Raw genomic sequence first — 115,343 nt, forward strand, 5'->3', positions numbered from 1 at the left:
CGTCGTACAGCGCGGCGAATCGCTCGATCGCTTCGACCATCTCGGGCCGGTTGACCGTGGACTCGCTGCCGTCGAAGAAGTTGTCGATTCCGGTGGTGGCGAACATGTGCTGGAGCAGTGGGTAGATGGACCCGGCGCCGCCGCGGATGGTGAAACCGTAACGTCCGTCCGACTTGTCGGTGAGTTCGTCGGCCGCGTCGTAGAACTCGTCCCACGTGTCCGGAGGCTCGATGCCGGCTTCGTCGAACCAGTCGGCTCGATACCAGAGCGTCGCGTTGTTCGACGTGAACGGCAGCCCGTACAGATTCTCACCGCCGCCGGACTCCATTGCCGACTCGATGATCTTCGGGTCGTACTCGTCCTTTTGCGGGGACGCGGCCATGAAGTCGTCGAGCGGGATGACGGCGTTCTGGGCGACGAGAGGCGCCAGGTACGCGGTGGAGACGATGCCCAGATCGGGAGCGGATCCGCCCGCCAGGGCAGTCTGGTATTTCTGCTGCGCACTGTCCGACGGGAGTCCGACGTACTCGATGTCGATGCCAGGATTGGCGGATTCGAAGCGGCGGATCAGTTCCTCGTACAGCGGAGTTCGATCGGGACCGGCGTTGTTGTCCCAGAACGTGAGGGTGCCGCTGTTCGGGTCGCCGAGTGCGCCGTCGGGCAGGCTGGTCTCCGAGCCGCACCCGGCGAGCACGAGCGTGGCGACGGCGCCGACCAGGAAGGTCCGACGAGTGAGCGTGTGATTCTTCATGATCAGCCCTTCACCGCTCCGGCGCTGAGGCCCTGAACGAGGTACTTCTGGATGACGGCGAAGACTGCGACGACGGGCACTGCGGCGATGAGGCCACCGGCCGCCAGAACGCCGAAGTCGACGTTGTAGGAGCCGATGGTGTAGCTCAAACCGACTGGAAGAGTGAACTTGTCCTGGCTGCTGATGAACATCAGGCCGAACAGGAAATTGTTCCAGCTGCCGATGAAAGCGAACGAGCCGACCGCGATGAGTCCGGGCCGCAACAGCGGAAGCATGATGATTCGGAACGCCTGCAGGCGTGAGCAACCGTCGACCATCGCGGCCTCTTCGAGTTCCACGGGTATCTGCGAGATGAAGCCGGCCATCAGCATCGCGGCGAGGGGGAGCTGGAAGACGGTGTCGGCGACGATGAGCCCGAAAAGGTTGTTCACCAACCCCATCTCGCGAAAGACCTGGAACAGCGGGATCAGCAGCATCGCGCCGGGGACGAACTGACTGCACAGCAGCGCCATGACCAAGGGGATCTTGGCGCGAAACTTGAAGCGGGCCAATGCGTATCCCGTAGCCAGCGCCACGAAGGTGGTGAGCACGAGAGACAGTCCGGCGACGATGAGGCTGTTCTTGAAGAAGAAGCTGAACCCCAGTGTGTTCCAGACGGTGTCGAAATGGTCGAACGTGATGGGCCAGGGCAGCATCGAGTTCGAGCCCGCGGGCCGGAAGGCGAAGACGATCATCCAGTAGAACGGAACGAGGGTGAACAGGAGGTAGATGGCCAGTGGAAGACCGACACTGAACAGTCGTGGCTTCTTCTTGTACACGCGTAGATCATCGTGGGAATCGTGGGCCGGTGTGTGGACAACCGGTCGGTCGGCGGTAGTGGTCATGAAAGATCAGGCCTTGTCACTGTTGAACTTGCTCAGGCGCAAGTAGAGGATCGAGCAGAAGAGCAGGATCACGAACGCAACGGTGGTCAGAGCCGACCCGTATCCGAAGTCCTGTGCGGTGGTGGCGAGTTGAGAGACGTAGAGCGGCAGTGTGGTCGTGACGTCCGCCGGCCCGCCTGCGGTCAGGGTGTAGAGAAGGTCGACGTTGTTGAACTCCCAGACGCCGCGAAGAAGCGTCGAGAGAATGATGACTGCCTTGAGGTGAGGCAAGGTGACGAAGCGGAATCGCTGCCACCGATTCGCTCCGTCGACGTTGGCCGCCTCGTAGAGATCCTTGGGTGCGCTCTGGAGCTCGGCGAGGATGAGAATCGCGAAGAACGGTACGCCGCGCCACAATTCGGCAACGCCGGTCGCCCAGAATGCCGTGTCCGGATCCGCGATGGGTGCTGCCGTGCCGTCGCCGATGCCCATGTTTCCGAGCAGCTTGAACAGGCCGGTCGACGGGTTGTAGATGAGAAGCCAGATGCCGGTGGTCAGAACGCCCGACACGGCCCAGGGAGAGAAGACCAGGGCTCGGGCCAGTCCGCGACCGCGGAACACCTCGTTGACCAGCAGAGCCAGTCCGAGTCCGAGGATCAGCTGGAAGACGACCTGGAAGGCGACCCATTTGGCGGTCACCACGAGGCTGTTCCAGAAGAGGTCGTCGGCGAACATCAGCTTGAAGTTCTCCAGCCCGGCAAAACCGTTGTCCCACGGCGTCGTCGGGTTGTAGAACTGCAGGCTGTAGTAGAAGACGCTGCCCACCGGGTAGAAGATGAACACCACGAGCAGGATGACGACCGGTGCGATCAGAATGTAGGGGGCCGAGATTCGGCGGCGGCGCCGTACTGTCGGCGCGGGGGAGGCGCTGTGCGCGGGCGTCCCTCCCGAGCGAGGGGGAATGGTGGTGACCATGGTTGACGCTCCGAAGTATTCGGGGCCGGCGTGCGGCCGGCGGGTCTGGGTCCGAGGATCTGCTGGGTTCTAGGCGTTCACATATATGAACTGACTTCCAATATGTGAATTGCTGGACTCACTATGACGGCAGTCACAAGGCATGTCAAGGGTGATCGGTCATACGTGCGCTGAGCCAACGGGCAGCCGCGTCCTGCATGTCGGCCGTGAAGCGGTGACCGCAGTCGAACCACTGCGTGGTCAGCGAGTTCGACCCCTGGTACGTGCGTTGAAGCGACACCTCGGCGCCGCGCATCCCCTGCGCACCGAAATGGGTGTCGCCTCGGGCGAATTGGACCAACAGGGGCGACGGCGCGGCGGACGCGGCGACATCTGGCCAGTCGCACACAGCCGGAAGGCCCGGCGAGATCATCGACCAGGTGGTGTCGTCGGCGTGACCGTCGGCGATGTCGGCGAACGTACTCATCGACGCCGTGATCACCCCGGCCGCCAGGTCCGCCGCTGCCAGCAGATGGGCCACGCGAGCTCCGCCGCCGGAAAATCCCGTCGCAGCCACGCGGGACGCGTCGACTCCCGGGTCGGCGCGGAGAACCGACAGGGCGACAACATCTTCGAACAGAATCTGTGCCGCCAACGATCGACCGGTGAGGACGCCGATCTTCGCCAGACCGTGCTCGTGCTCGCGGGCCGCTGCCTCGTATCGAGCACTGTCGTCGGTGAACAGCGCCCCCGCGCGGCGTGCACGTTCCGGGAATTCGTCCCACTCGACGCGCCGACTTCCCCACGGGAACACGTCGTGCACGAGGACGACGAAACCGGCCCCGACCAGGCCGGACGCGACGGATCGATCGTCGTACCCGTGTCGGCGCAGAGCGGCCACTCCCGGCGCTGTGCCGTCGGGACCGTCGGCGACCTTCTCCTTTCCGTAGCGCTTCACGCCGTCGTGGCCGTGCATGAGCAACACTGCGGGCAGTGCGGTGTGGGCGGTGCCGGCGGGGCGCAGCAGCCAGGCGTGCGTACTCGCCCAGCGCAGTTCGGTGCCGTCGACACCATCGCGGGTCCAGGTTCGCCCGCGGGTGACCGTCGGGACTCTCGTCGGCAGGTCCGGGGGCATGCCGAGTGCGCGCAGGATGTCTCGGCGGAGCGTCGATCGTGGACAGTTGGCAACATCATGTGTTCCCATGTGTGAACTCCGTCCTGGTTGGTGAACATTTGAGAGGTCGCCCATGTCCCAGAAACCCGTCGATCGCATCGTCGCGCACGCGTATCCGTGGGACGTGCTCGGTGACCCGCACTTCGTCGACCGCGTACGTGAGATCGGTGTCCACGAGATCGCCCTGGCCGCGAGCTATCACTCGACCCGCGCGGCGACCCCGTTGCATCCACAGCACAAAGTGGTCGACGCACACCACGCAGCGCTGTACAGGCCGCTCCGGCCCGAGGCCTGGGACGGGCAGGCGGTTGTCGCTCGCACCGCTGCCTGGGGTGGGTCTTCGGACGCATTCGCCGACGCGGCGCGCGTGCTCGTCGACGCGGGGATTGCCGTACACGCCTGGATCGTGTTGTCGCACAGCACGATACTCGGTCATGCCCACCCGGGCGCCACCGTCGTCAACTGTTACGGCGACCGATACCCGTACGCGCTGGCACCGGGTCATCCCGACATTCTCGCGTATGCCCGAACGCTCACATCCGAGGCAATCGCCGGTGTCGAGTTGGCCGGAGTGTCGATCGAGGCCTGCGGGCAGCTCGGCTTCGCGCACGTGGGGCCGCACGAGAAGACGGACGGTGCCTTTCCCGGAATCGGGGACACTCTGATGTCGATCAGCTGCACCCCAAGGGAACTCGCCGCGTGGGGTGATGACGGCGTGGACGCGCAGAAGGTAGTCGCCAAGCTCCGCGACGGGGTCGATGCGCTGTCCGGTGGAACGCTGTCCCCCGGCGCGTCGATCCTCGACGTCCTGAGCTCCGACGAAGCCGACGCAGTGCTCGCGGTGCGGCACGCCGACGCCGACGAACTGCGACGCGGGGTTCTCGCCGCGGTCCGCGAGCAGTCGCCTGACCTCCGCGTCACCCTCCACGGGCACCCCGATCCGTGGAAGACGGGGCCGTCCCCGGCGTTGACGTCGACAGCGCCCGCGGACGTCGACGCGGTCCTCGTCTCGGCATGGCCGGGAACCGCCGAGACCGTGTCGGTGGTAGAGCGGACCCGTGCTCTCGTGGGGGATGGCGTGGCCGTCGGCGCTTACGTGTCCGTGCTGCCGCCGAAGAAGCTCGACGAGATAGGTGCGCACGTCGCCGCTACGGTCGCGGCCGGCGCGAACGAACTGCACCTCTACCACCTCGGGCTCGTCAACCGGCCGCAGCTCGATGCGCTGGGAACGGTGATTGCGGAATACTCCTAGCTCAGCGCATCCTCTGACCGAGCGGGTGGTCGCAGAACGCACCGCCCACGCGTTGAAGGATCGGGTCGGAGAACGTCCATTCGTGATCGGCGAGGAACTCCTCGGCGAACTGTTCCGAATCGTCGCGCGGGTGGTACCCGATGGCCTCGCCCTGCGCACCCGACCACCAGGCGCGGGAGTTCTTCGAGATCCCCCATACGGTGTAAAAACCCTTGGCGCTGTCGGACAGTGAGGCCTCGATCAGCCGCGCGGTGTCGGCAGGTGACATCCAACTGGCCAGACCGCGGTAGTTCGGCGGCTTCTCGAAGCTCGACCCGATGCGCAGATTGACGACGTCGATACCGAACCGGTCGTGATAGAGCCTCCCCAGGGCCTCGACTGCAGCCTTGGACCAGCCGTAGAACCCGTCGGGTCGGGGCGACACGTCACCGGCGAGTGGCTCGCCACCGGCCTCCTCGTGCGTCCAGAACCCGACGGCGTGATTGCTCGACGCGGCGACCACGCGGGTGACCCCGTGCGTGACGGCAGCGTCGAAGATCGCCTGGGTGCCGTCGACATTGATCGAGAGGATGTTCGCCCAGGAGTCCTCGGTGCTGAGGCCGCCCAGATGAAGGATCGCGTCGACACCGTCGACCGCGGCGGCGACCGCTGCGCGGTCGGTGACCGATCCCTGGACGAACTGCTCGGTGGCGTCGTCGAGGTCGGTGATCCGGGCGACGTCGAACAACCGCAGTGTGCGATCTGGCTGACGAAGCAAGGGCCGCAGCATCTTTCCCATGTTGCCGGCGGCGCCGGTGATGAGCAGTCGTGACATTTTCACTCGATTCTCGTTGTCGACAATGTCTTGTGCTGCGCATCACGTTAGTACATACTTCGAACCGAAGTCACTTATCTGACAGGTGTTCACGAATGTGAACAAAATTGAACTTCCACTCGGATCGTCCGGCACGTTCCTGCCGGTGAAGGAGAAGCACTCATCATGGCAACAGTTGCGTTCGAGAATGTCACCAAACTGTTCGACGGGAGCGACAAGGCTGCGGTCGACAGTCTCGATCTCGCAATCGAGGACGGTGAGTTCCTGGTGCTCGTCGGTCCGTCGGGGTGCGGGAAGTCCACGTCGTTGCGCATGCTTGCCGGACTCGAAGAGGTCGACCGCGGCGCGATCACCATCGGTGGCAAGGACGTCACCGAGTTCCAGCCGAAGGATCGCGACATTGCTATGGTCTTCCAGAACTACGCCCTCTATCCGCACATGACGGTCGGCGAGAACATGGGATTCGGCCTGCGCATCGCCGGTGAGGACAAGGCCGAGATCAAGCGCCGCGTCGAGGACGCCGCCAAGATCCTGGACCTGACCACGTTCCTCGATCGCAAACCCAAGGCGCTGTCCGGCGGGCAGCGTCAGCGTGTGGCCATGGGGCGCGCCATCGTCCGCAAGCCGCAGGTGTTCCTGATGGACGAACCGCTCAGCAACCTCGACGCGAAGCTTCGGGTGCAGACCCGCGCTCAGATTTCGGCACTGCAGCGCCGACTCGGAACCACGACCGTGTACGTCACCCACGATCAGGTCGAGGCCATGACCATGGGTGACCGCGTTGCCGTACTGAAAGACGGTGTGCTGCAACAATGCGACACGCCCCGGCGGATGTACGCGCACCCGAACAACGTCTTCGTCGCCGGATTCATCGGCTCGCCGGCCATGAACCTGCTCGAACTCCCACTGGTCGACGGCGGCGTCAGCTTCGGCGGCGCAGTCGTTCCGGTTCCTCGAGCGGCCATCGCCGGAATCGGGGAGAGCTCGGTGACACTGGGCGTGCGACCGGAGGATCTCGAGATCACGACGGGGCCGGGCCTCGAGGTGACCATCGACGTCGTCGAAGAGTTGGGCGCCGACGCGTACGTCTACGGCCAGGCCGACGTCGACGGCACGCAGCAGCCCATCGTCGTGCGCGCCGACGGGCGCATCCCTCCGCGTCGCGGCGAGACGATCACGTTGTCGTACGCCGCCGAGCGCACACACCTCTTCTCGACGGTCACCGGCCAGCGCCTCGTCGACTGACATATCTGGTACGTACCACTTTTGTCGAAACAGTGTTGTTCAGGTCACAGTGCGGGTTATGTTGTCGCTCGCAACTAAAGCCGCGCCGTCGGGGCCGGCTGGACCGGAAGGACATTTTTCGACATGCAGAACACGAGAATCGCCGTCGCAGTGGCCGGCGTCGGAATCATGCTCGCCGTGACCGCCTGTGGCAGCAACAGCAGTGGCGGCGACAGTGGATCGTCCGACAGTGGCGGCAGCGGCAACGGCGGAACCAAGGTAGGCGTCATCCTCCCGGACACCAAGTCCTCGGCCCGATACGAGTCGCAGGACCGCCCGCTCCTGCAGAAGGCGCTGTCGGACGCGGGCCTCGACCCGATCATCCAGAACGCCGAGGGAGACACCACCAAGTTCTCCTCCATCGCCGACTCGATGATCAGTCAGGGTGCCAAGGTGATTCTGATGAGCAACCTGTCGTCCGAATCCGGTGCGGCAGTGCAGAAGAAGGCGAAAGAAGCCGGCGTCGCCACCATCGACTACGACCGCCTCACCCTCGGCGGATCCGCCGACTACTACGTGTCCTTCGACTCCAATACCGTCGGCAACCTGCAAGGGCAGGGTCTGGTCGACTGCATCGGCGCCAAGCCCGGCGCGCAGGTGATCCAGATCGACGGCTCGCCCACGGACAACAACGCGACCCTCTTCAAGGCCGGTGCGCTCGAGGTTCTCCAGCCCAAGTACGACGCGGGCGACCTGCGTCTCGCGGGCGACCAGGCAATCCCCGAGTGGGACAACCAGGTCGGCGGCACCACGTTCGAGCAGCTCCTCACCGCCAACGGTGGCAAGGTCGACGGTGTCCTCGCGGCCAACGACGGTCTCGCCGGTGCGGTCATCACGGTGCTGCAGAAGAACGGCCTCAACGGTCAGGTTCCCGTCACGGGACAGGATGCGACCGAGGACGGCCTCAAGGCGGTGCTCCGCGGCGACCAGTGCATGACCGTCTACAAGGACGTCGCGCAGGAAGCAGCGGCAGCAGCCGAGCTCGCGATCGATCTCGCCAAGGGTGACACCGCCGCGGCCGACGCCAAAGCGACTGCCACATCGGAGGATCCGACGGGCAACCGTCAGGTCAAGTCGGTGCTCCTGACCCCGGTCACGATCACCAAGGACAACGTCAAGGTGGCCGTCGACGGCGGTGCGGTATCGGCGAGCGATCTCTGCTCGGGTGACCTCGCGCAGGCGTGTGCCACTGCCGGAATCTCCTGACCGGACATGGGTGATTCGATCCTCGAACTCCGAGGTATCAACAAGAGCTTCGGGCCGGTGCACGTGCTGCACGACGTCGACCTCACCATCAAGGCAGGTGAGGTGACGGCGCTCGTCGGTGACAACGGCGCCGGCAAGTCGACGCTCGTCAAGTGCATCGCCGGGATTCACGGCACCGACTCGGGCGAGACGCTCTTCGCCGACGAGCCGGTGGTCGTCGGTAGTCCGAAAGATGCTGCGGCGCTGGGTATCGAGGTCGTGTATCAGGACCTCGCGCTCTGCGACAACCTCGACATCGTGCAGAACATGTTCCTCGGACGCGAGCGAACGTCCAAGGGCTTGCTCGACGAGGCGTCGATGGAGCAGGCGGCGCGAGACACCCTCGCGTCGTTGTCGGTCCGAACGGTCAAGTCGGTTCGGATGCCCGTGGCTGCGCTGTCCGGTGGACAGCGCCAGACGGTGGCCATCGCCAAATCCGTTCTGTGGCAGAGCAAGGTGGTTCTGCTCGACGAGCCGACCGCCGCGCTGGGCGTCGCGCAGACGAGGCAGGTACTCGATCTGGTTCGGCGCCTCGCCGACTCCGGCGTCGGTGTTCTCCTCATCAGCCACAACATGAACGACGTCAAGGAGGTAGCCGACTCGGTTGCCGCCCTGTTCCTCGGGCGCATGGCCGCGCAGGTGCGTGCGGAGGACGTGAGCGTCGGACAGATCGTCGAACTCATCACCACCGGCCGATCCGGCGACCTCGGATTGGCCAAGGCAGAAGCGAAAGCAGTGACGATATGACAGCCGACGTGGGAACGCCGGGAAATGCCGACCGGCCTCCGGCCTCCCCGGAAAGCCAAGCGGGGAGCGACTTCTCGATCGACACCGAGCAGCAGTCCTTCTCCGGAGCGGGCCGCGATTACGTGGCCCGCTTGCGGGGCGGCGAGTTGGGCGCCCTGCCCGCTCTCGCCGGACTGGTCGTACTGCTCATCGTGTTCACCGCGCTGTCCGATCAGTTTCTGACGCTGAACAATCTGGCGAACCTGCTCACGCAGGGCGCAGCCACGGCGCTCATCGGTATGGGACTGGTGTTCGTTCTCCTTCTCGGGGAGATCGATCTGTCGGCCGGTACCGGATCCGGTGTCGCGGCCGCGGTGCTGGCCCTGCACTACACGCAGGGAGGAAACCTTCTGGGCGGCATGGGAACCGGCGTGTTCATCGTGTTCTGCGCGGTGCTCCTGGTCGGTGGTGTCCTGGCGGCCATCACGAAGTTGTGGGCGGGCACCGTCCTCGCGGCGATCGCCCTGCTCATCGCCCTGATCGGCGTACCGGCCAATCCGTGGATCGAGATCCTGTTGGCAGTGTGTGTCGGCGGCACCATCGGGTGTCTGACGGGGTTCCTCGTCTCGCGGGTCGGCATTCCGTCGTTCGTCGTGACACTGGCTCTGTTCCTCGCCTGGGGCGGTGTCGTGCTCCAATTGATCGGTGAGGGCGGCACTCTCGGTCTGTCCGACAACACGGTGCTCTTCGCAATCGCGAACCGCAGTCTGCCCGCCTGGGCGAGTTGGGTGTTGTTCGCCGTCGTGGTCGGTGGCTACGCCGCGGTCAACCTCATCCGGCAGCGAAGCCGAATTCGCAAGGGTCTGATCGCTCCGCCGACCGCCTTGCTGGCGCTGAAGATCGGTGCCCTCGTGGTCTTCGGCGCGTTGGCCACGTGGGCGATGACGGTGAACCGAAGCCCGAACCCGGCTCTGCTCACCATCTCCGGCATCCCCTACGTGGTTCCGATCGTGGTGGTGATCCTGGTGATCGCCACGTTCGTTCTGGATCGCACCTCCTACGGTCGGCATGTCTACTCCGTGGGCGGCAACGCGGAAGCGTCTCGTCGAGCCGGCATCGACGTGCGACGAATTCGGATGAGCGTCTTCATCGTGTCGTCGACCATCGCGGCGGTCGGTGCCATCGTGGCGGCGTCGAAGGTCGGTTCGGTGGATCCGCAAGCGGGCGGCGGTAATACGCTGCTGTTCGCGGTCGGAGCTGCGGTCATCGGTGGAACGTCACTGTTCGGTGGGCGAGGTCGAGTTCGGGACGCAGTGATCGGCGCCGCCGTCATCGCGATCATCGACAACGGCTTGCGATTGCAAGGTCAGTCCGCGGCGGTGGTCTCCATCGTCACGGGTCTGGTCCTGCTCCTCGCCGCCAGCGTGGATGCTCTGTCTCGTCGCAGGTCACCTGTTGCGCGATGAGTCCGCGGCGAGTTGCCCGCGAAGACAGGGGAACTCGACCCGACGGAATCCGTCGAGCCAACCGGACCGCGGTGGTGCGGAGCATTCACCTCGGTGGTCAACGCACCCGTAAGGATCTCGCGGACCGCTTGGAGCTCAACCGCAGCACGATCAAGGCCGTCGTCGACGAACTCGTCGGCGACGGCCTCGCGATAGAGAATCCCGATTCGAGCGGTGGCAACGCGGGCCGGCCGTCACTGGTCGTTGCGCCCGTGCCGTCGTCGGTGTGGGTGGTTGCGGTCGACGCCGCCATCGACTGGCTGACGGTCGCCGCCGTCGGACTCGGTGGGTCGGTTCTGGCCGAGGTTCGCCTCGAACCACCTGCGGGAGAGTTCGACCCACAGGTCCTGGTGCGTCTTCTGGGCGACGCGGTCACGAGTATCGGTGCGCGGTTCGACCGGCCGCCCAGCGCAGTGGGCGTCGCGGTCCCCGGTCTGGTGCGGTCGTCGGACAACCTGGTGCGCTCGGCTCCCAACCTCGGCTGGGTCGACGTTCCACTGGGCGACATGCTCGCGGCCGAGACCGGGAGCGACGTGTTCGTGGGCAACGAGTCCAATCTGGGTGCGCTCGCCGAGCACGTTCGAGGTGCGGCACGTGACGTCGACGACGTGGTCTACCTGATGGCGGACGTCGGTGTCGGCGGCGGCGTGATCAGTAGCGGCGTCACCGTCGTCGGGGCCGGCGGATACGCAGTCGAGTTGGGCCACATGGGAATCAACGGCCGACGCCGGTGCCGGTGCGGGTCGCTCGGTTGTTGGGAGACAGAGGTGGGCAGGTTCGCGATGCAGCGTGCAGTCGGCTTACCCGAGCACGCGACGATCGACGAGTTGTGCGACCGGCTGCAGTCCTGCACACCCGGTGATCCCGTCCTGGATTCGTATGCCGAGTGGTTGGCCTTGGGGCTACGAAATGTCGTGGCGATGTTCGACCCACGTGTCGTCGTGTTCGGTGGGTTGTTCGCCGATCTGCTTCCGGCGGTGCAGGATCGGCTGGTGGCGTCGTTGGCGGAGTCCCTGGTGGTGCGGCAGTTCGGTGTGCAGTTGCGGCCGGCGGCTTTGGGGTCGCGGGCGTCGCTGGTGGGGGCGGCGGAGGTTGCCTTCGCGACGGTGCTGGACCGGGTGTGAGGGCTGCGCTGCTCCCGGGTGCCGTCGGCGTAGTCGGCGGCTCTGCGCGCAACAGCAATTCCCTTGCGCTTGCCCAGACGCCCCAGCACATCATGGAGTTCGGCGGTCGTGGCTCCGGCGCGACGTGCCGACTCCATGACGCACACAGCTTGGTCGAACGTGCCCGCGCAGGCGGTGTCGACGGCGGTGCGGGCGAGCGTGGTGACGAGCAGTCCGTCGACCACTGTCACGTCGTGCGCGTCGAGCGACACCCGATGCACGACGCGCGCAGCCCGATACCCTCCGCCGTTCCCGTGACAGGAGAAGTGCACGGTCTCGTAGTCGGGATGCAACAGCGGTAACCCGTGCAACGCCGCCGCAGAGTGGTGGCTGACAGCTGAATTCGAGGTGCCGCGCAGCGCTGCCGCACGGACTTGCGCCACGTACTTCTCTCGCGCGGCGAGCGCGTCCCAGTCCTCGGTTGCCATGAGCGCGCCGTGACGAATACGCGTCAGGTCGCCACTGCGCAGACCCCTTCGGATGGCGGAGTTGGACAGGCCGCGATGGTGCGCCTCGCGGCGCGTGAAGTGTTTCTCCGGCATGTCACGAGTCTTGCGTCCCGCTGCAGGCCGCGGAAGCCCCGTTCGCGCTGCCTGTGGATAACGGATATGCCCTGTGCACAATCGCTGGGCAGGAATCGCCGGGCCGGGCAGGATCAGCGCCCCTCCATCAACCCTTCCAACGTCGCCCGCGCACCACGCGAGTGCAGGGACTCGAGCGTCGCGGAGTACGCCTCCACGAACCGCGCGTTGTCGGCCAGGTCGCCGAACAGTCGCCGGTTCTCGATGAATGCGGTTCCGCCTTCGCGGGCCAGGGGGACTAGTGAGTCCTTCAGCTGATCGACGATCTCGATCGGTTCGCCCTGCTCGTCGGTGCCTTCGGCGTACCGGGCCCAGGAGGCCACGACGGCCGCCGACAGTTCCACGGATCCGCCGGACTCGATGTTCAGGCGAATGACGGGTACGAGCCACGTCGGGATTCGGTCCGACGACTCCGCACACAGGCGGGCGACCGTGTCGCGGATCTCTGGGTTCGAAAAGCGTTCTATCAGTGTGTGTTTGTACTCGGTCAGATCGATTCCGGGGACGGGGTGCAGCGTAGGCGTGGCCTCGTCGTCCATGTAGGCGAGGAGAAAGCGCTGCCACAGCGGATCCTGCGCAACCTCGTGCACCAAGCGGTATCCGGCCAGATAGCCGAAATAGCAGAGCGCTTGGTGGCTCGCGTTCAGCAGTCGGAGCTTCATGAGCTCGTACGGTGTGACGTCGTCGACCAGTTGGACTCCGGCGTCCTCCAACGGGGGTTGTCCCACCGAGAAGCTGTCTTCGAGAACCCATTGCGTGAACGGCTCGCCCGCGACAGGCCATTCGTCGTCGATACCGAAGCGCTCGGAGATCTGTGCGACGACGTCCGGTGTGGTGGCCGGGGTGATGCGGTCCACCATCGAATTCGGAAAGCGCACTTCGGCTTCCATCCACTGCGCCAGAGCGGGATCCTTCAGGCGCGCGTAGGCGGTGAAGGTCGACCGCGCCATGTGGCCGTTCTCGGGGATGTTGTCGCAGGACATCACGGTGAACGGCGCGATGCCGCGGTCACGTCGACGAGCCAACGCCTCCACGACGAGGCCGAAGGTGGTTGCGGGCAACGCACCCGGCTGAAGGTCCTGCTGCACAGCAGGATTGGCGGCATCGAATTCACCGGTGGTGGGGGAGAAGTTGTAGCCGCCCTCGGTGACCGTGAGCGAGACGATGCGCGTGGTCTCGGCTGCGAGCTTTTCCACGACTGCGTCGGGATCGTCGGGCGCGAAGAGGTATTCGACGATGGAACCGATGACGCGAGTCTCCCACGTACCGTCGGCGTGCTTGAGTGCCAATGTGTAGAGGCAGTCCTGGGAGGCCATGACCTCCTTCATCTTCCGATCACCCGGAAGGACGCCGACGCCGCAGATTCCCCATTCGGTGGCTTTGCCGTCGTTCAGCAACCTGTCGACGTACATCGCCTGGTGCGCGCGATGGAAGCCGCCGACTCCGAAGTGAACGATGCCCGCGGTGACCGTCGACCGGTCGTACGTCGGAACGGCGACCGAATCGACGACGTCGGTCAACGATGCAGCGTTCAGCTTCACGAGAGTTCCTCCTGTGTAGGTGTCAGGGTGACCACTGCCTTGATACTGCCGGGTTCGCGGTCGGCGTTCAGCGCTTTCTCGACGTCGGGCAGGGCGAATCTGGCGGTTACCATCGAATCCAGATCGATTGCGCCACTGCGCACCAGCGACAGCGCCGTCGGCCAGGTGTTGGCGTAGCGGAACACACCCGTGAGCAGAAGTTCACGGTTCTGAATGACCGAGACGGGCAGCGCGTACTCGTCGCCGCCCATCCCGACCAGGACGACGCGGCCGGCGGGGGCCACGGCGTGAATGCCGTCGACGACCGCGCGTGGGGCGCCGGACGCGTCGACGAACGAGTCGACGCGCAGCGCGCGGACGTCCTCCGCCGCAGGATCGATCGCCTGCGTGGCGCCGAACCTCAGCGCATTGGCGCGCCGTCCTTCGGCGATGTCGGAGACGATCACCTCGGTGGCGCCGAACGCGCGAGCCACCTGAGCGGTCACGAGTCCGACGGGCCCGGCGCCGGCGATCAGAACCGAGGATCCGCCGGTGATCGCGGCCTTGCGGGCCGACGCGATGCCGACCGACAACGGCTCGAACAAGGCGGCGGCGTCGTCGGAGATTGCGTCGGACACCTTGTGCGCGAAGGACGATTGGATTGTCACGTACTCGCACAGCGCGCCGTCGATGGGCGGAGTCGCGTAGAACTCCATGTGCGGACACAGGTTGTAGACGCCGCGCCGCGACTCGTCGCTCGTCGGATCAGGGCGCTGCGGCTCGATCGACACGCGTTGCCCGACGCGATCGGGTGAGACACCGCCGCCGACGGCCACGATGAGCCCGGACGCCTCGTGTCCGAGGACGATCGGACTCTCGACGACGAACGAGCCGATGCGGCCCTCGCGGTAGTAGTGGGCGTCCGATCCGCACACCCCGACCGACGCGACCCGAACGAGTACCTCGTCGTGGGCGCAGGTGGGAACCGGACGCTCCTGAACGTCGATGACACCCTGCTTCATCAGCACGCTGGCCTGCATCGTCGCCGGAATGTCGGGCTTTTCGCCTGAAACTGTTGTGTGGATCACACCTTAATGTTAGCTTAATGAGCAGATGAACACCATGTGAGCATTTGCTCACTCCTCGGGGAGGTGAAGCCGTGACCGGAGCAGTACTCAACACCGACGACCTCCGCCTCGCCCTACGTGCCGCGACGATGTACCACCTCGACGGCGCAACCCAGGCCGAGATCGCCGCAAAACTCGGCGTCTCGCGGCCCACGGCCGGCCGACTGGTGGCACGTGCGCGGGCGCAAGGGTTGGTGCGCATCGAGATTCGTGTGCCGGACGCGCTCGGGGGATCGGTGCACCCGGATCTCGAACGATCGGTCGAGCGCAAGTTCGGAATCGACGAGGTGCTGATCGTGAACAGCAACGTGGACGAACACGACGGCCGGTACGACGCACTGGGGCGCGCGGCGGCATCGGTATTGATCCGGCGGGTACAGCCGAGCCACACCATCGGGTTCACCTGGGGTCCGGAAACGGTGGCGGTGGCGCACGGACTCGCGAATCGCACCGGGCGATGCGCGCGCGTGGTGCAGCTGGACGGGTCGATGAGCGCGGCGGCCGATTACCAGACCGGGGTCGACTACGTGTTGGGGCAATGTGCCGAGAAATTCTCGGCGTCGACCATGCGGTTGAACGCCCCTCTGTACGCCGATCCCGCGACAGTGACTGCGCTGCATCAGGATTCCGTCATGTCGAAGGCGCTGGAGGCAGGTCGCAGCGCAGACGTGATGTTCTTCGGACTCGGCCCGGTGTCGACCTCGACCACGTTGTTCGAGGGCAGCTTCATCGACTCGGCGGTGCTGTCCGAGCTGGACGAACTGGGAGCCGTCGGTGAAGTGGGTGGGCGGTTCTTCACGTCCGACGGCAGCGACGTCGGCGGGTCTTTGCCGCCGCGCACCATGTCGGTGTCACTCGACGACATCAGGGCGTGCGCCCACACGATTCTCATCTCTGGTGGAGCGCGTAAGCACGAGGCCATCCTCGGTGCGCTCCGCGGCGGACTGGCGAAAATTCTCGTGACCGACATCGCCTGTGCACACATGCTTTTGGATAGCTAGAAGGGAACGGGTATGAAAAAACTGATAGCACTCGTCGCGGCAACCACACTTGCCGCGACCGGGTGCGCCGGGGCGGGTTCGTTCGGAGGTGACGGCGGAGGAAAGACCATCACCGTGGCCATCGTCTCGAATTCGCAGATGGCGGACGCTATTTCGCTGGCTCCCGAGTTCGAGGCCGACAACCCGGACATCAATCTGAAGTTCGTGTCGCTCTCGGAGAACGAGGCTCGTGCCAAGATCACCGCGTCGGTTGCCACCGGCGGTGGCGAGTTCGACGTGGTGATGATCAGCAACTTCGAGACCCCGCAATGGGCAGCGAACGGCTGGCTCACGAACCTCTCCGAGTACGCCGATGCAACACCGGGATACGACGAGAACGACTTCATTCCCACGCTCAAGGACTCTCTGTCCTACGAGGGCAGCATGTACTCGGTTCCGTTCTATGGTGAGTCGTCGTTCCTGATGTACCGCAAGGACCTACTGGAAGCGGCCGGCATCACCATGCCGACCGAACCCACCTGGGACCAGGTCGCCGACGCCGCCGCCAAGCTCGATCAGCCCGGCATGTCGGGTATCTGCCTTCGCGGAAAGCCCGGTTGGGGTGAGGTTCTCGCTCCACTCGACACGGTCATCAACGCGTTCGGCGGTCGCTGGTACGACGAGAACTGGAACGCACAGCTGAACAGCCCCGAGGTCGTGAAGGCGGTCCAGTTCTACGTCGACCTCGTCCGCACCCACGGCCAGGCCGGCGCGGCCACCAGCGGGTTCAGCGAGTGCGGTACGCAGCTCGCGCAGGGTCAGACGGCCATGTGGTACGACGCCACTTCGGCGGTGTCGGTCCTCGAGGACCCCACCTCCAGCAATGTCGTCGGCAAGATCGGCTACGCCAAGGCGCCGTCGGCGGCCAAGAGCGACAACGGCTGGCTGTATTCCTGGGCCCTCGGTATCCCGAAGACCTCGGAGAACCCGGACGACGCATGGAAGTTCGTCTCCTGGATGACGAACAAGGAGTACCTGAAGAAGGTCGGCAACGAGCTCGGATGGTCGCGTGTTCCTCCGGGAAGTCGCCTGTCCACGTACGAGATTCCCGAATACAAGGAAGCAGCGGCCGCGTTCGGCCAGGTGACTCTGGATTCGATCAACGGCGCCGACCCGAACAAGCCCACGGTGCAACCGGTGCCGTACACCGGCGTGCAGTTTCTGACGATCCCCGAATTCCAGGATCTGGGAACGCGGGTCAGCCAACAGATCAGTGCCGCAGTGGCAGGACAGAAGAGCGTCCAGGACGCGCTGGATCAAGCGCAGCAGTACGCCGAAGTGGTCGGCAAGACGTACCAGGAGGGCCAGGGATGACCACAACCGAAGTGAAGTCGGCGCAGGCCGGTTCGGACAGATTCGTTCCGCGTCCGCGGACGATCTCCAAGGCGGAGGGGTGGCGTCGCCGCGGGCCGCTGCTGCCGGCGATGGTCTTCGCGATCATCGTCACGCAGGTTCCGTTCCTCTTCACGCTGTACTACTCGACGCAGTCGTGGAACCTCGTGCGGCCCGGCTCGCGACAGTTCAACTGGCTCAACAACTACGTCGACGTCTTTCGCGACAGTCAGTTCCGTCAGGTCGCGCTGAACACTGTGATCATGATCGTCGGCACGGTCATCATCTCGGTGGTGCTCGGACTGCTGCTCGCGCTGCTGCTGGATCGAAAGTTCATCGGCCGCAGCCTGATCCGCACGTTGCTCATCACCCCGTTCCTCATCACCCCGGTGGCCGGTGCGTTGATCTGGAAGACCACCATGTTCGACCCGGTCTTCGGCCTGATCAACTTCGTCCTCAGCCCGTTCGGTGTCGACGAGATCGACTGGGTCTCCCGGTTTCCGCTCGCATCGGTGATGACCAACCTCGTCTGGCAGTGGACTCCGTTCATGATGCTGCTGATCTTGGCGGGGCTGCAGTCCATGCCCAAGGACATCGCCGAAGCAGCGAGAGTCGACGGTGCCGGACCGGTCAAGCTCTTCCGTGAACTGACGCTGCCGCATCTACGCCGCTTCATCGAACTCGGCGCCGTGCTCGGCGCGATCTACCTCATCAACACCTTCGACGCCGTGTACATGATGACGTCGGGTGGACCGGGTGTCGCGTCGTCGAACCTGCCGTTCTACATCTACCAGCGCGCCTTCCTCGGATTCGACATCGGGCAGGCCGCGGCCATGGGCGTCGTCACCGTGGTGGCCACCATCATCGTCAGCACCCTGGCGCTGAGACTGATCTTCAAGAGCTTCAGTGGAACCGAGGAGGCTGCGTGATGAGCACTGCTACCGACAAGAGGGCAACCGAGGGCAACGCGGAAACCCCGACCCCGCTCACGCGAAAAGGCAAGTGGGGGCCCAGTTCACTCTGGTCGCTCGTGGCCTGGATCGCCGGCATCGTGTTCTTCTTCCCCGTGCTGTGGATGGTGATCACCGGCTTCAAACAGGAGGCCGACGCCTACACCCCGACCCCGAAGATCTTCTTTGCGCCGACGCTCGATCAGTACCGCGGCGTGCTGGACAGCGGCATCGGAACGACGCTGCTGAACTCGGCGTTCGCGACGATCGTCTCGACCGCTCTCGTTCTCCTGCTGGGTGTTCCGGCCGCGTTCGCGCTGTCGCTGCGCCCGGTGAAGAAGACGCAGGACGTTCTGTTCTTCTTCATCTCCACCAAGATGTTGCCCGTCGTGGCGGCCATCGTGCCGCTGTACGTCATCGTCGGGGACATCGGAATGCTGGACAACATCTGGACCCTGGTGATCCTGTACACCGCGATGAACCTCCCGATCGCGGTGTGGATGATGCGCTCGTTCTTCCTCGAGGTGCCGAGCGAACTGCTCGAAGCCGCCAGCATGGACGGCGCGTCGCTGTGGACCTCGGTGCGCGAGGTGATCCTGCCTCTCGTCTCACCCGGAATCGCGGCCACGTCGCTCATCTGCGTGATCTTCTCGTGGAACGAGTTCTTCTTCGCCGTCAACCTCACTGCCGTTCAGGCACAGACCATTCCGGTGTATCTCGTCGGATTCATCACCGGTCAGGGTCTGTACTGGGCCCAGCTGTCCGCCGCTGCGACGTTCGCAGCCCTCCCCGTCGTCCTCGCCGGATGGTTCGCGCAGAACAAGCTCGTGCGCGGCCTGTCCTTCGGCGCAATCAAGTAGGAGAAGAAACAATGGCTGCAATCGCGTACAAGCAAGCATCGTGTGTCTACGAAGGGGCCGACAAGCTCGCCGTCGACTCCCTCGACCTCGATATCCAGGACGGCGAATTCATCGTCCTGGTCGGCCCGTCCGGATCCGGCAAGTCCACCGCCCTGCGGATGCTCGCGGGCCTGGAGGAGATCGACGGCGGTGCCATCGAGATCGGCGGCAAGAACATGGTCGGTGTGCCGTCCAAGGACCGCGACATCGCCATGGTCTTCCAGAACTACGCGCTCTACCCGAACAAGACGGTCGGGGAGAACATGGGATTCGCGCTCAAGATGCGCGGAGTGAGCCTCGAGAAGCGACAGGCGCGTGTCGCGGAAGCGGCGAGGTTGCTCGACCTCACCGAGTATCTCGACCGCAAGCCGGGCAAGCTCTCCGGCGGTCAGCGACAGCGAGTTGCCATGGGGCGAGCCATCGTTCGTGAACCCCAGGTCTTCTGCATGGACGAGCCGTTGAGCAACCTCGACGCCAAACTGCGCGTGCAGACGCGTACGCAGATCGCCGCGTTGCAACGCCGGCTCGGCACCACCACCGTGTACGTGACTCACGATCAGGTCGAGGCCATGACGATGGGTGACCGGGTGGCCATCCTCAAAGACGGCAAGCTGCAACAGTTCGCAGCGCCGACGGAGCTCTACGACCATCCGATCAATGCCTTCGTTGCCGGGTTCATCGGGTCACCTGCGATGAACCTGTTCACAGTGCCGGTGGTGTCCGGTGGCGTGAAGATCGGTAACTCCACCCTTCCGCTCGAGCGTGCGCAACTCACGGCGCTGGCGGCGAGCGGTGTCGACACCGTGACGGTCGGTCTGCGACCCGAGCAGCTCGCCATCGGCGAGTCGACCGGCGAGGGACTGTCCGTGGTCGTCGACCTCGTGGAGGAACTGGGTAACGAGTCGTACCTGTACGCGCACTTCGGTTCCGGAGACATCCGTGGCCTCGACGGAACGGCCGCGTCCATCGTCGCGCGCTCTCCACATCGCGCGCCGGCCCGGATCGGGGATACGATCACTCTGAACAAGCAGGACGGCCTCGTCTACCTGTTCCACCCCCAGACGGGCGCGAAGATCTAGCGCCCCCGGAACTCGGGTGCGGCAACGTGTACTGGCACCGTTGCCGCACCCGATCTACCTGTTCACGAACTCAGCTTGATGAGATCGATCAACGACTCCAGCGGCATCGGCTCGGCCAGGTGGTATCCCTGCGCCAATTCGGCTCCGAGGCCGCGTACGTGGGTCATCAACGATTCGTCGGCGACCCCCTCGATGACGACCGACGCGTCGAGGGCATGTGCCAATTGCACTGCAGCAGTGAGAATCTGAGCTCCACGCGCATCTTCGCCGGCACGCTCGAGCAGTGAACGGTCGATCTTGATGACCCCCGGCTCGAGGCTGTCCAACAGTTCCAGGTTGGAGTAGCCGATGCCGAAGTCGTCCACGCTGATGGTGGCACCGAGCCGGCGCAGAACGCTCAGGCTGTCTCGTGCTCGACCGCCCGGAGCCAACAGTACCGATTCGGTCACCTCGATCAGCAGCTTCTCGAATCCACCGGCAGGCCGCCACGCGAGCAGCCAGTCGACGGTTTCCCGCTCCTGCAACTCGGTACCCGACAGGTTGACGGCGACCCGCGGCTGTTTGTCCTTCAACGCATCGGCCATGGCGTTCATGTCGCGGTCCACGGCGCGCAGGATGAGCTGTCCGAGCGCTCGCAACTGTCCCGTTTCCGCGGCGATGTCGATGAACCGGTCGGCGGAGACGATCTCGTCGTCCCGCTGCCACCGCACCAGGGCTTCCACCATCGCGATGTCGCCGGTCGCGACGTCGTACACCGGTTGGTAGTACATGACGAAGTCATGGTGTCGAACGGCTTCGGCGATGTCGTGCCGCATGGCGGCGCGTTCATCGGCGACGCTGTTCATCTCCGGTGTGAAGTACGCATGCCGGTCCCGGCCGTGCTGTTTCGCCGAATACATTGCGGTGTCGGCGTTGTGCAGCAGTTCCTCGGCTGTCGTGCCGTCCTGGGGGTAGAGCGCAATTCCGATCGACGCCGACACGAACGCCAACGTCTCACCCAGCGCAACCGGTTCGCGCACTGCGGCCAGCATCCGCAGTGCCAGGCTGTCGACGTTGTCGAGGTCCTGCATGCGAGTGACCAGTATGGCGAACTCGTCGCCGCCCAGGCGGCCGATGACGTCGTGGCGGCGGGCGACGGTCTGCAGTCGACGCGCGACGGTGGCGAGCACCACGTCGCCGGACCGGTGGCCGAGACGGTCGTTGACCTCCTTGAAGCCGTCGAGGTCGACCCAGAGGATCGCCACCCCGCCGGCATTCTCGGAAACGGCCTCTTCCGTCCTGGCTCGGAAATACGACCGGGTGAGTAGGCCGGTCTGCTGATCGAACTGCTCGTGCATCGCGAGTTCGGCACTGATCTCCCGCATCCGGGACACGTCGTGAACGACAGCAATCCGGCGGGGGCCGAACGTCGTGTCACCTTTGCCGACCGCCAGGAACTCGACGCTGACCTGGCGGGCAATTCCGTCGCTCCTCGTGAGGCGCCGGGATCCGACGTCTGCGTCGGACCGAGCTTCGAAGGGAAAGTCGCCGGCGGATCTCGCCGTGGGTTCCGGTTCGAGCAGTACCGGCATGGGAGTGCCGACGAGTGCCGACGGGCGGTAGCCGACCATCTCGGCGAATCTGTCGTTCGCGCGGAGTATGCGGTCGTCGTCGTCCAACACGAGGACGCCGAACACCTCGGTGTCGAACAACCCGGTGAGGACGGCCGAGTTCTCCCCGGCCACCTGTTCGATCATGTGTCGGTCGGTGACGTCGAGTGCACTACCGATGTAGAAGCTGTCGTCGGCGTCGGCGGGGTTCTCGACGAACGATACGGATTCCTCGATCCATCGTTCCGATCCGTCCGGCCTGATGATCCGGTACGCGATCTCCCATTGCCGACTGGCCGATGCGGTCGCCGTCGCGACGCGTGCGCGATCGTCGGGGTGGACGGCGTCGAGAAGGAGTGACGGTTCGGCGAGAACGCGCTCTCGGTCGAGTCCGTACAGACCCTCCACCCGGCTGGTCAGGAGGGTCAGTTCACCGGAAACGCTTCTCTGCCAGACCAGTTCGCGTACCGATTCGGTCACCACCTGCAGATTTGCCATTGCACGTTCACGGCGTCGACGCTCGGCTGCCATCTCGCTGACGTCGATCACCACCACGATCGCGCCGACCGTCTCGGACCCGGTTCCGACGTACGGCTGGGTCTGCACGAGCAGATCCCGTGTGTCGCTCGACAGTTCGATGATGGCGGACTTGTTGCTCGCGATGGTCTCCCGAAGCGAGCGATCCAAATCCGGCACCTCGATGGTAGTGGGGACAGCCGGAAGTGGGCGGCCGATGTCCTCGGGAATCAGGGAGAACAGTCGCACTGCGAGGGGGGTGTAGCGCGTGACCCGCAGATCTCGATCGACGAGTACCAGGCCGTTGGTCAGCGAGGTCTGAATGTTCTCGAGATCGTTGTTCGCTTGCGCCAGTTCGGTGCTGCGCACCTGGAGTTCTTGGTTGAGGGTCGTGAGTTCCTCGTTGGTCGCCTCGAGTTCCTCGTACGACGCCTGCACTTCCTCGGAGGACGCCTGCAGTTCCTCGGAGGACGCCTGCAGCTCCTCGTTCATGGCCTGGAGCTCTTCGTTGGACGCGGTCAGGTCCTCCACCGTCGCCTGCAGAGCTTCCTGCGTCGACTCCAGTTCGGCGGATACCCGCAACACATCGGAGTCGCCTCCGGCGGTCGTGATGAAAACACGTTCGGCCCCGTCCGCAGGCAACGCGAAACTGACCAGCGCGCTCAGGCCGTCGCCGACCATTCTCGTGGCCGTCACGGTCACGGCCTCGGGACCGTTGCCGACGTCCCGGACGATTTCTCCCGGGTCGCTGAATCGCAACTGGCTCAGCATGGCGCGAATTGCGAGGCGATACGGCTCTCGAAGAAGCTCGCCCACATGGCCGGAGTGTGGGCCCTCCGCCACCGAGCACCACAGCGACACGTCGCCGATCACCTCGACGAGTCCGCCGTGCTCGTCGACGACGAGCGTCGGAGAAGCCAAGGTGCGCAGCAGTTTACGGTACATTCCGACCGAGGGCCTGGCCGCCTGTGTCTCGACGCGGCTCGGTTCCGGCGCGACCCTCGGGATGCTGGAGAATCGCGCCATCGGCAGCGCCGAGGAGCGGCTCGAGACGCGTCGGCGATACAGCCTGAGTTCGTGCTCGACCACGGTGAACAACGCGTCGGCCCGCGGCACTCTCTCCGACTGGCCCAAGAGCAGGAGCCCGTTCGGTTCCAATGCGAACTGGCAGATGTGCAGAACACGTTCTTGGAGATGAGATTGGAAGTAGATCAGGGTGTTCCGTAGCGACATCATGTGGATGTGCGGAAACGGAGGATCGAACGCGATGTTGTGCCGGGCGAAGACGATGCTCTCCCGAAGTGCCGGAACGACTTCCCACTCGTCGCCGATCTGCCTCATCCACCTTGTACGCAGTCGCTCGGGGACGGCCTCCACGCTCGCGGTGCTGTAGCGGCCGCGTCTGGCCACGTTCAGCGCGCGATCGTCGAGGTCGGTGGCGAAGATCTTCACCCTTTCGGACATGTCCTCGCGCACGTCCCCCAGCGCTTCCGCGGCCAGCATGGCCAGGGTGTAGGCCTCTTCGCCGCTCGCGCAACCGGCGACCCATAGGCGCAGGGTTCCGCCGTCCAACTCCGCGACCAGCGCGTCCAGGTGCTTCGTCAGCCCGTTCCAGACGTCGGAGTCGCGGAAGAACGCGGTCACTGTCACCAGGAGCACGCGTGCGAGCGCAGTGACCTCGTCGGGCTCGGCGTGCAACCGGTCGACGTACTCCTTGAGGCTCGGGGCATCGACCGTGCGTTGTCTGCGACCGATCTGTCGCCGGACGGTGGACCGCTTGTATCCGGAGAAGTCCATCCCGGTCGTCGCCAACAGAACTGCGTTGACGTCGTCCACCAAGGTCTCGTCCGCGGTACTCATCCCGAACGAATCGAAGGCGTCGGCGATCGGGGTCTCGATGCGCAGCAGTTGGGCCAGTCGGGGAACGATCTGTCCGACCGGAAGTACCAGGTCGACCGCACCGGTGGCGAAGGCGGCGCGCGGCATGGCGTCGTACGGCGTCGACTCCGGATCTTGTATCGCGACGATCCCACCGGCCGCCTCGATTGCTTCGACGCCTGCGGCGCCGTCGTCGCCGGTACCGGAGAGCACTACCGCCACACTCCGGCTTCCGAACGCCTCCGCGGCCGAAATCAGCAGATGGTCGACGCTGGGCCAGGGGCGGCGCTCGTCCGAAGGTGCGACCACGTCGACGTGATCCGCGCGGACCAGCAAATCCAAGCCCGGTGGCCCCAGCAGGACGGTGCCCGGTTCCAGCGAGTCGCCGTCCTCGGCCTCGACCACCCGCAGAGTCGTCTTCCGGCCCAGAATGTCTGCGAGTTGGCTCGGCTCTTCCGGGGACAGGTGTTGGGCGACGACGAAACACCAGTCGGTGTTCACGTCTACCGTGCCGAACAGTTTCGAGAGGGCTTCGATACCGCCCGCAGAGCTGCCGATCGCGACCACGGTCGGAGCGGTCATTGCACTAGCCCTTCATCAAACCTTTCAACAAAGATGCGTCACCCTATCGCGTTCGAGACCAATCCGTCCGGTTCCACTACAGCCGGAAGGCGCTCCCACTGTTTTCGAACGGATTGTCGTGGACCATGTAGGTCCACGTGGACGACGGCCGTCGCAAACCCGAGCCCGCGAGGTCGATTCCGTCCTGAGTGATCGAGGCCGTCAGGAACACCTGGTCCGACTTCTCGAGCGCGTTGGCTTCCAGATCCCGGAAGGCCTCGATCGCGATGCGGTGATACTCGTCGAGCGGATTCTGTCGTCCCAGCGCACGAAGGTGAATGGACTCGCGGACGTCGGCGAGGTAGGCCAGGTAATCCGACCAGGCACTGTCCAGATTGTGCAGAACGATCTGTCGCGCAACGCGTTCGAGCGTCGATTGTTCGATCGACTCTGCCAGTTCGTCGGCCCGCTCGGGATTTCGTCCGGACAGCAGCGTCCACGCCTCGTCGGTCGTCATGAGCGACTGCCGGCGCGCGTCGACGATTCCGCGGTGTTGGGCGGTGAGCTGGTTGTATCTCCATGTCAACGAGTGGGCCGAGAGCATCTCCCCTTCGGCGATACGTTGGGCATGGTCGATTCGCTTTGCCGCCGACGCCGATTCGACGTAACCGTCGTCGTTCGACGTGCCGGGACGGTCGCCCGGAGCGAGATGCGACGTCACCAACCGGTCGTCCCAGCTGGCGAAGAAGACGGACCGGCCCGGATCGCCCTGCCGTCCCGCTCGGCCACGCAACTGGTTGTCGAGTCGTTCGGTGACGTAGCGTCCGGTCCCGACGACGAGGAGCCCCCCGAGTTCGGCCACACCGTCACCGAGCCGGATGTCCGTGCCGCGCCCGGCGATCTGCGTCGAGACGGTGACGGCGCCGAGTTGGCCGGCGCGGGCGATGATCTCCGCTTCCTCGGCGTCGTTCTTGGCGTTCAGCACCACCGCGGGTACCTCACGGTCGATCAGCTTCTGCGCCAACGCTTCTGATTCGGCGACATCGTGAGTTCCGATCAGCACGGGCTGCCCGGTCTCGTGAACGGCCACGATCTCGGCGACCAGGGCAGCGTTCTTCTCCTCGGCGGTGGTGTACACCCGATCCGCCTCGTCCACACGGACGTTGGGCTCGTTGGGTTCGATCACCGACACACCGAGGTCGTAGAACTTTCGGAGCTGCTCACCGGCGGCCAGCGCCGTCCCTGTCATCCCGCACACGGTGGCGTAGCGACCGATCAGTGCCTGCACGGTGATCGTGTCCAGCACTTCGCCGGTTTCGGTGCGCGACAACCCTTCCTTGGCCTCGACCGCCGCCTGCAGCCCGTCGGGCCAACGTTGCAGTTCAGCCACTCGGCCACGAGAAGCGTTGACCAACTGCACCTGCCCGCCGCGGACGATGTAGTCGACGTCCCTACGCACGAGAACCCGTGCGTGCAGGGCCACGTTGATCTGCACGAGCGTGGTGGCGACGTGCTCCTCCGAGTACAGATCGATGTTGCCCAGCTTCTCCTCCAGCGCGGCCGCTCCGTCGTCGGTGAGGAAGACGTTGCGGTTCTCCGGGTCCGTGTCGTAATGGACGCCGGCCTCGAGGTCGGCAATCGCGTCGAACACTTCCGCCGTCGGTACGTCGGTGGTGGACGAACCGGCGAGGATCAGTGGCACCAGAGCTTCGTCGACGAGGACGGAATCGGCTTCGTCGACGATCGCGACGTCGGGAGTGGGGGACACCAGGTCGTCCACGTCGGACACGAGGTGATCGCGCAGAACGTCGAAGCCCACTTCGTTGACCGACGCGTAGGTGACGTCGCAGGCGTAGGCGGTCCTGCGCTGGTCCGCCGACGACGAGGCGTCGATCCAGCCGACCGTGAGTCCGAGCGCCGTGTAGAAGGGTGCCATCCACTCGGCGTCGCGGCGGGCGAGGAAGTCGTTCACGGAGATGACGTGCACATCGCGTCCCCGCAGGACGTACCCGGCGGCAGCGACGGCTCCGGCGAGGGTCTTGCCCTCGCCGGTCGCCATCTCCACGACGTCGCCTTCGAGCAGTCGGACCGCGCCGACGAGTTGGGTGTCGAACGGTCGCAGCTTCAGCGACACATCGGCGCTCTGCCGCGCCAGAGCCAAGAACTTGGGGACGTCGCGCAGCTGGTCGTCGCGTATATCCGCCGCCGCGGTCGCGGGATCGGCGTCCTTCGCCCACGCATCGTGCTCGCTCGCTCGGGCGACCGCGTCGCGGGTGCGTGCGTGCCCCTTCGCCACCGATCGACCGAGAAGTTTCCAGAAACGGTCAGCCATGACTCGACTTTACGGACCGCTCACCGACCGGCCTCCGGCCTACCCGCAGAGAGCGGCCTTCACCAGTTCCACCGCTTCGGGTGCCGCAACGGTGGTGCCGTGGTCGTATCCGCGGATCTCGTGGAGATCGGCGCCCGGGATCAACGCAGCAGCACGACGGGTGTCGTCGATGCGAGCGGTGTCCTCGGTCCCCACGAACATCATCGTGGGAACCGACATCGAGGTCAGCGCGCTGTCGGGAAGCCCGGGGTCGGCGTCGGACGCCCGGAAGTACGCCGCCAGTGCGAGCGGATCGTTCTTCATGAACGCCGCTCGGGTCCCGGAGTCGACGGGAAAGATTCTTCGCTTGCTCCACTCCTCGATGAACGCGTCCATACCGCGATGTTCGAGCACGTCTGCGCTGTTCGGGAAGAACAGCCCGTCGAGCGCACCCTTCTGCGGTGCCGCGCTGGCCCCGCCGGCGATCAGGGACCGCAGGCGGTGCGGCGCGCGTGAGGCGAGATGCAGTCCGGATCGACCACCGAAGGAGTAGCCGACGTAGTCGACCGTCTCGGTGTCCGTCGCGTCGAGCACTGCCAGAAGATCGCCGGTGATGAGGTCCATCGAATACGAGGCGACGTCGCGGGGTTTGTCGCTGCGCCCGTGGCCGCGCTGGTCGACGAGGATCAGGCGGTGCGTATCTCGCAGTGCGCGAACGTATCCGAAGGTTCGCCAGATCTGGTGGCTGAGCAGGCTGCCGTGGACGAGGAGTACGGGTGGCCCGGCCCCGGTAGTGGTGTGGAAGATTCTGGTGCCGTCGACGGGGTTGGTCGCGAAGTCCACCTGCTCATTATTGCGGACTGTCGACGATGCCCGACGTCGTCAACTCCCACCGTCGCGTGATTCCCACATCGCCGAGAAAGGACTCGTCGTGGCTCACGACCACCAGCGCGCCGCGAAACGACGCCAACGCCTCGGTCAGATGTCCGAGACTGACGATGTCGAGATTGTTGGTCGGCTCGTCGAGCAGAAGCAACTTCGGCGCCGGATCGGCCAGCAGTATCGTCGCAAGTGCCGCGCGCAGGCGTTCGCCGCCCGACAACGTTCCGGCCGGAGCGTCGGCAGCGTTGCCGCGGAACAAGAATCGGGCGAGTCGAGCTCGCACCTCGGCGACCGGAACGTGCGGTGCCCGCGCTGCCACGTTGTCCACGACCGATGCGGTGTCGTCGAAGTCGTCGTGGTCCTGTCGCAGGTATGCCCGGGGCACCCGGGGTTCGAGCGCACCCAGCAACGTCGTCTTGCCGATTCCGTTGACACCGATCAGCGCGACACGTTCCGGACCGACGATGGAGATGTCGAGCGAGCGGGACGGGAACGGTAGTTCCACGCGCTGCTCCACCACCTCCTGGCCCCGGCGAACCTCGGTGCCCGGCAGGTCGATTCGTATCACCTTGTCGTCGCGGACCGAATCCTCTGCTGCACTCAGGCTCTCGCGCGCAGCGGCCACGTCGTCTTCGTGCTCGATGCGCAGCTTCCCCGCCGACTGCTGGGCCGCTCGCTTGCGTGCGCCCATGACGATCTTCGGTTCACGTTTCTGTTCGTTCATCTTCTTGCCGTAGCGCGCACGCCGAGCGAGCTTGACGTGTGTGTCGGTCAACTCGGCACTCTGCTTGTTCACCTCGCTCTTCGCGTCACGTACTGCAGAACGGGCGGCTTCCTGTTCCGCCTCGATCTGCGCCGCGTAGTGGGAGTAGTTTCCGCCGAACTCTCTGAGTGCGACGGAAGAACCTCTCACGGAACGCAATTCGATCGTGGTGTCGACGGTGTCCAGGAGACCGCGATCGTGACTGACCACGATGGCGGTTCCCGAGAACGACCCGAGAGCGTCGTCGAGCAACGCCCGTGCGCGGCTGTCGAGATTGTTGGTCGGCTCGTCGAGAAGCAGCACCGTCGGTTCACCGATCAGCTGTGCGGCAAGCCCGAGCAGTGTGCGCTCTCCGCCGGACAATGTCCCTGCGGCGCGGGCCAAGTCGTCCGGAGTGGACGCGATACGGTGGAGGCCGAGCCGACCGAGCAACGCGACGGCGCGGTCCTCGATGTCCCAGGACCCGTCGACCAAGCCGAAGTCCTCCTCGGTTCCGGCCCCGAACTCGATGCGCTGCAACGCCGTTCGGATCCCGTCGATTCCCAGCATCGACGCGATCGTCGTGGTCGGCGTCGTGCTGAGATCTTGCGAGAGGTAGCCGAGCCTGCCGGTGACGGAGACAGACCCGCGGTCGGGTGCCAGTTCGCCGGCGACCAGTTTGAGGAGTGTCGACTTGCCGGTCCCGTTGTCGGCGACGAGTCCGATTCTCCCCGAGCCGAATACGGCGTCGAGGCCGTCGAACACGGGTCGGCCGTCGGGCCAGGCGAAGGTGAGATCGGAAAGAACCACGGACGAAGACATGGATTACCTGTTCGAGGGTGTGAGAGGTCCGGTGCGCGGTCACGCACGCGGGGCTCGTGGGTTCACCTCTACAGGATCAACGTCTGATTCTCTTTCCGGCGGCAACAGGACTGCCTCACACCGTAGGAGTCCGATCGGCTGCTGCCAAGTGATTAAATCTGCGGGCCTTTGCTGCGAAGGTCGTCCACCTTGGACATCGCGTCGCGGAGTTCGCCGAGCCAGTCCTCGGTGTGCTCGCCGACCAGTCGGACTGCCCACGCGAGCGCGTCGGCTCGCGAGCGGGCCACGCCGGCGTCGACGAGGGTGTCGAGCACCTTGCGCTCGGGCTGACGCAGGCGCGTCATGACCGGAACCGCGAGATGGGTGAAGAGGGTGGTGTTTCCGTCGATCGTCACACCCCACGCAACCTTGCGGCCGTAGCGCGCTTCGGCTTCGTCGGCGATCCGCATGCGATCGTCGCGTGTCGTTTCGCGGAAACGGGCGATGCGTCCTTCGAGGGCGGCGTCGCCGTCGGCCTCGGGCTTCGGCAGTTCACCGATGACGACGATCTCTTCGCGATCGACCTCGATGGTCGGCGATCCTTCGTACCACTCACTGGGGAGGCGCCCGGTGAACCACTCGGGTGCGTCTGCGGCGTTGGGTACGTCGGCCTGCTGCCACCCGCCGGGGCGGCCGAACTTCCGGCTGCCAGGGCCGCCGCGTCCTCGTCCGCGTCCGTGACCTTCGGGTCCGCGTCCCCAGCCTTCCGGTCCATTTTCCTGTTCGGCGCCGTGTGAGCGCCCTCGGCCGTGGCCGGGTCCATGTTCGTGTCTCATTTTTCTTGCCTTTCGGTTGCGTGCTGCGGTTGCAACACTGATTACATGATTACACACTTACATCGAAGTGCGCCAGGGGTGAGGCATGATCGTTCTCGTGCGCCGTCATCTCCTCACCCTCATTGCTGTCACTGCGCTGGTCGCCTCCGCGTGCGGCGACAACGCTCCACCGCAGCCTCGGACCGTCGCAGATGCCTTCGCTGCCGCTCTCAGCAGCGGAAATGTTGCTGCAGCGGCGGCCGAGACGTCGGACCCGGCCGGAGCGAGCACCGTGATCACGCAGATGTTCGACGGGCTGCGCGGCGGCGGGACCGTGGATGCGACGCCGACCTTCACCGTCACTCAGGCGGACGAGGATGCGAAGTCGTTCACGATGTCCGGGTCGTGGTCGTTCACGGTCCCCGGATCCACGCCGGACCCGGACTCGACAGTCACGCAGACCTCAGCGCCGTCCACCATTGCGCAGGATTTCCCTTCGGAGCGCATCTGGGCGTACTCGACCACCGGAACCGCCGCCGAGACCGACCAGGGGTGGAAGATCGATTGGGACCCGGCCGCCGTGGTCCCCGGTCTCACCAACGGTTCGACCATCCGCTACACCCCGACCACGGCGGACACCGCGCCTCGGGTGCTGGACGGGGCGGGCGCCGAACTGATGTCACGCCAGGTGGTGACGTTGGTGAACATCGACGCCAGCGCCGACACCTCGGCCGTGGCCGCTCTGGTCTCCCCTATCGCGCCGACCGTGACTGCCGAGTCGCTCGCGGCCGACCTGTCCGTGTCGACCAGCGGGACCACGACGGCGGTGTCGTTGCGCCAGTCCGATCTCGACCCGATTCAGGACCGGCTTGCTGCGTTACCGGGAGTGACACTGGCGCCCCAGACCAGGTTGTTGACCACCGACCGTGCCGTCGCCTCGCCCGCTCTGTCCGGCGTTGCCGATCTGTGGCAGACCGCTGAGACCGCCGGAGCGGGCTGGGCGGTCCAACTGGTCGGGCCGGACGGAACGGTGACGGGGCAACTCGCCGGTCAGGATGCAACCGTCGGTCCCGACATCGCCACCACCTTGGACACGTCGCTGCAGCTCAAAGCGGAGAATGCGCTGTCCTCGCTGCCGAACCAGTCGGCCATCGTCGCCATTCGGCCGTCGACCGGCGCCGTTCTCGCCGTCGCGCAGAACGCTGCGGCGGACGCGCAGGGACCGATCGCGCTCACCGGGCTGTATCCACCGGGATCCACCTTCAAGACGGTGACGACCTCCGCGGCCCTGCAGGCCGGAACCGCCACCCCGGACACCGCCCTGCCCTGCCCGGGTACCGAAAACATCGAGGGACGACAGATCCCGAACGACGACAACTTCGACCTCGGCACGGTGCCGCTCCACACCGCGTTCGCGCGCTCGTGCAACACCACGATGGCGCGCCTCGCTGTCGCGCTTCCCGACGACGCACTGCAGCAGGCGGCACTGCAGTTCGGCCTCGGGGTCGACTACGTGACCCCGGGCCTGACGACGGTCACCGGCAGCGTCCCACCGGCGACGACACCGGCAGAACGCGTCGAGTCGGGTATCGGCCAGGGAGCGGTGACCGCGACACCGTTCGGTATGGCGCTGGTGGCGGCCTCCATCGCGAACGGCTCGACACCACTGCCGATGCTCGTCCAGGGCCGACCCGCGACGGCCGACCAGGCGCCTACGCCGGTTCCCACGCAGGTCACCGACCAGCTGAAGACAATGATGCGCGAGACGATCACCGCCGGCACGGCCACCGTCCTGCAGGACGTTCCGGGCCTGCTCGGCAAGACGGGAACCGCTGAGGTTGCGAACGCCCCGGCGCACGGGTGGTTCGTAGGAATTCAGGGCGATCTCGCGTTCGCGGTATTCGTCGCCGGTGGGAATTCGTCGGCACCGGCGCTCACGGCCGCGGGAGCCTTCTTGCGCTGACGCACCCGGGTGTGGAAAAGAGTCCCCGGACACTCTTTTCTGCGCCCGTGGCTCAATCGTGATCGTTACGTGCGCTCACCGTGCTGTGTTACTGGTGTTACTCAAGTGACAATTGATGCATGTTCTCCGTTCTGCCTGCGCCGGTGTCCTCGCGCACCGCGCCGCGCCGGCTGCCGACCGGCCTCCGCCCTCGCTATGTAATCGCACTCCTCGTCGCCTTCGCGGTGATGGCAGCGATGGCGACGGTCGTCGTGAGCAAGCCGCGCAGCGAAGCGGCGATCCTGGTGGAGAACTTCGCCCACGCACTCGACGAGCGCAACGTGGCCGCGGCCGCTGCGCTCACGTCCTACCCCAACGCCGCGGCCCAAACGATCACCCAGATGTTCGACGGTCTGGGTCCCACCGGACAGTCCTCGACCCGAATGTCGCAGTACATCGGTCTCGACGAGACGTCCGGGTTCTTCACCCTCGACACGACGTGGACGTTCGGCGAACCCCGTGGCGCGGACACGAGGCAGTGGCACTTCACGACCCAGGGCAGCACCCGCAAGCTGGCCGTCGGATGGAAGATCTCGTGGGCGCCGGAAATTCTGGCTCCCGACCTCGGTGACGGCCGCACTGTCGCGTTCACCCGCACCGACGCTCCCGCGCCGACCGTCCTCGACGCATCGGGCGAGCCGATGATGGCCGAACAGGCAATCGCCCGCGTCGATCTCGACCCGTCGTCCATGCCCGATCCGGCGTCGACCACGCAGCAGTTGGCCGACGTCATCGACGTGGTCGCCCCGCTCATCACCTCCGAGACGATGCTGGCCGACCTCGCCTCTGCGCACGGCGGTCCGGTCACCGCCGTGACCCTGCGCGCCGACGACTACGCGGTCCTGGAAGACGACCTGCGTGCGATCCCCGGTGTCACGCTCTACACCGAACCGCGCCTCATCGCCGCGGACCGCCGATTGAATTCGCCGCTGCTCGACTCGCTGCGCAACGTCTGGCAGCAGAGCCGTGACGAGACCGCGGGCTGGGCGGTCGACGTTGCGAGTCCCGACGGAACGTCTTCTCGCAAAGCCGGATTCCAGGGGCCCGGAGCGCCGGACATCGCGTCGACCGTCGACTCCGGAGTGCAACTCGCGGCGGAGACGGCGGTGGTCAGCGTCGGAACTCCGGCGTCGATCGTGGCGATCAAGCCGTCGACGGGTGCCGTCGTCGCGGTCGCCCAGAACAGCTACGCCAACGAACTCGGCACACCGGCGTTGAACCATCTGTACCCGGCGGGCACCGTGTCGGAGTTGGTCGACGCGTCGGCGTCCATGCAGGGCAGCGACTTCTCCACGGCCGCCAGGCAATTCGGACTCGGCACGTCCTTCTCGCTACCCGGCGCCGACGTGGTGACCGCGAGCGTGCCCGACGGCCGGACCCGCAGCGATCAGTTCCGTTCCGCCAGTTCGACATCGCGGCAGGACGGGATGGCAGTGACGCCGTTCGGCCTCGCCGAGATGGGAGCCGCGATCTCCCGCGGCAGTGCGCCGGCTCCGATGATCGTGAACGGTCGCCCCGCGTCCGTCTCCAGCGACGGCGGACCCGTCGACCCGGCGGTTCTCTCCCGGGTGCGGTCGTCCATGACGGGCCTCGACGGATACACCGACGTGCGCGGACTCACCGGCGGCAACTCCGACGACGATCGTTGGTACGTCGCCACCAAGGGTGACCTGGCGATCTCGGTTCTCGTCGAGAACGCAGGAGATGCCGATCAAGCCGTCCGAATGACGGATCTGCTGCTGCAGGAGATGGCCTCACCCACCGAGTGAGTACGGTTCCCGTGTGACGGTCTTCGATTTCCTGCTGCTCGTCGCGGCGGGATTCGGAGCGGGTGTGGTGGGCTTCGTGACCGGGCTGGCCTCGATCGTGTCGTATCCGGCGCTGCTGGCTGTCGGACTCTCGCCCGTGTCCGCGAACGTGACGAACACCGTCGCGCTGGTGGCGGTCGGCGTGGGCTCGGTCACCAACTCCCACGCCGAACTGCGCAAGGGCGGGCGGTCCCTGATCGCGCAGAGCGCGTTCGCGGCGGCAGGCGGGGTGGTCGGCGCCGTGGTTCTGCTCGTTGCACCGGAGGATTCGTTCGAGGCGATCGTTCCGATCCTGGTGATACTGGCCGCCGTGGCGATGTTGATGCAACCCCGGTTGCGGGCGTTGGCAGCACAACGGAAGTTTCCGCGTCTGTACCCGCTCGGGATCTTCGTGACATCGGTGTACGGCGGCTACTTCGGCGCCGGTGCAGGCGTGATCATCCTGGCGTTGATCATGATCTGCACGTCCGAATCCATCTGGCGCGCATCGATTCTCAAGAGTTATCTGCTGGGTCTGGCCAACCTCGTCGCGGCGGTCCTGTTCGCCGTGCTGGGGCCGGTGCACTGGGTGGCCGCGTTGGCCATGGCCATCGGATGCTTTGCCGGCGGGTGGCTCGGCCCGCCGATCGTGAAGGTCATTCCGCCGAACCTGCTGCGCGTTGCGGTGGCGTTGTGCGCGTTCGGTTTGGCGATCTGGTTGTGGGTGTCGTGAGCGGAGAAGCCTGGTTGCGTGCCGCGCCCGAATTGTGCAGAGTCGACTCGTGCCCCTCGCCCTCGTCCTGCAGTCGCTCTGCATCCTCGCGCTGATCGGGGCGGCGACCATGTTGGTGCTGGTCGGTGCCTACGGATCGGGCGCGGTGTGCGGCGTGGTGGGACTCGGGTGGTTCTGGAAGGTCTATCGCGCCGTCGAAGACTGACGCCGGAGTACGAATCGCGCGACACTTCGCCACCCGAGCAGGAACAGGGCGGTGAAGACGGATGCGACAACGATGAAGCTGACTTCGGTGCCCTGACCGGACACGACACGGAGAACCATGCCGACCACCACGGTCGACACCCACACGAGCACACCCGTCGGAACCAGGCGCAGCGCGTCGAACTTGTTGCGGTACAGGGCAATCGTTGCCAGCCACCCGACCGCAAGGCCGACCAGGAAGGGCCACGCCGTACCGACGATGCCGCCGAAGGTCAGGCCCTCGGCGTGGCTGCTGCGGCCGATCAGGCAGAAGACGAGGACGACCACGACGTCGACGGCCAGGGCGAAGGCAGTTCGGTTCACCGGCTCAGGATATCCGGACCCCGAACTGCGGTGATCACGGCCGAACGGTTCGACAGAAGTGAGAATGTCGAACCATCCGGCGGTGATCACCGCGGACGGGGAGGGGGAGGGAGGTCAGGCCTGGCGGCCGGCCTCGATCTCGAGGAGCAGGTTGATCTTGTCGCCGACGACTGCGCCGCCGCCTTCGAGGGGCATGTCGATGGAGATGCCGAAGTCCCTGCGGTTGATGGTCGTGGTGGCTTCGAAGCCGGCGACCGGGCCGTTGCCCATGCCTGCGTTGACGCCGTTGAACTCGAGCTTCAGCTCGACCTCGTTGGTGACGCCGTGGAGGGTGAAGTCGCCGGTGAGGACGTAGTCGCTGCCGTCCTGGCGAACCGACTTCGAGACGAAGGTGGCCTTCGGGAACTTCTCGACCTCGAAGAAGTCGGCGGTCTTGAGGTGGCCGTCACGCTGGGCGTTGTCGGTGGTGATGGAGGCGACGTCGATCTCGGCGTTGACGGACGGGGTGCCGTCCTCGGCCACGGTGATCGCACCGGAGAAGTCCTGGAAACGGCCGCGAACCTTGCTCACGACGAGGTGACGAACGGTGAAGCCGACGGTGGAGTGGACTGGATCGATGGTCCACGTTCCGGCTTCGAGTGACGGGATTGCTACGGCGGCGGTCATGACTGCTCCTCGGTGTAGAAACTGGCTTGAAACTTCAATGTCAGAATACATAAACGGACCCCGGTCCGCATCTATTCCTTGCGAGTCTGACCGAGTCGTAGTTCCTGCTGCTCCACAGCGAGGTCGAAGTGCAGATCCTCGTGCTGATGCTGACGGAAGATGACGGCGAACACGATCCATCCCACGATCGCCACGAGGATGAAACTGACCACGCGGTAGACCAGCGCAGCAGCGACGGCCTGGGATGCGCTGATGCTGGCCGCTGTCGTCAGGGTGGCGATCAGCGTCGCGTCGACGAACACCAAACCGCCCGGCGCCCCCGGAATCGATCCGACGGTCTTGCCCGCGGTGAAGGCGATCAGCAGACCGGACCAGCGCGGGTCGGCGCCGACGGCGTAACACGCGAGTCCCAGGCACGCGACGTCCGCGAGGCGGTGCACGGCCGAGAAGCCCACGGTGACAAGACCGTCACGCGTACCCAACGTGACCGACCGGATCTGGTCGACGATCTCGTCCACCTTGTCCAGTCCGGCGTCGGCGGGCTTGTTGCGCAGGGAGTTGACCTTGCGCACGCCCCACCGGGCCGCACCGGTGATCGACTGCGGGTGCGCTCGCACGTACCGCGCCAACGCGATCAGGGCGACCACTGCAGCGACAGGGAGGACCAGCGTGTAGGCGTTGGTGGTTCCGCCGACCAGCAGGGCGCCGCCGACGCCCAGCACGGCGAGACCGCACGCAGCGATGACGCCCGAGATGGCCAGCTGCCAGGAGGCGACGACGGGGGTCGCACCCCAACGGCGCGTCTGGCGGTAGGTGAATGCCGTGGAAAAGACTTGTCCCGCAGGGAGAGTCACCGACATCGCGGTGCTGCCGTACACGACCGACAACGACTTGCTCTGGCTGACGCGGACTCCGCCGGCCTGTAGCAGCCGTTTCTGCACCCGCGCGAAGGCGGACAGCGAGAGTGCCTGTGCTACAACGCAAGCCAGGAGGAAGCCCCACTCGATGTCGGACAGAGCCTTCCAGGACTCGTGCAGGCGTGGCCAGAGATACACACCTTCGCCGACCAGCAGGGCCACGAGCGCGAACCCGCCCACCCATTTGAGCCAGCGCAGACGGTTCGACGGCCGAGCTGTGCCCGCAGAAGGAACTGATTCCGGCTCGGACACCTGCTCAGCGTAACCGTCGCGGCAGTGATCCCGACCGAGCCTAGGTCGGTGAATCGACGGGCCACGCCAGCTGTGTCGACCGGCGTCGGCCCCGGAGCTGCACCTGTTCGCCCAGCTCCCAGCACCCCTGTTCGTGTTCCTCGGCGAAATACAGCGCCGACGTCGACGCCAGCACCCGGCTCGGACGGAACTTGGCCAGCTCGGTGAGTCGGGACGCCTCGTTGACCGGATCGCCGATCACCGTGTACTCGAATCGCTCCGATGCGCCGATGTTTCCGGCCACGGCCAACCCGGCCGACACACCGATTCCGATGTCGAGACCGTCGATCTCGGCCAGCGCAACCCGCAGTTCTCGGGCCGCGGACAGAGCGGCGGTCGGAGCGTCGGGCCGGTCGAGCGGAGCTCCGAAGATGGCCAGCGCGGCGTCGCCCACGAACTTGTTGACGAACCCGTGATGTCGGTCGACCACGTCGACCACGACGCGAAAGAATTCGTTGAGCAGGTCGACCACCTCGGACGGTGGGCGCTCCGATGCGGCTGCGGTGGAGCCGACCATGTCGACGAACAGGACGGCGACGAACCTCGTCTCGCCGCCGAGTTCGGTCCCGAACTGCAACGCGCGACGAGCGACGTCCTCGCCGACATGCTGGCCGAACAGCTCTCGCAACACCCGACGTTCGGACGCTTCCTCCATCATTCGGTTGAAACCGACCTGCAGCCGGCCGATCTCGCTACCGTCGAACACCTCGACCTGGATCTCGGTGTCACCTCGGGCGACCCGTTCGATGGCCTTGCGCAGCTGCCGGATCGGGTCGGAGATCTGGCTCGCCGTCAGCATCGACAGTGCGAACGCCTGCACGATGGCCATGACGCAGAGCAGGATGATGGCGATTGCCAGCGAGTTCGGGGAGAACACCAGGTCGGTGGTCAGCTGCGTCGCGCACAGCAACACGATGCCGATCACCGGGATGAGAGTGCCCAGCCCCCAGGTCATCGCCATGCGGGTACCGACGCCAGGTGTGAAGGTGCGATCGAACCGCCCCTCACTCAACGCCTGCGCGGCCACCGGGCGCAGGATCCTCTCGCCCAACATGTAGGTGAACCCAAAGGTGATGGCGGCCGCCATCGCGACGGTGACGATCACGGCCACGGCCAACGAGGGCATCTCCTGGACCGTCAGCGCAACGAAGATGATGCCGCCGATGAACCACAGCACCAGGTGCACGATGGCTTGCCTCAACGGTGCGTGCAGGGCCGCCATCTGCTCCGATCTGGTGGGCGCGCCACCTCGGAGCTGCCAGCGGATGACGTTCTTGAGCATGTACGCGGCGGTGCCCACACTCACCGCACCCGCGCACGCCAGATAGATGCCGAAAATGATGATGTTGCGAGTTCGGTCCTCCACCACGGACGCCTGCTCCGGAATGGGTAGTCCGTACCGAACGAACGCGAAAACCAGGACGGCACCGAAGAAGTTGGCCAGCAATGTGGACCCGAGGTACAGCGGCCACCGACTTCGCAGGGTCATCGACACCGCACGCAGGAGGACGAGCACGTGACGAACTTACCGGTGAACTTGCGGCCCGGTCGCAAGCAGTGCACAACTCGATCACACGCAATCGAAAACGGTTAGGCTCCCTCGGTGACAGGCAATGGTTCGGCGGACGACGCGAGCGCCGCAAGCGTCTACGCCGCAAGCGGCCGGCACCCCGCCGATTCGGTACACCCCATCGTTCGTATCGGCGCCGCATGGACGTGGCGACTGCTCGTCCTCGCCGCCGGCGTGGCCGTTCTCGTCTATCTGGTCGGCAAGCTCGATACCGTTCTCATCCCCATCGGACTCGCCCTGCTGGCGTCGGGACTGCTGTCGCCGCTCGTGGACTGGATGCATCGGCGAGGCATCCCGCGGGTCGTCGCCGTCGTGGTGGCGCTGCTCGGCAGCATCGGTGTCGTCGCCGGGATTCTCACGTTCGTCGTGCAGCAGTTCGTCGAAGGCGTACCCCAGCTCGGGGATCAGTTCACCGAGAGCATCCAGACCGTTCAGACCTGGCTGACCGACGGCCCGTTCCACTTCAGCGAGGACCAGATTCGCTCCGCGGGCGATTCCGTCGTGCGATCCATCCAGTCGAACCAGGAAGCGCTGACCAGCGGCGCCCTCACCACCGCAGCCGTCATCGGTGAAATATTCACCGGGCTGGCACTCATGCTGTTCACCCTGATCTTCTTCCTGTACGGCGGAAACCAGATCTGGCAGTTCGTCACTCGGCTCGCACCCACGCAGGCGCGTCGACGGATTCGGCTCGCGGGGGCTCAGGCGTTCGGTTCGCTCGTCGGCTACATCCGCGCCACCGTGGCCGTCGCCGCGGTCGACGCGATCGGCATCGGTGCCGGTCTCGCTATCCTCGGTGTGCCGCTTGCGCTCCCACTTGCCTCCCTGGTGTTCATCGGTGCGTTCATACCCATCGTCGGCGCGTTGCTCACCGGGTTCGTGGCGGTCTTCATCGCCCTGGTGACGAAGGGTCTGATCACCGCGGTCATCGCGCTGGCCATCGTCGTCGGGGTGATGCAGATCGAAGGCCACATCCTGCAGCCGCTCTTCCTCGGACGTGCCGTCCGGTTGCACCCGTTGGCCGTCGTCGTCGCCATCGCGACCGGAATCGTGTTGGCAGGCATCATCGGTGGACTACTGGCCGTACCGATCGTCGCGATGGTGAACACCGCTGTCCGGTCGCTGCTCGCGGACGATCCGGAAGCCGCATACGAGGGCATCGACCAGTCGGACCCGATGTTCCCGGCCGACCCGGACAGCCCACACCCGTCGACAGGAATGCTCGAGGCGGGAACGATCACACCGGCGACGCGTAAAGATGACCACGTCGACTGACGACCCCGACGCACCACTGTGGCGGGCCGCGAGCGCTTTTCGGCTCGCAACCGTGGTCTACGCCGTCGGATTCCAACTCGTCGTCGCCGACAGCTACCGCTCCACCCGGCTCAGCTGGGTGCTGGTGTCCATGGTCGTCGTGTGGTCCGGTCTCGCGGGCAGTCTGCTCCTGCGTCGGTCGAACCGACTGCCCGTCGTCGTCGCCGACCAGGTGGTGGTTCTGGCCGCAATGGCGTCGACCCGCCTGGTTGCCGGCCCGGAGTGGTACACCGTTCACCAGGTCCTGCCCACCACCCTCTGGGTCACGAACGCGGTCATCTCGGCGGCGATCCTCTGGGGGCCGGCGGCCGGAATCGGATCGGGCGCCGTGATGTCCGTCGGCGTCGCGGTGACGAAAGGCGAACTGAGCGTGGACCTGTGGCGCGATGCGACCGCGCCGATCCTGCTGTCCGTGGGACTGGCTCTCGGTGTCGCCTCGCGCGCAGCCAGGCGAGGCCGCCAGCAGCTCGAACGTGCCATCGGGCTCGCCGCCGCCACCGCGGAGCGCGAACGTTTGGCTCGCGAAGTGCACGACGGAGTTCTGCAGGTCCTCGCGATGGTGAAGCGCCGCGGGTCCGAAATCGGCGGCGACGCAGTCGAACTGGCCACGTTGGCCGGTCAGCAGGAAATTGCGTTACGCACCCTGATCTCCGAATCCCGCGTTCCCGCGCGCGAGCACGGACCGCTCGTCGACCTCCGGCCCGGTCTGCAGTCGCGGGAGTCGGTGACGGTCTCGGTCTCGACACCCGGAGAACCGGTACTTCTCGACCGCGCCGTCGCCGCCGAAGTGGAGGCCGCGACCCGCAGCGCGCTCGGCAACGTCGCCGAGCACGCCGGTCCCGGCGCGCGCGCCTTCGTGCTGCTCGAGGAGCTGCCGGACACCATCGTCGTCAGCGTTCGCGACGACGGAGTCGGCATCCCCGCGGGACGCATCGCCGACGCGGAGAGCGAGGGGAGAATGGGAGTGTCGAAGTCGATCATCGGGCGTATTCGATCGGTGGGCGGCACCGCTGCCGTCGAATCCTGGCCCGGCGACGGCACCGAGTGGGAGTTCCGTATTCCGAGAGGGCACCGATGACCGTTCGAATCATGGTGGTCGACGACCACCCGATGTGGCGTGACGGCGTGGCGCGCGACCTCACCGCCCGCGGGTTCGAGGTGGTGGCGACGGCCGACGCGATGGCGTCGGCAACCCGTCGAGCGGCGGCGACGCGTCCCGCGGTGGTGCTGATGGACATGGAGCTGCCCGACGGGAACGGTGCCGAGGCCACGGCCGCGGTACTCGAGGTATCGCCGGAGTCTCGGGTGCTGATTCTGTCCGCGTCGGCCGAGCGCGACGACGTTCTCGACGCCGTCAAGGCCGGGGCGACGGGATACCTCGTCAAGAGCGCATCGGCCGACGAACTGGTGGCGGCCGTCGAGGCCACGAACGCCGGGCAGGCGGTGTTCACGCCGGGCTTGGCCGGTCTGGTGCTCGGGGAGTACCGGCGCATCGCCGCCGGGCCGGACGCGGGACCCGCCTCGCCCACGCTCACCGACCGCGAGACCGACGTGCTGCGTCTGGTCGCAAAGGGGTTGAGCGCCAAGCAGATTGCCACCCGTCTGTCCCTCAGCCATCGCACCGTCGAGAACCATGTGCAAGCAACGCTGCGCAAGCTGCAGCTGGCGAACCGAGTCGAGTTGACGAGGTACGCGATCGAACGTGGCATCGAGTAGACCCGGCGGTATCCTGATCGGCATGGATGCGAAGGATCTGCGCGTCAGCGATGCCGAACGCGAACACGTCGGCGGTCTGCTCCAGCGAGCCGTCGGCCAGGGGATGCTTTCGCTCGGCGAATTCACCGAGCGGATGGACACCACGATGGCCGCCAAGACCCGCGGTGAGCTGAACTCCGTCCTGATCGACCTACCGGGAATGCAGATTGCCGACAAGGAACTGCCACAACAGCTTCCGCCGTCCCCGAGTGCGCCCACCTCGATCACGGGCACCATGTCGAACGTCCACCGAAAAGGTGAGTGGCACGTGCCGTCCCACCTGCGACTGAAGACGAAGATGTCGAACACGACGTTGGACTTCACGGCTGCGCACCTCGACGCGTCGGTCGTGGAAATCGACGTCGACGACTACTGCAGCACCCTCACCCTGGTGGTGCCCGACGACGCCACCGTCGACATGAACGGCCTCGAAACCGTGGGCGGCACCGCCAGCAACTCCGTCAAGACCGGCCCTCCCCGCGGACGAGTGCACGTCGTCGTGCGCGGCAAGACGAGATTCGGGACGGTCAAGGCGAAGCACCCCTTCGGCTCGGTGTTCAAGAAGATGGGCTTCTGAGGCGGGAAACCCCCGCCGCACTCGAGTAGCACTACTCATCCGGTACGAGCCGGATCGGCCGACGATCGATCCATGACATCCCCGACTGATTCCGGCCGGCCTCCGGCCTTCCCGACTGACTCCGGCCGGCCTCCGGCCTTCCCGACTGACTCCGGCCGGCCTCCGGCCTTCCCGACTGACTCCGGCCGGCCTCCGGCCTTCCCGCCTGACTCCGGCCGGCCTCCGGCCTTCCCGCCGCAGATCGACCCACGCCTCGTCCACACCCTGTCCACCGAAGTCGCCTCCCTGCAGCAGCACCTGCACAAGGTGGGCACCGACCTCGAAGTACTGCGCAACCAGCTGACGTTCACACCCCCGCCGATGCCGGTACAGCAGCCCATTCCCGTGCCCCGTCCGATGCCGATGCCGGTGCCGATGCAGCAGCGTCCCCCGTACCGGCCTCCCGCCCCGACTCCTCCACGTGAGCCCTGGTGGCAGCGCGACGGAATGGTCAGCCGCATCCTGGCGGTCGCCGGTGCCGGCGTGACCCTGGTGGGCGTCGTGATGCTCTTGGTGCTCGCCATCAACGCCGGGTGGTTCGGGGCGGTGCCTCGGGTTGCCGGTGGAGCCGGCCTCTGCGCCGCGCTCGTGGTTGCCGGGCACCGCATGATCTCGCGGCCCGGTGGCCGAGTCGGCGCCATCGCCCTGGCCGCAACCGGCTTTGCCGGCCTGTACCTCGACGTTGCTGCAGTGACCGTGATCTACGACTGGATCGCACCGGTGATCGGCGCGATCGTCGGCCTCGGTGTGGCCGCACTGGGCATCGGCGTGGCTCTCGCGTGGAAGTCCGAACGCCTCGCGGTGATCGTCACGATCGGCGCGGCCGTTCTGGCCCCTGTCGTCACCGGCGAATTTTCGCTCACGCTGCTCGTGTTCCTCTTCGTTCTTCAGGTGGCCGCGGCGCCCGTCGACATCGACCGCGACTGGCCGATGCTGCGAGCCGCGCGCACGGTGCCGGTCGTGGGCGCACTCTTTCTGGCGACGTTCGCAGCCTCGTTCCACAGCGCCGGCCTCGCCGAGCGCGCACAACTGCTCGCTCTTGCGGTGGCCGTTCTCGCTGTCGCGGTCTCGTCGTCGCTCGTCGTTCTGCGCCGGCACGCGGACGTCGTGTCCCTGGCCGTCCTGGCCACCACCTGGCTACCGGTGCTCGGCATCGCGACGCTGTTCGAGCCGCGCATCGCGGCATCGATCGACGGGGCCGTGATCATCGCTGCCGGCGCTGTCGCCTACTGCGCGCGCCGGGTCGACGCGCCGGTGCACACCGTGCTCGTCATGATCGCGAGTCTTGCTGCACTCCAGGCGTGTTCGCAGGTATCGGTCGACAGCCTCCGCACCATCGCACTGCTCGCCATCGCGGTGGCGCTGATGGTGGCCGCGCATCGCTCCGCGTCGGTAGCGGCGTGGTGGACGGGATCCGCGTTCGGTGTGATCGGCGCCTTCGACCTGTCGGTGTCGACCCCGGTGGAAGCGCTGATCGATCGCACCTTCTCCGACGAACTGAGCTGGGGCTCGGTGGTCGCGTCGCTGACGCTCGTGTGCTTCGCGGCGGCCGCGACACTGTCGTCGACCGTCGTCGATGCCCTGCGTCCGCTGCGTGAGCAGATCGTGATCGTGGCGTCGTTGGTCGGCCTCTACGGCGTGAGCGCCGCAGCAGTCTCGTTCGGTGTGCTGCTCGGCGACGATCGGTCCGGCTTCGTTGCAGGGCACTGCGTCTCGACGGTCATCTGGATGGCAGGAGCGGCCGTTCTCCTGCTCCGCGGGTTGTCGAGCCGAGACCACGCGCACGCGCTTCTCACCAGTGGGCTGCTTCTCGCCGGCGCAGCGACGGCCAAGCTGTTCCTGTTCGATCTGGTCGCTCTCGACGGAATTGCCCGCGCGGCAGCGTTTTTGATCGTCGGCGTGATGCTGCTCGCTACGGGCACCCGCTACGCCCGAGCGTTCGCCGAACGACCGACGCCCGTTACGACCGACGCTGACGCGCCAGCAACTCGCTGACGCTGATGGCCTGCCCGGAACGTCCACCGTGTCGTCCACTGCCGCCGGCGTCGTCGCCGTCCGACCCCTGCTCGGGTTCGGCGCGACGGCGTCGGCCGCCGGTTTCCCTGGGCCGCTGTGGTTCTGGGAACGGCTGTGGTTCTGGGAACGGCTGTGCTTCTGGGGCCGACTGTGCTTCTGGGAGAGGCTGCGGCTGGGGGGCAGGCCGTGCTTCCTGCACAACCCGCGTCTCGGGCACCTCGGGCACCGGGGGAGACGGTCGGCGTTCGGGCTGCGGTTCCGGGACCGGGTCGGTCAGAGGATCCGGCCGCGGAGCAACACGCCCCGCTTCCCCGGGAACGGATGGAGCAGAAGGGGTTTCGGTTCGGTACGTCGGCTCTGCGCGGCGCCGTGTCGACGGAGGATCCGCGACCGGCTGCGCCGCTGGTGCATCCGCAGGAACCTGCGCGGAACCGTTCCGTTCCGCTTCGCTTGCCGAACCACGTTGCGCGGGGCCCCGTAGCTCCGCGAACCACTGGTCCATCGAATGGTTGTCACGCTGCATCGCCGGCTCCGGTCGACGCGCCGGTCGCACGGCGGGAACGGGTCGAACAGGAGACCCGTTGCCAGTGCCAGTGCCAGTGCCGTTGCCAGTGCCAGTGCCGTTGCCAGTGCCGTTGCCGTTCACATCGGCGCTGCTCCGCCGACCGTTCGGTGCAGGAGTCGGCGCCTCCGAATCAGGTTGCGCGAGGGGCCTTCTCGGCTCGGCGTCCGACTTCTTGGCAGTGGGTGATCGCAGCTCCGCGAGCCAGCTCTCGATGGGCCGCGGTTCCGGGGTGCCCGCGTCCTGGAAGTTCGAACGATCGGACTTGGAACGCTCGGACTTGGAACGATCGGACTGCGAATTATCGGGTCGGGAGTTGTCCGACTCGGCGCGGACCGCGGAGCGCCGACGGTTCGGCTCGATCGGGGGCTCGGGGCGAACGGGCCTGTCGTCTCCGGGTGCGACGGCGGGACGCCCGGTCGCGGACCGGCGCGGTTCCTCGACCCGGCTTCGGGCTCCGCCCGCTGCACCCGCGCTCGGTCGAACGGCGGGTACGTGCGGTGCGATACGCGGTATGGGTGTCGTGAGAGGTTCGCTCGCGCTTCCGGCGAACATCGGAACACCGCTGACCGACAGTTCCGGAACGTCGTCGGGCATCAGTTCGGCTTCGAGAACCGGTTCGCCGAGGCCCAGCTTTTCCTGAATGCGCTTCATCCACGCCGGCGCCCACCAGCAGTCGTCGCCGAGCAGCTTCATGATCGACGGGACGAGGAACATTCGGATGAGGGTGGCGTCGATGACGAGCGCGGCGATCATGCCGTAGGCGATGTACTTCATCATCACCAGGTCGGAGAACGCGAACGCTCCGGTCACGACGATCAGAATCAGCGCGGCGGCGGTGATGATGCGTCCGGTGTGCGAGGTGCCGACGCGGATCGCCTCGGAGGTACTGGCCCCCCGCGCTCGCGCTTCGACCATGCGGGAGAGGAGGAACACCTCGTAGTCCGTGGACAGTCCGAAGATGATCGCGATGATCAACACCAGGATCGGCGCCATGATCGGTCCGGGACTGAAGTCCAGCAGGCCCGCGCCGTTTCCGTCGATGAAGATCCACGTCAGGATGCCCAGCGTTGCGCCGAGGCCCAGCGTCGTCATCAGAATCGCCTTGATGGGCAGCACCAGTGAACCGAAGGTCAAGAACATCAGCAGTGTCACCACAAGGACCACGAGCACGGCCATCAGCGGTAATCGATCCACCAGTGCCGCGATGCTGTCCTGCTCCAGCGTCGGCGTGCCGCCCACGGACATCGTGACGCCGTCGGGAACGTCGAGCGAGCGGACGTACTCGATCGCGGGCTTGGAATCGTTGCGATCGACCAGACCGGCGGACAGCACTGCCACGCCGTTCTGGTTCTGCGTGAGGGAGAACTTCTCGACGAGCCCGGGAGCGTTGGAGGCCTCGCGAAGGAGCGTGCCGATCTGCGGACCCTGCGCGTTCTGCAGCACGATCTTGAGCGGCTCGGTGCGGTACGACGGGAAGTTGGCGTCGAACTCGTTCTGCGCCACGCGGGTCGGGTTGTCCGGCGGAAGGTACGACTCGTTGATGCCACCGAACTTGATGTTGCCGACGGGCAGCGTCAGCAGAAGCAGGCCCAGCACGATGGGAACGGCGACCTTGAGCGGGTTTCGCATGACCCAGCGGGTGAGGCGACCCCACGGACCGTTCTCGATCTCCTCGGACGACTTGGTCTTGCGCATGAACTTCAGGCCGAGCGCGTCGACGCGCGGGCCCAGGATCGCGAGGATTGCCGGCAGCACGGTGATCGAGGTCAGGGCAGCGAGAGCGACGGTCGCGATGGCGCCGAACGCCACCGACTTCAGGAAGCCCTGGGGGAACAGCAAGAGACCGCCGAGGCTCGCGACGATCATCGTGGCGGAGAAGACGACGGTGCGCCCCGCGGTCATGACCGAACGACGCACGGCCTGCTTCGTGGAGTAACCGTCGCCCAGTTCCTCCCGGAAGCGACTGACGATGAACAGTCCGTAATCGATGGCCAGACCCAGCCCTACGAGTGAGACCACGGGCGCGACGAACGTGTTGACCTCGACGAAGTTGGTGATGAACCGCACCACGCCGTTGGCGGCGACCACGGTCAGGCCGCCGATGATCAGCGGCAGCGCCGCGGCGACGATGCCGCCGAAGATGAAGAACAGCAGCACACCCACGACCGGAATGGCCAGCAGCTCCATCCGGTGGACGTCACTGGCGAGCGTGTCGTTGAGAGCGCCGGCGATGGGTTGAAGACCCGCCAGTTGGACGTCGACTCCGTCGATGGCGAAGGCGTTCTTGACCTCGCGGAAGTTCGACGCGAGCTCGGTGTCGTTGTCGCCGACGATCGCGAAGGTGGCGATGGCCTTGGTCTTGTCCGGCGTCGTGAGCGCGGGCAGTTTCCCGGTGAAGTAGCTGGCGTTGATCTTGGCGATCTGGTCCGGATGGTCGGCGACCAACTTGCTCTGCGCGGCGGCGACGGTGTCGTAGAACGGTTGGCTGTCGACCGTCTGACCGGCGGGGGCGGTGTAGAGCGCGACGACGTCACCGTTCGCGTCGCGACCGAAGGTGCCGTCGGCGAGCTTCGACGCGCGAACGGATTCCGAACCCGGATCGTCGAAACCGCTCTGGCTCAGGTGGTCGTTCAGGCTCAGCCCGTACCCGGCCAGGCCGAGCAGAAGAGCGACCATCACACCGATCACCGTGAACCGGAGTCGGTGTACCAGGTCTCCCCAACGTGCGAACACTTATGACACTCCTTGACGCCCGACGAGCAGTGCGGACAGTGGTCGGAACGGTTGCAGCCAGGCGCCCTCGTCGGGCAGGGTGTCCAGGCTCACGCGCGGCAGCGGCTCGCGGAAGACGCCGGTGATGTCCTCGAGGTCGACGAATTCCAGTGTCTCCGACGACACCGCCCAGCTCGCGTGCTCCCGAAATCCGAGCACCTGGACCGGCACGCCGGCAGCCGCAATGGCCTCGAGCGGCTCGCGAAACGCCTGGCCGTCGGCGGAGGCGACCATGACTCCCGCCAGACCGGTGAGCCGGCGCGCCTCGATGTGGGCGAGCATGTCCGAGTCGACGTCACTGTCCTCGTCGACCTTCGGTTTTGCGAAGACCGCGAAACCCACGTTGCGCAGCGCCTCGACCCACGGCCGGACGACGTCGGCGCTGCCGTGCGCGATGTTGGTGAACACGGTCGCTTCGGGTTCGAGGGTCCCGGTGTACGACTCGGACAACTGCGCAGTGCGTCCGAGAAGCCACCGGCCGAGGGCGTCGAAACGCGGTCGGTAGGCAGCGGTCGGCCGACCGCCGAGGATGGCACCGAGTCCCATGTCGAGATTCGGCGCATCCCAGACGAGCAGGACTCGCTTGCTTCGACGAGAGTCGTCGATGTCGCCCGCTCCGACGATGTCCTGAGTGACGGTCATGCTTCGATCTTCCCCCACACCCAGTCCGTGACGGTGCTTCCCACCCGATGTGCTTTGTGCTCGAACTTGGTGACGGGACGTTCGAGGCCGATCGGTGACCGTTCCCGGTCGAGGGTGGCGAGCGCGGGCTCGGCGTTTCCGGTTTCGTCGATCCACTCGGCGTAGTCGGCGTGGTCGGTGGCGACGTGCAGGACGCCGCCCGTCTTCAGCCGGCTCGCGATCAGCGAGAACGTGGGTGCGCTGAGGAGGCGGCGCTTGTGGTGACGAGCCTTCGGCCACGGATCGGGGAAGAAGACGCGAACACCGGTCAGCGACTCCGGCTCGACCATGTTTTCCAGCACGTCCACGGCGTCGCCGCGCAGCACCCGCACGTTGGGGATGGAGTCACGCTCGATCTGTTGGAGCAACTGGGCCAATCCGGGCCGGTAGACCTCGATGGCGACGAGGTTCACATCGGGCTCGGCGAGCGCCATGGCCGATGTGGCGGTTCCGGTTCCCGAACCGATCTCCAGCACGAGCGGAGCGCTGCGGCCGAACCAGGTGTCGGCGTCGAGCGGCTCGTCGGCGACGTCGCGGCCGATGGTGGGCCACTGGCGATCCCACGATGCCTGCTGCGGTTCGGTCAGGGCACCACGCCGGGACCGAAAACTCGTCACGCGCGGGTACAGGCGCGACGCAGACTCGTTCATCGGTCCATTGTCGCGCATGAACGCGCCGAGGCACACACGAGCCTGAAGTAGTGGTCGAGACTTTGGGGCACGACGGAACAGTACTGCACCTGTTTGTGCGGACTATGTGAGAATTTCGCCGATCGAACGGGGGGTTCGAATGCGCGACGCACTGGCTCGGTTGGGGTCCGCCACCGTCGGTACGCCTGGTGGCGAACGGGTCGCAGGGTCGATCGCCCGGTGGACGGCACCCCTGCGCGTCGGTGTCGCCGGACGCCCCGGTGTCGGGAAGTCCGCAGTCGCCCGCGCGCTCGGTCAGGTGTCCGGCGTCACGCCTGTCGAAGTGCACGTAGTGGATTCACCCGACATCCCGGACGCAATTCTCGACGCCGACCTTGTCCTCTACGTGATCGTACGAACACCGCACCCGGCCGACCTCGAGGCCCTGTCCGGCCGACACGCCACCGACACCGTCGTCGTCCTGGCGAAGGCCGACACGCTCGTCGACCGAGACACTGCGGCGGCGCAGGCGCAGGCATCGACGTCGTTGCCGGTGGTGGCTATCGACACCGGTGACGAAGCCGACGCGTCGACCCTGCGCGCGGTCGTGGAAGCCGCGTTCGAGGGGGTGGCGAGTCGACGTTCGCGGGCGTTGCTCGCCGAACTGGAGGCTGCCGGCGCCGCCGAGCCGTCGGTGTGCGAAGCGGTCGAGGCTTTTCTGCGGGATCGGGCGCGGACGTGACCGCCATCGGAACCGAGTTCGCTCGGGTTCTGACCCGATGGAATCCGTCGGGGATCACTCGGCTGCGCGCCGCGCTCGACGCTCCCGATCCGTACCCTCGGATTCGGGTCGTCGCCGATCACGGAGTCGATGTCGACGGTGTTCTGGGTCGGTTGGCCGACAGTTGCCCAGACCCTCATCACACTGATGCCCCCGCTGGGATCGCCCTCGTGCTGCTCGACGCGTCGGCCCCGATCGGCCGTGCGATGTTGACGCGGCTCCGGCAGGTGCCCGACTCGACGCGGGTGGTGATCGTGCTGGACGGCATCGATCGTCATCAGGACTGGGACGTCGTCGCCGCTCGCAACAGGACGCTGCTGGCGGAGTACGTGCCGCGGCTGGCGACGGTCCCGATCAGGCCCGCCGCGTCGAGGGTGGTCGACGACAGGTCCGAGATCGCCACCGACCTTGCCGCCGCCGCCGCGGGCACGGCAGCCGAATGGGAATCGCGGAATCTGCTCTGCCTGGTGGACGAGGTGGTCGGTGAGGCCCGCCGATCTCTCGCCGCGCATGCCCGAACCGCCGCTGCGGATGCGAACCTCGCTGCGGCGAGGTCGGAGCGAGGTGACCTGATCGCCGAGCGGGCACGTGCGGGTGCGGACCGAAGTTCGTTGGTACGCAGTCGTATTCAGCGAGTTCGACTGGACGCGCTGCACGACGTCGGATCCGAGATCAGGGCGGTGTCGACGGCCGCGACGCACGCGATCGACCGCGCCGGGACGGCGGCGATGCGGACTTTCCCCGTCGACTTCGCCCGCGAGATCGATTCGGCGGCATCACGATTGGATCGGTCCGTCGGCGGCAGACTCGATTCGGTTCGGAACGAGATCGGCGGACCGGACGTCGCGTCCACGGCCGTCGTCGCACCCACCGACATCGACACCGTTCCTGCCGCCCGGTCCCGCGGCGCCGACGAGTGGCTGGCCGGGTTGGTCGGGCTCTCGGCGGGTGCGGGATTCGCGCGGCTGATCGGAGCGCTGACGGGACCGACGCCGGTGCTGTCGTGGATTCTGACGACGGTTCTCGCCCTGGCGGTCGGAGGGACGACGGTGGCCGTGCGTCGCCGGGCGGCGGATCGAGCGACGCTGCGGCGGTGGGCCACGGAAATCGTCGCGGACGTGCGACCGCGGTGGGAGCAGTCCATTCTCTCGGCCCTGCTCGACGCCGAAGCGACCATCACCGCATCGCTGACGGCGGCGGCTCGTGACCGGACGAAGGCGGTGGATCGCCTGATGGTCGGCGTCGACGATCGAATTCGCGCGGGCGCCGCGGAGGTCGCCGGTCGCAACGCGGCGTACGAGCGCGATCTCGCTGCGTTGGAGCGCGGTGCGGACGCCGTTCGGCGGGCGGTGGAACCGCGGACGGCCGGCGTGCGTCCAAGCCCCTGAAGGCGCTTTTCTCGTGGAGGTGGCAGTGATGGCCGATTTCTCGGATCCGGTGGGTCCACCGACTCATGTCGGCGTGGTCGATCCGGATCAGGATCTGAACGGCGACGGTGTGCCGGACACGGTGGTCGTCCACCCGGGATCGCCGATGAGCGAGATGCTGCACGGGTTTCTGGACGAGCCGTCGACGGCAGTCGTCTCGGATTTCGACGGCGACGGGATCGCCGATCACATCACGGCGTTCGAGGACGACGGCGGCTACTCGGCGTGGCAGCTCGTCTCGGGCGACGATGCGGGGTGGACGGTGACCGACAGGGGGTCGTTGTGATTGCCTTTTTGTCCTGACAAACGGCCTGGTACAACAGGTTTGCTGAATCGGTTTTGTGACAGATCGGACAGGCCCCGATTGTTTCATAATGTATTCACAGAGTTAATCTGTGAACCCCAGGGCACTCGGTTCGTGTCCTCCACAGGCGTACGTATGTCCGGTTCGTGGGCGCCGCCCCGTTATTGCAGCACCAGGAGACTTTCATGACCGCGACCATCACCGGTCTCAACGGCACCGACGGAACCCCGCCCACCACGCACGCGGGCCTTCTCACCTGGATCAAGGACGTCGCCGAGCTCACCCAGCCCGATCGCATCGTCTTCGCGGACGGGTCGGACGAAGAGTGGGAGCGCCTCACGAACCAGCTGGTGGAGGCAGGCACGTTCACCCGTCTGAACGCCGACCTCAAGCCCAACTCGTTCCTCGGCAACTCCGACCCGTCGGACGTCGCCCGCGTGGAATCTCGCACGTACATCTGCTCGAAGGAGCAGATCGACGCCGGACCCACCAACAACTGGATGGACCCGACCGAGATGCGGACGCTGATGTCCGACCTCTACCGGGGTTCGATGCGCGGCCGGACCATGTATGTCGTCCCGTTCTGTATGGGCCCGCTCGACGCCGACGATCCGAAGCTCGGTGTCGAACTGACCGACTCCGAGTACGTCGTCGTCTCGATGCGCGTGATGACCCGGATGGGTTCCGCCGTGCTCGACAAAATGGGTACCGACGGCTTCTTCGTCAAGGCGCTGCACTCGCTCGGCGCACCGCTAGCCGAGGGCCAGGCCGACGTGCCGTGGCCGTGCAACGACACCAAATACATCACCCACTTCCCCGAGGACCGCGAGATCTGGAGCTACGGCTCCGGCTACGGCGGCAACGCTCTGCTGGGAAAGAAGTGCTACTCGCTGCGTATCGCCTCCGCGATGGCGCACGACGAGGGCTGGCTCGCCGAGCACATGCTGATCCTCAAGCTCATCTCCCCCGAGGACAAGGCCTACTACATCGCGGCGGCGTTCCCGTCCGCATGCGGCAAGACCAACCTCGCGATGATTCAGCCGACCATCCCCGGCTGGCGCGCCGAGACCCTGGGCGACGACATCGCCTGGATGCGCTTCGGTGACGACGGCCGCCTCTACGCGGTCAACCCGGAGTACGGGTTCTTCGGCGTCGCCCCCGGCACCAACTGGGACTCGAATCCCAACGCGATGAAGACCATCGAGCAGGGTAACTCCGTGTTCACCAACGTCGCGATGACCGACGACGGCGACGTCTGGTGGGAGGGACTCGAAGGAGACCCGCAGCACCTGATCGACTGGACCGGCGCGGAGTGGACACCGGACTCGGAAACGCCAGCAGCGCACCCGAACTCGCGATACTGCGTGCCGATGTCGCAGTGCCCGATCATGGCCCCCGAGTGGGAGGACCCGAAGGGCGTTCCTATCTCGGCGATCCTGTTCGGCGGCCGTCGCAAGACGACCGTGCCGCTGGTGACCGAAGCACGCGACTGGCAGCACGGCGTGTTCATGGGCGCCACCGTCGGCTCCGAGCAGACGGCCGCCGCCGAAGGTCAGGTGGGCACCATCCGCCGCGACCCGATGGCCATGCTCCCGTTCCTCGGCTACAACGTCGGTGACTACTTCCAGCACTGGATCGACCTCGGCAAGAACGCCGACGCGTCCAAGTTGCCGAAGGTGTTCTACGTCAACTGGTTCCGTCGCGGCGACGACAAGCGCTTCCTCTGGCCCGGATTCGGCGAGAACTCTCGCGTGCTGAAATGGATCGTCGAGCGCATCGAGCACAAGGCGGCCGGCGTCGAGACCCCGGTCGGTGTCGTTCCGACTGCGGAGTCGCTCGACCTCGACGGACTGGACGTGGCCCTGGCCGACGTGCAGGAGGCGTTGACCGTGGACGTCGACGAGTGGAAGGCCGAGATCCCGAGCATCGAGGAGTGGTTCGACTTCGTCGGCGAGAAGCTTCCGACCGGCATCAAGGACGAGTTCGAGGCGTTGAAGCAGCGCTTGGGCTGAGCATCTCTTTCCCGACTCAGGGGCACACTCACGTCGACAGATCGACTGAAAGTGCCCCTGAGTCCGTTTCCGGGTGCCCTCACCCCAGCGTCAGCATCGCCCGCACGACGTACTGGTTCTCCTCCAGCCGCCGTTCCAGCGAATGCAGCGTCTCCGCCACGCGCGATTCCGCGTAGTCGCCGACCAGATCGATACCGGCGATCAGGTACACCCTGCGCGGCCCCACGTATTCCATGCGCAGGAACGACACGCTCTGTACCTCGACGAACTCGGTGAGTGTTGCCGTGGCTCCCTCGCGGAGCTGCGGTGACGCCGCCTCGCCCAGCAGGAACCGTCGGTTGCGGTCGATGAGGATGACGGCGACGACCGCGAGGAGGATGCCGACGAGGATCGAGCCGATGGCGTCCGGAATGGGCGATCCGGTGATCTGGTGCAGCAAAATGCCGACGAACGCGATCACAAGGCCCACGAGGGCTGCCGCATCCTCGGCGAAGACCGCCCGGACCGTGGGGTCCGACGTTGCCAGTGCTTGCTCCATCACATCGCGGTGTGCACGCTTCGCTTCGCCCCGCAGCTGTTTGTACGCCTGCCGGAACGAGATCGCTTCCAGTACGAACGCGACTGCCAGGACGATGTACGCCACCAGGAAGTCACCCGCCGGTTCGGCGTTCGAGAGTTCTTGGACGCCGTGGGTGATCGAGACTCCGGCACCGAGAGCGAACAACCCGAGCGCGGCGAACATCGACCAGACGTACGCCTCTCGGCCGTAACCGAACGGGTGGACGTCGTCCGGTTCGCGCCGGGACCGCTTGTTGGCGATGAGCAGCAGCACCTCGTTCCCGGTGTCCGCCCAGGAGTGGGCGGCCTCGGCGACCATCGAGGCCGATCCGGTGAACAGTGCCGCGCCTGTTTTCGCCACGGCGACGAGAGCGTTGGCGCCGAACGCCAGAACGACGGTGAGCGTGCTCTCGTCCGTCTTCTCCTCGGCCATCACGCGCTCACCAGCGCCGCTGCTCCGGTGAGTGTGCCCAGGCCGCCGAGCTCGGCGGGCACCACCCGCAAGCCGCTCAGGAAATTGAGCTTCGCGTGCAACTCCACCGACTGCAGCAACGGATCCCACAACGGCGGACCGGCTTGGGAGAATCCACCGCCGACGACCGCGAGCTGGATGTCGAGCAGAGCCGCAGTCGACGCGATGGCCTGACCGATCGCAGCACCGGCTCGCTGCAGAGCTGCCGCGGCGATCGGGTGGCCGTCGGCTGCGGCGCGGGCGAGCGCAATTCCGTCGTCGCCCTCCCAGCCCTGCGACTGAGCCCACCGGACGGCATTGGGACCACTCGCCACGGTCTCGACGCACCCCACCCCGCCGCAGGTGCAGGGGTCGGTGGACCCGGGGACGACGACGTGTCCGATGTGACCGGCATTCCCCGACCGACCGCGCACGATCTTCCCGCCGAGGACCAGCCCACCACCGATGCCGGTCGAGACGGTCATTCCCACCAGGTCGGCGACGCCGCGGCCCGCGCCGAATCGATGTTCCGCCAGTGCGACGCATGCGCCGTCGAGAGCCAGGGTGATGGCGGCGTCGGGGAAGAGCGATCGGACGGCGTCGACGATGGGAAAACCCTCGTACCACTCGGCGATGTTGATGGGGGACACGATGCCCGCGGTGGTGTCGACGGGACCCGCCGACGCGATGCCGACCTCGGTGACCTGTGCGACCTCGACGTTCGCGGAGGCCAGCACGTCGTAGAGCAGTTGCTCGCACGCGTCCCAGACGTTCTCGGTCGGTGTGGGGGTGATCTTCGCGTCGACAGGCCGGCCGTTGGCGCCGACCATGGCCGCCGCGAACTTGGTTCCCCCGATGTCGAGTGCGAGCGCCGTCATCGCTTCACCGTACTGCGCGCAGTACGAGAACGACGTTGCTGACGAGCAGCTCGCGCACGACGGGGACGCGCACCAGCCACCACGCCCACCGCGGATGGTAGCGAGGAAACGCGGACAGTAGTTCTCCGTTCGGAGTGGTTGTGGCCCAACGCAATCCGTCCGAAGCGCCGACTGCGAACAGGGACTTTCCGTACCTGTTCTTAGGCTCGTGACCGTGTGTGCGCGCGTACCGCCGGGCCGCACGCTCGCCGCCCAGGAAGTGCCACGGTCCGGTTTCGTGACCACCGAACGGACCCCACCACAGGGTGTAGGAGAGCACGACGATGCCGCCGGGTGCGGTCACACGCAGCATTTCCTCGGCCATCGCCCAGGGGTCCCGTACGTGCTCGGCAACGTTGGACGACATGCAGACGTCGACGCTCGACGTGCGGAAGGGCAACGCGGTCCCCGAGCCGCGGACGCTTCCGTGGACCTGCAGATCGGCCGCGTGCATCTCGGCCGGGTCCGGCTCCACCGACAGGTACCGGGCCCCGACCCTTGCGAACGCGTCCGCGAAGTAGCCGGGCCCACCGCCGACGTCGAGGATGACCGCACCGTCGAGGGCGCGTCCGGTGGCGCCGACGTAGACGTCGTCGACGAGGGCGGCGGTATCGACCGCGAGGTTGCCGTAGAAGAGGGCGGGATCGGTCTGCTCGTACCGAAAGTCGGACGCGAGCGCCACCGATCTGCGCAAGGTGGCGCGGCGTGCGAGCCGTGCCGTCACCGCTGAATCGAACTTCGGCGCGTCGAACCTCGCTCCCCCCACCACGGGGTGAACCTTAACGTGCGGGCAGCACTAGCCCGCGAACTGCAGCACCGTCGTGCACGGGCGGAGATCGCGAAGTCGGGGGAGATCGGAGAGCACGCGGTTGGTCATGAACTTGGACATGCCGTGCGCGGACGGGAACAGCTTCTCGGTGGCCGACACGACGCCCGGGATCTCGGAGGCGAGGAGCCGTGCGCGCGACGTGCTCATCGAGAACGGCATGGCCGGGATGGTGTAATGATCGCTCATCGCGACGCCCTTGATCGTCTTCTTCGACACCCACGTCGGGATGGAATCGAAGATCATGCCGCCACCGGGGAACCGTGCTGCGCATTCGGCGATCAGGGCCATTGCGCTCGCCTCGTCGAAGTACATCAGCAGACCCTCCGCGGTGACGAATACCTTCTCGCCTTGCGGAATGCTCGACATCCATGCGGTGTCGAAGGCGGACTCGGCGAGGTGGGTGATCTCCTGCTCGTCGGGCAGGACGCGGCTCCGCAGGTCCATGACCGGCTCGAGGTCGATGGAGAACCACGGGTTGTGCGGCCTCCCGAGCCGCCAGTAGCTCGTTTGCAGTCCTTCACCGAGCGCGACGATCGTGGCGCGGGGATTCAGCGCAAGGAAGTCGCGGGTGGCGCGGTCGAACGTGCGTGACCGCAAGGCCGCGGCAGGGTCGGCTTTGCCGAACTTCGACCAGTCGTAGTCGATGCTGTCGAAGATGCGCAGTGCCATAGGATCGTCGACGACGCGACGGTCGCCCGCGGCGAAAGTCGCCCGGTTGTACAGCGTGTAGAGAGTGGTGGACGACACGCCCTCGAGGGCGTTTCCGTCGATAGTTTGTCCGAGCATGATGTTGTCCCATCGAGGTGTCCGTCGAACGGACATTTATCGGGTGATTCGCATGATCTCACCCCGAGGATGGGTCGGAACATCGTTCGATCGAATGAAAACGGTCGACAAGAAGGGTTAGGGGAATCGTCGTGCAGCACGTTCTGCTTCTGTGCTGGCGCGATTCCGGACACCCGCAGGGCGGAGGCAGCGAGCGCTACCTCGAACACGTCGGCGCCGGCCTCGCGGCCCGCGGCATCCAGGTGACCCTCCGAACGTCGTCCTACCGAGGGGCGCCGAAGGAGGAATGGCGGGACGGAATGCGCATCACGCGCGGCGGGGGTCGCTTCTCGGTTTACCCCCGTGCACTCGGAGCCATTGCCGCGGCTCGTCTCGGCATCGGCCCCCTCGCCGGCCGCAAGGTCGACGCCGTGATCGACACCCAGAACGGCATTCCGTTCTTCGCCCGCGTGGTGACGTCGGCCCCGGTGACCGTCCTTGTTCACCACTGCCACCGGGAGCAGTGGCCGGTGGCAGGCCGGCTGTTCTCGCGCGTGGGGTGGTTGATCGAATCCCGAATCTCACCTCGACTGCACCGCGGCGACCAGTATCTGACGGTGTCGCTGCCGTCGGCCGACGAGTTGGTATCACTCGGTGTCGATCGTCATCGTATTGCTGTGGTGCGCAACGGGATCGACAAGATCCCGGACGGCGCCGCCGCGCCTCGCGCGAGCACTCCCACATTGTCCGTGCTCTCGCGCCTCGTCCCGCACAAACAGATCGAAGACGCGATCGACGCGCTGGCCACCCTTCGCTCGACAATCCCCGCCCTGCATCTGGACGTCATCGGTGGCGGATGGTGGGAGGACAACCTCCGTCACTACAGCCGCGAGCGTGGCGTGGAGGGCGCGGTCACCTTTCACGGACACGTCTCCGAAGTCGAGAAGCATCGTCTGCTCGCCGCGTCGTGGGTGCATCTGCTTCCGTCGCGCAAGGAGGGGTGGGGTCTCGCCGTCGTCGAGGCGGCCCAGCACGGCGTCCCCACAGTCGGCTACCGACATTCGCGAGGTCTGACCGACTCGATCGTCGACGGTGTGACCGGGCTGTTGGTCGGCGGCGACACCCGCGCCGAGGACGTTGCCACCCTGACTGCCGCGGCCGGTGAGTTGCTGGTCGACGACGAATTCCGCGAGTTCCTGGGGACGAAGGCGCGCCTGCGCACCCGTGAGTTCTCCTGGCGACAGTGCGCAGACGGGGTTCGCACGGTCCTGGAACAGCGGGCGTCGGGCGCCCTGGTGTCAGGCCTCGTCAGTGCTCCTCTCGCGTCGGACCATCCGACGCCATAGGCCCACCGCTGCCGCAACCAGTACGACACCTGCCCAGACGAGGTGGGCGACGGCCGTGATCGCTCGGTCGGATGTGGTCGCTCGGACGATCGTCGCGTCGGGAACTACGTAGAGAGCCAGATCCGCATCGGAGAACACCGCTTCGAGCCCGTCGAGCGTGCGCGCCGAGTCGCCGAGGGCCCCCGGCGTGCCACGTTCGACGAGCACCCATCCCACGCCGAGAGCGGCGAGTTCGGCCGGACTGCCGCCCGCGAGCAGCACCGACTCGACGGCAGTCGCGCGCGTTCCCTCACCGCGGACCAGCCCTCCGGCCACCGGCAGATCACCCGTCGCGACCACGTCCGCGTGAAGCAGCCTCGGCGCCGGATCCAGAACCGGGGCGCTTCCGGACCAATCGAATCTCCGAAACGTTCCGGTCGGCAGGACGGCGACGTCTCCGTGATCGTCGTCCACCCGCTGCGCGACGGTTTCCCACGACGACGGGTAGGTGACCGGTGCGAGACTCCACGCGAGGTCGGGCAAGGCAATCAACAGCGTGACGACGGCAACGGCCGCGTGGGCTCGGGGGCGACCGAACCGCCGTGTCCCCGCCGCCGCGGCCAGAGCCAGGGCGGGCATCCACAGCGCGACCCATTTCTGCCCGTCGCGGGTCAGTCCGGCACCGGGGATCGCGCGCGCGGCCCACTCTCCGACGCTCAGCCCCCACGGTGTTGCCGCGAGGGTGATGACGGCGACAGTCGACGCGCCGACGACAATCACCGCGGTGAGCACAGGGTTCCGTCGACGCCTCCACAGGTACGACGCTCCCGCGGCGGCCACGAGGAGCAGAAGGATTGTTCCGACGGCGGCAAAGGCCGTCGTGCGCGACGTCGGAACCGCAGCGGAGTTCCAGATTCCACCGAGGCCGACGAGGCTGCCCACCGTGCCGAGGCCCGGTTCTGCCCGAGCGGCAAATGCTGTCACCCCAGCCGGGTCCGACCCGGCCGACCCAGACCCGCCCATCGCCGTCGCGACGAGCCACGGCGCCGAGACGACGACGACAAGGGCGAGTGTCCCGAGAAGCCGACGCCCCCGCCGGATGCCCCCGGGTGCGAAGAGAACAGACAGGGCGAGCACGGCGACGAGCAGGACACCCGTCGGCGTGATGCCCGCCGCGCCCGCACAGAGCGCAAGGGGCCACCAGGTACCCGACTGCCTGAGCGACACCGCAGCGACCACCGTCCACGGGAGTGCCGCATATCCGATCAGCAACGACCAATGGCCCTGCAGCAGGCGCTCCGCCACATAGGGGTTCCACACGGCTAGCGTCGCGGCCACGACTTCTCCCGAAGTTCGAATTCCGGGAAGCACTCGTCGCACCAGGGCGGCCGCGCCCCACCCCGCACCCCACAGGGCGGCGACAAGGAGGATTTTCACCACGACGCCGCCGTCGACGACGGAGGAGAGCACTGCGATGGCAGCGTCCTGCGGGACGGCACGAGGTGCGGCGTCGGACAGACCGAGAGCGGAGTCGGTGAGGTACGAACGAGGCGTGCTGACGGCGTCGCGAAGAAGTAGGTATCCGTTGCCGAGGAGCGGGCCGACGGCGAGCACGGCCAAGGCGAGGGACCAGGCAGGCGCGACGACCCGGCCACGCATGCGCATGAGCGACAACTTAGCGGGCTGCTGCGGATGTCATAGTGATCGCATGCGGGGAGTGGTCGGCGGGAAGGCCGGAGGCCGGTCGGGAGTGGTCGGCGGGAAGGCCGGAGGCCGGTCGGGAGTGGTCGGCGGTGTCGCTGTGGTGACGGCAGGTTCGATGGTTGCGAACATCGCGTCCTACCTCCTGCATCTGCCGGCCAGTCGCTGGCTCGGCCCGCTCGGGTACAGCGAGTTCGCGACGCTGCTGGCGGCGCAGCTGGTGCTGGCCGTGCCCGCGCTGGCGCTGCAGACCGTGATTGCGCGAGACACCGTTCGAGGCCGGTCCAGGGCAGAGCTCCGGCGGTTGGCGGCGCGGTGCGCCGCGGTGGTTGCTGTGTTGGCGCTGCTGCTCGTACCGATCCTCGCGTACGTTCTCGACATCGCGGTGCTCACCACGGCTGCGGCCCTGGTCACGGCACCGGTGCTGGTGTTCCTTTCCGCGGAACAAGGCTTGCTGCAAGGTGGTTCGAGATTCGGCGCGCTGAGCGCGGTGCTCGCCGGCAGCGGCTTGGCCAAGGTGGCTCCCGCGCTGATCGTGTTGGCGTTCGGCGGGTCCGCCGGTCCGGCGTTGATCGCGAGTGCACTCGGGACGCTGGTCATGGCGATCGTGGCCCGTGCGGTGACGGGGTCGTCCACTCCCGGTCCTGCGCCGACGTCGAGTTGGACGTCTGTTCTGGCGGCGTCGCAGGTGCAGCTGGTCATCGTCGGGTTGTCGTCCGTCGATCTCGTTCTCGCCCGCGCCGTCCTGACGAAGGAGGACGCGGGGCTGTACGCGCTCGGTGCAGTCGCCACGAAGGCCGCGTTCTGGTTACCGCAGGCGGTGGGTGTGGTGTTCTATCCGGCGCTGTCCGACCCGGTCCGATCCACCGCGGCCGTTCGGACCGTTCTTCTGGTGCTGGTCGCCATCGGAACTTCTCTCGTGGTGGGGGTGGCCGCCGTGTCCCCGTTTGCGTCCTTGGTGGTGGGCGACGCATACGCACCCGTGCAGGGTCTACTGTGGGTGTTCGCCCTGCAGGGGGCTGCGTTGGCTGTGATGCAGGGGGCGTTGCTGTCGTCGGTGGCGAGAGACCGCACCAGGCTTGCGGCGGCGGCGTGGGTGGGACTGACCGTCGAGGTTGTCGTGGTGCTGGTCGTGGGTAGCTCGGTGGCGCGGGTCGTCACGGTTGCAGCGTCGTGTGCGGTCGTCACCACCGCGGCGGTGTGGCTGCAGTTGTACGCGGCCGAGCGTTCGGCGCAATCCGCCCGCCTATAGTGGCTCGGGACTGTTCGATCTGCTCAGTTCGTAGTGCGCCGCTTGCGCATGATGCTCGATGTTGGTTGTGTGGTCCAGGACACACGAGACGAAGGGCCCACGCATGAGCACAGTCAGCACCTTCCGACTTCCGGATCTCGGCGAAGGCCTGACCGAGGCCGAACTGGTGTCGTGGACGGTTGCGGTGGGCGACACGGTCGAGCTGAATCAGATCATCGCCGAGGTCGAAACGGCCAAGGCCCTCGTCGAACTGCCCTCGCCCTACGCGGGCGTCGTGTCCGCGCTCAAGGCGGAGGCGGGGGACACCGTCGACGTCGGGGCCGAGATCATCGACATCACAACCGGGACTGCGGAACCAGCGGTATCGGTGGACGCTGCGGAGCCGGTCTCGGAACCAGAAGCTACGGAACCAGAAGCTGCGGAACCGGAGCGTGTCCCCGTTCTCGTCGGCTACGGGGTGGCGGGAGACGCGCCGAGCCGGCGCCGGCCCGGTGCGGCTGCGCCCACCGCCGCCCCCGCTCACAGTGACCGCCCCCTGGCGTCGCCGCCGGTCAGGCACGCGGCTCGCCAGAACGGCATCGATCTCGCGCAGATTCCCGCGACGGGACTACACGGCAACGTGACGCGTGACGATCTGAACGGTTTCGGGCTCGGTCGCCGCGAGGGCGAAACCCGCACGCCCATCAAGGGAGTGCGCAAACACACCGCCGACGCCATGGTGCGCAGCGCGTTCACTGCACCGCACGTCACGGAATTCCTGGCGGTCGACGTGACGCCGACACTCGAACTGATCGAGACTCTGCGCGCCTCGACATATTTCACCGATGTTCGGCTCACGCCCCTCGCCCTGGTCGCGAAGGCGCTGCTGCTGTCGCTGCGCACGAACCCGTCGCTGAACTCCACCTGGGACGAGGACGCGCAGGAAGTGGTGACCAAGTCGTACGTCAATCTGGGCATCGCCGCTGCCACGCCCCGCGGACTCATGGTGCCCAACATCAAGGATGCTCACACACTCGGATTACGCGATCTGGCAACACGATTGCAGTCGCTGACGTCGACCGCGAAGGACGGTAAGACCGGTCCGGCCGATCTTGCGGACGGCACCATCACCATCACCAACGTCGGTGTGTTCGGCGTCGACGCGGGTACGCCGATTCTCAACCCCGGCGAAGCGGCCATCCTGTGCTTCGGAGCCGTGCGGCGTCAGCCGTGGGAATACAAGGGCGACATCGCATTACGATCGGTCACCACGTTGAGCCTGTCGTTCGATCATCGTCTGGTCGACGGAGAACAGGGGTCGCGCTTCCTCGCCGACATCGGCCGGTTGCTCGCCGACCCGATCGGGCTGACCGCCCTGGGGTAAAAGGGGATCGGGTAGACATGGGCCATGCGCGCAGTGGTCATCGACGAATTCGGCCGTCCCGGAACGGTGCGGGACATCCCACGACCTGATCCCGCCCCGGACGGCGCCGTCGTTCAGGTGATGTCCACCGGCGTCTGCCGTAGCGACTGGCACGCCTGGCAGGGACACGACAGCGGCGTCCGTTTGCCGTTCGTTCCGGGCCACGAGTTCGCGGGTGTCGTTGTCTCCGTTGGCTCCTCGGTGAGTGCAGGATGGATCGGGAGGCGGGTGACGACGCCCTTCGTCTGTGCGTGCGGCTCGTGCGACGAGTGTCGTCGCGGCGACGAGCAGGTGTGCTCACGGCAGGAGCAGCCTGGCTTCACGCACGATGGGTCCTTCGCCGAATTCGTTGCGGTCCGCTATGCCGAGCACAACCTCGTACACCTGCCCGATGACATTTCCTTCGACGTCGCCGCCACCCTCGGTTGCCGGTACGCGACGGCGTGGCGGGCTGTGCATCGCCGCGCTGTGGTCCGGCCCGGCGAACATGTCGCGGTGTACGGGTGCGGAGGTCTGGGGCTGTCGGCGGTCATCGTCGCGGTCGAGGCCGGCGCGAGTGTGAGTGTGGTCGACTCGTCCGCTGCCGCAATCGAACTGGCGCTGTCCCTGGGCGCGTCGGCATCCGTCGAGGGCGCTCCCCACGTGACGCTCGAATGCTCGGGAAGCGTCGAGCTGGTCTCGGATGCGGTACGCGCACTTCGGACGCGAGGCCGGCATGTGCAGATCGGGCTCTTGCCGAACGGGGCGCAGGTTCCGATGGACCGGGTGATCGCTCGCGAGCTCGATCTTCTCGGAAGCCACGGCCTCGCCGCTCACGATTACCCGGAGCTCTTGAGCGGCTTGCCCGTCCAGAAGGTCGGCCGTTTGATCGCCCGGCACATCGAGTTGGACGACGTGGTCGGTGCGTTGGCATCGATGGGGCCAGGCGTGACGATGGTGAATCCGTAGGGCTCCGGTTCGATCGCGAACCAGGCCCCACAGTCCTTACTGTTGAGGCGGCTTACTGCTGAGGTGGTTTACGCAGATCGGTACGCGGGATCTCTTCGGTGCGTTCGTCGCCGAAGTCACGGTTCTCGCCGCGCGCGGGCCGTGCGGCGGACGGAGGCGCCGTGGACGTGCGCGGTCCCGACGCCGTAGCCGGAGTGCCGCGTCCCTTGCGGAAGAACAGCAGGAACAGGCCTACCAGGAGCGAGATGAGACCGACGATGGCGGCGATGATGGGAATGGTGCGGCTGATCAAGGAAATCTGATCGATGCCTTCACGGGCCTTGCCGAGTTGGAAGTCGACCGAGTTGTCGTCGAAGCCGATGGTGGCGTTGAGAACGTCGACGTCGGGTGTCTCGGCGCGGCGTGCGTAGTACTGATGCACTGCCTCTTCACCCTTGACGATGACACCGGTCTTGGGCTCGACGTAGATGTTGCGGGTGTTCTCGTAGAACCGTGTCATCGTGATCGGGACCGAACCACCGGGTACGCCCCACGTGTCGGCCGGAAGTGCGAGCTTGTTGGTCGGAAGGTTCACGACCGTCGAGAGGTCGACCGGGGCGATCGTCTGCGTGTAGTGGTAGACGGGCAGACCGTTGATCTCGGTCTCCTCGACGAAATTCATGTCGAACGACTGACGCGCGACCGTGTCGAAGAACGGGTACGTCTTCTGCTCCGCACCGAACGGGAACTTGTACTGCAGACCCGTGTGGGGGACCTCCTCGGCCGGCTTGTCGCCCTGCGCCTGGATGGTGCCGACCGGATCGACGGGCATGGCCGTCTTGCGGTCTGCGGATACGCGGTCGACGAGCGCGGTGAGCAAGCCGGTGTCGCCCTGCTTGTCGGTACGACGCAGCGTGGAACCGGCCTGCACGGTGATGGTGTCGGAATCCGACGGCTCCTCGGTGGTGACGAAGCGCTGCGACACGAGAGGAACGTTCTGATCGATCTGCGCGCGCCCGGCGGTGAGCGACGCGGCGTTCAGCACGGTGCCGGTGCCCGTGGACACCGTCGTGATCTCGAGGTCGAGTGGCGTCTTCTCGAGCCGACCGGTCATGTACGTGGGCATGAGGATGGCCACGACCAGCAGGAAAACGCCCAAGCCTACGAGCACGAGCGGAACGATGGGCCTCGGTTCGGACCGATCCGCCATTGTCATTCTCCTCTGGAAGTCGACGAGGGCGATGGCGCGGGGAATGACACGAGCTTCCCCCGGTTACCGAACGTCCCTACTCGTTGGTCGGAACAGTAACAGTCGTATGGGACACACCGTGGTGCACACTGAGATCAGGATGAGCACCGATTCGACACAGCGCCAGTTCCTGCCTGCGCTGGAAGGTATGCGAGGGCTGGCTGCGCTCGGGGTGCTCGTCACCCACGTGGCTTTCCAGACCGCGACGACCGACGTCCCTGTCGTCGGGCGCGTGCTGGGCCGGTTCGACCTGGCCGTCGCGTTGTTCTTCGGGCTGTCCGGGTTTCTGTTGTGGCGTCCGCACGCTGCCGCGGCGCGCGGGTTGCGGCAGTCGCCACCCGTCGGCCGCTACTTTCTTTCCCGCGCGGTCCGCATTCTGCCCGCGTACTGGGTGGTCGTGTGCGTGGTGCTCCTGCTGCTTCCGCAGGCGGGCGGTGGAGCGCGGGTGTGGTTCGCCAACCTCACTCTCACGCAGGTGTTCTTCCCGCTGACGTTGACGCAGGGAATGACGCAGATGTGGTCGCTGTCGGTCGAGGTTGCGTTCTACCTCGTGTTGCCGCTCGCCGCGGCATCCATCGCGGGACTCCGGGGCAGACGGGTGACGCTACGAATTCCCCTGTTGTGCGGGGTGTCCGTGCTGGCGCTCGGATGGGCGTTTCTTCCCATCCGCACCGCGGAGGCCACCAACATCCAGAATTGGATGCCCGGTTATCTGCCGTGGTTTCTCACCGGTGCGGTGATCGCCGAGCTCGCCTCGTCGGCGGCGGTCGACGGGCCCGGGCGACTCCAGCGCTGGGGCGAACGACGCGGAATCATGTCGGCTGTCGCGGCGGTCGCTTTCCTCCTGTCGACGACGGATCTCGCGGGGCCGGAGGGTCTGGTCACCCCCGCCCCGTGGCAGTACGCCGTCAAGATCGCCCTGGGCTCGATCGTCGCCTTCGGACTGCTGGCGCCGTTGGTGTTCGCCGACGGTCACCGCCGGTATCGCTACCTCGACAGCCCCGTCGGCCTGATGCTGGGTCGTTGGTCCTACGGGCTGTTCATCTGGCATCTCGCCGTGCTCGCGATCGTCTTCCCGGTGTTCGGCATCATCCCGTTCACCGGGCACTTCCTCCTTGTCACCGCAGTGACCGCGGTGCTCTCCGTCCTCGTCGCGTCCGCGAGCTACGCCTTGGTGGAAGAGCCTGCGCGAGTGGCGTTCGCACGCTGGGAGCTGGGTAGGGCAGCAACTGCGAGACAGAGAACCGAGACCAACGCGCAGAACTGAATCGACGCCGAGTGGCCGACGTATCCGTCCACCGATCGCCACGGTCCCTTCGACAACAACGCGGCCGCAGCTGCGAACGACAGTCCAGCGACAACGACCAGCGACTTGGCTGCCGCGGCCCGACCGCAGCGTGAGCGAACGGCCACCACCGACGTCAGAAGTGCTACTGCGACAACGACACCGACGATCCCGGACAAGGCCCAGGCCGCGGCCAGGGTCAGAGAAACGCCGACGGTTCGGCTTCGCCACGGGCGCGGTGTCTCGTCGTGCGACGTGGTTTGTCGACGGATCGCGGCGAGTAGCAGTAGCGGCAGCAGCAGTACGAGACCGCCGAAGATGCCGAGGCGGTACCCCCTGTCGGAGGGGTAGGTCATCGTGACCTCGCCCGACGTGTCGGCGGGCAGGACCCACCCCTGCTGCCACCCGCTCACGACGACGGGGGTCAAGGTGCGTCCGTCGGAGTCGGTCGCGGTCCATCCGGGGTTGGTGCTCTCGGGTACCACCAGGATTCGGTCCGAATTCGATTCGCCCACAGTGACTGTGCGCTCGTCCGCGGACCACACCGACGAGGGCGCGGCGACCGGTTGCGGGCCGACCGCCGCCGTGGCCTTCAACGGTGCCGAGCGCAGGTGGACACTGTCGACGAAGAACGACGGACCCGGGTCGACGGTCACCTCCTGCTCCCCGCGCGGGAGGGGTACCGGATTCGAGACGTCGGCGGCGACGGGTGTGTCGCCCGCGCAGATGGTCGCCCGCACGGGGGCTCCGGACAGCAACTTCTCCGCCGTGGTGATGACGGCCGTTCGGGTCTGTTGCCCCGCGATGGTCAGTGTGGGCCCGAATCCGCATCCCAGTGTGACGATGCGGTTGGGGTCGGGTGCGATGGGTGTCGTGATCGAGTCACCGCTGCGCACGGCCACTTCGGCGAGACCCGGCGGTTGCTGTTGGGCGAACCCGAGTGCGGTCTGGTCGAGAACCTCGTCCCAGGCCACGACGCTCAGCACGATGGTGGAGGTGACGGTCGGCGTCAGCGAGACGGTGGAGGTGTCCGATCCGACCTCCCGAACCTGCGGCCCTGTGCCGAGGTTGACGGCAATTCTCGTCGGATGCGCGGGCAGGTCGCCGAGGCTCTGCGTGATGTCGAGACCGGTCACCAGTGTCGGTGCGGGGAGGGTGATCGTCACGGTCGGTTGGGTGCCTGCGCGTGTGTCGATCGAGTCGGCGGACGCTGTCCAGGCTGTGCGCGGGTCACCGTCGGTCAGGGCGTACGCAGAACCCTGGAGGTCGCCGACGGCCGAGTCTCCTTGCACAACAGGACGATCAGGCTCGGTCACGAGTGACTGCAGTGACGGCGACTGGCGGGGTCGCACCCACAATTCGGGCGTCACCGCGGTGCCGGTCGGAACGTTCAGTGTGCGTTCGAAGGTGCCCAGTTCCTCCGGTTCCAGCGCGATTCCGTTGGCACACCGCACGCGATCGGGGGTGTCGATACAGCCGGATCGTCCCGGAAGCTCCTGTGCCAGATCCCATCCCGTGACGCGTGCGCCGGGCGCGGACGCGGGCAACACCGTGTGGTGACGGATGACGACCGGAACGGGATGGTCGAAGTCGGAGTAGTCGTCGAGGGAAAGCTCGCTGATGCCGAATTGAGCTCCCCCGGAATCGTTCTCGGTCTGCGTTGCGGTGATCCGCACCCACGGTGTCTCACCGCCGGGCAGCGAGACCGTGATGGGATCACCGGGCGCTCCGATGCGCGCTGCGGTCGTCCCGTTCGGTGTGCTGATCTCCAGCCATTTCACCGGTGACCCGATGGCCGCCGCGCTGGTGGTCAGTCGAAGCAGGCCGGAGGTGATCGGTTTGTCGAGATCGAGCTGAAGCCATTGTCCGACAGCAGCTTCGAGACCATTGCTCAACCAGCTCGTCGCACGATCGGAGTCGACGGTCGCCGGCGGTCCGCTACCCGGGGCCGATCCACCGAGCTGGGTGGCGTCGGATGCCGCACTGGAGACAGTGATGTGGGCGCCCGACCACTCACCCGACACCAGTGGCTCACGGTCGACGGGATAATCCGGTACCAGGTTCAGCGTGCGCCTCGGATCGTCCTGCGCCCGGACGGACGAGCTGTGGTTGTCGACCTGACCGAAGTCGGTCTCACGGTTCACCGGGGTATCGGTGACGAGGAGATCGTCGACGGGCAGTCCGGCGGCGCGGGCGTCTCCGTCGAGCAGGATCGGGCCTGCCGGAACGGGATCCAGACCCCCGCGCGCCCGTTCCTCGTTCAATCGCGCCGCCACTTCGGGGCCACCCTGCACACGCGGGACGGTGTCCGCGTCGACGGTGTACGGGCCGGTGACACCGGGATCGGTGAGAGAACGCACGGCGTAGATCTCGATGGCCGGATACCGCGGACGCAGGTCGGCGTCGGCCACGATTCCGTCGATGTGGCGTGGGCCGAGTTCCTCGCCGAACTCGGCCACCTTGGTCAGACCCGGCGAGTTGTCGACGCTCTGGTGTACCAGGGCCGGGCGCGTCGACCTGCTCACCTCGGCGTCGAGATCGTTGCGTACCACCAGGAACCGAATGTTCTGACCCAGCAGGGTGTCGGCGAGACCGTCGGACGGTCGACCGTCGGCGAAGAGCCGCTGCACCGAGTCGAGCGCTCGGATCGCCCCCGGTGGGACGAGCGGCACCGCGTCGCGCACCGCCCACGGAGTGGTGGCCAGGGCCTGAAGCGGTTCGTCGCGGGTCAGCCCCCACACCTGCGCGGCCAACGGCGCGCCGGGTACGACCAGGGCCCGCGCCTGCTCGGCCGGGTCGGCAGGGTTGTTCGACAGCCCGGCTGGGTCGTTCCGCAGGCTCCACTCCTGCAACCATTGCGCGGCACTGGTCCAGTAGTCGGGAACGTCGTCGTAGGCGCCGCGGGGCGCAAGCTTTCCGGTCCAGGCCAAAGACGTCGACACCAGCAGTGCCACCAGAACCAACGAGGTCAGGGCGACGCGAGGTTCACGTTCGGGATGGGCGAGCGCGCGCCGCCACCGAGCGGCGGGCACGGCGCCGGGCAACGGCACTCGCGCCAGCAGGTGGGCCAGCCCGAGGACGAGCGGAACGCGCACCAGCGGTTCGAGTTTGTGCACGTTGCGCAGGGGGGCGCCCGCTGCGTCGAGGAAGGTACGGACGGTGTCGGCGACCGGCGACCCGAGCCCGCCGACGTACCCGACGCCCATGCCGACGAGACCGACGAGAAGCACGATCGCGAGGCGCCCTCGCGCCGGCATCGACCGCATGCAGAGCCCCGTGAGGCCAGCTGCTGCAACGACTCCCGTCGCGACGACGGCCGCCGGTTGTGTCACCAGCACGGCGCCCGCGATGCGCTCGGGCGAGACGAACGGAGTCCAACTACCGGCGCCCCGAAGGACTTCGGTCAGCGAGGTCCACTGCGTCGTGGTGCCGGACGATTCGATGTAGTCGAGGAAGGGTGGACTGACCCCGCCGAGCAAGAGCAGCGGGACGATCCACCACAGCGTCGCCAACAGCAGACACGGAATCCACCAGGCCGTGAAACGCCACCAGCTACGGTTCGGTCGATACGAGATCCACCAGATGACGGCGACCAGGGTGGCGGCTGCGGTGGCGACGGCGTTGACGGCGCCCATCAGGGCAACCGCGACGGCGGACGCCGCGGCAGCCGCGCGGTAATTCTGTTTCGACGAACCGAACACCCGCACCAGCGGAATCAGCACCCAGGGCGCCAACATCATCGGAAGCGACTCCGAGCTGATGGACCCGAGCGTCGTCAGAACTCGGGGGGCCAGCGCGAACGCCAGTCCGGCCACGATGCGAGAGCTGCGACTGCCCACGCCGAGGGCTTCGGCGAGGCGCACGATTCCCCAGAACCCCGCGAACAGCAACAACGCCCACCACAGACGTTGGGTGATCCAGGCGGGCACGCTCAGGAGGTCACCGAGGGCGAAGAACGCTCCGTGCGGAAAGAAGTAGCCGTAGGCCTGATTCTGGACCTGCCCGAGAGTGGCCTGGCTGGTCCAGAGGTGCGATGCGCGATCGAGGAAGCCGAGCGGATTCTGCGTCAGGTCGTACTTGGTGTCGGCGACGACGTAGCCGGGGCTCTGCGCGAACGACAGCAGAAGGGCGATCAGGGCCGACGCGGCGAGCCACCGTCGACCGAGGGTGTCGGTCCTCGGGCTTTCGTGGTTCAGGAGGGTCAGCGACTGCCGTACTCGACCTGGTTGAGCAGCGAGGAATCGGCGTTACCGGAGCGGTCGATGTCGGGGCGGGTGTTGTTCGACGCCGCAGCGGTGGCTCCGAAGATGACGACGGCTCCGAGAACTGCACCGATCACAGCACTGATGGCGGTGGGAACAGCGAGCTTCATCGCGGACTCCAGAGGTGGGTACGGGCAGGACTGGAGTCAAACTATCACTGAACGGCTACTTGCCCGGAGGCACGATGAGGACCGGCCGATGACTGTGCTTGAGCACATGGTCCGCGACCGACGATTGAAGTAGGGAACGAAGGCCGGTGCGTCCACGGGTTCCCGTGACGATGATGTCGGCATTCACCTCGTCGGCTGCCTCGACGATCGTGGTCCAGATGGTGGACTGCGATTCCTCGCACCGGCCGTCGGCGTTGAGTCCGGCCCGCATGGCCAGTTCGAGACCTTCGGCGTTGGTGACCTTGGCGTCGGCCAGGGCGACGTCCTCGATGGACTCGTCGGGCAGCCATTCCTGCCCCATCACGCCGGACAGCCCGGACATCCGCGCGGCCTGCCGGACCATCGGTTCCCAGGCAGTCAGCACGATTGCCCTCTTGGCCTGCAGGAAACGGCCCGAGTATTCGACGGCGCGCCGCGCGTTGTCCGAACCGTCGTACGCGATCAGCATCACGTCACATGCCATGGTGAGCTCTTCCGACAATGGAGCACGGGCAGGATGTGCCTGCACTCTAGCCCTGTAGCGTCGCTGATCATGCGGATCCGAAGAATGTCCTCGGTACTTGCCGCGACGGTCATTCTGGCCGCAGCGTGCAGCAGCAGCGACGGATCGGTCGAGCAGAGTCCGGTTGCGAGCACGTCGGTCGCTCCGCTCGCCACCTCCGCCCCGCCGGCCACGTCCGCCCCGGCCGCTGCCACGCAGTCGGCAGATTCCTGCACCCAGTTCCTGACGACGTTGACGCTCCGGCAGAAACTCGCCCAGTTGCTCACGGTCGGCGTGACGGGCACCGCCGACGCAGTCCAGGTGGCGTCGGCGGAAGGCGTCGGCGGCATCTTCGTCGGCAGTTGGACGGATCAGACGATGCTCACCAGCGGCGGTGTCGCGCAGGCGCAGGCGGCGTCGGCGGTGCCGATGATGGTCACCATCGACGAGGAGGGCGGCCGCGTCTCACGCGTCGCCGATCTGCTCGGCGAGGACCCGTCGGCCCGAGTCACCGCCGGCACGATGACGCCCGAGCAAACCTACGAGATGGCCCTCGAGCGGGGCCGCGGGCTGAAGAACTTCGGTATCACCGTCGACTTCGCCCCGGTTGTCGACGTCAGCGCGCAGGACGACGACGAGGTGATCGGCGACCGGTCCTATTCCGACGATCCCGCCGTCGTGACGCAGTACGCCGACGCCTATGCCCGTGGACTGCGCGACGCGGGAATCTTCCCCGTTCTCAAGCACTTTCCCGGCCACGGATCTAGTTCCGGTGATTCGCACACCGGTGCTGTCAGCGTGCCCCCGCTCGACGAATTGAAGACGAAGGACCTAATCCCTTACCGCACCTTGGTGACGTCGGGTGCCGGTGTCATGGTCGGGCACCTCGACGTTCCCGGACTGACGACCGAGGGCGTCCCCGCCAGCATCAGCCCCGAGGCGATGGCGCTACTGCGAGACGGAACCGGCTATGGCGCACCGCCGTTCACCGGACCCATCTTCACCGACGACCTCAGCGGCATGGCTGCGATCACCAGCCGTCTCGGTATCGATCGGGCCGTCGAAGCGGCGTTGGTGGCAGGTGCCGACGTAGCGTTGTGGTTGACCACCGACGACGTTCCTCAGGTTCTCGATCACCTGGAACAGGTGGTGGCGTCGGGCGAGCTGACGCCGGAGCGGGTGGACGCTGCGGTCCTGACGAACGCACGAGCCAAGGGCGTCGTGCAAGGTTGCTGACAAGGATCTTACCGTCGAGTAAGATCGGAGATCGTTGATTGGCTGGAGGGTTCGATGGCGGGTGGTACCAAACGGTTGCCTCGCGCCGTCCGCGAGCAGCAGATGCTCGATGCCGCAGTGGACGTATTCTCGGAGAACGGTTTTCACGACACGTCGATGGACTCCATCGCAGCCCGTGCCGAGATCTCGAAGCCGATGCTGTACTTGTATTACGGCTCCAAGGACGAACTGTTCGCTGCGTGTATCGCGCGTGAGGGAATCAAGTTCGTCGAGGCGATGACGCCCGCAGGTGACCCCACCTTGTCTCCGCGTGAGCAGCTGAGTATCGCACTGGCCGGTTTTCTGCGGTTCGTCGACGAACATCGTTCGTCCTGGATGGTGTTGTACCGCCAGGCAATCGGTCAGCAGGCGTTCGCTGGGCAGGTGCAGAGCAGCCGCGACCGGTTGATCGACCTGACCGCGGGTCTGCTGGAGACGAGTACGAAGGATCCGGGCCCGGACCACAATTTTCCGTTGATGGCGGTCGCCCTGGTCGGGGCGGGCGAAGCCGTCGCGGACCGGGTGGCGGGTGGAGAGATCGACGTCGACGCGGCGGTCGATCTGCTCGAGAAGCTGGCGTGGAGAGGTCTGAGGGCCTAGCGGCCTCGGGTGTGGAAAAGAGTCCTGGAACACTCTTTTCCACACCCGGGTGCGTCAGCGCAAAGTGCCCGTCAGGTACGGGTACCCCTTCTTCGGGTGCTTCATGGCCAGGTCCCACGACCCCGGACCGGTCTTGTCGCCCACTCGCTCGGCGTACACGTTGATCTTGGCCGGCAGCACGATCGGCTTGCCGAACTTGAGCGTGTAGGTCACCGAGTCGGGAATTTTGCCGCTGACGGTGCTGAGAACCGCAGCGCCACTCCACATTCCGTGCGCGATGGTGCGCGGGAAACCGAACGCCTTCGCGCCGAGCGACGACACGTGAATCGGATTGCGGTCACCGGAGACGGCCGCGTACCGGCTGATGGTCTTCTGATCCACCGACAGCGTCGAGGTGGGGGGCGGCGGCACCTCGTCTGCCGGAGGAGCTTCGCGCGGTCCGCCGGACAGCGACGTCTTCTGCAGGGAGAGGAACGTCGAGGTCTGACGCCACACCAGTTCCCGTCCGACGCTGACGTCACTGATCACGTCGATCATGAGGCCTTTGCGGTGCTCGCGCAGGTTCTCCGCGTGCACCCTGATGTCGAGTGGTTCGGAGAACGAGATCGGACGCAGCGACTCGATGACGTTCTCCGCATGCACCGAACCGATTGCGGCGAAAGGAAAGTCGTCACCGACCATCAGCTTCATCACCGTGGGGAACACCAGGGTGAACGGGTACGTGATGGGGAGGGCGTCGGCGAACCGCAGCCCGGTGACCTTGGCGTACGCGCCCAGGTTCTCCCGGTCGACGCGGACATCCTTCAGCTCGAGCGTCGTGGTCGGCACACTCTTCGTGCGCGACCCACCGACGATCGGAAGCGCAGCGAGGGCCGCCTTGGCGTAGATGTCTCGGATCTTCGGCGGTTCGGTCAGCGTGACGACCTTGCTCACGCTCATGCGCCGATCAGCGACTGGCCGCAGACGCGAACGATCTGTCCCGTCACGGCATTGGAGGCCGGGCTGGCGAAGAATGCGATGGTCTCCGCCACGTCGACGGTCTGGCCGCCCTGCAGCAACGAGCTCATCCGGCGGCCGCCCTCACGGGTGACGAACGGGATGGCGGCGGTCATGGCCGTCTCGATGAATCCTGGCGCGACGGCGTTGATCGTGATGCCCTTCTTCGCGAGCACCGGAGCTTCGGCGTGAACGAGGCCGATGACGCCGGCCTTGGACGTGCCGTAGTTGGTCTGACCGCGGTTGCCGGCAATACCGGCGATCGACGAGACGTCGATGACGCGGCCGCCTTCACGGAGAGCGCCCGACTCGACGAGTGCCTCCGTGATGCGCTGCGGCGACGCAAGATTGACGTTGATGACCGAATCCCACCGACCCTCGTCCATGTTGGCGAGCGTCTTGTCGCGGGTGATGCCGGCGTTGTGCACGATGATGTCGAGACCGCCGTGACGTTCCTTGACGAAGTTCGACAGCGTCTCGCCGGCGTCGGGCGCCGTGACGTCGAGAGCGAGGGACGTTCCGCCGACCTTGTTCGCGGTCTGCGACAAGGCTTCGCCGGCGGCCGGGATGTCGGCGCAGATGACGGTGGCGCCGTCACGCGCGAAGACCTCGGCGATCGTCGCACCGATGCCGCGGGCGGCTCCCGTGACGACGGCGACCTTGCCCTCGAGGGGCCGGTCCCACGACTTGGGTGCCACGGAGTCGTCGGCACCGACGGCGATGACCTGGCCGTCGACGAAGGCGGACTTGGCCGAGAGCAGGAATCGCATCGTCGACTCGACGCCCGAGAGCCCCGTCTTCGCGTTGGCGGAGACGTAGACCAGCTGAGCCGTGGAGCCGTGCTTGATCTCCTTGCCGACACTGCGGGTGAAGCCTTCGAGTGCGCGCTGGGCGATGTGCTCGTCGACGCTCGACGTCTCTTCGGGGGTGGTGCCGAGGACGACCACCCGAGCCGAACGCGCCAGGTTGCGAATCACCGGCTGGAAGAACGTGAACAGCTGATCGAGTTCGTCGACCTTGGTGATGCCGGTGGCGTCGAACACGAGGGCGCCGAACTTGTCGTCGTGCGCTTCCGCGACGGGGTAGTCGGCGAGCAGTGCCCGCAGCGGCTCGACCAGCCGTCCGCTTCCGCCGAAGAGGACCGGTCCCGCCAGGGGCGGCTCGCCGGCCTTGTATCGACGCAGATCCTCGGGCTTCGGCAGGCCGGCCTGCTTGGCGATGAAAGCGCCGGGCGCGGACGACAGAAACTGTGAGTAGAGGTCTGGGGCTCCTGAGGCTGCCACTGTTCCTACCTTCGTGTCGGGTTTGAAGCGGTATCGACAAGCAACTTACTCGTGAGTAAGATCAGTGTCCACGAGACCGCCTCGCTAACTAACTTGGAGTGAGCAAAAGTGACCAAGCAGCAACGTCCCGTCGCCATTCTCGGCGGTAACCGCATCCCGTTCGCACGCTCGGACAAGGCGTACGCGAGTGCGTCCAACCAGGACATGCTGACCGCCGCGGTCGATGGTCTGGTCAGCCGCTTCAATCTGCAGGGCGAGCGACTCGGACTCGTCGCCGCCGGTGCGGTCCTCAAGCACAGCCGCGATTTCAACCTCACCCGCGAGGTCGTCCTGGGCAGCGCGCTCAGCCCGTACACCCCAGCCTTCGACATGGGCCAGGCGTGCGGAACCGGCCTGCAGACGGTCATCGCCGTCGGCGACGGCATCGCGGCCGGACGCATCGACGCCGGTGTCGGCGGCGGCGTCGACACGACGTCGGACGCGCCCATCGGCGTGAACAACGAACTGCGGGAATTCCTGCTCTCGCTCAACCGCGCGAAGACCACGCCCGATCGCCTCAAGCTCCTCGCCAACGTGCGGCCGTCGATGCTCGGAATCGAGATCCCGCGCAACGGCGAGCCCCGTACGGGACTGTCGATGGGCGAGCACGCCGCCATCACGTCCAAGGAATTCGGCATCCGCCGCGAGGATCAGGACGAGCTGGCCGCGGCCAGCCACAAGAACATGGCGGCTGCGTACGACCGCGGGTTCTTCGACGATCTGGTGACGCCCTACCTCGGGCTCACTCGCGACGACAATCTGCGCCCCGGATCGACGGTGGAGAAGCTGTCGACGCTCAAGCCCGTGTTCGGCGCCAAGCTGGGCGACGCGACGATGACGGCCGGCAACTCGACGCCGCTGACCGACGGCGCGTCCGCCGTTCTGCTGTCGACCGACGAGTGGGCCGATGAGCGCAAGCTGCCCGTGCTGGCGCACCTCGTCGACTCCGAAACCGCAGCGGTCGACTACGTCCACGGCAACACCGCATTCAAGGACGGACTGCTCATGGCGCCGACATACGCGATCCCGCGTCTGCTGGCCCGCAACGGCCTGAAACTGCAGGACTTCGACTTCTACGAATTCCACGAGGCGTTCGCCTCCGTGGTGCTCGCGACGCTGCAGGCGTTCGAGAGCGACGAGTACTGCAAGTCGCGTCTCGGCCTCGACAGCGCGCTGGGATCGATCGATCGCAGCAAGCTCAATGTCAACGGAAGCTCGCTCGCAGCGGGCCACCCATTTGCTGCCACCGGCGGGCGCATCGTCGCATCGCTCGCGAAGATGCTGGCGGAGAAGGGGTCCGGCCGCGGACTCATTTCCATCTGCGCGGCCGGTGGACAGGGCGTCACGGCGATCATCGAGCGCTAGGACGCACACAGGGTTGGGGCGAACGGTCGGCGGATCCGTCTTGTACGAGGGGTGCGGATCTGCCGATCGCCCACAACTGTGGCTGCTGTGCTCCTTTTGTCCGAAAACTCGTTCGTGCCGGTAAGCTTGCCCCGTGCAGCGGATGCGGGGCGAGAGCGGGTCTGCCACCATCGAGGCCCATCTCAGGGGTAACCCCTGGGGCGAACATCTTCATCGGTCACTGCGTCCGAAGCAGGAGTGCACGCTCCGCGTGCTGCGCTGCTCCGCGGACGGAAGAAGCAGGTCGCCCCGCACCGCTGTGCATCGCGTGCCGTGAACCCGTGGTGGAAAGCGTTCGCGCCCAGGATCGCTCGCATGCTTGTCGACGCCCGATGGACTCGGTCCGGGCTCGAGGAAGCACTGGAGTCCTTCTCTCACCGGCACGACGTGGATGCGCTCGTCACCCGGCTGCTCGACCTCATGCCGTCGGCGCCGCTGGACGTCGAGAGTGGGCTGTCGCTCCTGCGCGGGATGCCCGTACTGCCGATGTACCTGCCGCCACGGCCGAAGCCGCCGTCATGGCATTTCGACGTTCCCCGATACTCGAGCAACATCGACCTTGCGAGGTCCCTCGACGTGACCCCGTGGGAACTCGAGTGGTTCGCTGACCTCGGCGGATGGTTGAGAACCAAACCGTATCCGTTGCAGCACTACCGAACTCGTACGATCGACAAGCGTGACGGCCACCGACTCCTGGAGGTTCCGAAACCTCGACTGCGTGAGATGCAACGGCGGTTGCTGACCCGGATACTGGACCGGATCCCACCGCACGATGCCGCGCACGGTTTCGTGCGCGGCCGCAGCGCGGTGACGTTCGCGCGGCCGCACGAGTACGCCGACGTCGTGATCCGGATGGATCTTGCCGACTTCTTCACCTCGATCCGCCGACCTCGAGTGGCCGCGATCTTCGCGTCGGCCGGGTATCCGCGAACCGTGGCCCGTACCTTGGCCGGAATCTGTACCACCGAAACTCCGGCGGAGCGGTTGTCCGGATTGCCTCACGATCGGGCGGTGGCGCTGCGTGCGCCGCACCTGCCGCAGGGCGCTCCCACCTCACCTGCCCTCGCCAATCTGGTTGCGCGCAGGCTCGATCGGAGACTCGCAGGGTTCGCGCGTAAGAACGGGCTGACGTACACCCGATATGCGGACGATCTCGCGTTCTCCGGTTCGGCGGACGTACGGGTGGACAAGCTGATCACTGTCGTGACGACAATCGTTCGGGCGGAGGGCTTTTCGGTCAACGTCCGAAAGACGCGGATCCGACGCGCACATCGCCGACAGGTCCTGGCCGGACTGGTGGTGAACGAGTCCGCCGCCGTACCGAGAGCACGCTACGACGCTCTGCGCGCGTTGCTGCACAACTGCTCGATCACGGGTGCATCCGAGCAGAACCGCGACGGACTCCCGGACTTTCGCAGTCACGTCTACGGGGTGATTGCGTGGATCGGGGAATCGAACGAGGTGCGACGAGCTGTTCTGCACGATCTCGCGGCTCGGGTCGACTGGGACTCGTGAGAAATCCTTTTCGCTCGCGGTGATCGCATCTCTTCACGTGCGACTTCGAGTCGTGCATCGTCGAACCCATGATCGGCGTCGACCACCGGAGATCCACCCGCCAATCGTGTAATGGACCGGCGATCGGACGATTTCCATGCCGCAGAATGGTCACGAATCTGCCTTCCGACCTGCAATCAGGCCATTTCCGAACGAGTCGCGGAGCACCTCGACGTGCCGCGGTTCATTCGATCGAATGAATAGCGCCATTCAGCGACATTCGACTTGTAACAGTTCCCAAAGGCAGGCGATACTTCCAGTGGCTCCGCACTTCTGCCTGACCCCCGACCCGGTAGAGGTGCGGAGCCTTTTCACACCTCGCGGCCGAACCGGTCGAACGTCGGGTCCTCGGTCCAGCAGATACTCTGGATGCATGGAGCGGGGTAACGAGAACGACGAGAAACCGACCCCGAACACCGAACAGGACACGCAGGTGCTTGCCGGCGTGACGCCGTCCAACGGTGGCTCGCGGTCGGGCGACGTCCCGTGGCGCAAGATCGCCCTGGGTGCCGGTGCCGTTGTTCTACTCGGCGCGGCTGCCTACGCGGTGGATTGGGTCAGCTCCTCCGAGCGAGTGCCGCGTGGAGTGTCGGTCGCCGGTGTCCAGGTCGGGGGTAAGAGCTTCGACGATGCCGAGTCGCAGCTGCGCTCGACACTCGGTCCGCGCGCGGACCAGCCGGTGGCCGTCCGCGCCGGGGATGCGACCGCGGAGGTCGTTCCGTCGGTGGCCGGCCTGCAGGTCGACTGGACTGCAACGCTCGATCGCGCTGGTGCGCAACCTCTTTCGCCGTTCACGCGGATCGCGTCGCTGTTCACGCATCGAGAGATAGGGGTCGCGTCCACCGTCGACGACGCTGCGCTGGCTGCCGCGGTGGACGGTTTACGGCCGGTCACCGACCGCGAACCGGTCGAAGGTTCCATCGTCTTCGACGGAGCGGTACCACGGGTCGTGGACCCCGAAGACGGTCAGATCCTCGACGCCGCGGGCGCAGCCGACGCACTCTCGGCGGACTGGGCATCCGGCTCTCCCGTCGACCTCCCGGTCTCGAGCACTCCGGTGTCGGTGACGAGGGACGGCATCGAGTCGGCCCTCACGGACGTCGCGCAACCTGCCGTCTCGGGGCCGATCACGATCACCGGCGAGAACAATGCGATCGCGACGCTCGCCCCCGAGCAGGTCGGCGCGGTTCTGTCCTTCGCCCCGAACGGCGACGGCGGTCTCATGCCGTCGTACGACATCGATGCGGCGACGTCGATTCTGGCTCCTCAGCTGGTCGGAAGCGAGCGCAGACCCGTCGACGCACGATTCACTCTCGCCACCGGCAGACCGACCGTCGTCGCCGGTGTCGACGGGTACACGGTGCAGTGGCCGGCGACGCTCGAAGCGCTTCCCGACCTCTTGACCACCGAGAATCGTTCTGCGCCCGCGCAGTACGGCACGACCCCGCCCGCGCTCACCACGGCCGCTGCAGAAGGTCTGGGGGTGAACGAGGTCATCGGCGAGTACACGACGGGCGGCTTCGAATACGCGTCGGGTGTGAACATCGGGTTGGCCGCGCAGCTCATCAACGGAGCGCTCGTCCTGCCGGGCACCACCTTCTCGTTCAACGACTACACCGGTCCCCGCGGCACGGATCGCGGGTTCGTCGAATCGGGAATCATCGACGACGGGCGGCCGCAGCGCGCGGTGGGCGGCGGTATCTCACAGCTCGCGACGACGCTCTACAACGCCGGGTATTTCGCGGGGATGGACGACGTCGAACACACCGAGCACAGCTACTACATCAGCCGCTACCCGGAGGCGCGCGAGGCGACCATCTTCGAAGGCGCCATCGACCTGAAATTCCGCAACCCGGGCACGACCGGTGTGCTGATCGACGCCGTCGCGACGTCGTCGAACGTGACGGTGCGGTTGTGGGGAACCAAGACCGTCGACGTGGAATCGATCACCGGCGACCGCACGCTTCCGACGACACCGGAGACGATCCGGTTGCCGCGAGGCGAGCAGTGCGTGGCGTCGAGTGGCGCAAACGGCTTCACCGCCAGCGACACTCGGGTCGTGTCCGACGCCGCGAGTGGCGCAGAACTGTCCAGGAACACCCGCACCGTGAAGTACGACCCGGTGCCCGTAGTGCAGTGCCAATAAAAGCGCGCAGTGCCAATAGAAACAGATGGGCGAATGATCTCCATGCCACTGACCAACACCGACCTCGACCCGATCTCTCTGCGTGAGGCGTACGGAACGTTCCCGACGGGCGTCGTCGCGATCGCCGCGCTGATCGACGGTGTCCCCGTGGGTCTTGCCGCGAGCAGCTTCGTCCCGGTGTCCATCGACCCTCCGCTGGTGGCGTTCTGCGTTCAGAACACCTCCAACACGTGGCCGAAGTTCGCCTCCGCCAGCAACATCGGGGTGAGCGTGCTCGGTGAATCCCACGACGTCGCCGTACGCACCCTCGCCTCCAAGACCGGCGACCGGTTCGAAGGCCTCACCACGGAGACGACGCCCGAGGGGGCCATCTTCATCGGCGGCGCCGGTGCGTGGCTCGACACGACCGTGACCCGTGAAGTGCCGGCCGGCGACCACGCGATCGTGCTGCTGCAGATCAACGCGCTGTCGGTGTCGACGGAGATCGACCCGATCGTGTTCCACGGCAGCAAGTTGCGCAGGCTGCTCGAAGACTGACGGCGGCTGAGTGCGACTCAGTCCCGCACCAACAGCGTTGCCGCACTGAGGTCGTCGATCACGAGGTCGGTGATCAGGCCCCCGGCGAGGGCGGCGCGGAGCGCGGTGACCTTGTTCTCGCCCGCCACGATGCACAGCCTGCGCGGTACGGCTTTGAGCCGATCGAGGCTCGGTCCGCTCGACCGCTCGTTCAGCGCGATACCGCCGTAACTGCCGTCGGCGCGCAGGAACACGGTGGCGATGTCCCCGACGACACCGTCGCGGGCCAATTCTTCGAGATCCTTCTGTTCGAGGTAACCGGCGCTGTGAACGTGGCTGGGCACCGGTCCGCCGTGGACGCCGATGCCGAAGACCGCGAGGTCCATCCGATCCTGCAGGTCGAGTACGCGTTTGATGCTGCGTTCGCGCCAGAGCATCCGCCGGGTCTCGGGATAGTCGAAGAAGGCCGGAACCGGAAAGCCCTGCGGCAGAGCGCCGTACGCGTCGGCGACTGCGCGCACGATGTCCGTCGCGTACGACACTCCGGTCGTGCGCGTGTTCGCTGCCCCGTTCAGTTGCACGACGTGCGAATTGTACGTCCTCTTCGGGGCCAACTGCCTGCTCATCGCGCTGATCGTCGTGCCCCAGGCGACGCCCATCACCATGTCGGATCCGAAGAACGTGGTGAGGAGTCGGCCGGCGAACATCGTGACGCGATCGAGCGTCTCGATGTCGCTGACGGTCTCGGCGACGGGCACGACGTGCGCGCGCACTCCGTATCGGTCGGCGAATGCCCGTTCGATTCCCGGAGCCTGACCGAGTGCTGTGCTGATCTTGATCTCGACGAGACCGGATGTGCGCGCGTAGGTGATCAGTCGCGAGACGGTGGATCGGGACACCCCGAGTTCGCGGCCGATCGCGGCCATGGTCAGGTCCTGGAAGAAGTAGAGCCTGGCCGCTCGAAGTGCGTCTGCCGTGCGCGGATCGGTGGCGTTCGGTGCGTCGTGATCCTGTGCCGGCATGGGGTCACGCTAAACCACACGCGAGAGCACACAGTGTTGAGTTCCGTCACATTCTGCACATACGTGCACAACTGTTGTGTAAACGTGCAGGCCGCCTAGCATGGGTTTCGGTCCAGCGTATGGCCTGGATCACATGCTGAGGGAAGAGGAAAGACTATGGCGACGAAGGTCGCGAAATGGGGTCTGCCCGCCGAGATGGCAGCAGAGTTCGCGGGAACGTTGATCTTGATTCTGTTCGGAGCGGGCGTTGTCGCTCAGGTCGTGTCGGGCGGCGAGGCCGGCAGCCTCGGCGGACACGATTCGATCGCGTGGGCCTGGGGACTCGGCGTCATGTTCGGCGTCTACGTGGCCGGTCGCGCCACCGGCGCCCACTTGAATCCGGCGGTCACGTTCTCGCTCGCGTTGTTCCGCGGGTTCTCGTGGTCGAAGGTCGCGCCGTACGTGGTCGCGCAGTTCGTCGGCGCGTTCGTCGCCGCCCTCATCGTGCGCTGGAACTACAACGACATGATCAACGCCATCGACCCCGGCCACACCACCGCGACCCAGACCATCTTCTCGACGCTGCCCGGCAACGGCACTCTGCCCGTCAGCCTCCAGTCGGCGCTGATCGACCAGATCATCGGCACGGCGATCCTCCTTTTCCTGATCGTGGCCGTCACCGACACGCGCAACAGTCCTCCGCTGGCCAACATGGCCCCGCTGATCATCGGCCTCATCGTCGTCGCCATCGGTTTCGCGTGGGGCACCAATGCCGGGTACGCCATCAACCCGGCTCGTGATCTCGGACCTCGCCTCGCGTCGTACATCACGGGATACGGTGGGGCATGGCGCGATCAGTACGGCAGCCTCTACTTCTGGGTTCCCATCGTCGGACCGTTGATCGGCGGCCCCATCGGCGTGCTGTTGTACGACAATCTGGTGGGCCGATTCCTGCCATCTGAAGACGAATCCGACGAAGACCAAGAGCCGGGCCGACTTCCGGCCGAGAAGACCACAGCTACCGACAAGGGGACACACTGATGACCGAGACTCGTTACGTCGCAGCGATCGACCAGGGCACCACGTCGTCGCGGTGCATGATCTTCGACCACAAGGGCACCGTGGTGGCCGTCGACCAGAAGGAACATCAGCAGATCTTCCCGCAGGCCGGGTGGGTCGAGCACGACGCCGTCGAGATCTGGGAGAACGTCCGCAGCGTCACCGCAGCTGCCCTCGCCAAGGCCGACCTGCGGCCGAGCGACATCGCCGCTGTCGGCATCACCAACCAGCGCGAGACCGCATTGGTATGGGAGCGCGCGACGGGTAAGCCCGTCTACAACGCCATCGTGTGGCAGGACACCCGCACCGACCGCATCGTCACCAAGCTCGGCGGCGGCGACGCCAACAAGTACACCGCCACAACAGGATTGCCGTTGGCGACGTACTTCTCGGGGCCCAAGGTCAAGTGGATTCTGGACAACGTGGACGGCGCGCAGGCCAAGGCCGACGCGGGCGAGCTGTGCTTCGGAAACATGGACACCTGGGTGCTGTGGAACATGACCGGCGGCGTCGACGGCGGTCTGCACTACACCGACCCGACCAACGCATCGCGCACACTGCTCATGGACCTCGACACCCTGAGCTGGGACGAGAGCATCTGCGCCGACATGGGCATCCCGACGTCGATGCTCCCGGAGATTCGTAGCTCCTCCGAGGTCTACGGCAACGTGCGCGAGCGGGGTGCCCTCAGCGGCGTTCCCATCGCCGGCATCCTCGGCGATCAGCAGGCAGCGACGTTCGGTCAGGCGTGTCTGTCTCCGGGTGAGGCGAAGAACACATACGGCACAGGCAATTTCGTGTTGCTGAACACCGGCACCGAGAAAGTCATGAGCAAGAACGGTCTCCTGACCACGGTCTGCTACAAGATCGGTGACCAGCCGACGGTCTACGCCCTCGAGGGGTCCATCGCCGTCACCGGTTCGTTGGTCCAGTGGCTGCGTGACAACCTCGGAATGATCTCCACCGCAGCCGATATCGAGACCGACGCCAAGACCGTCGACGACAACGGCGGCGCCTACTTCGTGCCGGCGTTCTCCGGCCTCTTCGCTCCGCACTGGCGTAGTGACGCCCGCGGTGCCATCGTCGGACTGACCCGATTCGTCAACAAGGGTCACCTGGCACGCGCCGTACTCGAGGCCACGGCCTATCAGACGCGCGAGGTGATCGAGGCAATGAACGCCGATTCGGGCGTCGACCTCGAAGTGCTCAAGGTCGACGGAGGTATGGTGGTGAACGAGCTGCTCATGCAGTTCCAGTCCGACATCTTGAACGTCGACGTAGTCAGGCCCGTCGTTGCCGAAACCACGGCACTCGGCGCCGCGTACGCCGCGGGGCTTGCCGTCGGCTTCTGGGCGAGCGAAGACGACATTCGCGAGAACTGGGCCGAAGACAAGACGTGGACTCCGTCCATGGACGAGGGCCAGCGCGAGAAGCTCTACGCCGGCTGGAAGAAAGCCGTCACACGAACACTCGATTGGGTCGATGCCGAATGAATTCCACCACAACAGCTCTCAGTCCCGAAGCCCGTAGCGAAGCACTCCGCCGCCTTGCGTCCGAGGAGATGGACGTTCTCGTCATCGGTGGTGGCGTCGTCGGCACCGGCGCTGCCCTCGACGCGGTCACCCGCGGACTCAAGACCGGTCTGGTCGAAGCACGGGACTACGCCGCCGGAACGTCGAGCCGCTCCAGCAAGCTCTTCCACGGCGGCCTGCGCTACCTCGAGCAGTTCAACTTCGCGCTGGTGTTCGAGGCGCTCAAGGAGCGGTCGCTGGTCTTGAACGACCTGTGCCCACACCTCGCGCGCCCGGTTCCGTTCATCTACCCGCTGGAGAAGCTGATCGACCGCCCGTACGTGGGGCTGGGTATCGGCGTCTACGACGTGATGGGCGCCGGCCGGGGTGTCCCGTCGCACCACAAGCACCTGGGTAAGAAGAAGACGCTCGAGTCGTTCCCGTCGGGCAAGCGGTCCGCCATTCGTGGTGCCGTGCGCTTCTACGAGGGCCAGGTCGACGACGCCCGCCACACCATGATGATCGCCCGCACGGCGGCGTCCTACGGGGCGTTGTGCGCCAACAGCGTTCGCGTGACGGGCTTCCTTCGGGAAGAGGATCGTGTGGTCGGTGTCGTCGCGACGGATCTCGAGTCCGGTGATTCCTTCGAGATCCGCGCCAAGCAGGTCATCAACGCAGCGGGTGTCTGGACCGACGAAATTCAGCAGATGGTCGGTGGGCGGGGGCAGTTTCAGGTCCGCGCGTCCAAGGGCGTGCACCTGGTGATCCCGCGCAATCGCATCAACTCCTCCACCGGCATCATCACGCGCACCGAGAAGTCACTGCTGTTCGTGATTCCGTGGGGAAGCCACTGGATCATCGGCACCACCGACACCGACTGGAAGCTCGACCTGGCGCATCCCGCGGCCAGCAAGAGCGATATCGACTACATCCTGTCGCACGTCAACAAGCTGTTGCAGGATCCGTTGGACCACAAGGACGTCGTCGGTGTCTACGCCGGGCTTCGTCCGCTGTTGTACGGCGAATCCGACTCGACGAGCACGCTGTCGCGTGAGCACGCGGTGTCCTCACCGGTCCGTGGGCTGACCGTCATCGCCGGTGGCAAATACACGACGTACCGTGTGATGGCCAAGGACGCAGTCGATTCCGCGGTGCACAACCTGGACCGCCGAGTCCCGGAATGTGTGACCGAGAAGATTCCGCTCGTCGGGGCCGACGGGTACTACGGGGCGTGGAACGCGCGTCAGCTCGCCGCCGAGCGTGCGGGCATCCGCGTCGGACGCATGGAACATCTGCTGGGCCGGTACGGAACGCTGACCGGTGAGGTTCTCGGTCTGATCGACGCGGATCCGTCACTGGGACAGCCGTTGTCGAGTGCGCCGGACTATCTCAAGGCCGAAGCCGTGTACGCGGCGAGCCACGAGGGCGCGCAGCATCTCGACGACATCCTGACCCGTCGTATCCGAGTGTCGATCGAGCTTGCCGACCGCGGCGAAGCCGCTGCTGCCGAAGTGGCTGCGCTGGTTGCTCCAGTGCTCGGTTGGTCGGACGAACACATCGCCGACGAAGTCGAGCACTACCGCAAGCGCGTTGCGGCCGAACGTGATTCGCAGTCGCAGCCCGACGACGAGACCGCCGACGCCGCCCGGCTCGGTGCGCCGGACGTGCGGGTGGGTGTCGGCGGATAGGCCCTGTTCCGTTCCCGAGAGCCTTCTGTGAGGGTGCGAGCCCTGCAGGGCTCTCGGGAACGTGAACGGCTCTCATATACGTTGACGATTCGACGGCCCCGCTCGTGGGTACCCGTCGACTCGTCTACGAGAGGACATGATTGATGACGAACCTGCTGTTCGCGGTAACCGGCGCCGACCACTGGACGCTGAAGGACGGGTCGAAGCACCCCACCGGATTCTGGGCCGAAGAATTGGTCGAATCGCACCGCACGTTCACCGACGCGGGCTGGAATGTCACCGTTGCCACACCCGGCGGCGTCAAGCCGACGGTCGACCAGGGTTCCCTGGCGGTCGATGCCAACGGTGGTGACCAGGCCAAGGTCGACGATCAGAAGGCGTACCTCGAGAAGATCGATTCGATTCTGTCGAGCCCGCAGAAGCTGGAGGACCAGAAGGCGTCGGACTTCGACGTCGTCTTCGTCCCCGGTGGACACGGCCCGATGGAAGACCTCGCAGTGTCGAAGGAATTCGGCGCGCTCGTCGTCGACTTCCTCGACAGCGACAAGGTCGTCTCTGCGGTCTGTCACGCTCCGGCGGCGTTGCTGCCGGCGACGCGTACGGATGGCTCGTGGGCGTTCTCCGGTTACGACGTCACCGGGTTCACCAACGAGGAAGAGACGCAGGCAGGACTCGCCGACAAGGCGCCGTGGCTCCTCGAGACGCGTCTGCGCGACGGGGGCGGTTCGTTCTCCTCGGGTGAGGCGTGGGGGCCGCACATCGTCGTCGACCGCACGGTCTACACCGGGCAGAACCCGGCGTCGACGAAGCCCTTGGCCGAGCGTCTGGTTGCCGACCTCGGCTGAGTCCCCTTCACCGAGCTCCGAGGTCGGGCCGCGGACGGGCCCCTCGGGCGAAGTAGGCAATAGCGCCGACCGCCAGGACCGCGAGCCCGGCCAGCACGGACGACACGGGCAGGTACACCGCCAGCATCACGCACCCGAGCGCACCGACCGCCGGCACCACGCGATTGCGTACGCGTCCGGACAGTGTCCACGCCGACGCGTTCGCGACCAGGTAGTAGGTCAACACCGCGAAGGACGAGAAGCCGATCGCCTGACGTACGTCGACGGTCGCCGCGACAACGGCGACGACGATCCCGATCGCCAGCTCCGCATGGTGCGGTCCGCCGAACCGGGCGTGCACAGAAGAGAGCGTGCGCGGCAGATGCCCGTCCCTGGCCATGGCGAACGTCGTGCGCGAGACCCCCAGCAGCAGCGACAACAACGACCCGACAGCAGCCACCACCGCTCCGACACGCACGACCGACTCGGCCCAGCCGAATCCTGCCGACCGTACGGCCAGGGCGAGCGGATCCGTCGCCGCGGCGAGGACGTCGATGCCCAGGACATGAACGACGGCCGCCGTGACCGCGGCGTAGACGACGAACGTGATGGCCAGGGCAGTCGGAATCGCGCGCGGAATGGTGCGCTCGGGGTCGCGCACCTCCTCGCCGAGTGTGGCGATACGCGCATACCCGGCGAACGCGAAGAACAGCAACCCGGCGCCCTGCACGACCCCGCTGACACCGTACGACTGGGCCGACGAGGAGGGCGCGCTGGTACCTATCACGCTCAGCACGACCACCACGGCGAGCACCGCGAGGACGATCGCGAGGATGATGCGGGCGAACACGGCCGACTTCTGCACCCCCACGTAGTCGACGGCCGTCACCAGCAGAACCGCCGCCACGGCAACGAGATTCGCGTGCTGAGGCCAGGCGTAGCTTCCGACGGTCAGCGCCATCGCAGCACACGAAGCCGTCTTGCCGACGACGAAACCCCACCCGGCCAGGTAGCCCCAGAACGGGCCCAGGCGTTCACGTCCGTAGACGTACGTACCGCCGGAGGACGGGTACAGCGCTGCGAGGCGAGCCGACGAGTCGGCGTTGCAGTAGGCGATCACGGCCGCGACAGCGAGCGCGGCGAACACATAGCTGCCCGCCGCGGCTGCCGCAGGCCCGAGGGCGACGAAGATGCCGGAGGCGACCATCGCGCCCAGCCCGATGACGACCGAGTCGAGAACCCCCAACCGCCTCTGCAGCGCAGGCATCAGTAGGTGTAGAAGCCTCGCCCGGTCTTGCGGCCCAGGTAGCCCGCATCGACCATGCGCTGCAACAAGACCGGCGGGGCGTACTGCTGCTCGCGGAACTCCGCGTACAGCGATTCGGCGACGGCCAGGGTGACGTCGAGGCCGACCGTGTCCGTCAGACGCAGCGGTCCCATCGGGTGGGCGCAGCCACTGACCATGCCCTCGTCGATGTCCTCGGCGCTGGCGAAGCCGGATTCGAACATGCGGATTGCCGAGCACAGGTAGGGGATCAGCAGCGCGTTGACGATGAAGCCTGCCTGGTCCTTGGACTGGATCGTCTTCTTGCCCAACGTGTCCCGAGCGAACGACGTGACCTTGTCGACAACGGTGGGATCCGTCTTGAGCGAGACGACGATCTCGACGAGCGGCAACACGGGCACCGGGTTGAAGAAGTGCACGCCCACCACTCGCTGCGGGTTCTTCGTCGCGTTCGCGAGCTTGATGACGGGGATCGACGACGTGTTCGTTGCGAGAATGGTGTCCGGTCCGACGATCGCGTCGAGTTTGGAGAAGAAATCGACCTTCAACTCGAGAATTTCCGGCGCGGCTTCGATCACGAGCTCGCGATCGGCGAAGTCCTCGATGGTGGTGGTCACGGTGATGCGCCCGATGGCGTCGGCGGACGCGTCCTTGTCGAGCCGACCCGACTTCACAGCGCGGGCAAGCGATTTCTCGATGCGCGCCACTGCTGCGTCGGCTGCTTCCTCGTCCCGTTCGAGGACCAGCACGGTCGACCTTGCCCGGGCAGCGACCTCCGCGATACCTGCGCCCATGGTTCCGCCGCCGATGACTCCGAGCTTGTTCAACCGTGCTCCTTCGTAGTGGGTGAAGTGATTTTAGCCCTGGATGCGGGACTCACTCGCAGACCACTCGGCGTCGCGCAGTTCCTTCTTGCGGATCTTCCCCGTCGACGTCTTCGGCAGCTCCACGATGAATTCGACCGCACCGGGCGCCTTGTACGACGCAATCTTCGACTTCACGTGAGCGACCAGGTCGTCACCGGTGACGTCCGATCCGGCCACCAGCACCACGAAGGCCTTGGGGCGCTCGCCCCATTTCTCGTCCGGCACACCGACAACGGCGACGTCCGCGACCGCGGGGTGGCTGGCCAGTGCCTGCTCGACCTCGATCGTCGAAATGTTCTCGCCGCCGGAGATGACGACGTCCTTGGCGCGGTCGAGGAGTTGAACGTATCCGTCGGGGTGCATCACGCCGAGGTCGCCCGAGTGGAACCACCCGCCGGCGAAAGCTGTTGTGGTGCCGTCCACGTCGTCGTAGTACCCCTTCATGACGTTGTTTCCGCGCATGACGATCTCACCCATCTCGACACCGTCGGGGGCGACGTCGACGAGGGGTAGTTCGTCCTGGCGGACGACGCGGAGATGGTCGGCGGTGAGGAAGCCGACGCCCTGACGTGCCAGTCGGGTGGCCTGCTCGTCGGGGTCGAGATCGTTCCATGCGGCTTTGGCCTCGCACACCGAGTAGGGGCCGTACGTCTCGGTGAGGCCGTAGACGTGCACGAGAGTGGCACCGAGAGAACGGATCTTGCCGATGACCGTCGGGCTGGGGGGAGCGCCGGCGGTGGCGATGGTGAGCGGTCGATCCAGCGTGTGCGCTTCGGACGCCGTCGCCAAGGTGGTGAGTACCGTCGGCGCACCGCACAGATGGTCGACGCCGAGCGTGTCGATCAACTCCCACATGACGTCACCTCGAACGGCGCGCAGACACACTTGGGTGCCCGATGCGGCGGTCACGGCCCAGGTGGTGCACCACCCATTGCAGTGGAACATCGGCAGCGACCACAGGTACTTCGTGTCGACACCGAAACCCTGGTGGTGCAGTTCACCCAACGAGTTCAGGTAGGCGCCGCGGTGGGTGTACATCACTCCCTTGGGCCTCCCCGTGGTGCCGGACGTGTAATTGATGGTGATCGTGGCGGTCTCGTCGTCGACTTCCCAGGGGATCACCTCGTCGGATCCGCGGCTCAGAACGTCCGCGAACGGTACGGCTGCGCCAGTGAATTCTCCTGCCACACTCGGTGTTTCGACGATCTCGCGAACGGTCGCGAAGGGCACGTCGGGAAGGAGGGCGGCGTCGCCGATCAGCATCACGGCGCCGGAGTGATCGCAGATGTACTGCACTTCTTCCGCGGACAGGCGGGTGTTGATGGCCACCAGTACGCCCTTCGCCAGGGGAACGGCGTAGTGCGCGGCCAAGAGTTCGGCGGAGTTGGCGGCAATGAACGCGACACGGTCACCCACATCGATACCCGACGCGTGCAGCGCGCGGGCGAACCGCGTGACCAACGCAGCGAACTCGGTGTACGTGAAGGTCCGCTCGCCGTCGACGACGGCGACCTTGTCCGGGTACACCTCCGCGGCGCGGCCGAGGAAGCGAAGAGGAGTCAGCGGTGTGTCGAGGCCTGCCATGGCCCGAGTCTAGGCACCGCCGAACGACGCGAGCCGCACCTTCGAGAAGAAGGTGCGGCTCGAGGGTCGATCTGAGGGTCGGAGGGTCGGAGGGTCAGAAGGCGGCTTCGTCGAGCTCCATGATGTCGTTCTCGATGTTGGACAGGATGTTCCGCGTAGCCGTCAGCTTGGGCAGCTGGTTCTTCGCGAAGAACGACGCCACGGCAATCTTGCCCTCGTAGAAGGACTTGTCCTTGCCCGTGTCACCGGCGTCGAGCGCGGCGATGGCAACCTCGGACTGGCGCAGAAGCAGCCAGCCGATCATCAGCTCTCCGACGCTCATGAGCAGACGCACGGAACCGAGGCCGATCTTGTACAGCTCGGACGGCTGTTCCTGTGCGCCCATGAGGTGCTGAGTGAGCGTGGCGACCATGCCCTGCACATCCTCGAGAGCAGTGGCGAGAAGTGCGCGCTCGGTCTTGAGCCGACCGTTGCCCGCTTCGCTGTCGATGAACGACTTGATCTGGCCTGCGATGTGCGCGAGTGCCACCCCGCGGTCACGGGCGATCTTGCGGAAGAAGAAGTCCTGGGCCTGGATGGCCGTGGTGCCCTCGTACAGCGAGTCGATCTTGGCGTCACGGATGTACTGCTCGATCGGGTAGTCCTGCAGGTAACCCGACCCGCCGAGGGTCTGCAGGCTTTGCGCGAGCTGCTCGTACGCGTTCTCGCTGCCGCATCCCTTGACGATGGGGAGAAGCAGGTCGTTCACGCGGAACGCGGTGTCCTTGTCGGCTCCCGACACCTGCATCGCGGTCTGCTCGTTCTGGTGCGAGGCGGTGAAGAGGTAGATGGCGCGCATGCCCTCGGCGTACGCCTTCTGCGTCATGAGGCTGCGACGGACATCGGGGTGGTGCGTGATGGTGACGCGGGGCGCGGCCTTGTTCGTGTTGTTCACCAGGTCGGCGCCCTGGACGCGCTGCTTCGCATAGTCGAGTGCGGTGAGGTAGCCGGTGGACAGGGTGGAGATGGCCTTGGTGCCGACCATCATGCGAGCGTGCTCGATGACGTCGAACATCTGGGCGATGCCGTTGTGGACGTCGCCGACCAACCAGCCCTTGGCGGGCACCCCGTGCCCACCGAGGGTGAGCTCGCAGGTCGCGGAGACTTTGAGGCCCATCTTGTGCTCGACGTTGGTGACGAAGACGCCGTTACGCTCACCCAGTTCGCCGGTCTCGGAATCGAAGTGGAACTTCGGTACGAAGAACAACGAGAGGCCCTTGGTGCCCGGCTTGCCGCCCTCGGGGCGTGCCAAGACGAGGTGGAAGATGTTCTCGAACAGATCGTCGGAGTCGGCCGAGGTGATGAAGCGCTTCACGCCCTCGATGTGCCACGTTCCGTCGGACTGCTCGATGGCCTTGGTGCGGCCTGCGCCGACGTCCGATCCGGCGTCGGGCTCGGTGAGCACCATCGTGGCGCCCCAGCCGCGCTCGGAAGCCATTGCGGCCCACTTCTTCTGCTGCTCGTTGCCGTTGTCGGCGAGGATCTGCGCGAAGCTCGGGCCCGCGGCGTAGAAGAAGGCGGCGGGGTTGGATCCGAGAATCATCTCGGCGATGGACCAGAGCAGCATGCGGGGGACCGGGATACCGCCGAGTTCTTCGCTGACGCCGAGGTGGTCCCAGCCGGCTTCCTGGTAGGCGCGGTACGCCTTCTTGAACGATTCCGGGAGCGTCACCGTATGCGTTTCGGGGTCGAATGTGGGGGGATTGCGGTCGGCGTCCGCGAACGACTCGGCAAGCGGGCCTTCGGTCAGGCGACGAACCTCGGTCAGCATGTCTTTCGCGGTGTCGACGTCCAGGTCACCGAACTGACCGGACTCGAGCGTCTTGCCCAGGCCGAACAACTCGAACAGGTTGAATTCGATGTCTCGCAGATTGCTCTTGTAATGGCCCATGGTGATGCGTTCTCCGTCTCAGATGGTGCGGTCTCTTGTGTTCCGAGTACCGCCGCTACGGTCGAAACCGACGTCGGTCCAGCCGACCAAAAGCTACTGGCCGGTAACATAGGGCTATATTACGCCGGAATGGTCGCGCTGCCAACATCTGTTTTACGTGCGAACACCACTGCATCCAGGGCGGATCCTTCTGCAAGGTCACGGCGCCGCGTCTCGGCCGTTCGAACGTCCAGTCGTCCGTCGATGTCGTTCACGAGATCGGCTGGCGTGTAGAGGATTTGGGGATCCTGCGGACCGCCGACGCCATCGGTGAGGTTGGCCGAATCGTGCCCGCAAATCACGAGGATTCCCTCAGGTTTCAACGCCGAAATTGCCGTGTCGACGACCTGTTTCCGTGCCCCGGGTTGCAGGTGAAGGTAAAGAACCAGCACCAAGTCATAGTTCGGCTCGACTATGAGCTCGGTCACGTCTTTGCGTACCCACCTCAGCCGGCTCTGAATGGCGTTCGTGGCCGTCCGCGCCACCGCTACACCCTTGCGCAGCCCCTCTGCACTGAAGTCGACGGCGTCGACGGTCCACCCACGCGTCGCAAGCCACAGAGCGTTGCGTCCCTCACCGCACGCGAGGTCGAGTGCTCGGCCCGGCGGGAGTGACGTGGTGAACTCCACGACGAACTGGTTGGGCGGCGATCCCCACTTCAGTTCCTGCCCAGCGTATTTGGTATCCCACACAGTTGCATCCCAGTCGGCGGCGTCCATCAGCGCCAGAGTGTCTCGGGATCCGCCGCGGTGCGCGGCGGCGACGACGGAACATCGGCGGCGGTACGGGAGAACCGCGGCGCCGGTGCGTGCTGGGTAACGCCGTCGATGTCCACCAACGACTCTCGCGCCGCGAGATGCGCGTGCCGAGGAGCTTCACCGAAAGTCAGCACCGGCGACACGCACGCATCGGTGCCGTCGAAGATCGCTGCCCACTCGTCGCGAGTCTTCGATGCGAAGGTCTCGGTGAACGTCGTTCGCAGACTGTCCCATCGAGCTACGTCGTTCTGATCCGGCAGCGAGGCGGGATCGAGTTCGAGACCCTTCAGCAGAAGCGCGTAGAACTGGGGCTCGATGGCGCCGACGGCTACATACTTGCCGTCGGACGTCTCGTAGGTGTCGTAGTACGGCGCACCGGTGTCCAGCATGTTCGTCCCGCGCTCGTCCGACCACAGGCCCTGCCCGCGGAAACCCCAGATCATGTGCGAGAGAGCGACGGTCCCGTCGACCATCGCTGCGTCGACCACCTGTCCCTCTCCCGACGTCTGACGCTCGACGAGGGCGGCGAGAATACCGAACACGAGGAACATCGAGCCACCTCCGAAGTCGCCGACCATGTTCATCGGCGGGACCGGGCGCTCACCTTTGCGGCCGATGGCATGGAGCACGCCGGTGACCGAGATGTAGTTGATGTCGTGACCTGCGACGGACGACCACGGCCCGTCCTGGCCCCACCCGGTCATGCGGCCGTAGACGAGCTTCGGGTTCCGAGCGTGGACGTCGTCCGGGCCCAGTCCCATCCGCTCGGTGACCCCCGGCCGGAAGCCTTCGATCAGCACATCGGCGCGGTCGATGAGCCCGAGCACCTTCTCCAGGTCGGCGGGGTCCTTCAAATTGGCTTCGACGACGGTCTTGCCGCGCTGTTGCTGATCTGCGGGCGCGCCCTCGGGTGGGACGCCGCCGGGGCGTTGCACCCGCACCACGTCTGCCCCGAGGTCGGCCAGCAGCAGCGATGCATGGGGGGCCGGCCCGAGGCCGGCGAGCTCGACGACGCGGATACCGGCAAGAGGACCGTGTGAACTCGACATGGATCACAACCCTACTGACGCCGGCGTCAGCAGTGAATGACCGAAACGGGCAGGTCCCGTGACACGATGATCGACGTGAGAATCGGAACTCCGCTCAGTCCCAGTGCGACCAAGGTGATGCTGCTCGGGTCGGGTGAGCTGGGCAAGGAAGTGATCATCGCGTTCCAGCGCCTCGGCGTCGAGGTGATCGCCGTCGACCGGTACGACAACGCTCCCGGGCACCAGGTTGCCCACCGCGCGTTCACGATCGACATGAGCGATCCGACGGCGCTTCTCGCCCTCATCGAGGCCGAGCGGCCGGACTTCGTCGTCCCCGAGATCGAAGCCATCGCCACGGACGCGCTGGGAACGGTCGAAGAACGTGGACTCGCCACTGTCATTCCGAACGCGCGAGCCACGCAGTTGACCATGAACCGCGAGGGAATTCGGCGCCTGGCTGCGGAAGAGCTAGGTCTGCCGACATCGCCGTACGCCTTTGCCGATTCGCTCTCGGACGTACAGGAGGCGTTGTCGCGCATCGGTTTTCCCGCAGTGATCAAACCGGTCATGTCGTCGTCGGGCAAGGGTCAGTCCGTCGTTCGGTCGGACGACGACGTATCGAGCGCGTGGGACTACGCCCTGTCCGGTTCGCGCGTGGACTTCGGCCGCGTCATCGTCGAAGGGTTTGTCGACTTCGATTACGAGATAACGTTGTTGACCGTCCGCGGTGCGGAGGGGACGTACTTCTGCGAACCGATCGGGCATCTGCAGCAGTCCGGTGACTACGTCGAATCGTGGCAACCGCAACCGATGTCGCCCACCGCCTTGGACGGCGCCCGTGACGTCGCTCGGAAGGTGACCGATGCGCTGGGCGGACGCGGCATCTTCGGCGTCGAGCTGTTCGTGAAGGGGGACGAGGTGTACTTCTCCGAGGTGAGCCCCCGCCCGCACGACACCGGGCTGGTGACGCTTCGCACGCAACGACTGTCGGAGTTCGAACTGCACGCTCGCGCCATCCTGAGCCTGCCGATCGACACGACTTTGCTGTTTCCGGGCGCGTCCGCGGTGATCTACGGCGGGGTGGACGCCGCCGGGATCGTGTTCGACGGTGTCGAGAAGGCATTGGAAGTGCCGGAGACGGATGTGAGGCTGTTCGGCAAGCCGGAGAGTTTCCTGAAACGGCGTATGGGCGTGGCGGTCTCGACCGGGCCGTCGGTCGAGGTTGCGCGGGAGCGGGCGCGGCAGGCGGCGGGGTCGGTGCGGCCCGTGGGCTGAAGGGCGCTATCGGTTGAAGGGCGCTATCGGTTGAAGGGCGCTATCGGTTGAAGGGCGCTATCGGTTGAAGGGCGCTGTCGGCTGAAGGATGCTGTCGGCTGATGGACTAGGACTCGGCGCGCGACAACAACTCCAACGCCTTCCGCACTGCCCCGCCCGCCCTCTCGAGGGCGTCGGCGGCGCGGGAGGCGGGAACCCCGGCGAGCAGCGAGACCACTGCCACTTTGGTGCTTCCGCTCGCGTCGGCAAGTGCGGCGCGGGCTTCGGCTGCCTCGACACCCGTCGCCTCCGCCACTATTCGCTCCGCTCGGTCCACAAGCTTTTCGTTGGTGGGCCGCACGTCGATCATGAGGTTCTCGTAGACCCGCCCGGTGCGTACCATCGCGGCGGTCGAGATCATGTTGCACACCAGCTTCTGCGCGGTGCCGGCCTTGAGTCTGGTCGAACCCGTCAACACCTCGGGGCCCGTCGCAACTTCGATGGCGACATCTGCTTCGGCGCTGATCGGCGATCCCACATTGCACGCGATGGAAACCGTTGCTGCACCAAGCGTTCGGGCCGTGCGCAGCCCGGTGATCACGTACGGCGTTCGTCCGCTGGCGGCGATACCGACGACGGTGTCGAGCGGTCCGACCGAGGCCAGGGAAACGTCGTCACGGGCGCGTTGTTCGTCGTCCTCCGCACCTTCGATCGCCTCGGTCAAAGCGGTCTGCCCGCCGGCGATGATTGCAATGACACGGGAGGGGTCGGTGTCGAAGGTCGGCGGGCACTCGGCTGCATCCAGCGTCCCGATGCGACCGCTCGTGCCGGCGCCCAGGTAGACCAATCTGCCTCCGCCCGACAGCGATCGGGCAACAAGTTCCACTGCGTCGGCAATGTCGGGGAGTACGCGCTCGACCTGTTCCGGAACCGTCCGGTCGGCCGCGTTCATCATCTGCAGCACTTCCAGCACTGATACCGTGTCGAGGTCCCGAGTGGCCGGATTCCTCGTCTCGGTGCCGAGTTCGCCGAGTCGCATGTCTTCCTTCTCTGTCATCGTCGTCGCGGCTGAACCGCACGGTAGGTGTCGGCAAGTTTCACCGAAGCGTCGTCGAATCGGCTTTGGACGACACCGATGAAGAGGGCATCGATCACCGCCAACTGGGCGATTCGGCTTGCGGTGGCTCCGGAGCGAAACGTGGTCTCGCGTGCGGCGGTCGTCAGTAGAATGTCGGCGTCGTCAGCGATCGGTGAACCGGAAAAGTTGGTCAGGGCAATCGTGGTCGCACCACGGCTTCTGGCGGCGGTCAACGGGTCGATCGTGTCGAGAGTTGCTCCGGAGTGCGAAATTCCGATCGCGACATCCCGTGCGTCGAGGAGCGCGGCACCGGTCAGTGCGGCGTGGATGTCGGACCAGACGAACGAGACGAGTCCGATTCGGTGCAACTTCTGCTGCAGGTCCGCCGCGACGAATCCGCTGGCTCCGCTGCCGATCACGTCGATTCGACGAGCGCCTGCTATGGCGTCGACCGCACGCTGGAGTGCCTCGATGTCGAGCCCAGCTCGCGTGTCTTCCAATGCGAGGGTCTCGCTGTGGACGATTTTGTCCACCACTTTCGACAGCGTGTCCGACACGTCGATGTCACCCTCGCCGGGACCACCCCACACCGCTTCTCGCGCGGCAGCAGCGGCAAGAGCCAATCGCAGTTGTGGATAGCTGGTCAGGCCGAGAGTGCGGCAGAAGCGCATCACGGTCGTTTCCGACGTCGTCGCACGGGTCGCGAGCATGGTGATCGACAGTTCGGACGACGCGCTCGGGTCGGCCAGGACTGCGTCCGCCACGCGGCGTTCCGCCGGTTGCAGACCCGGTAACGCGTCGCGCACGCGGACCAAGATATCTCCACTCACCGTTGGAGCTTAACCCGCGAGGTTGGAAAGCAACATGAGAATCTATTTAGCGGATAGTTATTGACATCCGCGGCTGGAGGTTCGCATACTCGACCGATGGCCACAGTCCTCGCCGTCGATCTCGGAAAGACCAGCTGCCGCATGGCAGCGTGGTCCACGGATCTGACGGCACCCCTGGCCGAATCCACCGGGCACGGTGCACCGGGTCTGGCCGAAGCGGGCGGAGTGACGGCCGCGGAGGCGTCGATCGTGCGGACGTTCGGTGATTTCTCCGCAGTGCCGCCGCCGACCATGGTGGGTGTCGGGGTGCCGGGGGTCTCCGCTGCACCGACCGCCGCGAGGGAGCTTGCCGATCGTCTGCGGAATGTGTGGCCGAATGCGGAGATAGTGGTCGCGGGCGACGCAGCGACCTCGCATGCCGGTGCGCTGGCCGGCGGTCCAGGGGTAGTGCTCGCAGTCGGCACCGGCATGGCGGTTGTCGCAGTGTCACAGGGCGGCGATGTCTTTCACGTGGACGGCTGGGGCCCGTGGCTCGGCGACGATGGCAGCGGCGCCTGGATCGGCCGCGCTGGATTGCACGCTGCTCTTGCCTCGTACGACGGGCGCGGCCCGGCAACGGCATTGTCGGAGGCGGCGCGTGAAGCCTTCGGTCCACTCGACCGACTCCCATCGGCGATCGGCGGCGACGACCATCCGGTTCGCGCAATGGCGACCTTCGCTCCCGTCGTAGCCGATCACGCGGGATCCGGCGACGAAGTAGCAGGCACGATCATCGATTCTGCTGCGACGATGTTGGCCTCAGCTGTTCTCACCGGAGTGCGCAAGCTCGGCACCGGCCGCGTCGACGTGGCACTGACCGGAGGATTGCTGAAGCTGGGGGACCGTTTGACGAAACCCCTGGTCGAACACCTCCGACTCGAGGTCGACCTCGTTCCTGCACAGGGGAATTCGCTCGACGGCGCTCGCCTGCTCGCCGAGCGATCGGACACCCTGCACGAGGCTGCTCTGATCAGGGTGGCACCGTGATCGTCGTCGGGGTCATGTCGGGAACCTCGATGGATGGACTCGACGTCGCGGTCGGCGATTTCACCCTCGACGGAACAGATGTCATCGTCGATCCCCTGTTCGACACCGGCATCCCGTGGCCGGAACCGCTCCGCGCCCGGCTGCTTTCCGTTCTTCCCCCCGCTCGGACCACCGTCGACGAGATGTGCGCGCTCGATACCGAGATCGGGCAGTCAACCGCGCGAGCAGTCGCGGATGTTCTCGCTGACAACGGGGTGAAGGCCGATCTCGTTGCGTCACATGGTCAGACGGTCTTTCACTGGGTGGACGGCGTCAGGGCCCTCGGTACATTGCAGCTCGGACAACCTGCGTGGATCGTCGAGGCAACCGGACTCCCGGTCGTATCCGACATCCGGGCCCGTGACATCGCCGCAGGTGGGCAGGGCGCGCCATTGGCCTCCACACTCGATGCGCTCTGGCTCGCGGGTGACTCGCGACGTGCGGCACTCAATCTCGGGGGAATCGCGAACGTGACCGTGGTCGGAGCGCCCGGCGAACCTGTCGTTGCCTTCGATACCGGACCCGCCAACTGCTTGCTCGACGTCGCTGCCGAGAGAATTCTCGGCTGCGGTTTCGACGAAGACGGGCGCATCGCTGCCACCGGCACGGTCCGTGACGACGTCCTCGAATTGCTGCTTGCGGAACCGTATTACGGTCTGGACGCGCCGAAGTCGACGGGGCGTGAGCTGTTCGACCGTTCGTACGTGGCCGACAGACTTGTCGGCGTGGGAGTCGACGGACCGGATCTACTGGCCACTCTCACCGAGCTCACGGCGGTGACCGTGGCCGACGCTGTGCGCCGGCTCGACGTCACCGAGGTGGTGGTGTCCGGTGGTGGTGTACGCAACTCGACCCTGATGTCCGCGCTGCGCCGCCGGCTTGCACCCACTGCGGTGGTCACCAGCGCTGAGCGTGGTCTGCCGCCGCTCAGCAAAGAGGCGTATCTCGTTGCGCTGCTCGGCTTTCTGACGTGGAATCAGATTCCCGGGGTGGTTCCCGGAGCGACCGGCTCGCCGCAGCCGCGCGTGCTGGGCCGCATCAGTCCGGGCGACGCACCGATGCGACTTCCGGAACCGTCCGAGCCACCGCGTCGACTCGTCGTTCGCAGAAAACCCCTGAGGAGAACCTGACCATGCGTGAACTCGATCTTGTTGTCGTGGTGGTGTATCTGATCGCCATCGCGGTGATCGGTCTCAAGCTCTCCGGCAAGCAGAAGACGTCGACAGATTACTTCGTCGGGGACCGCAGCCTCCCCTGGTGGACTGTGTGCTTCTCGGTGGTCGCCACCGAGACCAGCGTGCTCACGGTGATCAGCGTTCCCGGTGGCGCTTACACCACACAGGGTTTCGGCAACGTCGAGTTGGCGATCGGCTACATCATCGGCCGCGTGATCGTCGCGACGGTGCTCATTCCGCTGTACAAGAGAGGCGGATTCGTCAGCGCATACCAATACTTGGCCGCACGTTTCGGTATCAAGCTGCAGGGCTTGGCGTCGGTGACATTCGTCTTCACTCGGTTGTTGGCAGAAGGGGTTCGACTCTTTGCCTCCGCAATTCCGATCAAGCTGCTTCTCGACGAGTTGGGTATCGGCGTCGGTTACACCACCATCATCGTCGTGTTGACCATCATCACCGTCGTATATACCTACCTCGGCGGTATCAAGGCCGTGATTTGGACGGACGCCATCCAAATGGTGCTCTACGTCGGCGGTGCGCTCATCGCAATCGCTGTGCTGTTCGGCCACGTCGGCACATCGGGGGTGTCCGATGCGTTCGAGGCGGGCAAGTTCAAGCTTTTCGACACGAACTTCGACCTGGCACATATCGCGACGAGTGCATTCGCCCTTCCCACCGCGATCATCGGCGGCGCCATCTTCGCGATGGCGAGCCACGGCTCGGATCAGCTTATCGTTCAACGCATCCTGTCGACGAAGACTCTGCGCGACGGGCAGAAGGCGATGATCGGATCAGGCATCTTCGTGGCCATCCAGTTCGCGGCCTTCTCGTTGGTCGGAGCACTTCTGTGGTCCTACAACGACGGCAAGACGTTCAAGGAACTGGGCCTGTCCAGCTCGGACAATCTATACCCCAACTTCATTCTGCACGGACTTCCCGTCGTCGTCTCGGGTCTGCTCGTCGCCGGAATCCTGGGTGCAGCAATGGGTTCGCTGTCGTCTGCTTTGAACTCGATGTCCAATTCCACCGTGTCCGACATCATCCATTCCTTCTCCTCGAAGACGCCGGACGACGCGACGATGTTGCGTCTTGCAAGAATCATGACGCTTGTCTGGGCTGTCCTGATGGCCGTCTTCGCAAGCGCCTTCTCCACGAGTACGGGCAACGTGTACTTGACCGGGCTGGCCATCGCCGGATACACCTACGGAGCACTGCTCGGCGCATTCCTGTTGGGACGGCTGGTCCGACGAGCCAATCAAACCGACGCGCTCATCGCGTTCGTGGTCACCATCGTCGTGATGACGTACATCGTTCGGTTCGTCAAAATCGACATCACCACGGCGGGCGTCACTACAGCGACGTCCGTCGCTCCGCAGTGGCTCGTGCCGATCGGGGTGGTGATCACCCTGCTTACGGGCGTGATCACCAGTCGATTCCATGCGCAGCCGAAGGTCGAGGCGCTCCCCGATGCAGACGACCCCGTAGCCCTCACGAAGTGATCCCGGCACACTGTCCCCATGAGCGGACCCGGTGAACTTCTCGTAGGACTCGTCGTGCTGATCGGACTGATCGGCATCGTGGTCCCGATCCTGCCCGGCACCATCCTGATCTTCGCCGCGATCGGGGTGTGGGCGTTCATCACCGGTACCGCGACCGGATGGACCGTATTCGGCATCGCAACAGCGCTTCTCGTGATCTCGGGCGTCGTCAAGTACACCTGGCCGGGGCGCAAGCTGAAGGACGCAGGCGTTCCGACAAAGTCCATCGTCATCGGCGGGATCCTGGGCATCGTGGGGTTCTTCGTGATCCCGGTGCTCGGCCTGTTCCTCGGATTCCTTCTCGGCGTCTTCGTCGCCGAGCTTCCTCGGTTCGGCAACAGCCGTGATGCGTGGCGGTCCACCGTCCACGCGACGAAGGCCGTCGGACTGTCGATCCTTGTCGAATTGTTCGGCGCCCTGCTCGCGTCCGGAGTGTGGGTGGGGGCTGCGGTCCTGGTGTGACGCTGGGGCCACATTCTGTGGGCCTATTCCGCACTATCGCAGAGATGTTTTGGATCATGAACGCTGTGGCCCGCCTGTCAGGTAGAGCTTGACGGAAAACCGAGTCTGCGTCAGGATCAACCTGACACAGGAGGTTTGCAATGGACGTATTCGAGATCGACATCACCGACGCCACCCGCGCCGTGGTCGACGCAGGGGCGCTGGAGGCAGGGCGGCACGCAGACGAACTCGTCGGCACCGGACCGTTGCCCGGCACACCTGCCTGGGACGCGGAGCAGGGCACCGACATCCCGGCGCAGAGACAACTGGCGTGGCACTTGCTGAGTCTGCGTATACAACGTGCTGCAGGGCTCGACGGCATCGAAACCGTTGTCGTACTTCGGGTTCAGGGCGCAACCTGGTCGGCCATCGGCCGGGCGACCGGCATGACGCGTCAGTCCGCGCACGAGCGATGGGGTGCGCGTGCGGCAGCGGTACTCGACCCGATGGGAACCGGACAGCCGGAGATCGTGGCGCGAGACGAACCGACCCGCTGACTGGGTGTGGTGGACAGGTTTCCCATCGGACGAATCGGGCATCCGGGAGCGTTAACGTTCTTCGGCAACCTGTCGGAGGTCTCGACCCCCAGCGCCGATTGCTCGGCGCGCCTGACGCTTTCGAAAGAACTGGTCGACTATGGGCATCTTCAATCGCAAACGCGACGGCGACAACACTCAATCTGCAGACTTCCGCAATCAGCGGACAGACGAGCCGGTGGGCCGTGACGAGCCGTTGCGTCGTGACGAGACTGTGGGTCGTGACGACAGGCTGGGTCGTGACGACAGGCTGGGTCGTGACGACGCGCTGGGCCGGAACGAGCCCCTCAGCCCCAGGGAAGCCACGGCTCGGCAGAAGGAACAGTTCGGCGGCATCAAGTTCGGGTCCGCATTCTTCGGCTGGCTTACCGCCATCGGCTTCACCGTCTTACTCATCGGCGTGTTGACTGCGGCTGGTGCGGCCGTGGGCGTTTCGACCGGTACCTCGATCGACGAGGCGACCGATCAGGCCACTGCGAACTCCGACACTGCGTCGACCGTCGGACTGGTCGGCGGAATCGCCCTCCTGGTCGTGCTGTTGATCGCCTACTACTGCGGTGGTTACGTCGCAGGCCGAATGGCTCGGTTCAACGGTCTGCGGCAGGGATTCGCCGTGTGGCTGTGGACGATCCTGATCGCCGTCATCGTCGCGATCGTTGCCGTCGTCGCCGGTGACCAGTACGACATCCTCGGCCAGCTCGACGCGTTCCCCCGTATTCCGGTGGACGGCAACGTCGGCACCGCGGGCGCCATTGCTCTGGCCGCCGCTGCCGCGGTGAGTCTCGTCGGAGCGCTGCTCGGTGGCCTCGCGGGGATGCGGTTCCACCGCAAGGTCGACAAGGCCGCGTTCGAACCTGTCACCCGCTGACAACTACCGAACCCTGTACCACGCCTGCGCATTTCGATAGAGCACAGCCTGCAGGTCGCCGCCCACCGCTTCCGCCACGACGTCGAGGTCGGAGGGTTCGAATGGGCGGCGAGCCCGCGTGCTCGGCAGGTCGGTCGCGAACATCAATGCTTCCGGATTCACGCGGTGAATCTGTCGCATGGCGTCGAGAGGATCCAGTTCGAGCCTCCCGAATCCCGTCGCCTTGACGCGTACCCCTCTGTCTGCCAGTTCGAGCAGGTAGGGCAGGGCCTCGCGCGAGAGACCCAGGTAGTCGATGCTGACGGCGGGCAGCTTGGCCAGAACCGGATTGAGGGAGCGCAACAGGCTCGCCCCGACGTAGAACTCGCTGTGCCACCCGACCAGGTCGTGGGCACGTACTGCCTGCTCGGTCATGGGCCCGATCTCGAACGCGCCACGCCGGAGATTGAACCGAAGGCCGCGCACGCCGGCGGCGTCGAGGGCGACGATCTCCTCGTCGGTGGTGCCGTCGGGCAACTGCGTCACACCCACCCAGCTCGGGCCGAGCTCGCGCAGTGCCGCAGTGAGAAATGACTGTTCGGTCCCCTGGAACGACGCGCTGATCACAGCGCCTCCGGTGATTCCCAGACCGTCCACGGCCTTCTCGTAATCGGCGATGGTGAAGGGGTCGGGAACGAAACCGTTGTTCCCTACCAGCGGGAACCGCGGATCGATGATGTGGACGTGGGCGTCGAACACGACCTCAGAATGCCTCATGATTGGATGAGACACACGTCACATCCCGATCTTGTGAGGAGTTCTACCAATGGATGCATCGGTTTCTGTGATCCTCGAGGGCCGTAGCTACCTGGAGTGCCCGCGTTGGCATCCGGACGATAACGGCATCGGTCGGATCTGGGTGTCCGACTTCTACACACACGAGGTCATCTCCGCGCTCCCCGACGGAACCGACGTCAGGGTGGAGGCGGTGGTGGAGGGTCAGCCGTCCGGGCTCGGGTGGTTGCACGACGGTCGGCTACTCGTCGTGTCGATGACGGACAAGACGGTGCTGCGCCGCGAGATCACCGGCGAGCTGGTCGTGCACGCAGATCTGTCCGACTACGCGACCGGTCATGCCAACGACATGTACGTCGACCTCGAGGGCCGGGCGTACGTGGGCAACTTCGGGTTCGACCTGATGAACATGGCGCCCATCGAGACCGCAAGCCTGGTGCGCATCGACACCGACGGCAGCGTGCACGAAGTCGCGACCGACCTGCATTTCCCCAACGGCATGGCCCTCACGTCCAACGGTGAGCTGCTGGTCGACGAGACCATCGGCAATCGCGTCAGCGCCTTCACGATCGCGGAGGACGGATCGCTCGGCGAACGCCGCGACTGGGCCACCTTCGGCGCACTGCCCACGGGGACCGACATGGCCGAGGGGCTGAGTCAGGTCGTCGTTGCTGCCGACGGCTGTGCCCTCGCGCCCGACGGAACACTCTGGGCCGCCGACGCATTGGGGCAACGGGTCGTCCAAGTACGCGAGGGCGAGGGCCTGGTCGACGAAATCAAGTTCGACACCGGAGTCTTCGCCTGCGGTTTCGGCGGCGACGACGGACGCACGCTCTTTGTCTGTGCTGCACCCGATTTCAACGAGCACGCCCGCAAGGATGCGCGGGAGGGGAAGTTGCTGGCGGTGCGGATCTAGACCTTGTCCGGCTCCGACGCCGCCAGCATGTCCTCACGCTCGACGACCTTGACACGCTCGCGACCCTCGGGCTCGCCCAGCGAACGCTCGTGCGCGTCGAGGCGGTACCAGCCCTGCCACGTCGTGTACGGAACGTTCTTGTCTTCCAAGAACTTCACGACGGCGTCTTCGGACGGCTCGGTGGCGCCGGCGAACCCGGTGGAGTCGGCGAGGAGGTTGGCGACGGTTTCGTTGGCATCGCCCTTGGTGTGGCCGATGAGGCCGACGGGTCCACGCTTGATCCAGCCGGTGACGTAGGTGGCGTTCACCGACTCGCCGTCGAGGGTCTGCACGCGGCCGGCCTCGTTGGGGATGGTGCCGGCGAGCTCGTCGAACGGCAGGTCGGCGATGTTCTGGCTGAGGTAACCCACGGCGCGGTACACGGCCTGGACGTCCCAGTCGGTGTATTTACCGGTGCCCGTGACGTTTCCGGTGCCGTCGAGTTCGGTGCGCTCGGTGCGCAGCCCGACGACCTTGCCGTTCTCGCCGATCACCTCGTGCGGGGACTCGAAGAAGTGCAGGAACAGCTTGTGCGGACGCGTGCCGACGTCGCGAATTGCCCAGTCCTGCAGCGTGTTCGCGACCATGTCGACCTGCTTGGACTCGCGGCGGGACTTTTCGGAGCCTTCGTCGTAGTCGATGTCCTCGGGGGCGACGATGACCTCGATGGTCGGCGAGTGGTCGAGCTCGCGCAGCTCGAGCGGGGTGAACTTGGCCTGCGCCGGCCCGCGACGCCCGAACACGTGCACCTCGGTGGCCTTGTTCGCCTTCAGGCCCTCGTAGACGTTGGCCGGGATCTCCGTCGGCAGCAGTTCGTCGCCGGTCTTGGCGAGCACGCGTGCGACGTCGAGGGCGACGTTGCCGACGCCGAGCACGGCCACCTTCTCGGCCTCGAGGGGCCAGGTGCGGGGGACGTCGGGGTGACCGTCGTACCAGGAGACGAAGTCGGCAGCGCCGTACGATCCGTCGAGTTCGATGCCGGGGATCTTCAGGTCGCGGTCCGCGTTGGCGCCGGTGGAGAAGATGACGGCGTCGTAGAACCGTCGGAGCGTCTCGAGGTCGATGTCGGTGCCGTAGTCGATGTTGCCGAGCAGGCGTACCTGCGGCTTGTCGAGAACCTTGTGCAGGGCGGTGATGATGCCCTTGATCCGCGGGTGGTCGGGAGCGACGCCGTAGCGGATGAGGCCGAAGGGAGCCGGCATGCGCTCGAACAGGTCGATGCTGACACCCGGCCCCGAAACGTTGTGATCGGACTTCATCAGGGCGTCGGCGGCATAGATGCCGGCCGGGCCTGCGCCCACGATGGCGACACGAAGAGGACGGGTCTGCTCGGTCATCAGCTGCGCTCTACCTAACATCGGGGACGTCATGGACACACCAGCATAAATTAAGCCCGACCTAAGCTGGACCGGTAGGTGTCAGAGATCGCCTTCGAGGAACTGCGCGCGGCCGAACCCGAACGACCAGTCGGCCTGTGTGTTCTCTACGACCGACACCACGAGGTCTTTCGGGTTCAGGTCCACCGACGCCTCGAGACGCACCGACAGTGCGGCGTACAGCGCCTTCTTCTGGTCCGTCGAGCGCCCCTGTTGGGTCACCTGAATCACGACGACGTCGTCGCTGCGCTCGAAGCCGAGTCCGGTGTCGAGGGCGACGATGTGGCCCGGCTTGTGCTCGCTGATCACCTGGTAGCGATCGCGTTCGGGTGCGGCGAACTCGTCGACCAGGACATCTTGGACGGTCTGAGCCAGCTGGGAGATCCGATCGGTGTCCCAGCGTCCCTCGATGACGTCGATACGTACCAGTGGCAATGCGCTCACTCCTGAAAGTCGTGTGTCTGTCCTAGGACCCACTTCGGCGACAGAAGATTCCCGGAGTGAGTCAGGTCACAAACGGGATGAGTTCCCACGCTGGCGCGGGTTGTACCACGAAGTAACAACATGGCGGTGCTCGATCGCCGTCGTACCGAGGAGACACCGTGGCTGTACCGACTATGACGTGGACGCCCACGGCGTCGGTCGGTGTGTTCACCCGTCTTCGCTCCGACGCATTGTGGTCGCAGCTGGTCCGTTTCGCGGCAGTCGGTGGCTCGAGCAACGTCGTCTACGTCGTCCTTTTCGCGGTGATGATGCGGTACGGCTCGGTTCTCGCGAACCTGGCGGGAGTCGTCGTCAGCACTGTTCTGGCCACCGAACTTCATCGGCGTCTGACCTTTCACGCGGCGTCTCGCGTCGGCTGGTTCACCGCTCAGTGGGAGGGCGGAGGGCTTGCCCTCGTCGGCCTCGTCACGAGCTACGCCGCACTGGCCGTTCTGCATGCGGCGGTCGACGCCCCCAGTTGGGTCGTCTCGGCGGCCGTCGTGATCGGGGCGAGCGCCGCAGCTGGGCTTGTTCGTTTCATCGCACTACGCGGCCTGTTCTAGCTCCGACTAGCCGACTCCCGGGGCGTAGCGGCAAGATCGAGGCCATGGCTGACGATCCGGACCGCGCACACGCATCGAGCTCGACGCCGATTCTCGCGGCGTTGGTGATCGCCGTTCTGCTGATCGTCGGCGTGGTCCTCGTGTCGGTGTTTCGGCCGGCCGACCAGAACGTGTCCGAGAACGATCGGGTGGGGACGGCCGTGACTCGGTACGTCGACGCCCGCAACGACGGGAACCTCGCCGACGTCCTGTGCTCGCCGACCGCGTCGCAACCGTTCTCCAGCGAGAACGGCGAGATGAAGCTGAAGACCATCGACGCCATCGCCGTGGACGGCGCCGTCGCGACCGCCGACATCACCGCCGAGTTCGGGGGCGAGGACATCGAAGGTCAGATGACGTTCACCAAGAGTGGGGACGACTGGAAAGTGTGCGATCCGGCGTGACCGGCAACCACTATCAGCATCTGATGTTCGGTTCTGCCGCCAAGGCCCGGCAGCGGGCGACGGGTAGCTACCAGGCCTACGGGTCGCACACCGAGCGTCCCGACACCGGACCGACGTCGCTGGACACCCGCGAGACGGCCATGATTCGGGCCGCCGACCAGTTCTACGTCGCCACGACAACCGAGACCGGATGGCCGTATGTGCAGTACCGCAGTGGCCCGGCAGGGTTTCTGCAGGTGATCGACAACTCGACGCTGGGCTTTGCCGACTTCGCCGGCAACAACCAGTTCGTGACCGCGGCGAACCTGGACCAGGACGATCGACTGGCGATGATCCTGGTCGACTACCCACGCCGGCAGCGGCTGAAGTTGTACGGACGCGCACGCGTCGTCGAGCGAGACGAGGACCCGGGTCTGCTCACGCGACTGATGGACCTCGGCACGCGGGTCGTTGCCTCGACCTCGGAGCGCAGCATCGTCGTCGAGGTCGAGGCATTCGACTGGAACTGCACTCGCAGCATCATCCCGAGGTACGACGACGCCTACGTGGCCGAGCTGTCCGCGCTCTATCGGCGCGAGGCCGATCAGCTGCGCTCCCGGATCGCCGATCTGGAAGCGCAGCTCGGCGACTAACTCTTCTCGTGCGCTCCGCCCTGCTCGGGCAACCGATCCAGTAGTTCGGTGCGTGTGTCGCTCCCGACGCCCGAGAACGGCACATCGTCCGCTGCCTCGTGCTTACCGGAATCGGACTCGGTGAAATCGTCCGCCGCAACCACACCGGCTTGGAGACGCTTCTCCTCTGCACTCTGAGCGGCGATTCCGCTCTGTGTGCGCAGCGGTACCTCCTTGTAGAAGAGGTTGATGACGAAGGCGAGCAGCAGCAGGAAGCCGGCTGCGACGAACACCGAATCCATCGCGTTGGAGAAGCCGATCTGGAACGGTGCGGCCAGCTCGGCGGGCAGCTTCTGGATGAACGACGTGTCGTCGAGAACGCCGCCGGCTGCCTCGCCGCCGCCACTGGCCAGTCCCCGAGCAAGTCCGGACACGGTCGGATCCGAACTCGACGCAGCCGATTGCACGGCGGAGACGAAGTTCGAGTCACCAGCTGCGCTGCGCAACGCGTCGCCGATGGTGTCGGTGACGCGGGAGAACAGCAGCGACAGGAAGACGGCGACGCCGATGGTGCCACCGATCTGACGGAAGAACGTGGCCGACGAGGTCGAAACGCCCATGTCTTGCGGCGGTAGCGCGTTCTGAATGGCCATGGTGAGCGGCTGCATCACGTTGCCCAGACCGAAGCCGAAGCCGAACATCACGATCATGATCAGCCACAGTGCGGTGTCGTAGTGGATGAACGAGAACAGGAACATGCACAGCGTCATCAGTGTGGTGCCGATGATCGGGTAGAGGCGGTAATGCCCTGTGCGCGAGATCAATTGGCCCGAGAAGATGGACGCGGCCATGATGCCGAGGACGAGGGGAAGCATCTGGAAGCCGGCGAGGGTCGGCGACGATCCCTTGACCACCTGCAAATATTGCGGGAGCAGCGTGATGCCACCGAACATCGCGGCGCCGGTGATCACGGACAGCAGCAGCCCGATGCTGAAGGTGGAGTTCTTGAAGAAGCGCATGGGGATCAGCGCGTCGGTCTTCATGCGCAGTTCCACGAGGATGAAGCCGACGACACCGAGAACGCCGATGACGTAGCAGGCGATGGACCCCGTCGAGCTCCAGCCCCAGGTGCGACCCTGCTCGGCGACGATGAGCAGCGGAACCAGGCCGATGGCGAGCATCGCGGCGCCGCCCCAGTCGACGACGGCGCTGCCGTGGCGACGCGGGAGATTCAGCACGCGCCAGACGACGAACAACGCGATGATGCCGATCGGGACGTTGACGAAGAAGACCCAGCGCCACCCGGTGATGCCCAGGATGCTGTCCTGGCCCGAGAGCAGGCCACCGACGACGGGACCGAGGACGCTCGACGTGCCGAACACGGCGAGGAAGTAGCCCTGGTACTTGGCGCGTTCGCGCGGCGGAACGATGTCACCGACGATCGTGAGGGCCAGCGAGAACAGGCCGCCGGCACCGAGTCCTTGGAATGCGCGGAATGCGGCGAGTTCGTACATCGACGTCGCGAATCCGCACAACACCGAGCCGATCACGAAGATCGTGATGGCCGTCAGAAAGAATTGCTTGCGGCCGTAGATATCGGACAATTTGCCGTACAGGGGCGTCGAGATCGTGGCGGTGATGAGGTACGCGGTGGTGACCCACGCCTGAATCGAGAACCCGTTCAGGTCATCGGCAATGGTCCTGATGGACGTCGACACGATTGTCTGGTCGAGTGCCGCAAGAAACATTCCCAGCATCAATCCGGACAAAATGGTCAGAATTTGCTTGTGCGTGAATTCGCCGGGGTTCGATTCACCAACGGACGCAGAAGTCGTGTCGGTATTGCTCATGGGTGGTGTTCCTTCGAAAGGTGCTGTTTCAACGACGGTGCATACGGCTGAGAAGCCCGGTACTTTCCCGGTCGAATTACATCGTGCTCCTTCTTGCGCGGTCCTGCAAAAAGTTATGCGGACGGGCCGACGGTCGACGGCAGGGCTGTGGGAAACTTCGAGGGTGACCTACGCAGGAGATATCACGCCCCAGCAGGCCTGGGAGTTGCTTTCGCAGGACTCCGACGCCGTTCTCGTGGACGTTCGTACCGACGCCGAGTGGAAATTCGTCGGCGTTCCCGACATCAGCTCCCTCGACAAGCCCACTGCCTTCGTCGAGTGGGTCGACGTGAACGGTGCCCGCAACGAGCACTTCGTCGACCAACTCCGAGAGCAGGGCGTCGACGGTGAGCGTCCGGTGGTCTTCCTGTGTCGTTCCGGCCAGCGCTCCATCGGTGCCGCGGAGGCAGCGACTGCTGCCGGGATCGGGCCGTCCTACAACGTGCTCGACGGTTTCGAAGGTGCGACGGACGAGAACGGGCACCGGGGGATCGTCGGCTGGCGCGCCCTCGGACTTCCGTGGAGGCAGCAGTGACCGACGCTCGCCCTCGGGGCGGAGCGTTCGACAAGCCGCTTCCCGACGGCGTCGGCCCCGCAACGCTGGGCGTCCGCGGCGGCATGAACCGGTCGGGGTTCGAGGAGAACTCGGAAGCGATCTACATGACGTCGGGATACGTCTACGAGAACGCGGCGTCGGCCGAGGCTGCGTTCACCGGCGACGTCGACCATTACGTCTACTCCCGCTACGGCAACCCGACCGTCGGCATCTTCGAAGAGCGCATGCGTCTGCTCGAAGGCGCCGAGGCGTGCTTCGGAACCTCCAGCGGAATGTCGGCGGTGTTCACCGCACTCGGCGCGCTGCTGAAGGCCGGCGATCGACTCGTCGCGGCCCGGTCCCTGTTCGGCTCGTGCTTCGTGGTGTGCAACGAAATCCTGCCGCGGTGGGGTGTCGAGACCGTCTTCGTCGACGGAGACGACAACGATCAGTGGGCGGAGGCGCTGAAGGTACCGACCACCGCGGTGTTCTTCGAGACGCCCTCCAACCCGATGCAGGCCCTCGTCGACGTCCGGGCGGTCTCCGACATGGCACACGCGACGGGCGCAAAAGTGGTGCTGGACAACGTGTTCGCCACCCCGTTGCTGCAGCGCAGTCTCGACCTGGGTGCGGACATCGTGGTGTATTCCGGCACCAAGCACATCGACGGCCAGGGCCGCGTGCTCGGCGGCGCGATTCTCGGACCGAAGGACTACATCGACGGTCCGGTGCAGACGCTCATGCGGCATACCGGCCCGGCGCTCAGTCCGTTCAATGCGTGGGTCCTGCTCAAGGGGCTCGAGACCATGCCGGTTCGGGTGCGCGCCATGACATCGTCGGCGCTGGCGGTGGCGGAGTTCCTGGAGCAGCAGGACGGCGTCCGCTGGGTTCGCTACCCGTTCCTGCCGTCGCATCCGCAGTACGAGTTGGCTACGAGTCAGATGAAGGGCGGCGGCACCGTCGTGACGTTCGAACTCGAGGGCGGCAAGGCTCGCGCGTTCGAGTTCCTCGACGGACTCCGCGTCATCGACATCTCCAACAACCTGGGCGACGCGAAGTCGATGGTGACCCACCCGGCCACCACGACCCACCGCGCCATGGGGCCGGAAGGCCGTGCAGCAGTGGGCATCACCGATGGCGTCGTGCGGATATCCGTGGGACTGGAGGATGTCGAGGACTTGATCGCGGATATCGGCGGTGCGCTACGCGCTCGGGCGTGAAAAAGAGTCCTCTGGCACGCTTTTTCACACCCGTGTGCGAAGCGCACTGAGGATCGTCCCGAACTTCGCCGTCGTCTCTTCGAGCTCTGCGTCGGCGTCGGAGTCGGCCACGATCCCGCCGCCCGCGGTGGCAGTGCCACTGAGCCCGTCGAGGGCGAGGTCGATGCAGCGAATGGCGACCATCCACTCGCCGTCACCGGATGCGTCGCACCAGCCGACCATTCCGGCGTAGAAACCTCGGCTGCGGCCGTCTTCGAGACGCTGAATGGTCTGCAGCGCAAGCGCGGTGGGGGTTCCGGCCACGGCCGGCGTCGGATGCAACGCGAGCGCGAGATCGAGGGCGGTCGTCGCCGGATCCGTCAGCGTTGCCGTGATCGGTGTCGCTAGGTGCCACACCGCGGGCGTGCTGGTCAGCGTCGGCTCGTCCGGCACGGAGATGTCGCTGCACAGTGGGGCCAAGGCATCCGAAATGGCGTCCACGACGAACCTGTGCTCGGACAGGTTCTTCGCGCTCGACAACAATGCCACCCCAGCCGCCGCATCGGCGACCGGATCCGCCAGGCGTGCAGCAGTTCCCGCGAACGGTCGGCACACCACCTCGGTGCCCGTACGCCGGATCAGCAGCTCGGGACTGGCGCCCACGAGATGGCGGCCGTAATACTGACCACGCGCTGCGGTGAGGTCGACGCAGAAGCCGTTGTGCATCGGGTTGGACTCGATCAGCTTCGCCGCCAACGCAACTGGGTCCATCGGAGAATCGAACACCAGCGTCAGCGACCGGGCGAGTACCACCTTGCGCAACGCCGAATTCGGGTGGTTCAGGATCGCGAGCGCTCGGCGCACGCGCGCAACATGATTCGCGGGGGGAGGGTTCTGGGACGCGACGACGGCGCCCGGAAGCACCGACGGTTCACCGGTCCACGACGTCTCCGACCGTGTCACGGACTCCGGCTCCACCAACGCGCACAGGGTGTCGGTGTCGAACCCGATGGCGCCCACCACCATTGCCCCGTCGGCCAACGCTTCGCGGGCGTCGTCGATGTGATCGAAGGACTGCCGGACACCTGTCGCGTCGATGCTGCGATCAGGCCGTGAGTAGACGAACCTCATCCGAAGGGCGACGCTGTCTTGCCGACCAGATCGGCCACGGAATTGATCACCTTCGTCGGGCGATACGGGAACTGCTCCATGCTGGCCACCGTCGAGATGCCGGTCAGCACCAGGATCGTCTGCAACCCTGCTTCGAGGCCGGAGACGATGTCGGTGTCCATCCGGTCCCCGATCATCAGCGTGCTCTCCGAATGGGCGCCGATGGCGCGCAGGGCCGAGCGCATCATCAGCGCGTTCGGCTTGCCGACGTAGTACGGCTCCTTGCCGGTCGCGCGAGTGATGAGCGCGGCGACGGATCCGGTGGCGGGCAGCGACCCGTCGCGGGACGGTCCGGTGGCGTCGGGGTTGGTGGCGATGAAGCGCGCGCCCTTCTCGACGAGCCGAATGGCGGTGGTGATGGCCTCGAACGAGTACGTCCGCGTCTCGCCGAGCACGACGTAGTCGGGTTCGATGTCGGTGATGATGTAGCCGATGTCGTGCAGCGCAGTCGTCAGGCCGGATTCGCCGACCACGTACGCGGTGCCGTTCGGCCGCTGGTTCGCCAGGAACGTCGCGGTGGCCAACGCCGAGGTCCAGATCGATTCTTCGGGAATCTCCAGGCCGGTACGTCGCAGGCGCGCCTGCAGGTCACGCCGCGTGCGGATCGAGTTGTTCGTCAGCACGACGAACTTGGTGTCCGACTCCTGGAGTTCGGTGAGGAACTCGTCGGCGCCGGGGATCAGGTGGTCCTCGTGCACCAGAACGCCGTCCATGTCCATCAAATAGGTCCAACCGATATTGCTCACTCCACCAGTCTCCCCCAGCAGCAGAACGGATGAAACACTCGTGGCATTACCGACACGAACCGGCCCGTCGGCCACGACGAGGCCATCCTGCTCCCGAGCGAGGCCGCTCGACGTATCGACGTCGTCCGACGGGCTCCCGCTCCTGAACTGCGTCCGTGGGTCGATTACTACTGGCGCGTCCGGTGGGAGGGGATCGAGCCGCACGAGCAGCCCGTCATTCCGCAGTCGCGTATCCACCTCGCGGCCGAGGAGGGACGGCTGCTGGTCCACGGCATCAACCGTCGTACGTTCACCCGGACGCTCACTGGAACGGGACACGTGATCGGAGCGTCGTTCCGGCCGGGGTGCTTCCGCCCGTTCCTGCGCCAGAGCGTCCGCACGCTGACCGATCGGGTGGTCCCCGCCGGCGACGTCGTGGGAGTCGACGACGTCGAGACGGCCGAGTGGCTTCTCGACCCCTCGCGTTCGGACGAACAGCTTGTCGACGGAATGAACCGGTGGCTGAGTTCCGCCCAGCCCGCGGACGACCGAGTGGCGTTCGAACTCGCCGATCTCGTCTCCCGTGTCGAGGCGGACCGGACCGTTGTTCGCGCGGAGCAACTGGCGGCGATCGCAGGCGTGAGCCTGCGCACGTTGCAGCGACGATTCGACGACTACGTCGGCATCGGACCGAAATGGGTGATCCAGCGGTGCCGCATGCTCGACGTCGCCGCGGCGGTGCACAGCGGCCAACCGGTCGACTTCGCATCTCTCGCAACCGAACTGGGATTCAGCGATCAGCCGCATCTGACGCGGGCGTGGACCGCGTTGGTCGGGAGTCCGCCGGCGACGTATCGGAACCGTGCCTGACGGTTGGTTCGATCGGGCGGCCATGGGGCACCCACCGCCATGACCGAATTGAAGACACCGGAAGAGGCGACCCCTCTCAAACGGGCTATCAGCGCGAAGATGCTGTTCGTCTTCATCCTCGGCGACGTACTCGGCGCGGGTATCTACGCGCTGGTCGGCGAGATTGCCGGTGAGGTCGGCGGCGCC

100 protein-coding genes (2 of these 100 cut by a window edge) are annotated in these 115,343 nt (G+C 66.0%); 55 read left to right on the forward strand and 45 right to left on the reverse strand.

What is annotated here, in order from left to right:
- From IEW02_RS01875 to IEW02_RS01890, 4 genes are all read right to left on the reverse strand, one after another.
- Window positions 1–751, reverse strand: partial view of an ABC transporter substrate-binding protein gene (locus IEW02_RS01875; protein WP_188543008.1) — the 5' portion only. It extends 575 nt beyond the left edge of the window; 751 of the gene's 1,326 nt are visible here — the first part of the coding sequence; it begins with the start codon at window positions 749–751; its stop codon lies beyond the left edge, outside the window.
- Between the two features lie 2 nt (window positions 752–753).
- The gene (locus IEW02_RS01880) at window positions 754–1,635 is read right to left on the reverse strand and encodes a carbohydrate ABC transporter permease (protein ID WP_188543009.1); all 882 of its coding nucleotides are present in this window, start codon (window positions 1,633–1,635) and stop codon (window positions 754–756) included.
- Window positions 1,636–1,641: 6 nt separating this feature from the next.
- Window positions 1,642–2,589 carry a carbohydrate ABC transporter permease gene (locus IEW02_RS01885; protein ID WP_188543010.1) on the reverse strand — a complete coding sequence of 316 codons (948 nt, stop codon included), beginning with the start codon at window positions 2,587–2,589 and terminating at the stop codon, window positions 1,642–1,644.
- A gap of 145 nt (window positions 2,590–2,734) precedes the next feature.
- Window positions 2,735–3,772, reverse strand: a complete 1,038-nt coding sequence (locus IEW02_RS01890) for a dienelactone hydrolase family protein (protein WP_188543011.1) — start codon at window positions 3,770–3,772, stop codon at window positions 2,735–2,737.
- Between the two features lie 43 nt (window positions 3,773–3,815).
- On the opposite strand from IEW02_RS01890, the gene IEW02_RS01895 reads away from it, so the two are divergent.
- Window positions 3,816–4,994 (forward strand): hypothetical protein, encoded by a 1,179-nt coding sequence (locus IEW02_RS01895; RefSeq protein ID WP_188543012.1) that lies wholly within the window; start codon window positions 3,816–3,818, stop codon window positions 4,992–4,994.
- Between the two features lies 1 nt (window position 4,995).
- Here the strand turns inward: IEW02_RS01895 and IEW02_RS01900 are convergent, their stop codons facing one another.
- Window positions 4,996–5,808 (reverse strand): NAD-dependent epimerase/dehydratase family protein, encoded by an 813-nt coding sequence (locus IEW02_RS01900; protein ID WP_188543940.1) that lies wholly within the window; start codon window positions 5,806–5,808, stop codon window positions 4,996–4,998.
- Window positions 5,809–5,973: 165 nt separating this feature from the next.
- Between IEW02_RS01900 and IEW02_RS01905 the strand changes: the two genes are divergently transcribed.
- The 6 genes from IEW02_RS01905 (at window position 5,974) to IEW02_RS01930 (ending at window position 12,033) form a co-directional block, all read left to right on the forward strand.
- Window positions 5,974–7,053, forward strand: coding sequence for an ABC transporter ATP-binding protein (locus tag IEW02_RS01905; RefSeq protein ID WP_188543013.1), 1,080 nt, complete (start codon window positions 5,974–5,976; stop codon window positions 7,051–7,053).
- 123 nt (window positions 7,054–7,176) lie between these two features.
- Window positions 7,177–8,298 carry a sugar ABC transporter substrate-binding protein gene (locus IEW02_RS01910; protein ID WP_188543014.1) on the forward strand — a complete coding sequence of 374 codons (1,122 nt, stop codon included), beginning with the start codon at window positions 7,177–7,179 and terminating at the stop codon, window positions 8,296–8,298.
- 6 nt (window positions 8,299–8,304) lie between these two features.
- Window positions 8,305–9,084 carry an ATP-binding cassette domain-containing protein gene (locus IEW02_RS01915; RefSeq protein ID WP_188543015.1) on the forward strand — a complete coding sequence of 260 codons (780 nt, stop codon included), beginning with the start codon at window positions 8,305–8,307 and terminating at the stop codon, window positions 9,082–9,084.
- Window positions 9,081–10,529, forward strand: a complete 1,449-nt coding sequence (locus IEW02_RS01920) for a sugar ABC transporter permease (RefSeq protein WP_188543016.1) — start codon at window positions 9,081–9,083, stop codon at window positions 10,527–10,529. The genes IEW02_RS01915 and IEW02_RS01920 overlap by 4 nt, the downstream gene beginning before the upstream one ends.
- Window positions 10,530–10,603: 74 nt before the next feature.
- Complete coding sequence (locus tag IEW02_RS01925) at window positions 10,604–11,692, forward strand: ROK family protein (RefSeq protein ID WP_229745728.1); 1,089 nt, start codon at window positions 10,604–10,606, stop codon at window positions 11,690–11,692.
- Window positions 11,689–12,033, forward strand: coding sequence for a hypothetical protein (locus IEW02_RS01930; RefSeq protein ID WP_188543018.1), 345 nt, complete (start codon window positions 11,689–11,691; stop codon window positions 12,031–12,033). The genes IEW02_RS01925 and IEW02_RS01930 overlap by 4 nt, the downstream gene beginning before the upstream one ends.
- A gap of 353 nt (window positions 12,034–12,386) precedes the next feature.
- Here IEW02_RS01930 and IEW02_RS01940 read toward each other — a convergent pair whose 3' ends face one another.
- Window positions 12,387–13,853 carry a mannitol dehydrogenase family protein gene (locus tag IEW02_RS01940; RefSeq protein WP_188543019.1) on the reverse strand — a complete coding sequence of 489 codons (1,467 nt, stop codon included), beginning with the start codon at window positions 13,851–13,853 and terminating at the stop codon, window positions 12,387–12,389.
- Window positions 13,850–14,872: an NAD(P)-dependent alcohol dehydrogenase gene (locus IEW02_RS01945; protein ID WP_188543941.1), complete on the reverse strand. Its 1,023-nt coding sequence runs from the start codon at window positions 14,870–14,872 to the stop codon at window positions 13,850–13,852. The genes IEW02_RS01940 and IEW02_RS01945 overlap by 4 nt, the downstream gene beginning before the upstream one ends.
- A gap of 119 nt (window positions 14,873–14,991) precedes the next feature.
- Here IEW02_RS01945 and IEW02_RS01950 point away from each other — a divergent pair, with 119 nt between their 5' ends.
- Genes IEW02_RS01950 through IEW02_RS01970 form a run of 5 tightly spaced genes read left to right on the forward strand, consistent with a single transcriptional unit; the run spans window position 14,992 to window position 20,259 of the window.
- On the forward strand, window positions 14,992–15,960 hold the full coding sequence (locus tag IEW02_RS01950) for a sugar-binding transcriptional regulator (protein WP_268236688.1): 969 nt from the start codon (window positions 14,992–14,994) through the stop codon (window positions 15,958–15,960).
- Between the two features lie 12 nt (window positions 15,961–15,972).
- Window positions 15,973–17,313 (forward strand): ABC transporter substrate-binding protein, encoded by a 1,341-nt coding sequence (locus tag IEW02_RS01955; protein WP_188543020.1) that lies wholly within the window; start codon window positions 15,973–15,975, stop codon window positions 17,311–17,313.
- Window positions 17,310–18,260, forward strand: a complete 951-nt coding sequence (locus IEW02_RS01960) for a carbohydrate ABC transporter permease (RefSeq protein ID WP_188543021.1) — start codon at window positions 17,310–17,312, stop codon at window positions 18,258–18,260. The genes IEW02_RS01955 and IEW02_RS01960 overlap by 4 nt, the downstream gene beginning before the upstream one ends.
- Window positions 18,260–19,141 (forward strand): carbohydrate ABC transporter permease, encoded by an 882-nt coding sequence (locus IEW02_RS01965; protein ID WP_188543022.1) that lies wholly within the window; start codon window positions 18,260–18,262, stop codon window positions 19,139–19,141. The genes IEW02_RS01960 and IEW02_RS01965 overlap by 1 nt, the downstream gene beginning before the upstream one ends.
- Before the next feature lie 11 nt (window positions 19,142–19,152).
- Window positions 19,153–20,259, forward strand: coding sequence for an ABC transporter ATP-binding protein (locus IEW02_RS01970; protein WP_188543023.1), 1,107 nt, complete (start codon window positions 19,153–19,155; stop codon window positions 20,257–20,259).
- 62 nt (window positions 20,260–20,321) lie between these two features.
- On the opposite strand, the gene IEW02_RS01975 is transcribed toward IEW02_RS01970, so the two are convergent.
- The 5 genes from IEW02_RS01975 to abmR all read right to left on the reverse strand — a co-directional run bounded on the left by IEW02_RS01975 (window position 20,322) and on the right by abmR (window position 30,375).
- A complete protein-coding gene (locus IEW02_RS01975) occupies window positions 20,322–24,824 on the reverse strand; it encodes an EAL domain-containing protein (protein WP_188543024.1) in 4,503 nt (1,500 codons plus the stop codon).
- A 76-nt stretch (window positions 24,825–24,900) separates the two neighbouring features.
- The gene (gene secA2 / locus IEW02_RS01980) at window positions 24,901–27,135 is read right to left on the reverse strand and encodes an accessory Sec system translocase SecA2 (RefSeq protein WP_188543025.1); all 2,235 of its coding nucleotides are present in this window, start codon (window positions 27,133–27,135) and stop codon (window positions 24,901–24,903) included.
- A gap of 39 nt (window positions 27,136–27,174) precedes the next feature.
- Window positions 27,175–27,957: an alpha/beta fold hydrolase gene (locus IEW02_RS01985; protein WP_188543026.1), complete on the reverse strand. Its 783-nt coding sequence runs from the start codon at window positions 27,955–27,957 to the stop codon at window positions 27,175–27,177.
- Between the two features lie 7 nt (window positions 27,958–27,964).
- Window positions 27,965–29,560 carry an ABC-F family ATP-binding cassette domain-containing protein gene (locus tag IEW02_RS01990; RefSeq protein WP_188543027.1) on the reverse strand — a complete coding sequence of 532 codons (1,596 nt, stop codon included), beginning with the start codon at window positions 29,558–29,560 and terminating at the stop codon, window positions 27,965–27,967.
- A gap of 152 nt (window positions 29,561–29,712) precedes the next feature.
- On the reverse strand, window positions 29,713–30,375 hold the full coding sequence (abmR, locus tag IEW02_RS01995) for an ATP-binding transcription factor AbmR (RefSeq protein ID WP_229745729.1): 663 nt from the start codon (window positions 30,373–30,375) through the stop codon (window positions 29,713–29,715).
- 85 nt (window positions 30,376–30,460) lie between these two features.
- On the opposite strand from abmR, the gene IEW02_RS02000 reads away from it, so the two are divergent.
- The 4 genes from IEW02_RS02000 to IEW02_RS02015 all read left to right on the forward strand — a co-directional run bounded on the left by IEW02_RS02000 (window position 30,461) and on the right by IEW02_RS02015 (window position 35,081).
- A complete protein-coding gene (locus IEW02_RS02000) occupies window positions 30,461–32,317 on the forward strand; it encodes a penicillin-binding transpeptidase domain-containing protein (protein WP_188543028.1) in 1,857 nt (618 codons plus the stop codon).
- A 119-nt stretch (window positions 32,318–32,436) separates the two neighbouring features.
- Window positions 32,437–34,125: a penicillin-binding protein gene (locus IEW02_RS02005; RefSeq protein ID WP_229745730.1), complete on the forward strand. Its 1,689-nt coding sequence runs from the start codon at window positions 32,437–32,439 to the stop codon at window positions 34,123–34,125.
- Between the two features lie 13 nt (window positions 34,126–34,138).
- Window positions 34,139–34,876, forward strand: a complete 738-nt coding sequence (locus IEW02_RS02010) for a sulfite exporter TauE/SafE family protein (RefSeq protein WP_188543029.1) — start codon at window positions 34,139–34,141, stop codon at window positions 34,874–34,876.
- Window positions 34,877–34,925: 49 nt separating this feature from the next.
- Window positions 34,926–35,081 (forward strand): hypothetical protein, encoded by a 156-nt coding sequence (locus tag IEW02_RS02015; RefSeq protein ID WP_188544094.1) that lies wholly within the window; start codon window positions 34,926–34,928, stop codon window positions 35,079–35,081.
- Here the strand turns inward: IEW02_RS02015 and IEW02_RS02020 are convergent.
- The 4 genes from IEW02_RS02020 to IEW02_RS02035 all read right to left on the reverse strand — a co-directional run bounded on the left by IEW02_RS02020 (window position 35,060) and on the right by IEW02_RS02035 (window position 38,806).
- Window positions 35,060–35,443: a DUF3054 domain-containing protein gene (locus tag IEW02_RS02020; RefSeq protein WP_188543030.1), complete on the reverse strand. Its 384-nt coding sequence runs from the start codon at window positions 35,441–35,443 to the stop codon at window positions 35,060–35,062. The two genes, IEW02_RS02015 and IEW02_RS02020, sit on opposite strands and share 22 nt — an antisense overlap.
- Before the next feature lie 114 nt (window positions 35,444–35,557).
- Window positions 35,558–36,109 carry a YceI family protein gene (locus IEW02_RS02025; protein ID WP_188543031.1) on the reverse strand — a complete coding sequence of 184 codons (552 nt, stop codon included), beginning with the start codon at window positions 36,107–36,109 and terminating at the stop codon, window positions 35,558–35,560.
- A gap of 71 nt (window positions 36,110–36,180) precedes the next feature.
- A complete protein-coding gene (locus IEW02_RS02030) occupies window positions 36,181–37,278 on the reverse strand; it encodes a lysylphosphatidylglycerol synthase transmembrane domain-containing protein (protein ID WP_188543032.1) in 1,098 nt (365 codons plus the stop codon).
- 40 nt (window positions 37,279–37,318) lie between these two features.
- Window positions 37,319–38,806, reverse strand: a complete 1,488-nt coding sequence (locus IEW02_RS02035) for an adenylate/guanylate cyclase domain-containing protein (RefSeq protein ID WP_188543944.1) — start codon at window positions 38,804–38,806, stop codon at window positions 37,319–37,321.
- A gap of 201 nt (window positions 38,807–39,007) precedes the next feature.
- Here IEW02_RS02035 and IEW02_RS02040 point away from each other — a divergent pair, with 201 nt between their 5' ends.
- The 5 genes from IEW02_RS02040 to IEW02_RS02060 all read left to right on the forward strand — a co-directional run bounded on the left by IEW02_RS02040 (window position 39,008) and on the right by IEW02_RS02060 (window position 44,567).
- Window positions 39,008–40,162, forward strand: coding sequence for an AI-2E family transporter (locus IEW02_RS02040; protein WP_229745834.1), 1,155 nt, complete (start codon window positions 39,008–39,010; stop codon window positions 40,160–40,162).
- Window positions 40,146–41,279 carry a MacS family sensor histidine kinase gene (gene macS, locus IEW02_RS02045; RefSeq protein WP_188543034.1) on the forward strand — a complete coding sequence of 378 codons (1,134 nt, stop codon included), beginning with the start codon at window positions 40,146–40,148 and terminating at the stop codon, window positions 41,277–41,279. Before IEW02_RS02040 ends, macS begins: the two co-directional genes overlap by 17 nt.
- The gene (locus tag IEW02_RS02050; RefSeq protein WP_188543035.1) at window positions 41,276–41,917 is read left to right on the forward strand and encodes a response regulator; all 642 of its coding nucleotides are present in this window, start codon (window positions 41,276–41,278) and stop codon (window positions 41,915–41,917) included. Before macS ends, IEW02_RS02050 begins: the two co-directional genes overlap by 4 nt.
- A 22-nt stretch (window positions 41,918–41,939) precedes the next feature.
- Entirely contained in the window at window positions 41,940–42,533 is a 594-nt protein-coding gene (locus IEW02_RS02055) for a DUF1707 SHOCT-like domain-containing protein (protein ID WP_188543036.1), read from the forward strand.
- A gap of 72 nt (window positions 42,534–42,605) precedes the next feature.
- Window positions 42,606–44,567, forward strand: a complete 1,962-nt coding sequence (locus IEW02_RS02060) for a DUF2339 domain-containing protein (protein ID WP_188543037.1) — start codon at window positions 42,606–42,608, stop codon at window positions 44,565–44,567.
- On the opposite strand, the gene IEW02_RS02065 is transcribed toward IEW02_RS02060, so the two are convergent.
- The 3 genes from IEW02_RS02065 to trmB are packed head-to-tail and all read right to left on the reverse strand — an operon-like array spanning window position 44,533 to window position 49,274.
- Complete coding sequence (locus IEW02_RS02065) at window positions 44,533–47,886, reverse strand: MMPL family transporter (RefSeq protein ID WP_188543038.1); 3,354 nt, start codon at window positions 47,884–47,886, stop codon at window positions 44,533–44,535. The genes IEW02_RS02060 and IEW02_RS02065 overlap by 35 nt on opposite strands.
- A complete protein-coding gene (locus IEW02_RS02070; RefSeq protein ID WP_188543039.1) occupies window positions 47,887–48,567 on the reverse strand; it encodes an NYN domain-containing protein in 681 nt (226 codons plus the stop codon). It lies immediately after the preceding gene.
- Complete coding sequence (gene trmB, locus IEW02_RS02075) at window positions 48,564–49,274, reverse strand: tRNA (guanosine(46)-N7)-methyltransferase TrmB (RefSeq protein ID WP_188543040.1); 711 nt, start codon at window positions 49,272–49,274, stop codon at window positions 48,564–48,566. Before trmB ends, IEW02_RS02070 begins: the two co-directional genes overlap by 4 nt.
- A 121-nt stretch (window positions 49,275–49,395) precedes the next feature.
- Between trmB and IEW02_RS02080 the strand changes: the two genes are divergently transcribed.
- The 4 genes from IEW02_RS02080 (at window position 49,396) to IEW02_RS02095 (ending at window position 53,759) form a co-directional block, all read left to right on the forward strand.
- On the forward strand, window positions 49,396–49,977 hold the full coding sequence (locus IEW02_RS02080; protein ID WP_188543041.1) for a P-loop NTPase family protein: 582 nt from the start codon (window positions 49,396–49,398) through the stop codon (window positions 49,975–49,977).
- Window positions 49,974–51,404 (forward strand): hypothetical protein, encoded by a 1,431-nt coding sequence (locus IEW02_RS02085; protein ID WP_188543042.1) that lies wholly within the window; start codon window positions 49,974–49,976, stop codon window positions 51,402–51,404. The genes IEW02_RS02080 and IEW02_RS02085 overlap by 4 nt, the downstream gene beginning before the upstream one ends.
- 28 nt (window positions 51,405–51,432) lie before the next feature.
- The gene (locus IEW02_RS02090) at window positions 51,433–51,729 is read left to right on the forward strand and encodes a DUF6802 family protein (RefSeq protein WP_188543043.1); all 297 of its coding nucleotides are present in this window, start codon (window positions 51,433–51,435) and stop codon (window positions 51,727–51,729) included.
- 203 nt (window positions 51,730–51,932) lie between these two features.
- Window positions 51,933–53,759, forward strand: a complete 1,827-nt coding sequence (locus IEW02_RS02095; protein WP_188543044.1) for a phosphoenolpyruvate carboxykinase (GTP) — start codon at window positions 51,933–51,935, stop codon at window positions 53,757–53,759.
- Window positions 53,760–53,838: 79 nt separating this feature from the next.
- On the opposite strand, the gene IEW02_RS02100 is transcribed toward IEW02_RS02095, so the two are convergent.
- The 4 genes from IEW02_RS02100 to IEW02_RS02115 form a co-directional block, all read right to left on the reverse strand.
- Window positions 53,839–54,750: a cation diffusion facilitator family transporter gene (locus IEW02_RS02100; protein ID WP_188543045.1), complete on the reverse strand. Its 912-nt coding sequence runs from the start codon at window positions 54,748–54,750 to the stop codon at window positions 53,839–53,841.
- Entirely contained in the window at window positions 54,750–55,646 is an 897-nt protein-coding gene (locus IEW02_RS02105; RefSeq protein WP_188543046.1) for an ROK family protein, read from the reverse strand. Before IEW02_RS02105 ends, IEW02_RS02100 begins: the two co-directional genes overlap by 1 nt.
- Window positions 55,647–55,650: 4 nt before the next feature.
- On the reverse strand, window positions 55,651–56,409 hold the full coding sequence (locus IEW02_RS02110) for a class I SAM-dependent methyltransferase (protein ID WP_188543945.1): 759 nt from the start codon (window positions 56,407–56,409) through the stop codon (window positions 55,651–55,653).
- A gap of 72 nt (window positions 56,410–56,481) precedes the next feature.
- Window positions 56,482–57,300, reverse strand: coding sequence for a class I SAM-dependent methyltransferase (locus IEW02_RS02115; RefSeq protein WP_229745731.1), 819 nt, complete (start codon window positions 57,298–57,300; stop codon window positions 56,482–56,484).
- 131 nt (window positions 57,301–57,431) lie between these two features.
- On the opposite strand from IEW02_RS02115, the gene IEW02_RS02120 reads away from it, so the two are divergent.
- Window positions 57,432–58,625 (forward strand): glycosyltransferase family 4 protein, encoded by a 1,194-nt coding sequence (locus IEW02_RS02120; protein WP_188543047.1) that lies wholly within the window; start codon window positions 57,432–57,434, stop codon window positions 58,623–58,625.
- Here the strand turns inward: IEW02_RS02120 and IEW02_RS02125 are convergent.
- Window positions 58,578–60,263 carry an MmpA family trehalose lipid delivery protein gene (locus IEW02_RS02125; protein WP_442978691.1) on the reverse strand — a complete coding sequence of 562 codons (1,686 nt, stop codon included), beginning with the start codon at window positions 60,261–60,263 and terminating at the stop codon, window positions 58,578–58,580. The two genes, IEW02_RS02120 and IEW02_RS02125, sit on opposite strands and share 48 nt — an antisense overlap.
- A gap of 160 nt (window positions 60,264–60,423) precedes the next feature.
- Here IEW02_RS02125 and IEW02_RS02130 point away from each other — a divergent pair, with 160 nt between their 5' ends.
- From IEW02_RS02130 to IEW02_RS02140, 3 genes are all read left to right on the forward strand, one after another.
- Window positions 60,424–61,557: a polysaccharide biosynthesis protein gene (locus tag IEW02_RS02130; protein WP_229745835.1), complete on the forward strand. Its 1,134-nt coding sequence runs from the start codon at window positions 60,424–60,426 to the stop codon at window positions 61,555–61,557.
- 103 nt (window positions 61,558–61,660) lie between these two features.
- A complete protein-coding gene (locus IEW02_RS02135) occupies window positions 61,661–62,920 on the forward strand; it encodes a dihydrolipoamide acetyltransferase family protein (RefSeq protein WP_188543049.1) in 1,260 nt (419 codons plus the stop codon).
- Window positions 62,921–62,944: 24 nt separating this feature from the next.
- Complete coding sequence (locus IEW02_RS02140) at window positions 62,945–63,907, forward strand: alcohol dehydrogenase catalytic domain-containing protein (RefSeq protein ID WP_188543050.1); 963 nt, start codon at window positions 62,945–62,947, stop codon at window positions 63,905–63,907.
- Between the two features lie 52 nt (window positions 63,908–63,959).
- Here IEW02_RS02140 and pgfA read toward each other — a convergent pair whose 3' ends face one another.
- Complete coding sequence (gene pgfA, locus IEW02_RS02145) at window positions 63,960–65,096, reverse strand: cell envelope lipid trafficking protein PgfA (RefSeq protein WP_188543051.1); 1,137 nt, start codon at window positions 65,094–65,096, stop codon at window positions 63,960–63,962.
- A 139-nt stretch (window positions 65,097–65,235) separates the two neighbouring features.
- Between pgfA and IEW02_RS02150 the strand changes: the two genes are divergently transcribed.
- On the forward strand, window positions 65,236–66,402 hold the full coding sequence (locus tag IEW02_RS02150; RefSeq protein ID WP_188543052.1) for an acyltransferase family protein: 1,167 nt from the start codon (window positions 65,236–65,238) through the stop codon (window positions 66,400–66,402).
- Here the strand turns inward: IEW02_RS02150 and IEW02_RS02155 are convergent.
- The 3 genes from IEW02_RS02155 to IEW02_RS02165 are packed head-to-tail and all read right to left on the reverse strand — an operon-like array spanning window position 66,300 to window position 71,315.
- Window positions 66,300–70,616 (reverse strand): DUF3367 domain-containing protein, encoded by a 4,317-nt coding sequence (locus tag IEW02_RS02155; RefSeq protein WP_188543948.1) that lies wholly within the window; start codon window positions 70,614–70,616, stop codon window positions 66,300–66,302. The two genes, IEW02_RS02150 and IEW02_RS02155, sit on opposite strands and share 103 nt — an antisense overlap.
- Before the next feature lie 5 nt (window positions 70,617–70,621).
- A complete protein-coding gene (locus tag IEW02_RS02160) occupies window positions 70,622–70,792 on the reverse strand; it encodes a DUF2613 domain-containing protein (RefSeq protein WP_188543053.1) in 171 nt (56 codons plus the stop codon).
- Window positions 70,793–70,847: 55 nt separating this feature from the next.
- Window positions 70,848–71,315, reverse strand: a complete 468-nt coding sequence (locus IEW02_RS02165; RefSeq protein ID WP_188543054.1) for a universal stress protein — start codon at window positions 71,313–71,315, stop codon at window positions 70,848–70,850.
- Window positions 71,316–71,384: 69 nt separating this feature from the next.
- On the opposite strand from IEW02_RS02165, the gene IEW02_RS02170 reads away from it, so the two are divergent.
- Both IEW02_RS02170 and IEW02_RS02175 read left to right on the forward strand, forming a co-directional pair.
- Window positions 71,385–72,569 carry a glycoside hydrolase family 3 N-terminal domain-containing protein gene (locus IEW02_RS02170; RefSeq protein WP_188543055.1) on the forward strand — a complete coding sequence of 395 codons (1,185 nt, stop codon included), beginning with the start codon at window positions 71,385–71,387 and terminating at the stop codon, window positions 72,567–72,569.
- Between the two features lie 54 nt (window positions 72,570–72,623).
- A complete protein-coding gene (locus IEW02_RS02175) occupies window positions 72,624–73,208 on the forward strand; it encodes a TetR/AcrR family transcriptional regulator (RefSeq protein ID WP_188543056.1) in 585 nt (194 codons plus the stop codon).
- Between the two features lie 54 nt (window positions 73,209–73,262).
- Here IEW02_RS02175 and IEW02_RS02180 read toward each other — a convergent pair whose 3' ends face one another.
- A complete protein-coding gene (locus IEW02_RS02180) occupies window positions 73,263–74,147 on the reverse strand; it encodes a MaoC/PaaZ C-terminal domain-containing protein (RefSeq protein WP_188543057.1) in 885 nt (294 codons plus the stop codon).
- Window positions 74,144–75,487, reverse strand: a complete 1,344-nt coding sequence (locus IEW02_RS02185) for a 3-oxoacyl-ACP reductase (protein ID WP_188543058.1) — start codon at window positions 75,485–75,487, stop codon at window positions 74,144–74,146. Before IEW02_RS02185 ends, IEW02_RS02180 begins: the two co-directional genes overlap by 4 nt.
- Window positions 75,488–75,595: 108 nt before the next feature.
- Here IEW02_RS02185 and IEW02_RS02190 point away from each other — a divergent pair, with 108 nt between their 5' ends.
- The 4 genes from IEW02_RS02190 to IEW02_RS02205 all read left to right on the forward strand — a co-directional run bounded on the left by IEW02_RS02190 (window position 75,596) and on the right by IEW02_RS02205 (window position 81,167).
- Window positions 75,596–76,891, forward strand: coding sequence for an acetyl-CoA C-acetyltransferase (locus tag IEW02_RS02190; protein ID WP_188543059.1), 1,296 nt, complete (start codon window positions 75,596–75,598; stop codon window positions 76,889–76,891).
- Between the two features lie 354 nt (window positions 76,892–77,245).
- Window positions 77,246–78,445, forward strand: a complete 1,200-nt coding sequence (locus IEW02_RS02195; RefSeq protein WP_188543060.1) for a reverse transcriptase family protein — start codon at window positions 77,246–77,248, stop codon at window positions 78,443–78,445.
- A 412-nt stretch (window positions 78,446–78,857) separates the two neighbouring features.
- Window positions 78,858–80,630 carry a VanW family protein gene (locus IEW02_RS02200; RefSeq protein WP_229745732.1) on the forward strand — a complete coding sequence of 591 codons (1,773 nt, stop codon included), beginning with the start codon at window positions 78,858–78,860 and terminating at the stop codon, window positions 80,628–80,630.
- 42 nt (window positions 80,631–80,672) lie between these two features.
- Window positions 80,673–81,167 carry a flavin reductase family protein gene (locus IEW02_RS02205; RefSeq protein WP_188543949.1) on the forward strand — a complete coding sequence of 165 codons (495 nt, stop codon included), beginning with the start codon at window positions 80,673–80,675 and terminating at the stop codon, window positions 81,165–81,167.
- A 17-nt stretch (window positions 81,168–81,184) separates the two neighbouring features.
- On the opposite strand, the gene IEW02_RS02210 is transcribed toward IEW02_RS02205, so the two are convergent.
- Window positions 81,185–82,168: a sugar-binding transcriptional regulator gene (locus IEW02_RS02210; RefSeq protein WP_188543062.1), complete on the reverse strand. Its 984-nt coding sequence runs from the start codon at window positions 82,166–82,168 to the stop codon at window positions 81,185–81,187.
- A gap of 156 nt (window positions 82,169–82,324) precedes the next feature.
- Here IEW02_RS02210 and IEW02_RS02215 point away from each other — a divergent pair, with 156 nt between their 5' ends.
- The 4 genes from IEW02_RS02215 (at window position 82,325) to IEW02_RS02230 (ending at window position 87,250) form a co-directional block, all read left to right on the forward strand.
- Complete coding sequence (locus tag IEW02_RS02215) at window positions 82,325–83,188, forward strand: MIP/aquaporin family protein (protein WP_188543063.1); 864 nt, start codon at window positions 82,325–82,327, stop codon at window positions 83,186–83,188.
- On the forward strand, window positions 83,188–84,699 hold the full coding sequence (gene glpK / locus IEW02_RS02220; RefSeq protein WP_188543064.1) for a glycerol kinase GlpK: 1,512 nt from the start codon (window positions 83,188–83,190) through the stop codon (window positions 84,697–84,699). Before IEW02_RS02215 ends, glpK begins: the two co-directional genes overlap by 1 nt.
- Window positions 84,696–86,405, forward strand: a complete 1,710-nt coding sequence (locus IEW02_RS02225) for a glycerol-3-phosphate dehydrogenase/oxidase (RefSeq protein ID WP_188543065.1) — start codon at window positions 84,696–84,698, stop codon at window positions 86,403–86,405. Before glpK ends, IEW02_RS02225 begins: the two co-directional genes overlap by 4 nt.
- A 143-nt stretch (window positions 86,406–86,548) precedes the next feature.
- Window positions 86,549–87,250, forward strand: a complete 702-nt coding sequence (locus tag IEW02_RS02230; RefSeq protein WP_188543066.1) for a type 1 glutamine amidotransferase domain-containing protein — start codon at window positions 86,549–86,551, stop codon at window positions 87,248–87,250.
- A gap of 7 nt (window positions 87,251–87,257) precedes the next feature.
- Here the strand turns inward: IEW02_RS02230 and IEW02_RS02235 are convergent, their stop codons facing one another.
- From IEW02_RS02235 to IEW02_RS02260, 6 genes are all read right to left on the reverse strand, one after another.
- Entirely contained in the window at window positions 87,258–88,496 is a 1,239-nt protein-coding gene (locus IEW02_RS02235; RefSeq protein WP_188543067.1) for an APC family permease, read from the reverse strand.
- On the reverse strand, window positions 88,496–89,341 hold the full coding sequence (locus tag IEW02_RS02240) for a 3-hydroxybutyryl-CoA dehydrogenase (protein WP_188543068.1): 846 nt from the start codon (window positions 89,339–89,341) through the stop codon (window positions 88,496–88,498). Before IEW02_RS02240 ends, IEW02_RS02235 begins: the two co-directional genes overlap by 1 nt.
- Window positions 89,342–89,371: 30 nt before the next feature.
- On the reverse strand, window positions 89,372–90,964 hold the full coding sequence (locus tag IEW02_RS02245; RefSeq protein WP_188543069.1) for an AMP-binding protein: 1,593 nt from the start codon (window positions 90,962–90,964) through the stop codon (window positions 89,372–89,374).
- Window positions 90,965–91,058: 94 nt separating this feature from the next.
- Window positions 91,059–92,894, reverse strand: coding sequence for an acyl-CoA dehydrogenase (locus IEW02_RS02250; protein WP_188543070.1), 1,836 nt, complete (start codon window positions 92,892–92,894; stop codon window positions 91,059–91,061).
- A 119-nt stretch (window positions 92,895–93,013) separates the two neighbouring features.
- On the reverse strand, window positions 93,014–93,652 hold the full coding sequence (locus IEW02_RS02255) for a class I SAM-dependent methyltransferase (protein ID WP_188543071.1): 639 nt from the start codon (window positions 93,650–93,652) through the stop codon (window positions 93,014–93,016).
- Complete coding sequence (locus IEW02_RS02260) at window positions 93,652–94,740, reverse strand: CaiB/BaiF CoA transferase family protein (protein WP_188543072.1); 1,089 nt, start codon at window positions 94,738–94,740, stop codon at window positions 93,652–93,654. The genes IEW02_RS02255 and IEW02_RS02260 overlap by 1 nt, the downstream gene beginning before the upstream one ends.
- 66 nt (window positions 94,741–94,806) lie before the next feature.
- Here IEW02_RS02260 and purT point away from each other — a divergent pair, with 66 nt between their 5' ends.
- Window positions 94,807–95,994: a formate-dependent phosphoribosylglycinamide formyltransferase gene (purT, locus tag IEW02_RS02265; RefSeq protein ID WP_188543073.1), complete on the forward strand. Its 1,188-nt coding sequence runs from the start codon at window positions 94,807–94,809 to the stop codon at window positions 95,992–95,994.
- Window positions 95,995–96,100: 106 nt separating this feature from the next.
- Here the strand turns inward: purT and murQ are convergent, their stop codons facing one another.
- Both murQ and IEW02_RS02275 read right to left on the reverse strand, forming a co-directional pair.
- Window positions 96,101–97,012, reverse strand: a complete 912-nt coding sequence (gene murQ / locus IEW02_RS02270) for an N-acetylmuramic acid 6-phosphate etherase (RefSeq protein WP_188543950.1) — start codon at window positions 97,010–97,012, stop codon at window positions 96,101–96,103.
- Between the two features lie 14 nt (window positions 97,013–97,026).
- Window positions 97,027–97,881, reverse strand: coding sequence for a MurR/RpiR family transcriptional regulator (locus tag IEW02_RS02275; RefSeq protein WP_188543074.1), 855 nt, complete (start codon window positions 97,879–97,881; stop codon window positions 97,027–97,029).
- A 96-nt stretch (window positions 97,882–97,977) separates the two neighbouring features.
- Between IEW02_RS02275 and IEW02_RS02280 the strand changes: the two genes are divergently transcribed.
- From IEW02_RS02280 to IEW02_RS02305, 6 genes are all read left to right on the forward strand, one after another.
- On the forward strand, window positions 97,978–98,907 hold the full coding sequence (locus IEW02_RS02280; protein ID WP_188543075.1) for an N-acetylglucosamine kinase: 930 nt from the start codon (window positions 97,978–97,980) through the stop codon (window positions 98,905–98,907).
- Window positions 98,904–100,076 (forward strand): anhydro-N-acetylmuramic acid kinase, encoded by a 1,173-nt coding sequence (locus IEW02_RS02285; RefSeq protein WP_229745734.1) that lies wholly within the window; start codon window positions 98,904–98,906, stop codon window positions 100,074–100,076. The genes IEW02_RS02280 and IEW02_RS02285 overlap by 4 nt, the downstream gene beginning before the upstream one ends.
- A gap of 2 nt (window positions 100,077–100,078) precedes the next feature.
- Window positions 100,079–101,620, forward strand: coding sequence for a sodium:solute symporter (locus tag IEW02_RS02290; RefSeq protein ID WP_188543076.1), 1,542 nt, complete (start codon window positions 100,079–100,081; stop codon window positions 101,618–101,620).
- Between the two features lie 18 nt (window positions 101,621–101,638).
- Window positions 101,639–102,121, forward strand: coding sequence for a DUF456 domain-containing protein (locus IEW02_RS02295; protein WP_188543077.1), 483 nt, complete (start codon window positions 101,639–101,641; stop codon window positions 102,119–102,121).
- A 140-nt stretch (window positions 102,122–102,261) separates the two neighbouring features.
- On the forward strand, window positions 102,262–102,657 hold the full coding sequence (locus tag IEW02_RS02300; protein WP_188543078.1) for a hypothetical protein: 396 nt from the start codon (window positions 102,262–102,264) through the stop codon (window positions 102,655–102,657).
- Between the two features lie 139 nt (window positions 102,658–102,796).
- Window positions 102,797–103,564, forward strand: coding sequence for a hypothetical protein (locus tag IEW02_RS02305; protein ID WP_188543079.1), 768 nt, complete (start codon window positions 102,797–102,799; stop codon window positions 103,562–103,564).
- A 3-nt stretch (window positions 103,565–103,567) separates the two neighbouring features.
- Here IEW02_RS02305 and IEW02_RS02310 read toward each other — a convergent pair whose 3' ends face one another.
- A complete protein-coding gene (locus IEW02_RS02310; RefSeq protein ID WP_188543952.1) occupies window positions 103,568–104,302 on the reverse strand; it encodes an amidohydrolase family protein in 735 nt (244 codons plus the stop codon).
- 67 nt (window positions 104,303–104,369) lie between these two features.
- Between IEW02_RS02310 and IEW02_RS02315 the strand changes: the two genes are divergently transcribed.
- Complete coding sequence (locus IEW02_RS02315) at window positions 104,370–105,254, forward strand: SMP-30/gluconolactonase/LRE family protein (protein WP_188543080.1); 885 nt, start codon at window positions 104,370–104,372, stop codon at window positions 105,252–105,254.
- Here IEW02_RS02315 and IEW02_RS02320 read toward each other — a convergent pair.
- Window positions 105,251–106,630, reverse strand: a complete 1,380-nt coding sequence (locus IEW02_RS02320; RefSeq protein WP_188543081.1) for an FAD-dependent oxidoreductase — start codon at window positions 106,628–106,630, stop codon at window positions 105,251–105,253. The two genes, IEW02_RS02315 and IEW02_RS02320, sit on opposite strands and share 4 nt — an antisense overlap.
- 81 nt (window positions 106,631–106,711) lie before the next feature.
- Complete coding sequence (locus IEW02_RS02325) at window positions 106,712–107,104, reverse strand: tautomerase family protein (protein WP_188543953.1); 393 nt, start codon at window positions 107,102–107,104, stop codon at window positions 106,712–106,714.
- 167 nt (window positions 107,105–107,271) lie between these two features.
- On the opposite strand from IEW02_RS02325, the gene IEW02_RS02330 reads away from it, so the two are divergent.
- Genes IEW02_RS02330 through IEW02_RS02340 form a run of 3 tightly spaced genes read left to right on the forward strand, consistent with a single transcriptional unit; the run spans window position 107,272 to window position 108,790 of the window.
- On the forward strand, window positions 107,272–107,715 hold the full coding sequence (locus tag IEW02_RS02330) for a GtrA family protein (protein WP_229745735.1): 444 nt from the start codon (window positions 107,272–107,274) through the stop codon (window positions 107,713–107,715).
- A gap of 44 nt (window positions 107,716–107,759) precedes the next feature.
- Window positions 107,760–108,158, forward strand: coding sequence for an Rv0361 family membrane protein (locus tag IEW02_RS02335; protein WP_188543082.1), 399 nt, complete (start codon window positions 107,760–107,762; stop codon window positions 108,156–108,158).
- A complete protein-coding gene (locus tag IEW02_RS02340) occupies window positions 108,155–108,790 on the forward strand; it encodes a pyridoxamine 5'-phosphate oxidase family protein (RefSeq protein WP_188543083.1) in 636 nt (211 codons plus the stop codon). Before IEW02_RS02335 ends, IEW02_RS02340 begins: the two co-directional genes overlap by 4 nt.
- Here the strand turns inward: IEW02_RS02340 and IEW02_RS02345 are convergent.
- Entirely contained in the window at window positions 108,787–110,619 is a 1,833-nt protein-coding gene (locus IEW02_RS02345; protein WP_188543084.1) for an MDR family MFS transporter, read from the reverse strand. The two genes, IEW02_RS02340 and IEW02_RS02345, sit on opposite strands and share 4 nt — an antisense overlap.
- Window positions 110,620–110,782: 163 nt before the next feature.
- Here IEW02_RS02345 and IEW02_RS02350 point away from each other — a divergent pair, with 163 nt between their 5' ends.
- Together IEW02_RS02350 and IEW02_RS02355 are read left to right on the forward strand one after the other, a co-directional pair.
- Window positions 110,783–111,193, forward strand: a complete 411-nt coding sequence (locus tag IEW02_RS02350) for a rhodanese-like domain-containing protein (RefSeq protein ID WP_188543085.1) — start codon at window positions 110,783–110,785, stop codon at window positions 111,191–111,193.
- Window positions 111,178–112,413 carry an O-succinylhomoserine sulfhydrylase gene (locus tag IEW02_RS02355; protein WP_188543086.1) on the forward strand — a complete coding sequence of 412 codons (1,236 nt, stop codon included), beginning with the start codon at window positions 111,178–111,180 and terminating at the stop codon, window positions 112,411–112,413. The genes IEW02_RS02350 and IEW02_RS02355 overlap by 16 nt, the downstream gene beginning before the upstream one ends.
- Before the next feature lie 24 nt (window positions 112,414–112,437).
- Here the strand turns inward: IEW02_RS02355 and IEW02_RS02360 are convergent, their stop codons facing one another.
- Both IEW02_RS02360 and IEW02_RS02365 read right to left on the reverse strand, forming a co-directional pair.
- Window positions 112,438–113,523 (reverse strand): isochorismate synthase, encoded by a 1,086-nt coding sequence (locus IEW02_RS02360; protein ID WP_188543087.1) that lies wholly within the window; start codon window positions 113,521–113,523, stop codon window positions 112,438–112,440.
- Entirely contained in the window at window positions 113,520–114,281 is a 762-nt protein-coding gene (locus IEW02_RS02365) for an HAD-IIA family hydrolase (RefSeq protein WP_188543955.1), read from the reverse strand. Before IEW02_RS02365 ends, IEW02_RS02360 begins: the two co-directional genes overlap by 4 nt.
- 174 nt (window positions 114,282–114,455) lie before the next feature.
- On the opposite strand from IEW02_RS02365, the gene IEW02_RS02370 reads away from it, so the two are divergent.
- Both IEW02_RS02370 and IEW02_RS02375 read left to right on the forward strand, forming a co-directional pair.
- The gene (locus IEW02_RS02370; RefSeq protein ID WP_308933163.1) at window positions 114,456–115,157 is read left to right on the forward strand and encodes an AraC family transcriptional regulator; all 702 of its coding nucleotides are present in this window, start codon (window positions 114,456–114,458) and stop codon (window positions 115,155–115,157) included.
- 39 nt (window positions 115,158–115,196) lie between these two features.
- A protein-coding gene (locus IEW02_RS02375) for an APC family permease (RefSeq protein WP_188543088.1) crosses the window boundary here: on the forward strand, window positions 115,197–115,343 show its start. It continues 1,179 nt past the right edge of the window; the window shows 147 of its 1,326 coding nt (coding positions 1–147); it begins with the start codon at window positions 115,197–115,199; its stop codon lies beyond the right edge, outside the window.

The organism is Rhodococcoides trifolii (assembly GCF_014635345.1).
Classification (GTDB): domain Bacteria; phylum Actinomycetota; class Actinomycetes; order Mycobacteriales; family Mycobacteriaceae; genus Rhodococcoides; species Rhodococcoides trifolii.

Coding starts and splice junctions, on each gene's coding strand:
- IEW02_RS02175 (WP_188543056.1), top strand. CDS start 72,624: ATGGCGGGTGGTACCAAACGGTTGCCTCGCGCCGTCCGCGAGCAGCAG.
- abmR (WP_229745729.1), bottom strand. CDS start 30,375: ATGAGACACGAACATGGACCCGGCCACGGCCGAGGGCGCTCACACGGC.
- IEW02_RS02335 (WP_188543082.1), top strand. CDS start 107,760: ATGGCTGACGATCCGGACCGCGCACACGCATCGAGCTCGACGCCGATT.
- IEW02_RS02115 (WP_229745731.1), bottom strand. CDS start 57,300: ATGCTCGGACAAACTATCGACGGAAACGCCCTCGAGGGCGTGTCGTCC.
- IEW02_RS02300 (WP_188543078.1), top strand. CDS start 102,262: ATGGACGTATTCGAGATCGACATCACCGACGCCACCCGCGCCGTGGTC.
- IEW02_RS02345 (WP_188543084.1), bottom strand. CDS start 110,619: ATGAGCAATACCGACACGACTTCTGCGTCCGTTGGTGAATCGAACCCC.
- IEW02_RS02130 (WP_229745835.1), top strand. CDS start 60,424: ATGGTTGCGAACATCGCGTCCTACCTCCTGCATCTGCCGGCCAGTCGC.
- IEW02_RS02195 (WP_188543060.1), top strand. CDS start 77,246: ATGCTTGTCGACGCCCGATGGACTCGGTCCGGGCTCGAGGAAGCACTG.
- IEW02_RS02225 (WP_188543065.1), top strand. CDS start 84,696: ATGAATTCCACCACAACAGCTCTCAGTCCCGAAGCCCGTAGCGAAGCA.
- IEW02_RS02315 (WP_188543080.1), top strand. CDS start 104,370: ATGGATGCATCGGTTTCTGTGATCCTCGAGGGCCGTAGCTACCTGGAG.
- IEW02_RS01885 (WP_188543010.1), bottom strand. CDS start 2,589: ATGGTCACCACCATTCCCCCTCGCTCGGGAGGGACGCCCGCGCACAGC.
- IEW02_RS01895 (WP_188543012.1), top strand. CDS start 3,816: ATGTCCCAGAAACCCGTCGATCGCATCGTCGCGCACGCGTATCCGTGG.
- IEW02_RS02150 (WP_188543052.1), top strand. CDS start 65,236: ATGAGCACCGATTCGACACAGCGCCAGTTCCTGCCTGCGCTGGAAGGT.
- IEW02_RS02025 (WP_188543031.1), bottom strand. CDS start 36,109: ATGACCGCCGCCGTAGCAATCCCGTCACTCGAAGCCGGAACGTGGACC.
- purT (WP_188543073.1), top strand. CDS start 94,807: ATGATCGACGTGAGAATCGGAACTCCGCTCAGTCCCAGTGCGACCAAG.
- IEW02_RS02205 (WP_188543949.1), top strand. CDS start 80,673: ATGCCACTGACCAACACCGACCTCGACCCGATCTCTCTGCGTGAGGCG.
- IEW02_RS02100 (WP_188543045.1), bottom strand. CDS start 54,750: ATGGCCGAGGAGAAGACGGACGAGAGCACGCTCACCGTCGTTCTGGCG.
- IEW02_RS02140 (WP_188543050.1), top strand. CDS start 62,945: ATGCGCGCAGTGGTCATCGACGAATTCGGCCGTCCCGGAACGGTGCGG.
- IEW02_RS02125 (WP_442978691.1), bottom strand. CDS start 60,263: ATGCGTGGCCGGGTCGTCGCGCCTGCCTGGTCCCTCGCCTTGGCCGTG.
- IEW02_RS02305 (WP_188543079.1), top strand. CDS start 102,797: ATGGGCATCTTCAATCGCAAACGCGACGGCGACAACACTCAATCTGCA.
- pgfA (WP_188543051.1), bottom strand. CDS start 65,096: ATGGCGGATCGGTCCGAACCGAGGCCCATCGTTCCGCTCGTGCTCGTA.
- IEW02_RS01975 (WP_188543024.1), bottom strand. CDS start 24,824: ATGACCGCTCCGACCGTGGTCGCGATCGGCAGCTCTGCGGGCGGTATC.
- macS (WP_188543034.1), top strand. CDS start 40,146: ATGACCACGTCGACTGACGACCCCGACGCACCACTGTGGCGGGCCGCG.
- IEW02_RS01910 (WP_188543014.1), top strand. CDS start 7,177: ATGCAGAACACGAGAATCGCCGTCGCAGTGGCCGGCGTCGGAATCATG.
- IEW02_RS02080 (WP_188543041.1), top strand. CDS start 49,396: ATGCGCGACGCACTGGCTCGGTTGGGGTCCGCCACCGTCGGTACGCCT.
- IEW02_RS02035 (WP_188543944.1), bottom strand. CDS start 38,806: ATGACCCTGCGAAGTCGGTGGCCGCTGTACCTCGGGTCCACATTGCTG.
- IEW02_RS01970 (WP_188543023.1), top strand. CDS start 19,153: ATGGCTGCAATCGCGTACAAGCAAGCATCGTGTGTCTACGAAGGGGCC.
- IEW02_RS02295 (WP_188543077.1), top strand. CDS start 101,639: ATGAGCGGACCCGGTGAACTTCTCGTAGGACTCGTCGTGCTGATCGGA.
- IEW02_RS01915 (WP_188543015.1), top strand. CDS start 8,305: ATGGGTGATTCGATCCTCGAACTCCGAGGTATCAACAAGAGCTTCGGG.
- IEW02_RS02135 (WP_188543049.1), top strand. CDS start 61,661: ATGAGCACAGTCAGCACCTTCCGACTTCCGGATCTCGGCGAAGGCCTG.
- IEW02_RS01880 (WP_188543009.1), bottom strand. CDS start 1,635: ATGACCACTACCGCCGACCGACCGGTTGTCCACACACCGGCCCACGAT.
- IEW02_RS01960 (WP_188543021.1), top strand. CDS start 17,310: ATGACCACAACCGAAGTGAAGTCGGCGCAGGCCGGTTCGGACAGATTC.
- trmB (WP_188543040.1), bottom strand. CDS start 49,274: ATGCGCGACAATGGACCGATGAACGAGTCTGCGTCGCGCCTGTACCCG.
- IEW02_RS01900 (WP_188543940.1), bottom strand. CDS start 5,808: ATGTCACGACTGCTCATCACCGGCGCCGCCGGCAACATGGGAAAGATG.
- IEW02_RS02200 (WP_229745732.1), top strand. CDS start 78,858: ATGGAGCGGGGTAACGAGAACGACGAGAAACCGACCCCGAACACCGAA.
- IEW02_RS02365 (WP_188543955.1), bottom strand. CDS start 114,281: ATGGACATGGACGGCGTTCTGGTGCACGAGGACCACCTGATCCCCGGC.
- IEW02_RS01990 (WP_188543027.1), bottom strand. CDS start 29,560: ATGTCTTCGTCCGTGGTTCTTTCCGATCTCACCTTCGCCTGGCCCGAC.
- IEW02_RS01905 (WP_188543013.1), top strand. CDS start 5,974: ATGGCAACAGTTGCGTTCGAGAATGTCACCAAACTGTTCGACGGGAGC.
- IEW02_RS02230 (WP_188543066.1), top strand. CDS start 86,549: ATGACGAACCTGCTGTTCGCGGTAACCGGCGCCGACCACTGGACGCTG.
- IEW02_RS02105 (WP_188543046.1), bottom strand. CDS start 55,646: ATGACGGCGCTCGCACTCGACATCGGGGGAACCAAGTTCGCGGCGGCC.
- IEW02_RS02160 (WP_188543053.1), bottom strand. CDS start 70,792: ATGAAGCTCGCTGTTCCCACCGCCATCAGTGCTGTGATCGGTGCAGTT.
- IEW02_RS01890 (WP_188543011.1), bottom strand. CDS start 3,772: ATGGGAACACATGATGTTGCCAACTGTCCACGATCGACGCTCCGCCGA.
- IEW02_RS02095 (WP_188543044.1), top strand. CDS start 51,933: ATGACCGCGACCATCACCGGTCTCAACGGCACCGACGGAACCCCGCCC.
- IEW02_RS01920 (WP_188543016.1), top strand. CDS start 9,081: ATGACAGCCGACGTGGGAACGCCGGGAAATGCCGACCGGCCTCCGGCC.
- IEW02_RS02000 (WP_188543028.1), top strand. CDS start 30,461: ATGATCGTTCTCGTGCGCCGTCATCTCCTCACCCTCATTGCTGTCACT.
- murQ (WP_188543950.1), bottom strand. CDS start 97,012: ATGCGACTCGGCGAACTCGGCACCGAGACGAGGAATCCGGCCACTCGG.
- IEW02_RS02055 (WP_188543036.1), top strand. CDS start 41,940: ATGGATGCGAAGGATCTGCGCGTCAGCGATGCCGAACGCGAACACGTC.
- IEW02_RS01965 (WP_188543022.1), top strand. CDS start 18,260: ATGAGCACTGCTACCGACAAGAGGGCAACCGAGGGCAACGCGGAAACC.
- secA2 (WP_188543025.1), bottom strand. CDS start 27,135: ATGGCTGACCGTTTCTGGAAACTTCTCGGTCGATCGGTGGCGAAGGGG.
- IEW02_RS01945 (WP_188543941.1), bottom strand. CDS start 14,872: ATGCAGGCCAGCGTGCTGATGAAGCAGGGTGTCATCGACGTTCAGGAG.
- IEW02_RS02060 (WP_188543037.1), top strand. CDS start 42,606: ATGACATCCCCGACTGATTCCGGCCGGCCTCCGGCCTTCCCGACTGAC.
- IEW02_RS02170 (WP_188543055.1), top strand. CDS start 71,385: ATGCGGATCCGAAGAATGTCCTCGGTACTTGCCGCGACGGTCATTCTG.
- IEW02_RS02090 (WP_188543043.1), top strand. CDS start 51,433: ATGGCCGATTTCTCGGATCCGGTGGGTCCACCGACTCATGTCGGCGTG.
- IEW02_RS02210 (WP_188543062.1), bottom strand. CDS start 82,168: ATGCCGGCACAGGATCACGACGCACCGAACGCCACCGATCCGCGCACG.
- IEW02_RS02215 (WP_188543063.1), top strand. CDS start 82,325: ATGGCGACGAAGGTCGCGAAATGGGGTCTGCCCGCCGAGATGGCAGCA.
- IEW02_RS02260 (WP_188543072.1), bottom strand. CDS start 94,740: ATGTCGAGTTCACACGGTCCTCTTGCCGGTATCCGCGTCGTCGAGCTC.
- IEW02_RS02235 (WP_188543067.1), bottom strand. CDS start 88,496: ATGCCTGCGCTGCAGAGGCGGTTGGGGGTTCTCGACTCGGTCGTCATC.
- glpK (WP_188543064.1), top strand. CDS start 83,188: ATGACCGAGACTCGTTACGTCGCAGCGATCGACCAGGGCACCACGTCG.
- IEW02_RS02360 (WP_188543087.1), bottom strand. CDS start 113,523: ATGAGGTTCGTCTACTCACGGCCTGATCGCAGCATCGACGCGACAGGT.
- IEW02_RS01955 (WP_188543020.1), top strand. CDS start 15,973: ATGAAAAAACTGATAGCACTCGTCGCGGCAACCACACTTGCCGCGACC.
- IEW02_RS02250 (WP_188543070.1), bottom strand. CDS start 92,894: ATGGGCCATTACAAGAGCAATCTGCGAGACATCGAATTCAACCTGTTC.
- IEW02_RS02180 (WP_188543057.1), bottom strand. CDS start 74,147: ATGAGCGTGAGCAAGGTCGTCACGCTGACCGAACCGCCGAAGATCCGA.
- IEW02_RS02280 (WP_188543075.1), top strand. CDS start 97,978: ATGGCCACAGTCCTCGCCGTCGATCTCGGAAAGACCAGCTGCCGCATG.
- IEW02_RS02005 (WP_229745730.1), top strand. CDS start 32,437: ATGTTCTCCGTTCTGCCTGCGCCGGTGTCCTCGCGCACCGCGCCGCGC.
- IEW02_RS02320 (WP_188543081.1), bottom strand. CDS start 106,630: ATGACCGAGCAGACCCGTCCTCTTCGTGTCGCCATCGTGGGCGCAGGC.
- IEW02_RS02165 (WP_188543054.1), bottom strand. CDS start 71,315: ATGGCATGTGACGTGATGCTGATCGCGTACGACGGTTCGGACAACGCG.
- IEW02_RS02245 (WP_188543069.1), bottom strand. CDS start 90,964: ATGGCAGGCCTCGACACACCGCTGACTCCTCTTCGCTTCCTCGGCCGC.
- IEW02_RS02050 (WP_188543035.1), top strand. CDS start 41,276: ATGACCGTTCGAATCATGGTGGTCGACGACCACCCGATGTGGCGTGAC.
- IEW02_RS02070 (WP_188543039.1), bottom strand. CDS start 48,567: ATGACCGTCACTCAGGACATCGTCGGAGCGGGCGACATCGACGACTCT.
- IEW02_RS02255 (WP_188543071.1), bottom strand. CDS start 93,652: ATGGACGCCGCCGACTGGGATGCAACTGTGTGGGATACCAAATACGCT.
- IEW02_RS02290 (WP_188543076.1), top strand. CDS start 100,079: ATGCGTGAACTCGATCTTGTTGTCGTGGTGGTGTATCTGATCGCCATC.